Genomic DNA, 115,343 nt, shown 5'->3' with positions numbered 1-115,343 from the left:
GTAGGATCAGCTAAGGTTACTAAATCTGCCATAAAAGGTATCTGCAGTGTAGTATCCTGAAGCATCATTCCCGGATGCCAATCAAATTTTTCTTTCTTATCTAAAAATAGTCCTTCTAACTCTGCAATTGGGTCTGATAAACAAGCCAATCCTAAGTTCATTGGGCCCACTCCAATCCCAATAAAATCGTATATTTTTTCTTCTTTCTGCATCATGCTTTCTTGTTTTAATTATGATTTTTATTGTTATAAGATTTTCCTGTATCCTTGATCATCTGGATGATATTTAAGAGATCATCAATGGTACTTTTAGGATTTAGTAATGTAAATTTTAAATAGGTTTTTCCATTAAATTTTGTACTAGCAATCGAAGCTTGACCGGATTTAAATAAGGTATTTTTAATATGAAGATTCATTGTATCCTGAAATACTTCTGATTCTATATCTGGATCTTTACATCTAAAAACTAATGTGCTTAGCTCTGGCTTATGAGCCATTTCGAAATAAATATCATCTTTAATACTATGATAAAGATCTAACGCTAGATAATGCACTTTTTCTAAAAATGCCCCTATATTTTTTTCTCCGGTCATCTTTAGGGTAAACCAGAGTTTAAGCGCATCAAATCTTCTAGTAGTTTGAATTGATTTTTCTATCAGATTAGGGCATTCTTCATCTCTATGTTCTAATGGATTTAGATAATCTGCGTAATACGAAATGTATTTAAAATGCTTCGTATCCCTTACTAAAAAAGCACTGGAGCACACCGGCTGAAACATCGTTTTATGAAAATCAATGGTAACAGAATCTGCTTGTTTGATTCCACTTAAAAGATGACGGTGCGTCTCTGTTAGGACATAACTACCTCCATATGCTCCATCTACATGAAACCAGATATCGTATTCCTTGGCTATTTTTGCAATGGTGTCTAAAGGATCAAAACTACCAAAATCTGTAGTTCCAGCAGTTGCTACAATGGCGATCGGTATATTTCCTATCTGCTTTTCTTTTTCTATAGCTTGCACTAATGCGTCTACCTTCATTTTCATCTTTTCGTCTGTAGCTACTGGAATCACAGAATTGTATCCCATACCCATAAGCGCGGCGTTTTTTCTAATACTAAAATGTGCTTTATCCGAGCAGAAAAAACGAAACTTAGATACTACATCAGACCAGCCATTCTCTTTTAGATTCAACCCGAAATGTTTAAAAGCATAATCATCTCGTGCTAATAATAATGCCATAAAATTGGACTGGGTTCCACCACTGGTAAAAACACCATCCGCAGTGGATGGTAAATTCATTTTATCACAAATCCATCCAATCATTTCTTGTTCTATGTAAGTAGCAGATATACTTTGATCCCAAGTTTCTACTGCAGTATTTACAGATGAAGCGATTAAATCCCCTACCAAAGCAGGAAGTAAAACTGGACAATTAAGATGAGCCACATAATTAGGATGATGAAAAGCAATGGTATGATCCAAGTACAATTCTTTAATTTCATTAAGAGCCTCATCCACTGATAAGGTCTCATTCTTATTAGGAGATAGTAAGTCTTTCTTTTCTTGAAAATCGCATACTTCTCCAGGATAAAAATGATCTCTATCTAAATAAGACATTACATATTGCAATGCTTTATGAATGTATTCTTCGTAAGTATATTTGGATTGAGTATCGAAAAAATGATCAACTTTTTGATCAAAAACAAGGTTGGTTCGTGTGTCGAGGAGCATATTGTTTTTATTTGGTCTAAATAAGCTTGGCAAATTTAGACGCAAAAAAAAGTATATTTATGACGTATTTTGGATAAAAAAAGACGTTGTACGTATCTATTGCAATAATTAATCTTCAAATAACACTAACATAAGAATATTCTAAAGATTGTAACGCCTTTATTGTAAGAGTTAAACAAAGAAATGACAAAAATAAAAAAGCCTCGCATTTGTGTAAAGTTTATAATCTTTTGAAAGAAATAAATGTGCAAATAAATTATCATTCGGCCTGTACATCTTATTTTCAGAATTTCTCTGATAAACATAATGAATTGATTTAATGTTCTTTGAGATTCATAGTAGTAGTAGTAGTAGTAGTAGTAGTACGAAGTAAGAAAAAGAAAAAATAGAGTGAAAAAAGGCATTTTATAGCGAATTGAAAAAAAGTTTAAATCATTTTAATAAGCTAGAAAGAAAAGTAAAATGTAACGGAAAGGAATTTTGAGCGTTTTTTATATAATTTTGCAATCTATCTTTACTCAAACTATTTGGATAAAAAAATAACATCTTATTCCGTCAAAGAAGCCAAATTCTCCAATTTGTTTGATAAGCACTATCATAGGCTACACAATTATGCATTTAAAGTTTTAAAAGAAACGGATCTTTCCGAAGAGTTGGTTCAGGAAACATTTATTAAGCTTTGGGAAAACTTTGATCATATCAAAGAATCCGAACGTTCTATAGAATCATTTTTAATTACCACACTCAAAAATAAAATTATTGATGCCTATAGAAAAAAACAAACCAGAGAAAGACATACTAATTTGTATTCGCTTAACACCAGCATTGAAACGCAGATTGATAAGCAATGGGAATTAGTGCAGCGTATTGAAGATATTTATACTTCTCTTGAGGAAAAAACAACAGATATTTTTAAGTTATCGAGAGATAAAGGTTTGACCTACAAAGAAATTTCCAAAAAAAAAGGCATTTCTATAAAAACCGTAGAACTCCATATTTCAAAGGCTCTAACAGCATTTAAGAAGGGCTTGAAAGATTATTTTTAAGAAAAAAAGTTTTTTTAAATAGGGTGATACTACTTGACAAACGTCTTTTATGTAGTTAACACCTTTTGGCATGGAAACTTTTAAAATTACAGAAACAGAACTTTGGGAGTATATCTCAAAGACTGCTGATGATATAACTACTAAGAAAGTAGAAAAGTGGATAGACTCTTCTGATTATGACGAAGATTTATTTAATAAAATAGCTGCTATTCATTCGCATAGTGCTACGCAAAATCCTTCTGTTCAGCAGGCTAAAAAACGATTCTTTACTACTGTCAAACCAAAAACCATGGTTTGGAGAGAGCTGCTGAAGTATGCGGCTATATTTGTTATACTCATTTCTGGAGTATATTTCTACAATACAGTATCCTCCAATACCAATCAAATAGTTGTGCAAACAACTTTTGGTGAACAAAAGAATATTGCATTACCAGATGGTTCCAACGTTTGGTTAAATGCTTCTAGTAAATTATCCTATAATGTCGAAACTCATAGAACCTTATATCTGGAAGGAGAAGGTTTTTTTGAAGTTGCAAAAGATACGTTACACCCGTTTACCGTAACAACTCCAGATCATATTACAGTAAAAGCTTTAGGTACCAGTTTTAATGTGAAATCATATATAGATAGTCCTATTACAGAAACAAAATTACTTACTGGTAAAGTTGAAGTTACTTCTGATGAGCAGTTTAAAGAAAAGGTACTTCTGATCCCTGATCAAAAAGTAACCTTTTACAAACATACCAAAGAAGTAGTGAAATCCAAGATGGATTCTAATGAATCTAGCATTGCCTGGAAAGAAGGAAAAATACGATTCGAAAATAAAACTTTCAGGGAAATAGCTATTGACTTAAAAGCCCAATTTGGCAAACAAATTCACTTTAAAAATGAAGACATTGCAGTTACTAAATTCACAGGCTCTTTCGATAATACAACTCCTATAGATGAGATTTTTGAAATACTCAAAATCTCTAAAGAATTTACCTATAAACTAAACACAGAAACCAATGAGTGGATAATAGAATAAAAAGTGGGAAAACTGCCATTTTCCCACTATAAAAGTTAAAAAATTCTAATCGCGAAATCAGTATTAATTAACAATACTCAAATATATGAAAATAAACCTTTTTCAGGGCATGCTATTGCCAAAAAGCAGGTATAGAAAAACTATTTTTTTAATGAAATTATCTTTCTTTTTTTATCTAATTTTTTGTTTTCAACTGCTGGCTTTTAATGGGTTCTCCCAAAATAGTGTTACCCTATCTGAAGAAAATAGTTCACTAAAATCAATTATACATAAGATTGAAGAACAGACATCTTATAGTTTTATCCTAAATAATGATGTGATCAATGTCGATCAACATTTTAGTATAAATGTTATAAAAACAGATATTGAAGAAACAGTAGCTTTACTCTTTAAGAATTCTACCATTTCTTATAAAATCAAAAAAAGTCATATCATTCTCACCAGAACTAAAATTCAACACGATTTTACGATAAGTGGGATTGTTACAGATGCAAATACTGGCGAAATACTTTTGGGCGCCAGTATCATCATAAAAAACAGTAACAATGGTGTGTTTACGAATGCTTATGGCTTTTATTCTATAACATTACCCAAAGGAGACTATATTTTGGAGATTTCGTATCTGGGCTATGTAACCAAAGTCTTAGATATTAAATTAGAAACTGACAAAAACATAAAGATAGAGCTTCAGCCATCCTCCAGTGAATTAGAAGAAGTTGTAATACAGACAAATCAAAATAATAAAAGTCAGGTAAAACCAATTCTTGGTGGTACTACTAGTTTAACTACTTCAGAAATTAAAAAACTACCATCTCTCCTAGGAGAACCTGATATTACCAGGGCAGTTTTAACCCAACCCGGAATTAGTAGTATTGGCGAAGGAACTAGTGGTTTTAATGTAAGAGGTGGAAATGTAGATCAAAATTTAATTCTACTAGATGAAGCTCCCTTGTATAACACTTCTCATCTATTCGGATTGTTTTCTATTTTTAACGCAGATGCGGTTAAAATATTAAAATTATATAAAGGCGAAATACCTGCTCGTTTTGGAGGCAGGGCATCATCTGTACTAGAGATTCGACAAAAAAATGGAAATTCTAAAAGAATTAAAGGAGAAGGTGGATTAGGATTACTGTTTTCTAAATTTACAATAGAAGGTCCTATTAAAAAGGATAAAATCAGCTTCTTAGCTTCTGGTAGACGATCGTATTTTGATGTGTTTTTCCCATTGTTTCCAGGTAACGAAGCTGTTGATAAATTTCATTTTTATGATTTAAACACAAAACTAACCTGGAACATCAATAAAAACAACAGGCTTTATGCGTCCGGTATTTTTGCTGCAGATGTCTTAAAATTTAATCAAGAAGAAGAAAATGGAGAAGGTGGATTTGATAGCGATTTAGATCTTGGATGGATAAATACTACTGCTACCTTACGATGGAATCATACTTTTTCTAATAGATTATTTTCTAATATAACAGGTATCTATAGCAAATATGATTTCTCATTAGGACAGAGAGAAGATCTTAGAGAAGAAGATATCGAAGAAAATATAGAAGAGACTGTCAAAAGATCTATTGAAAACTGGATTTTTAAGCCCGATTTCACATATTATTCAAACCCTACAACCCAAATGCGATTTGGTCTCTATGGTAATTTATATCAATTCATTCCTAAAATTACTAGCACAGCAGGCAATCAGGTTCTAGACAAAGAAAAAGCATTAGAACTAGCAGCCTATTATAGTATTGAAAAACAATGGAATAAACTATCATTATCAACCGGTTTACGATATTCCTGGTTTGCTAATTTTGGAGAAGAAGATATTGCTATTTACGACCCTAATCTTCCACAAACACAAAACTCAATTATTGGGAATAGAAGTGTGAAAAATAACGAGATATCGAAAACTTATTCTGGATTTGAACCCCGTATATCTTTAAAATATGACATTAACGACAGAAAAGCTTTTAAAATAGGATATAACAGAATGTTTCAATACATACACTCCATTAATAGGCAAACGATAACATTACCAAACGATACTTGGAAACCTTCTGGTGAACATATTGCTCCATTAAAAGTAAATCAATTTTCTGCTGGATATGCCTATGACACTAAGGATCAAAACTATAATTTTTCGATAGAGGCATACTACAAAACATTTGATGATTTAATAGTCTATAAAAATGGAGCTAGATTAGGAGTTTTTGACAACCTAGAAACCGAATTAGTTACTGCCGACGGTTTTTCTTATGGATTAGAACTAGCCGCACATAAAAATAAGGGAAAATTAACCGGAAACGTAAACTATACCTATTCTGTATCAAAACGAAAAACGAAAAGTAATTTCTCTTCGGAGCAAATTAATAACAACACGTACTTTCCTTCGAATTTTGATCGACCCCATATATTTAATATAACAGCAAATTATAAATTATCTAAAAAGTGGGAAGTAGGAGCATTTTTCACCTTTCAAACGGGAAGACCCATCACCCAGCCTAATGGTAGATTGACTTTAGATGGAGATTCGTTTATCACCTATTCTGATAGAAATGCGTTTAGAATTCCGAATACGCATAGAGCAGACATATCGTTTACTTACACACCTACTGACAATCCAAAAACTAACTGGAAAGGAAGCTGGAATTTTGGTGTATATAACGTATATGGACGTAAAAATGCATTTTCTATTAATTCTGTTTTTGACGATAATCAATTAGAAACGTCTCAAATTTCTTTTATCGCCGCGCCAATTCCATTTATATCCTACAATTTTAAATTTTAGAACCATGAAAAAACTACCTATATACATAATATTTATTTCATTTTTCACATTCATAAATTGTGTTGAAGATATTAGTCAGGATTTTGAATTTAAAGAGCAGGTATTTATTTCTGGGTTATTGACCAGCGAGGAGGGTTTTGTTTCTATTCAGGTTCAGAAGACCGTTCCAGTGACTGATACGTCTTTTAGCGCTATAAATGACGCGCAAATATCCTTATTTACCAGAGATGTATCCAATAACACCTCGTTAGTTTCTGATTCTTTTACAATAAATAATGGCATCTATACTACTTCAGAGATGATAACTCCTATTATAGGCAACACTTATTGGATAGAAGTACTATTACAAGATCAAACTGTTCTTATATCCGAAGAGGAAATTTTAAGACCACCAATTCCTATTACGGATATGGTAAAAACCGAAGATAGTATTCGAATTACTTTCAATGGTCCAATCGATGTACAAAATTTCTATTTAATTCATTTAGAAATTCTTAAAGATGGGGTGATAATTTCTGATGAATTGATCGTATCCAATGACAGAATTATCAATGAAGAGGAAGAAAAAATTCTTGTTATTACTGGTATGAATGAAGGCGAAACGTTACGCGTAGACATCAGTAATATTAACTTTACTACGTTTCAGTTTTATAGTAATGTCATTAGTAACCAAGGAAATGAACCGGAAGTATCTTCCTTATTTTTACCTGTCAATCTTGTCGGCAATATTACCAACACTGCAACCGATGAATTAGTTCTAGGCAATTTTGGTGTTGCAGGAGTAACTCCGATTACTATAGATTTCTAAATTAAAATCTTTACAAGGAAGGAAAACAGCTAACCTTAAACATACATTTTTATACATGAATCAGGGTACTAAACTACTCTGACCTTAGCCTCCTTTTTTCAAAAACGAATCAGCATTAATCACATAACTCTTTATTAATAAAAAGGTTACACTTAAAAAGTATACCTCATCAAACATTTTAACAAATAAAAATTTAATTATTATGAAACATTATTGCAAGTACGCAACAACACTGATTTTATTATTGCTATTTATGAGTTGTAACTCTGACGATGCTGTAACAGGTGCCGAAGAAACCGCTTTTACAGGTGAAATCAAATCTATTATTGAAGACAATACCCGGGAATTTCCAGACAACACTGAACTTTCTATTGCAATCATAGATAATGAAAAAACGGAATACATAGGCGTTATTAAAAAAGGCAATACGCTTGAGGTAATAGATAATAAAGATAGGATTTTCGAAATAGGTTCTATAACAAAAGTCTTTACGAGTATATTACTTTCAGATTTGGTAAATAAACAACAAGCAACATTAGATGAGACGTTACAAGAGCAATTCGATTTTACACTAAAAGAAGGAAGTGATATCACCCTTTCTCAATTAGCGAACCACACTTCTGGACTAGAAAGAGAGCCTTCAAACTTTGAATCTGCAGATTATAATTTTGAAGACCCTTTTGCGAACTACACAAATGAATTATTACATAATTATTTAAAAGATGAAGTAGTTCTAAATAACAGTAGCGGTTCTCAATACGAATATTCAAATCTAGGAATGGGACTATTGGGTCATATTATATCAAAGAAGACAGGAAAAACCTATGAGAACCTATTACAGGAAATTATTTTAGAGCCTTTGCAAATGAATAACTCCACATCAGTAGTAGCTACTGTAAATCCTACACAAATAGTAACAGGACTTGATGAAAATGGTAATGAAATACCGAATTGGAATTTTAGCAATGTTATTGTAGGAGCAGGTGGCATTGTATCGTCAGTAACAGATTTGGAAAAGTTCACCCATAAAAATTTCCTAAACGATCCTGTTTATAACCTACCCCAAGCAAGTACATATCCTATTCATGAAGACATTAACATCGGATTGGGCTGGCACATTTTCGAAGATGAAGATATTACAGCCTTATTTCATGGTGGTGGAACTGCAGGTTATGTTTCATTTTTAAGTGTTGAAAAAAGGAACAAAAGAGCAGTAATTGTATTATCTAATGTATCTGCCTTTCACCCCAATTCTGGACAAATAGAAGATTTAGGAATAGACATGCTGTATCATATTTCTGAAGTTGAAAATTAACAAATAAAAATTTAATTATTATGAAACATTATCGCAAGTACGCAACAACACTTATTTTATCAATACTTTTTATCAGCTGTGGTTCAGATGATATTATCGTTATTGATGAACCTATTGAAATATCACAAGAAATTAAAGATTTAATTTATTTCAAAGGAGAAGAAGATGCTTCAACAGTTCTGATCAATGTACAAAGTGGCCCTGATAATAAACTCAGTACCGATGAAGTCGATGAAATTTTCCAAAGTTTTGATACAACAGACCTTTTAGCCGTAAATGTGCATCAAGCACAAACCTTAGATCCAAGTCTATTGGAAGGTGGTGATATCACATTTGATGAAGCTATTAACTATAATGCAGAAAGTGTAGAAATGCTATACAAGGTTGTCAAATATTTTAAAGATCAAGGTAGAACAGTGTATGTTTTAGGAATTTCATTTGGTGCTTTTGTGACACAAGAACTTATTGCAAAAAAAGGAATAGATGTGGCCGACAACTATTTATTAATGGTAGGCAGATTAGATATAGATGATATTATCTGGCAAGCTCTTTCTGAAGGAAGGTTAACGTATTTTGAAAACGGAATTACTCCTATTGTAGAGCAGGAAGTTAGCACAGATGTAACTGTTAGAAATTTGGATAAAATAACAGCTGGATTAGGAATGAATAGATATACCGAACTTCTTAATCCTTTTGAAGACTTATCTAACATCACTTATATATATGGAGAAACTGACCAAGCTGTGGGTAGGCTTACAAATCCAGAAATTGAATTCTTACAGTCTAAAAATGTAAACATCATCACAGGATCAGGAAATCACGATGAAACTATTGATGATTTCGTTGTTCAAGGTTTTGAAGAGGCATTCGGAATACAATTAAAAAATTAATAGCATTGCCATCATAAACAAACAAGGTACAGGTCATTTAAAATGATTACAGTTTGGGGTATTATTTCATAATAAATCCTTGTAAAACTAACTTTAACAAAAAGAGCTTTAGAAATGTTTCTAAAGCTCTTTTTAAACAATAATTTAGCCTTCAATATGGCCAAGCGTTATTACGAATATCACTTTTGCCTTGCATTCCATTTATCAATAATGGATTTCTCCTTATCCATAGAATAATATTTAGTTTTATTTCCTCCTATGAACTCTCCAAATCTAACATCATCGTTTGGATATCTACTTTTGTACCCATTTAATTGATCAGTTATCATATCCACCATAGGTCTGTTAACTAGACCAGCTCCTATAGCTTTTTGAATATTAAAATAATACGATCCTGCCGGTTTAGGTTTCCACAAAGGGACTATTTTATAAGGTAATAATTCATTTTCTATTAAGAAATCTCCATCAATCCAATGTAATTTTTTTGGCATATCTGTAGCTAAAATAAGACTTGATACAAAATCTTTAAACGGTGTTGAATGATACGCCACATTATACTCGCCATAAGTTTTAGTTCTAGAACAATGCAAAATGAAGTTTGACAGACTTTGAACATCTGTTACCTGAATATGATGATCCTGTACATTTGGCAAAAGTATCTCTCCTCCCCTATAAAACCTTACTGGCCAAAAAGGTTCATCATTTGGGTCACCTGGATTGGTAATCCTAAAATCTTTCATTCCATGAGATCTATACATTGTATAGTTATCCATTCTTTCTCTTATAGCCTCCTCAGAAAGAGTTTTTCTTATAGCATATCTAAAATCCTCGCGTATTGTTTTAGGAAATTTTGGGAGTGGATTTAAAGGTTCTGTTTCCTCAATAAATTTCTTATCCCATTTATCATATACGGAAACTGTTGATATATAATGATAATGACCAATACGACCTTTAAATTCATCAAGAAAATCTGCAACTGCTTTTGGAGATTTTTGCCACGTATCTACTACGATATCCCAATGAGTTTCTCTGTACTTTTTATCAATATTCTTGAAGCCTTTTTTATCTTCCTTTTCTCTATCACATATAATAATAGGTAGATTATTAAAAAGTGTCGGATTGGTTTTTCCTCTATTTAATAAAGTTACCTTATAACCCGCCTTTAAAAAAACCTGCACGATACTAGGACCTATAAAACCTCTTCCTCCTAATATAAGTACATTTTTATTTATCGGTTTAATTGTGGTACTAGCTAAAATTTCTATCGGATTTACAAAAGTTAATGCCGAGGCTGCTGCGAATGTTTTAATAAATTCTCTTTTATTCATTTAGTTCTAATATTGAAGGAGTTATTTAATAAACTCTTAAATTTCACAATCACTATTAAATTCTTAAAAAGAGAACTTGGATGACCATATTATAGATCATTATTATTTTCTCTTTTTTACATTTTGTAGTTCAGGATAAACAATACCATTGAATATATATTTATCAATAGGATTTTTGGATACCGTCGCTATTAACGGTAACATTATTTATTACTGTGAAACAAATATTGAAGTTTTAAATGATGTATTAGAAGGTATTAATTAATTCGTACTCATTTCTTTCTTATACTGCCCAGGTGTTTTTCCTGTTTGTTTTTTGAAATGATAAAAAAATACAGACTTAGAGTTAAATCCGCTATCATAACCTAAACCTTCCATGGTCAAATAAGAGCTTTCTCCTTCTCTAATTTTAAGAGTAGCATATTCAATTCTTTTCGTGTTGACCAAATCATAAAAAGTAGTTTTCATTTCAGAATTGATTACCTGAGATAAATGATGCTTACGAATATCTATTGATCTGGATAACTTTGTCAAAGAAAAATCAGGATTTAAGTATGATTTGTTTTCTTTGAAGTATTGATTGATTAGGTCACTAATGTTATTTATTTCATTTGTCTTTAGTGGACTGTGTTTATATTTTCCTTTATTAGAACTTAGATATTCAGATACTTCTTCTGGTTTATAAATAGTTCCATACTTCAACCCATAAAAACCAATTATCATTACTAAAACAGTATAACGAAGTACATCTACAAATTCAAAATATGACACACCTACACTCAACTCTGTAATAAGTCGTATCACACTAACTCCCATACTGACTAGGAAAATAATAGCAGCGGTTTTAATCCAGAAATATTCTAAAACTGAACTGTTAGAAGTCTTGGATTTTAAAAACCTTATCTTACTCTTGAAATCATACAGTATAAAAGAAGGATACAAAATTAATGAAGTTAGCTTCACGATAAGAAGTATCACTTCCCAATTGGGTTCATGAATATCTTCCACATAAAAACATCCTATAAAAAAGAACAAAAATGGGATGAAATGCAAAAGACTCTTTCTTGTAAAACGTTCTCCAAGAATTGAATTTGAATAGAATAAAAAAAATGGACCGTGCAAGAAACTAATAGTCATTATTAATATATCTATACTAGTAACTTCATAAAACTCAATGCCCAGTTTTAAGGATAAATGAATTGAAAACACAAGAAACCAGACCATCAGTATCCAATCTGATTTGTTTCTCTCCTTTTTTAAAAAAATTAATAAGGTAAATAATATACTTTGAATTGCACCAATTCCCGAAACTATAGCAACTGAAGTGCCCATTTAATGATTTTTTTGAAGGATCTACACGCATTGCTAAAGTAGCAATTATTTAACTTTTTCCAATTGGGAGTCGAATAAATGGGTGGTTGCAAAAGAATCGGTAATATACTAAATCAAAAGATCAAAGAATTTCTGGAGTTAGTCTTTACATCCTTTCTAATGAGTAACTTTCTTCTTAATTTCTACACCAATCTTTATGGGATTAAATGTAAATGAAATTATACTTAGATTAATAAGGCTAATACCAATAATAGAGGTACTAGATAGTAGTTAATTTTAGAAAAGTATTATACCTCTCCATGAGCCTATTACATGAGCTGTTTGGTGATAACAAATAAGTATATCTAATAACCTTACTTTGAGTATAGCCGGAAACTACTGTAGTTTTTGATTCTGTACGAAATCTTTTAAAACATCTTTGAGAACCAGTCTATCATTTTCGGCATTTCTTATCAATTTGTTTGCATCATTCTCAAACAAGGCATAGTTAATCTCGATTAAGCGTAATTTTTTAGTTAGTACGGCTTTCTTTTTTAGCTCCTTATAATATTTTATTTGGGCTCTACGCGCTTTTTCTTTCTCATCTAACTCATCAGTAGCTTTATTTTTTCTAAAAAACTCAAGAACCAATTTTAAGTCTTCATAATAGGCATCTAAAGGAAGTTTTGTTCTTCCTTTTCCTCTTTTATGAAGATTCCCTACTAAGGTATCAAAAGTATGTTTTCTTGACGCTTTTTGTTGTAATAACTCATCACATAAATTTACTAGATAATACTCATCACTGTTCTGGATAGCTAGTAAATTTTGTTCTTTTTTAGTGACAGGACTTATTAATTCTTTTGGTTCATACTTCTTGCCAGCTCTTACCAAATACCAATAGATGGTATCGGACCTTCTTTCTGCATGTACAGATGGGATTTTAGCAAGCTCTGATTCCAAATCTAATTTTCGTAATACTTTACGCATTGGCAACCCCTTTTTATTGTCTTTTTTAAAAATTCCCGCTTCAATTAATGCAGGCATAATTTCTTTTACAGGAATCCAATCTACAGAAGGGTTTGTATTAAAATAATGAGTTATTACTTCATTAATCTTTACTATATTTTCTTCACTCATAACTTTTAATCTTACCAATTAATTTGGGATTATATAAAAACCTTGCTCTCATTAAGGTATAATTTTTCAAAAGTAATGTATTATCGAATACTTCTCCTATATCTCTTGGATAGAAAAACAATAAAGAAGGCTCTTTGGATATTTCCAAAAAACCCAGGTCAATAACATTTGAATTTTAAGCAAGATTATTTTCAATCTAAAAACTGCCTATAAGTATTGAAAATAGGAATAAATGTGACAAGTACCATACGTGGGATAAACTTCTCATCCTGTCTAGAAACAGTAACCATTATAAAAAATCTAAAATCCATTCGTCTACAGTAAACTACCACTCGTCGATAGTTTAAATGATTCTAACGATGACTAAGAGATTACGTCCCTAAAATTATTGAATTTTACGGTATAAGAGCTATATCCATAAGTGTAAAACTGATACCTAAAATGAAAAATTTAAAAATCCTATTAATCGAAGATGACGAGATAGAAAGAATGAAGTTCACAAGAGTTCTACAGAAGAACAATTATACATGTAAACTAGAAGAAGCTACAAACGGCGAAGAAGCCATAGAAATTCTTGAAGATGATACCAAAACTCCGGATATTATATTGCTGGATCTAAATATGCCAAAAATGAATGGTATCGAGTTCCTAAAAAGTTTAAAAAGTAACGACAAATTAAAATATGTTCCGGTCATAATTTTGAGTACTTCTAACAACCACCAAGATCTGAAAAGATGCTACGAAGAAGGGATTGCGGGGTATTTAGTAAAACCATTGAAGTATGAAGATTATGTAGAAAAAATAAAATCTTTGATAGAATATTGGGGAAAAAATGAGTTAATTTCTGTCTGAACTACCAGAAAACTCGTAACTTAACATACCAATTTAATACTATATTATGAAAGGAATTGTTTTTACTGAGTTTTTACAACTTGTCGAGGATAAGTTTGGTCTAGAAATGGTGGATCGAATTATCGAGGAATCTAATTTACCATCTAATGGAATTTATACGTCAATAGGAACGTATGAATTTTCAGAAATGTTAAGTCTTATTACCAATCTAAGTAAAAATACAGACATTAAAACAGATGATTTACTACTTACCTATGCAGAACACTTTTTTAGTGTATTAGCTTCAAACTATCCACAATTGATAGAGCGCTATGAGAACCCGTTAGACATGTTAGAGTCTATAGAAAATCATATTCACGTGGAAGTAAGAAAAATTTATCCTAGTGCTGAGCTTCCTACCTTTCAAGTATTAGAAAGAACACCTGATACTTTATCCATGATCTATAAATCAAGTAGAGCTATGTATAGCTTTGGGCTGGGTTTAATGAACAAAACATTTGAACATTTTAACAAAAGGGCTGTTATATCGTATGATAAATTAAAAGATGATGGAACCGAAGTTAAATTTATGATTCAAATGAAAAATGGGTGAAATTAATCCTGATATACTACAAAGAGCACTTGCTAGGGAAAAAGCAGCTCGTAAACAAGCAGAGGGAATTCTAGAAGATAAATCAAGAGAACTATATTCGGTTGCTCAAGAATTAAAAGAGGTAAATGAACAGTTGAAAGATGTTCTAGCCAAAAAAAATTCTGAGCTTCAAGGAATGTCTGATAATCTCGTAGATGCTTATGTTCTAATGAAAGTTAATGGTGATATCATAGAGATGAATGATGCAGCAAAAGAGCTATTTGGTTATGATGTTAGCACAGAAAAGATTAATGTAATGTCTCTTATCTATAAAGATGATTTTAACTATGCCATGGAATCCTTTCAGAAATTAGTTACAGAAGGATCTTTTACAGATTATGTAGCCAGAGTAGTTACCAAAAGTAATGGTATTAGAACAGTCCATATTAATGGAAGTGTTATTAGAGATAAAGATAGTGTTGCGATTGCTGCACAAGGAATTGTACGGGATATAACCAATCAGATAGAGGCTGAAAAATTAAAAGAAGAATTACTTAAGAATTTAGAGCAAAGTAATAAAGAATTAAATGATTTTGCTCACGTGGTATCTCATGATCTAAAATCTCCTTTACGGAGTATGAATGCTCTTATTAATTGGTTAAAAGAAGATTATGAAGATAAATTGGATGAAAATGCGGTAACCTCTTTTAATTCTTTACTTAATAAAATAGAAAAAATGGATCATATGATCGACGGAATTCTAAGTTATTCTAGTATTGATAGGAATGAAAAAGCAGGAAAAGAAGTGAGTTTGGATAAAGTAGTATCTGATATATTAGAAATGATTTACGTCCCAGAAACATTTAGTATTAATATTCATGATACGCTTCCCATAATGATAGGTGATCGATTTAGATTTCAACAATTATTTCAAAATATTATCAGTAATGCGATAAAATATAATGATAAAGAAAAAGGAATTTTGGACATTAAATGTATTGATATCGGTGATTTTTGGGAAATTACTCTTGCCGATAATGGTCCAGGAATTCCTGAGGCATACCACCGCAAAATCTTTGAGATTTTTCAGACGGCACAAGATCAATCTAAGTCTACCGGAATTGGACTATCTATTGTAAAAAAGATAGTTAATATGTATGGCGGAGAAGTCGATGTATCGTCACAAGAAAACAAAGGCACCACTTTTTTATTCACTCTTAAAAAACTTTCTTTATGAAAATTCAACAGTACCAAAGAAATAAAAATGGTAATTGGATACCAACTAAAAAATCTAATGAAAAGCTTAAAAACCCATTGGTATTAGTATTTGGAAATCGATTTATTATAGAAAGAGAGCCCATTTTAGACGAAATAAAGGCTTTGTTTAATGAAAGTGAAGTGATAATAGGCTCTTCTGCAGGAGAAATTCTGGGAGCAAATGTTACGGAAGATACTATTTCTTTAACAGCCATAGAGTTCGAAAATAGTATAATTAAATTAGGTCATCAAAACATTTTGGATACTCAGAAAGATGCTTTTGAAGCTGGAAAAAAATTGGCAGATCAATTACCTTCAGAGAATCTGAAACATATTTTTATTGTTAGTGAAGGTAGTTATGTTAATGGCTCTGCTTTAATAGATGGGATAGAAGCGATACACAAAGATATACCTTGTACGGGAGGATTATGTGGAGATGATGCTAGGTTCGAAAAAACATTAGTAGGATATAATGAAAATCCAAAAGAAGGAGAAATTGTAGCAGTTGGCTTTTATGGAGATAGTTTACAGATTACAAGTGCTCAATATGGAGGATGGACTCCTTTTGGACCAGAACGTGTAATCACAAAATCAGATAACAATGTATTATTTGAACTAGACAATCAACCAGCGCTAGATTTGTACAAGAAATATTTAGGCGATAAAGCCTCAGAATTGCCGCAATCAGCACTTTTATACCCCTTAAGTGTAAAAACAGAAGGAAGAAAAGAAGCAATAGTAAGAACAATTCTTTCTATTGATGAAGAAAAGAATGCAATGATATTAGCAGGTGACGTGCCAGAAGGGTCCGTTGTTCAATTAATGATGGCTAATATTGATAAGATTGCTGATGGAGCTTCTAAAGCTGCAGAAATAGCTATGGAATCTAGAGACAAAGATCCGCAATTAGCATTATTAGTAAGCTGTATTGGAAGAAAATTAGTAATGGATCAAAGAGTAGAAGAAGAAATTGAAGAAGTAATAGAAGAAGTAGGAGAAAATGCAGTAATAACTGGTTTTTATTCTTATGGAGAGTTAGCACCATTTAGTAATAGTACAAGATGTGAGCTTCACAATCAAACGATGACTTTAACCTTATTGAGTGAATAAAGAATGAATTCATTATTGAAAAGGCAGATAAGAAAAAAATTATCTGATGATTTAAAAAATCATCCTGAAATCCAGGAGCTTTTGGCTGCAATTGATAGCTCGTATAACACCTATGAAGAGCAGTTTTCTATGTTACAAAGAGCGATGTCAATAAGTTCGCAAGAATTATTTGATGCTAATATACAGTTAACGGAAGAAGCGAAACAACAACGATTAGTTATAGAACGACTAAATGATGCTATAAAAACACTTCGATCGATCGATAATAAAAAAGACACAGAAGTAGCAACAAATATTGAAGATCTTACAGGTATTGAATTAGCTACGTTGATTGAAGAACAGGCAGCTAAAATCTCTGATTTTGAAAAACAGAGAGCTAAAATGTTGAAGGACTTAGAAAAAAGTAATGAAGAATTAACGAGTTACGCACAAGTTGTTTCTCATGATTTAAAATCTCCATTACGAAATGTAAGTGCATTAATAACCTGGATAAAAGAAGATGCAGATGAGTTGAGCGGAACTGTTTTAAGTCATTTTGGGCATATAGAACAAAATATTGAAAAAATGGATAGTATGATTGGAGGAATTTTGGAATATTCTCTGATCGATAAAAAAGATAAAATTGTAAATGAGGTAAATCTTAATGTGCTAATATATCAAACTATAGAGTCATTGCACGCACCGGATTTTATAGAATTTAGTATAGATAATAAGCTTCCGACAATAAGGAAAGATCCACATAGGATCAAACAGTTGTTTCAAAATTTGATTAGTAATGCAGTCAAAGGAATGGATAAAGAAGAAGGGTATATCTATATTGGATCAAAAGAAGAAGAAGAGTATTGGGAATTTTACATAAAAGATAACGGGAAGGGAATACCGGAGAAATATCACGAAAAGATTTTCAAAATATTTCAGAGTATTGATTCTACAAAAGAGTCAACCGGTATTGGACTATCCATAGTAAAAAAAATCATAGACTACTATGAAGGAAAAATTTGGTTGGAATCTGTCGTCGGAAAAGGAACTACCTTTTTCTTTACGATAAAAAAATAAAAAAATATGTTTATAAGTTCTACAGACCCTCATCATGTAGCAGTTATAATAAGGGAAAAGCGGCAGGAAGAAAAGTAATTTTAACGGTGCCGGAAAAAGCAACACTAGATATACCTCAATTAATAGATGAATTAAATAAACTGGAGGTTCAGTTTATGGGAGGAATATTTCCGAAAATTATTTATCAAAATGGGATCTATTGACGAAGGTGTCGTTGTCAATTTTGTTAACTGAGTAGTGACTCTTTTTGTTACTCAAAACTTAAAAGAAAAAGATTTTACAATTCCTTCTGTCCATTTAGATAAAGAAAAAGGAGAAATTTATATTAATGATGAAGAATCATATATAAATTGTAGTGTAAGGGATAATGGAAAGGGAATCCCTGAGAAATATCGCGAACGAATTTTTCAGCTATTCGAAAGTATAGATTCTAAAAAGGAATGTATTGGTATTGGATTACCCATTGTGAAGAAAATTGTAGATTATGATAAGGGTGATATACGATTAGAATCAGAGGTTGGTGTTGGTACTACATTTTTCATCAACCTACAAAAAGAGTAAAAACCATGGTAGAAACCCCTAATTTAAATTACATTAAAGATCTTGCCGCAGGTTCTGAAGAATTTGAACAAAAGGTAATTAGAATAATAAAAAAAGAATTTCCGGAAGAAAAAAAAGAATTTTTAAAAAATTATAATGCAAAAGCTTATATTGAAACTGCAAAAGATGTTCACAAGCTAAAGCACAAAATTGGCATGTTTGGATTCGAGGCAGCGTATAAAGTTACTGTTGACTTCGAAGAAGGTTTAAAAAAAGATGATATCTCATTATATCCAAAATTTATGCTAATTTTAGAGAGTATTGAAGATTTTTTGAAGATTGTATAAAAACATTACGCTTATGAATTGTATTATTATTGATGATGAAGAAACTGCAAGATTAATTATTCAACAACTTTGTTCTCAGGTAGATCAATTAAATGTAATTGAAGAATTCCCAAATGCAATTCAGGCCATCAAATTCTTAAATAGTAATTCGATTGATTTAATATTTTTAGATATTCATATGCCTGACTTCACAGGCTTTGATTTCATACAGACACTAAAGAATCCACCAAAAATAGTATTGACCACTTCAGACGAGAAATTTGCTTTAGAAGCGTTTGAATATGAATGTATTGTGGATTATCTGGTGAAGCCAATAACATTACCACGTTTTATTAAGGCTATCCAGAAAGTAAAAAGTGCTCCTGATGTAAAATCTGATTCTGCAGCTGCAAAAGATAATAAAGAACCGTCAGGAATATCTTCTGGAGAAAATGACCTCTATATAAATATTGATAGAAGGTTAATAAAGATTGATATCCCAACAATTTTAATAGTTGAAGCAAAAGGAGATTACATTCTGATCAAGACAGAAAAGCAGAATTACACGGTACATTCTACCCTAAAAAAGATCGAAGAAAAATTACCGGATGATCTTTTCTTAAAAGTTCATAGGTCCTATATAATAAATACAAAAAAAATTATAGATATAGAGGATAATAGTGTTTTAATAGCTAAAGATGTTATTCCCGTTAGTCGATCAAATCGTCCAGAATTAATGAGAAGACTAAACCTTTTGTAGATACTTACCACACGTTTAAAACCATTGATCTACAGTTACAGACCGTTAAACGAATAACAAAGGTCGCGATGGTGTATATAGATTAATTTTGAGTAAACCAAATACCCAAAATCTATATTATTATGAAACGAATTTTTACTTTTTTAACCGCAATAATAACTATGTCAATCTCTGCTCAGCAGGAATTTGATTGTAATGATGGAACTTTTTACCAAGTAATTTCGGGATCAATGAAAGCATATGATCCTATTACTGGATCATATTCTGAAGCTTTACATTCTTATAGCTCATATAATGCTGGAGGATATAATGCCGTTGATAATTTCTTATACGCAATAAAAAGTGGTGATAATCGCTTGTTACGTATTGCAAAAGACATGATTGTAGATTTAGGTGCCGTAGCACCAAACGGTACAACAGTATTTGGTGGAGGTTATGCAGCAGATGTAGATCCTGACGGAAATTTATGGGTATTTCAAAACAATAATAAAAGAACTTTTCATAAGATAACAAATCTAAAAGATTACGACGGGAGTTATTCTCCACAATTCGAAATTGTGGAAGCAGACGCAACGGCACCAAGTACTTGTGCCGATATTGTATATGTAAATGGTGCGTTTTATGGTGGTAGCAGAGGAAAGTTGTTTAAATGGGATTTATCTTCTGGAACTCCAGTATTTTCAATTAAAACAGTAGCTAATTTGCCAAGAAGTACATTTGGAGCAGCGTATGCAGATACAGATAATAGATTATATGTTTCGGATAATAATGGAGGTTTATATTTAATTAATGATTATGAAGGAGCAAATCCTACGGCTACACTGTTAAACTTAACAGAAACCACCAATTCTAATGATGGATTTAAGTGTGCTAGTGGAATATCTCCCTTGGATAAAGATGCCGATGGGGTTTTAGATTCAATGGATGCAGACGTAGATGGAGACGGGATATCTAATATAGTAGAATGTAATGGTACAGATCCTTATGGAGATATTGATGATGATGGGATGTTTAATTATTTAGATAACGATATAAGTGGTAATGGAGATAATGTAGTACAAGATGCTTTTGATAGAGATAGTGATGGAAATCCAGATTTCTTAGATATTGATTCTGATAATGATGGAATTTATGATATTGTAGAAGCTGGAGCTGGAAGTAATGATACGAACAATGATGGAGTCTGTAACAATCAAGATATTGGATATCAGGATACAGATAATGATGGGATTGCTGACGCATTCGATATAGATCAGTTAGGTACAGATTTCATTCCATTAGATACAGACAATGATCAAGTGTATGATTGTTATGATATTGATTCTGATAATGATGGGATTATTGATTTAATAGAAGGGCAAGATTCAACTACATTCTTAGGACTTTCTAATACAGATGAAGATAAAGATGGATTAGATGATAATTTTGATCCTGATTTCGGAGGATCAACGAATGGAGATATTGATACAGATGGAGATAACGATTATAATCATTTAGATGTAGATTCTGATAATGATGGTATTTCTGATAATACAGAAGCATATGATAGTGACGGAGATGGAACTATAGAAACGTACCCATCAGGAGTTGATGCTGATAATGATGGTTTAGATGATCACTATGATCAAAGAAAAACTGGTTTTGATTCAGAAAATGGAGGTCAGACTCCCGCAAGTTTTCCAATACCGGCAATCTGTGATAGATATAATTATCTAGGAGATTTCGATTCGAATGGAAAGCCATTATACCTTGATGGTCAGGATGTAGTGAGTCAAGAAACTGTTGATATGATTAATAATGCATTACCAGAAGGATATCCAGTACCTGATTTTAATCCGCACTATATTTCATCCGGATACGATACAGATGTAGTTTTACAAGAAAATGCTGAAATTTGGATCACGTTTGTTGGAGAAGGTGCTGGTTATAAAAATACGTTAGGTTTTTATACATATGATGCAGACAATCCTTACGAAACAATTCCACAGCCAGAAGATATCACTATTATTTTTCCTAATGTTTCTGCAGTAGGAAGCGGTGGAGATTTAGAAGTGGGTGATAAAGTAAATATCGGTAGCTTTCCTCCTAATACAGGTATAGGATGGGTGTTATTAGCAGATGCTTGGAAAGATGGATGTGTTGATACAGGTAACTGGCAATTATACTCTAATCCAGATTATAATCCAGAAAGTGATGAAACTTTAAGATATCATAATGTATTACTTAATGATCCAGATTCTGAAAGAATAATTTTAGGATTTGAAGATATCAGAAGAGATTACGCTTCTTGTGATCAGGATTTTAATGACGCGTTATTCTATATTACTGCAAGTCCTATAACAGCAATTAAAACAGATAATTATGCAGACATAAAAAGTGCTACAGATGTAACTTCAGCTAATGACGGAGGACTAGAAAGTAATGGAGATCTTGCCAGTCTTATAGCAAAGCGTAATTTTAATAGAACTAAGTCAAACTCGATTTTTAATACTAAGAAATCACAGAAAAAATTTCAACCAGATTTTATATCATATAAGTCAAGAAACAATGAAGATTTAAGTCTTTATTTCCCAACTACAGGAGTAGCAGGATCAGAATCTACTTATGTATCTAGCCCAGAAGATTTGCTTGGAATAACAAATGCCAATTCCGTATTCTCTGTAGACTATTATCAAAATGAAGAAAGAGTAGCTGCAGGATTAGCAACTACAACTACAGGAAATATTTATGACCATTCTAAGACTATATGTGATCGTCTTAACGGATCTAAACTGTTAGATTTAAGAACTGTAGAAATTAGAAATCATACGATTATTAGTACTCGTATAGAAAGAGCTACTGGTGAGATTGAATATGCATTAACATTTTCTATTAAAGAAGGAGTATCGGAAAATGAAATCTATAGTCTATGGAATATTGATAGCTATCCAGAAGGCGATTATACAAACTTCCAGGTATGGGGTGGTTCTGTATCACAAGTTGCTAATATTGCAAATCATATTTTAGACACTTTTATTGCCGACAAACCAATGAGGAGTCATGAAGTATCTAATAGAATACCAACCATTTTTGTAGAAAAAGGAAGATATGATAATGGAGAACTAGTATTGGATATTGTAAACAAATCTGGAGCATCTTCAATGAATTTTGATGGAAATATTAGACGAACGGAATTATCTTCTGAAGTAACATTAAGACAAACGGTTTCTTTATCAGGAGCTTATAGAGAGCAAATTAAAGTAGATACTGGATTCTTATTCGATATTGGGTTTTCTATCAATGGACAGGAGTCTACTCAAATCGATGCATTATACCTAGCAGATGGCCCTTGGGGAATTGATTATAGTGAAGAAGCGGTAGTTCTAGAAACTTTTGAAGTCTTAGAACAAACCGAAACGGCTTCTGATGAGAACTACACAATAGAAAGAGGTGTTACTGTAAGAGGAGAAGTGAAAGAAACGATGAATATTTTCAGAAATGTTTTGGCAGGTGATCTTACACTAAATATAGAAAACTATAACGCATTACAATTCGAGATGAATACGACCAACAATATTGAAGTTATTTTGGTAACAAAAGACCTTACTGATTGGAATGATAGATTAAGATTTACCGTAGAAGCTAATTCCGATAACCCATTATACAATATAGCTTTCGTAGATTTTAAAAATGCAGCCGGAGTATCTGTTGATGTAACAGATGTAAGAAGTGTTGTGTTCTCTATCCAAGGAGATTATCAAAACTTTTCATCCTTCGATATTGAGATAACAGAGTTAGTATTTACTAACAATAACATATTAAGCACAGAAGAGTATGAGATTCAGGAAAAAGTGGAAAATGTAATGAATTATCCGAATCCATTTCAGGCAACCACTTTTATAAGAGTACCTAAGACATTACAAGGGACAATAACAATTACTGTTGTTGATATGTTAGGAAGAATTGTAAGAAATGAAGAATTACAAATGATATCGAGCAATGAAGCTAGGTTTGATGCTCAAGATTTACATACTGGAATATACAAATATGTAGTTTCAGATGCTAATAAGAGAAAATATCAAGGTAGTTTTATGAAAGAATAACGAAAGATTTAGGTTGGATTTTGGGGTCTAATAGCGAGAATAAATTAATTTATTCTCGCTATTTTTTGACATCAATACTACTCGTGTTTGATTTAACTTTAAATCTTAGTACTGTTTTAAGTTTTTCTGGTGCTACTTTTCTAAAATCAGATAAGTAGATTTCCCTATGTGTTTTAGACAATCTCGTAAGGTTTTCTTTTTTGGCATAGGCTTCCATTAGTCTGAAGCTTTCCGGTTCATTGTCATAGCTTCCAATATGCATTATTTGCACACATTCTCCGTCAGTAATTTTCTCAAACTTGACATTTCCTAATAGTTTGTGAGGCTTTTTTTCTTTTACTTGATTACGCATTTGTTCAAAGAAAGTTTCATTGATAAAGTTAGGTTGTCTAATCATTAATTTAAAAACCAAGTCATCTTTATCAAATGTACCGTTATATTCTTTTTTGGCTTCCTTGTTAAGATCCCAAACCCCTTCTAGAGGATATACCGTATAATCACAGTATCCTTTAGGTTTAATTTTCTCTTTTTTAAGATTCATTTTTATTGCGTAGGCCATAGCATATAAAACCCCTATATACTCAGCAAAAAAATCACTGTTTGGGTTGCCCTCGCCTTCTATAGTAATAAACTTATATTCTGGAATTAGTATTTTCTCAGGGTTAGCTTTTGGTAGATAAACTCGTTTTTCGTTTTTCCTCCATTCATGTTTAGAATTACTCATTTTGTATTATTTTTTAGGATATAACACAAAGTTAAAAACAAGAGTGACAACCCTATGTCAGTTGGGATAGATCGGTAGTAATTGGATCAGCAGATTTTAAATAGAATTCTAAAAGATAGTATTATCATTGTTTATTTTCCTCATCTTTCTGAAGTTTCATAATTTTCTTATTGAAAATAGGTTGTTTTAGAAAGTACCATTTTAATAAAAATCCAAATTCTGTAAATTCAAAACCTGTTGCAGTAGCAGAAGCAATATTGCTATATTTACCATATAATGTCCCAATTAAACGATCGGAGAAATTATATCCTAGCTTACCTTCTACTCTATATGTCGTAGTACCGGGATCATCTTCTATAAACTGATAACCAGCAGCTCCATTCAGTCCATAGAACCATTTACCGCTGTCTTTACTAATCATATCTGCAAAAACTTCCACCACATTAAATTTTTCAGGACTAAAATAAATAGTAGGAACTTGATTAGCAAAAGTCATGTATTGATAATTAATTCCGAATTTTACAGCTGGCCTGTTAAGTACATTATAGTATAATGAAGTGAATAATAAATTTCGACTATTATCATCAGTCTGTGATGTATATATATATTGTGTATACCAACCTAAATTTATATTAGTACTTAAATTATAATTAAGAAAGTAGTTATTCATTACAATTTCACGATCTATCAAATCTGCATTAAAGTTTTGTAATTCTCTCTGATATCCAACATCCAAATTTTGTAATCTAAATGGTTTAGTAGTTAATCGTATCTCCCCAGTCCATTGGGTATAGTCATTAGTAAAAGCATTAGACTTACTAATACCTCCTTTGGTTTTTAGCGATACATTACCGTTAAACTTATATGAAAACCGCAAAGCTAACTCATTGGATGAAGCTTCATTTTTAAGTACTGTATTTTTCGTTGTACGATGTATATATTCTAATTCTGATTTAAACTTGGTTGATATAGGTAACTCGGAACGAAGTGATAGATTTACAGCTTCATTATTACCATTATCAAATGTAAAAGCTGTTTTTAATTCTACGAAAGGAGTATATGAAGACTTCAATGTTTTAATTAATTTTTCTGCATCTGGTTGTTTGGGATAATAGTCTAATGTTTTAAAAGCATAAGTAAAAGCCTTCTCGTCATCTCCTGTCGCCCGATATGCATTTGCAATCCCTAAGTTTCCGTCAAAAGACCCTTCGCTTTTTGATAAAATATTAGTATAACTCTGTATACTTGACTTAAATTTACTCGTATACATACCTTCTGTAGCTGATAATGCCATTATTCTAGGTTCATCAGGATATTTTAACCTTAGCTGCTCTATTTCTTTAATAGCATCAGAAAATTTCCGATTCCATAAAAGTGCTTGTATGTATCGTTCATTAGTAGAGATAAATAGTTCTTTATCATCCTTATAATTTTCCGATTTTACTTTTGCATTACTAGCAATTTCTAAAGCTTTTTTTTCTTTATGTTTTTTATGGAACACTAGAGATAATCCATTCATGGCAAGAATACTATCTTTAGCATTCGTAGAAATTTCCTGATATACTTTAGCAGCATTATCCAGGTCTTCTGTCATCAGATAGATATTAGCTTTATTCAATTGTGAGTCTTTATCATTAGGAAAATCAATTAAATTTTGATTTAATAATGACAATGCTTTTTCGAATTCTTTGTTTTGAGATAATTGATTAGCATATCCTAATCTAACATATTTCCTAGAGGTTAATGCATTTGGGTTTCCTTTTTGAATTGTTAACGCTTTGTTTACTTCTATTAAGGCTTCCTCATACTTTTTCAAATTAGACAATGTGTTAGCATATCCTAATACTGCAGGAAAACTAGTGTCATCTTCTTTTAGTATTTCTTTATAAAATCCTTCTGCTTTAATAAATTTATTGCTCCACAATAAAGATTCTGCATAATTAAGTTTGATTTCAAAATCGTTAGGATATTTATTTTTTAACTCTGTAAAAATAGAAACAGCCTTTTCTGACTTACCAGATAGTCCTACTGCTCTTCCGTAACATAATTTTGCTGTTTTATTGTCAGGATACTCTTTTAATATGTTTTCAAAGAATGTTTCTGCTTTAATATACTTACCTGTTTCTAAATAAGTAAAACCTTCTTGTAAATCTTGTGCTAAAAGTAGAGAACCATACATAAGGAATAATAAGCACATAAATCTACGGATCATACAAAGGATTTTATCTATTAAGGTATGAAGTTAGTAATTAGAATGCTATAAAAAGATTTTTTCTCCTAAAAAAAAATCAAATTTAAGTGAAAATTCCCTCTTTTTGTTTTAAAATAAAGGGGGAAATACCCCTCTTTTTACGTGAAAAATATCTTTAAACAACCAAATTTGTAGTATTTTTCCTTCTTTAATATGTTAAATAAATGTTAAAAAATCATTCAAAAACACTCATAATAGACGAAATACGTGTTTTTTTAACACAACGTAAAAGAAATACTGTTTTACCGTATCCATGAACTAATCACCTATACTATCTTTACAACAAGCTAATAATGAGAGCTCAACGTTAGCGAAAAATGTAAAAAATTCTTCAGAAACCCCAGAAGAAAATTTAATTAAAAGAATAATAAAGAAGTTTAAAAAAGAACCCAATTATTATTACAACATACTTTACAACGTTTATCGCGTCGTCATTTGTAAAGCGTGCCCAAATCTAAATAAATAATATGAAGAAAACAGGAATTATTATTCCATGCTATAATGAATATTATAGGCTGGAAAAGGAGAAGTTTTGCAAATTTTTAAATGAAAACCCTAACTATCACCTATGTTTCGTGAATGATGGTAGCTCAGATAAAACCTCTGAAATGTTACATCAATTAAAGAAAACAAATTACCATAAAATCTCAGTAATCGACTTAGAAGTTAATCAAGGTAAAGCCACAGCCGTACAAACAGGAGCTAATTACCTTAATACATTATCTTATATAGATAACATCGCATTTCTAGATGCTGATTTATCCACATCCTTAGAGGAGTTAGATAATTTGGTGCAAAAATTAAATAGTAATGACCAATTAAAAATGGTTTTTGGTTCTAGAAAAGCAGAAAGTGCTAGTGAGATCGAACGAAGTTTTATGAGAAAGATCTTGTCCAATTTTGTAGGATTCTTTATTAGAGTTATTCTTCAGTTGCCAATTAAAGACACTCAATGTGGTGCTAAAGTTTTTAAGAAAGAAATTATAGATAATATCTATCACAAAAGATTTATCAGTAGATGGTTATTTGATATCGAAATATTCTTAAGACTTAAAAAACATATCGGACTAAAAGATCTACTAAATACGATCAGTGAAGAGCCTCTTGATAGCTGGATAGAGGTAGAAGGATCTAAGATCACAATTAAGGATTCATTTCTTATCCCTTTTAATTTGATATTAATATGGGCTAATTATTTAACCATCAGGACAGAAAGCAAAAGTGCTTCAGATATTTTTAACCTAAAAACACAGATAGGTATGGTAAGATAACTACTTTCTTTTTATTAAAAACTAAATTTAATAGGTACAATGGAATATATTATTAACAAACAGATGCTCTCCATTTTACCATAACCAAAATACATTCATCGAATACAATATGTTATTTCTTATAATACATAGTAGTTTCAACTTTTGATGTAACAAAACCATCATGTTTATGAAAAAAATTACTTTATTTATACTCCTATTTTTAACGATTAGCTTCACGAATGCTCAACAAGCTTTTGATTGTAATGAAGCGAAATTTTACCAAGTAATTTCAGGATCATTAAGGTCCTACGACCCTATCACGGGAACGTATTCTACCCCTTTGCATACAACCCCTAGTTATAATGCGGGAGGATATAACGTAGTAGATGATTTTCTGTATGCAATTAGAAGCAGTGATAAACACTTATTAAGAATTGGTTTGGATCAGGTGGTAGATTTAGGAGCTGTTGCTTCTAATGGAGGTGTCCAATTTGGAGGAGGCTATGCTGCGGATGTCGATAATGAAGGAAACCTGTGGGTGTTTCAGAATAATGGAGGTAGGCAATCTTTTCATAAAATCATAAATCTCCAAGATTATGATGGTACCACAGCGCCAACATTTGAAATTGTTGTCGCTAATCAGGCATCTCCAAATACTTGTGCGGATATAGTTTTTATTGATGGACATCTTTATGGAGGTAGTAGAGGAAATGTATACAAATGGGATTTAGGTACAACCACACCTGTTTTTAGCTCTAAAACAGTTACAGATTTACCTAATGATACTTTTGGTGCTTGTTATACAGATACTAGTAATAGATTATATGTATCTAGTAATAAGGGAGGTTTACATTTGGTTAATGATTATGAAGGTGCATCTCCTTATGCAACACTACTAAATAATACAGAAGTTACCAATCAAAATGATGGTTTTAAGTGTGCTGCAGGAGTTTCTCCGATTGACGCAGACGCAGATGAAGTATTAGATCCATATGATAAGGATACGGATGGTGATGGTATTCCTGATGTTGTAGAAGGCGGAGGAATTGATCCTTATGGAGATGATGATGCAGATGGAATATTTAATTACTTAGATCCCGATTTTGGAAATACTTGTAATAGTGGTGTTTCTCTTGCATTCGATAGCGACAGAGATGGTGTACCTAATGCCCTAGATTTAGATAGTGATAATGACGGAATCTATGATATTGTAGAAGCTGGATTAGGAAGTTATGATACGAATGGGGATGGTTTATTTAATATGAATGATGATGGCTTCTTAGATTCGGACTTAGATGGTATTGCGGATATTGTTGATATAGATCAAACTGGGGTAGCATTTTTTCCTAATGACACCGATAGTGATTTAATATATGACCCTTATGATATTGATGCAGATCAAGATGGAATTATCGATCTCATAGAAGGACAAAACAGCGTAAACTTTGTAACTCTTTCTGGTTCAGATCAAGATAGAGATGGTATCGATGATGCTTTTGATCCTGATCAAGGTGGAACTCCACAAGGATATCAAAACACAGATGGCACTGATACGCCAGATTTTCTAGATACAGATTCTAATAATGATGGTATACTAGATACCGTTGATGCATATGACACCAATAACGATGGTATTGCAGATACGTTAATTGCTAATACCGATTTTGATCAGGATGGTCTTGATGATAATTTTGATACAAAAGAAACAGTTTTTGATTCGGATAATGGAGATCAAAACCCTAACAGTTTTCCAGTTGCTAGTATAGGAGAGAGATACCAATATTTAGGCACGTATGATGTTAATGGAATTCCTGATTATTTAGTGGCAGATAGAACTATTGATTCTGAGGTATTGACAAAAATAGATACTGCATTACCAGAAGGAAATTCTGTAGCGAATCGCAATCCTAATTATATTTATGGAGGATATGATACAGATATCATTTTAGAAGGTACTACGAATATATCAATCACTTTTATTAGTGAAAATACTGAATATAAAAACCTATTGGGTTATTATACTTACGATATTAATTCACCACTTACAACAGCTCCATCACCAGAAGATATTACTGTTATTCTTCCCAATGCATCAGCTTCAGGAAGTAATGGAGGATTAGCTTCCGGTAATACTGTAAACCTAGGTAGTTTCCCTACCAATACAGGAATTGGATGGGTGCTATTAGTAGATTCATGGGATAACAATACAATCGATGAAGGAATCTGGCAGCTGTATTCTCAAACTAGTTTTAATCCAGAATGTGATGAAGCTCTAAGGCCTCATAATGTACTTTTAGCAGATACCGAAAACGAGCAAATTATACTAGGTTTTGAAGATTTAAGAAGAGACTATCCAGGTACTGATCATGATTTTAACGATCTACTATTTTTCATAACAGCTGATCAATATTCATCTCTTAAAACGAATAATATTCCTGAACTAGAGCAAGAGGGCGAAGTTACTTCTGGTAATGATGGTGGTTTAGAAAGTAATGGGGATTTGGCAAGTTTAATTGCTAAAAGAAATTTTACTCGATCCAAAACAAATAAAGTTTACAATAAGAAAAAATTACAAAAAGTATTCAACCCTGACGATGTATATAATAAAACAGAAAACAATGAAGATTTAAGTATTTACTTCCCATTAACTGGAGCTTCTGGCGCTGAAGTTCCATTTATATCTACTCCAGAAGATTTGATAGAAATCACGAATGCAACATCTGTATTCTCTATAGATTATTATGACGGAGAAAGCAGAGTCGGAGCAGCATTAGCCACAACAACTAATGGAAGTATTTATGATCATTCTAAAACTATCTGTGATCGATTAAATGGTTCTGTTTTAGAGGATATCAGAACATTAAAAGTTCGTAATTACACAATGGTAAATACTAAAATAAGAAGACCTTCCGGTGAATTAGAACAAGCCTTACACTTTTCTGTTAGGTTGGATGAATTTCAGAATGAATTATTTAGTTTATGGAACATTGATCAATACCCTGAAGGAGAATACCTTAATTTTCAGATTTGGGGAGGTTCCATCCCTCAAGTAGTAAATATTGCAAATACGGTTATCGATAAACTTTTAGAAGAAAAAGGATTAGGCAAAACATTTATTCCGTCTAATATACCTTCTGTATTTGTTCAGAAAGGATTTTACAAAAACGGAAAACTTGAGCTTGATATTGTAAATAAAGAACAGTCTAATCAAATTTATTTTACCGGAAACAAAAGAATTACAGAGTTATCCAATGAGGAACTGATTACTTCATCAATACCGTTATCGGGATCATATCAAGAAAAAATTACTATAGAAACAGGACATCTGTTTGATATTGGATTTGCAATCAAAGGAGATGATAATGAAAAAATAGATGCGCTGTATCTAGCTGATGGACCATGGGGTCTTGATTACCAAGAAGAAGGTGTTGAGATTACAGATTTTGACATTATACAAAGTGAAGATCGTGAAGACCAAGAGAACTATTATCCAGTAGAAAGAGATATAACCGTAACAGGTTCTTTAAAAGAGACGCTAAATATATTTAGAAATATATTAGGAGGAGATCTAATATTAGATGTTTCTGAGTATAACGAATTAGAGTTTGAGTTATTAGCTGATAAAGAAGTAGAGGTTATCCTTATTACTGAAGATTTAATAGATTGGGATGATCGATTAAGATATATCATTACTACAGATGGTAGTAAACAACTATATAATATACCGTTTTCAGAATTTACAAATCCTAATGGAGAAAATGCCTCTGAAGCAAAAAACGTGAGAAGTATTGTATTCTCTATTCAAGGAAATTACATTGATTTTTCTTTATTCGAAATCGAAGTATCTAAACTCGCATTTAAGGTTTCAGAAGAGGTTTTAGGTATAGAAGATTACACGAACGAAGTATCCAAAGATAAAATGTACAATTATCCTAATCCTTTTAAAAACACAACAACTATAGCGTTACCTATAGCGCATAAAAAACTTAATATTCGCGTAATTGATATGCTAGGAAGGGTTGTACAGCAAGAAGAACTAAAAGTATCAGTTAATCAACCAAGAACGACAACTTTTACTTCTAAAAATCTTAATCCTGGAGTATATCAATATGTTATTATTGGAGATAAATCGAAAGAATATGTAGGGAATTTTATAATATATTAATTAGATCAAAAGATTGAATAGAAAAAGAAAAATAACAATTCGTACTATCTGAAAAATATGATAAATCTATAGACAACAACCATTAAACAGTGGATCTGAGCAACTCGTCGAAGATAAAACGAATGTCATTGATATTATATGGATCTTTATAATGCCAATAAACTATTAAATCTAACGAATGCAACTAAAAAGTAACTTTCATTAAAACTTGAATTAAAAAATGACAAAAATCTATAAAAATGACTATTAAGAGCTACACCCCTGCATTAACTGTAGAGCAAAAATTCATGTGCAGTGTGATTATCGTAAACGCAGGTAATTATATCTACAACCTTTTACTTGGAAGGATTTTAGGCCCTGAGTTATTTGCGGATGCAGCATTATTGATCACATTTCTCTTAGTATTGTCATTTATAGCAATGACTTTTCAATTGGCTACGGCAAAATTCTCTGTTCTTTTTGAGAAAAACATCTTAAGTAATTTCATAAACCTCAGCTATCGATATGCTTCTCTTATCGGAATTGTTCTTGGAATTTTAGTCATCATATTTGCTAAAGATTTACAGACTGTTTTTAATACAAAATCAGCAGGAATGTTTACCATTTTTGGTTTTGGTATACCTATATACTTTATCATGAGTGTAAATCGAGGAGTTTTTCAGGGGACAAAAAAGTTTGGTCAACTTGCTATAACCTATCAAGGAGAAATGATCAGTAGATTACTATTTACTTTAGTATTGATCTATGTATTGCCTTTTCAGCCCATATTCTCTATTGCTATAGGAATTGTTATATCATTCATTTTTGGATTAATACCTTTTAAAATGAAGGATATTTCAGTTTTCAAAAATCAAACGCTCCCTAAAGAACACACCAAGCATATTATTAGATTTTTTATGCTAACAGCATTCTATGAATTAACTCAAATCATCATTAATAATAGCGATATTCTATTAGTGAAACATTATTTTGAAGAATACGAAGCGGGTTTATATGCCTCATTGGCTTTGATAGGTCGTGTAGTGTATTTTGTTGCTTGGATGTTTGTGATGCTATTATTACCTAAAGTGGTAGAAAAACAAAAAGACGGAGAAGCAACAGCCCCTATTTTATTTAAGTATGTTGGATACATTACTATACTTTCGACATGCATTGTTTTTGGATGTTACTTATTTCCTGAAACCGTAATTAATCTAATGTTTGGTTCTGAATATATTACAGTTGCTCCTTTATTATGGAAATATGCCATTGCCACATCCCTATTCGCAATTGCGAATATCTTTGCCTACTATTTTTTATCATTGGATCAGTATATCCCCGTTGTATTATCCGGATTATTAGGGATTTCTCAAGTAGTACTCATTGTATATTTTCATGATAGTTTAATTCAGGTAGTAGTGATGCAGATATTTGCTATGGCTATTCTTTTAGTATTTCAGATACTGTATTTCTTAAAGAAGGAAAAATGGAATACAACAAAAACCTATAACACTTAATATTTGAAACTTTTATAAATCGATACATAGTTCCCATTAAACTATAGGTAAAGGCAACTCATCGATATTAAGATCAATAGAACTTCTAAAGTAAGGATATTTACAGCATATTAAACCATTAAACCCAAAATACTATGGCACTGCAAATAACAAATAACTATGGAATTTTAGAAATCCAAGGAGATATTAAAGGAACAAATGTAAAATCTCTTAAACATCATTTTGAGCATCTATTACAGCATAAAGACCAAATAGTATTAAGTCTCGAAAATGTAAAAAAAATCGATATTTCTGGAGTTAGTGCATTAACAAAACTTCATAAAAAAGCCATGAGCCTAAACAAAATTTTTTACATTATTGGAAAAAACAATAAAGCAATAAATAAGGCATTCGGAAAGAATAGTTATGTTTTAAGAAACAATTATTTATAATACCCCATTATTCTCCAAAACCTAAATATTATGAAATTACAAATCATAAATCAAAAAGGAACATATGAAATTAACGGAGATTTTACTGGATTAAACAATCATCTTGTAAAAGATCATTTTAATTACTTACTTGATCATTATCAAGAAGTAATAATGTGTTTGAAAAAAGTAAAAAAAATGGATAAAAGAGCTATCCGTGTATTGCAGATCATTCATAAAAAAGCAGTAAAAAGAGGAAAAGTACTTTTTATATTAGGAAGAGAAAATAAAAATATAGTACCTACATTTAAACAGACTAAAACATCTTATATCTTTAGAAATGATTATTAGTATGTTTCCGCAAAAAGGATATTAATAAAATTAAAAGAACTCATGAAACTAGCCATTGTAACAGCTTATCCACCTAGTAAAGTAACCTTAAATGAATATGCATATCATTTGGTAAAACATTTCAGACAACATAAACAATTAACTGAAATTATTTTACTTACCGACACTGCTCCCGATCAAGCGGATATCAATTTTGAAGAAGATGGTTGTAAAATTACCGTAAAACAATCTTGGAAGTTTAACTCCTATACCAATGTAATGTCCGTAATGAAGGCTGTGAATCAGACTAAACCAGATGCTATTCTATTTAATCTACAATTCATGAAGTTTGGGGATAAAAAAATAGCTGCTGCTCTCGGGTTATTATTACCATTATTATGTAAGAGAAAAGGAATTCCTACGATTGCGTTATTGCATAATATTATGGAGCAAGTTGATTTAGGAAATGCTGGTTTTACAACTAATAAAGTCTTGCAAAAAATATATAATTTCATTGGAACTACGCTTACTAAATTTATACTTTCTGCAGATAAAGTAGCTGTTACTATAAGTAAATATGTAGATATTTTGGAACAAAAATATAAGGTGGATAATATTGTATTAATTCCTCACGGGACTTTCGAAATACCAGAAGAACCTTCTTACGAATCCTCTGGAGATATTTTAAAAGTAATGACTTTTGGTAAGTTTGGAACTTACAAAAAAGTTGAGGTAATGATAGAAGCAGTAGAAATAGTAAGAAAAAGAACTCAGAAAAATTTAGAAATAGTAATTGCTGGAACCGACAATCCTAATGTTTTAGGCTACCTAGATACTGTAAAAGAGAATTATAAAAACGTTCCTCAATTAACTTTTACAGGATATGTAGAAGAAGAAGATGTTCCGGTTATTTTTAAAGAAAGTGCGATGGTAGTTTTTCCCTACACATCTACAACAGGAAGTTCTGGAGTATTACATCAAGCTGGGAGTTATGGTAAAGCTGTGGTTATGCCAGATTTGGGAGATCTTAGTATTTTAGTAAAAGAAGAAGGATATAGAGGAGAGTTTTTTGCTCCTGATGATGTAGAAAGTTTAGCGAATGCAATTGAAAAAATAGTTGTAAACCCTGAATATAGAACAGAACTAGGAAAAGCTAACTACCAAGCAGCGACTGCTTTGCCAATGAGCACAATCACAAAAATGTATTTAGACACATTTAACAATATCAAAATTGGTACAAGCAAAAAGAAGGAGAAAGAATTACATGGAGTATCTGCTTAAATAAAAAAGGCTCTCTTTATATGCTTACAAAACGAATTGTTTTTCAATAACTTATGAACTGAAAAGCATCTTTTTTATTTCCTTCAGAATCAATAAATCCAAAATGTTTCTGAGCATTTTTACGCCAGGGCAATCTACCAACTACGCTGGTTGGGATATTGTCAAAATCGTACAATGTCCAAGACATATAGTGCAGTTCATTCTCTTGTATTATTTTCTGAAATTTCTCGTGATAAAAAGCTTGATCTTTTTCAGAATTCCCAAACGGAGCCCATAAACCACTATTAGAAGATAAGCCAAACTCTTGTAACACTAAAGGTTTGTTTATGGAAGATATCGTATTAAAAGATTCCGAGAAATTTTCTAAATCTTTATAGTAATGAAAAGAAATAATGTCTAGATCATCCCTTAGTAAATTTGCAAATTCTATGGATGACCAGCCGACCGTTATAGGATGTACATTATCTAAAGATCGCACTTGACGAATCATCTCGTTTAACCAAGCCAGTACGGTTTCTTTTCTTCTACTCTCAAAATCTAAATCAGGTTCATTTTTAATATCCCAAGCCAAAAGTGCGTTATGATCTTTTATCGCATGTACGATTTGCTCTACATGCCTATGCGTAAAAGTCCAATCATCAATGGCATAATTTCCGTAAAAGTCAAAAAGAGTTAGTACTACTTTTAAGTTAGTTTCTTCTGCAAGGTCTAATACTTGTTGTAGCTTTTGGAGTTTTTCAACTTTTACATACTCTTTGCCAAACTCTTCATAGGGCACAAAAATTCTAATAGTATTAAGCCCAGCATTTTTAATAATTTCTAAGTCCTTTTTAATGGTAGCGATTTCAAAATCATCGCCGAACATGTTCCAAGGAGTCTTTTGGGGATAATAATTAATGCCTTTAATTTGATAGGTGCTACTATCGATTATAATTTTGTTTCCTCTTACGTGCGGAGATTTTTTTTGTTGTATGGTATCCGGTTTAGCCAAAGGTTGTTTAACAATATGTCTAACTCTCCAGAATCCATCTTCTAATAGCATGGCAATTTTGTAATCAGAGGTGTCTGTAGTTTCAAACTGTAACTCATTTTCTTTAAAAAACTGCGTGTAAGATGTTACATTCTGATCCTCAAAAACCACTAACTGTCCATCAGCACTATAAAAATCTAACGCCAAGTTGTGCTTTAAGGTAGTACTAACTACTTTTATATTATTTTCGATATTAAACTCAATACCTCTCATTAAATTTTCTCGAGCACTTTCTGTATAGAAGTCAAAAATCCCTAATGAATCATAGGTTATATATCCTACGTTTCTAACATACCAAGAATTAATATAATCTTTTTGGATATCTATCATGGTCTGTTTTTCGATAGGTCTTGCAGGATTTATAGTGTCTTTCCAATTGACCTTGGGGATATAGGCTTGTTTGTTTTTTACACCAACGTGCAGCATCATAGAACGATCTGCACCAGTATTGAGATAGGATAATGTTTGACTTATACCCAACAGAATAAGTCCATTTATTACTATAAATGAAATAATAATGAAAGATCTATATATCATTTTATTTTGTTTTCTCATTCTAATACTATGTGATCGTATTTTTTTCGTATACCCATACCTATAACTTCTAAAGTGTACTCTCCTTTAGGAAAGAAATCATCAGATAAATAGAATTCTACAAACCCTTTAGAAGAGAAATTGGTAAATGTTTCTATTAATGTTCCGCTCCTATATATATTTAAGGAAATCATGGCGCCATCTGGTATAATTTGATTCATAAAACTCAAGATAGCTCCAACTTTAATATTCCTTTTGTCTTCAGTAAAAGTGATTGTATAGTCTTTTACTGCAGGTTTAAATTCTAACACAAGTTCATCACTTTCTGCCATTTCCGGGATAAAAGCTTGTGCCTTCCACAATGATGCTTTTACTGGATGTACCATATATCCTCTTGCAACACCTTTGATAGTAGTTCCAGAAGACCGTAATTGTTCGTTATGATTGGTTAGAATACTAAATTCTACAATACGTCCATCACTTATAGTATTTCCATATTCATCTTTGATCTCAGAAGTAAAAAATTCCACAATTTGATTCCCATCTGCATACTCGTGTTTTTTTGAAGCATTTAGTTCAAAATCCTGAGCTTGTGACGGAAAAACGTCAAGTGTAAATTCTTTCGAAGCTAAATTATTTGTGTTTGCACTGACAAGAATTCTTCCTGATTTTTGATAAGAATATATGTTTTTCCAGACAATAAAATCATCGATAAATAGATCAGAATCTTTTTCTAGATTTAAAAATTGATGTTTTATAGTAACTAAAGTACTATCCTCAATTGGATTGTCATATTTATCCGCGGGTATTATGGTAAACATACCATAATCTTTTCCTCCTGCAGTAATACTTGTAGGACCTAAATAAGATTCTAGCGGTTCTTTAATCACTTTAGATGCTTTCACATGTAAATTTCCAGAATATATTTCTTGGCTATTAAAAACTAGTTTATAATTAATTACCCCTCTTTTTTTAGATAAAAAAGAAGGTATTTTAAAAACTAAGGTATCCTCTTTTTTTTCAGAATCAAGAATTGATATTCCATAAGAGCTTTTTACAACAAGAGCAATATTAGTAGTTTCATTTGCTTTAAATTTCAAAATAATTTCTTCGTCTGCGGTATAAGTATTTGTAGTATGCAGCTCCGTAACACTTACTTTTTGAATAGTTTGCACAATCGAATTGCTTGTGGTAAACCCAACAACAAGAATCACTAAAAATAATAAATATGTATATGTTCTCAATTTCATTAATTAGGGGCTCCTATATAGTTATTAACTTCTATTTTTATAAAACTATAACCAGCTCCGTCTACTGGTATAAAGGAATAATCCTTTTGATCTCTTCTTCTATTAGGCGTTACTTTATGACTAATATCTTTATTCGGTAATCCATTAATAAAAATATTCTCCATCTCCTGACTTATAGATTTTAAATTGCTTATTTCTTTTAATGTATATGTAAAAGGTTTTTTACGCTGAGGTCTGATTCCTTCTCTAATATAAGAGTGATCTACCCAGATAAGTTCTTTTTGATCATTATAGTAGGATATAATCAACTGAGGGATGGTTATTTCTTGTAAACCAGAATTAAACAATACACCGCGTACCATATTTTTATCAATTTTAACCTCAGAAAGAGCAAGCCCTTTATATAAATCCGTTGTAGCTACATTACCCGCACATTGTAAGTTAAAAGTTAGAGGAATATCTGTTAGGTTTATAGCAGTAAATTCATCTGGATTGAAGGTTTCAGGTTTTTGTTCGTCTTTGTTCATCCAGGCAATCCCTTCAAAATTAACCCTAAAACTAGTAATTTCTTTAGGTACCAGCTTATGTTTCATCTGATCTTTTGCATTGTATACAGCTAATTCCAGATTGTCGGAGTTATAAAGTGTCGCTTTTATAATAACATCTGCCGGTACGTTATCAATATTTTGAATCTCACCAACTACAGAATATGTAGTATCATTTTTAATAAGATTTGCGCTCAGAACCTCTAATACGGGTTGCTTTAAAACATCTTCATGAAAAGTTTGTTCAGAGGATATTCTTCTTCTTCCGTGATTATAGAACTGAGTTTTGTTTTGCGAGAATAATTGATCAGGAGGAATATCAAGATCATAATTAGGTGGTTTCACAAACCATTCCCTTCTATGTTTTACTAACTCTAAGTAAAATACTTTGTCTATCCTTTCTAATGGGGTAATCCAATAAGTGGTTGCTTTCGCTTTTGCTGTACTATCTGTTTGATTGAGAATACTTACGTTAATCTCATCCATTTTGGCATATGAACTTAATAAACCATCGGTTACAGCGATCTCTAACATATATTGATCTTCTTCCTTATTACTTTCTGGATCGATATAACTATACGCTCTTTTAAATTCCTTGAAGTCTAATGCATCATAATAGGCTTTTACTACATTTTGTGGACTTATTTGTGTAGCATTTTTGATGTAAAAAATATACCCCCCATAACTTATAATTAATAAAAGAAATACAGTCCAGATATGTTCTAAACGTATCATATAATTTTTAAAGCCCCTATATTTTATTCCATACTTAAAAAAATCTGGATGCTTTTGATCTCGAGTTTTAAGGGCTTGTATCCAAATTATCTGAATATTAATAATAAAAGCCAGTAAAACAGTTATGACTGGGATCAAACCCCACATTAGTTTCAATGGTAAGGCAACATCATCTTTTGGAATGATATTAGGAATTGGTGGGATGTTTAATTTTTCCCAAACCATAATGCCATTTTCTAATTGTCTTAGTCGCTGCCATCCGCAGAAGTATAGAATAGGGTCATAAAACTTATCATTAGAAAACACATATTTTAAATTGTATTTTTCAGGTACTGTTAGAAATTGTTGTAACGAACCAATACCTTCTACCCCTCTAAACTTTGAATTTTCTAATCTTTCTACTGCTCTAGAAGTTAATTCAGGAAGTCTTCTTGCAGAATGGTAATTACCATCTACTGTCATCGCATTGGTTTGGGCAGATAACCAAGCCATTTGATCTCCAAAACCTAGTGGCAGATAGCGCCAGTGATCATGCTGATCCTGTTTTAGGAAATTCAAAATAGGAAGCATCTTTATTTTTTGTGGTTGTGAAGGTCTAAAATATCCTAAACTCATAGTGAATATACATACAAAAATATAAGCTCCCGCTAGAGAGCCCCCTAATATTCTATGGTATACACTACCATATTTTTGCTGTAAGGTTTTCTTAATATCTCCTTCTATAAAGCGGTAACAGAACTCTCCAAACATAGGTAAAGACATAATAGAAGCCCACAATGTAAATCTGTCTAGTGTTAGAATATTAAAAGCATTATCCCCTAGTAACACCTTAGGAATAGGAGTTGTCCCTCCTGTTCCCAGTATACTAAGTAAAGTAAAAGATAAACCAAAAAACAAATATCTTTTACTGTAATATCTATAAAACAGATAAGGGAAAATGAATAAAAGTATACCCCAAGGAATTAGAAAAAAAACAAGTCCAGAGGAGGTTATTTCTATAAAGTTATCTCTAGAGCCATGCGGAATTGGAACCTGCGTAATTGGATTATTTTTAGTATTGATCCAGTAAGGTAAAATACAAGTAATGATAAGCACTAGAGATCCCATACCAAAACCTACAATTCTCCAAAAAAGTTTAAAAAAGGTATTTAAAAATATTTTAAACCGAATCGCTTTATAAGAACCCTCTTGGTCTCTAGCGCTATCCATAATTACCATTCCAATAAGCGGAAATATAAAAAAGACCATTCCGAAAATAGGAGTAACATGATGAGAAGTTACGGTAACTGCTAATAAGCTAAAAGCTCTTAATAGATATTTGTATTTACCTGTTTTGATCCATAAATAAATTTCCGGTAAAGAATGCATTAAAACCGAAATTCCAATAATACTTGGTAATTGACCAAATATGTGTAAGGTTTCTACAAAAGAGGAAGAGAATACTGCAACTAATGCTGCATAGCCAGCAATATTTCTCCTACCGGTCATAAGTAATGAAAATCTAAAGACACCTGTTATAAATAGAATGATAGCGATGATACCAACTGTAAAGAGTCCAAACTTAAGACCTCCTATTAAAGATAACAGGCCTATACTTTGGTGCACCAAGGGAGGATATCCCATCACGGTAAAACCTGTGTACCAACTATAATTCCAAGGTTCGAACCAGCTAGATGCATAATGATCGGCAAAAAATAGGTGGATCAAAGCGTCATACGTAGTCTCTAAGGTAAAGAAGATGGCAGAACCGTGGAATAAGACTCCAATTAGTAATGCACTGATTAAATATTTGTTTGTAATTCTTTTCTCCATTAAACAACCGTAAGCGGAAACTTCCCTTTAAATATACAAGAAACTTTCTCTGGATTAAATATACAATGCGGAAACTTCCCTTTAAATATACAAGAAACTTTCTCTGGATTAAATATACAATAAAGCTTTGTGTTTCGACGAGTGGTACACCTTTCGATAAATGCCATTCACCGAAAGTTTTTTTTTAGTGATCGAATTGCCCCATTCTCAGACAGCTACCTGTCCTACTTTTGGTTTGTAACCCAAAATAATTTTTATGAAGACAGGAATAATCATACCATGCTATAATGAGGAAAAAAGGTTAAACGTAAAAGCTTTTAAAAATTTTGTTCGCAAAGAAAATGAGTATCATCTATGCTTTGTGAATGATGGTAGTAAAGACAATACATTAAAAGTACTTCAAGAAATTCAAGAAGTAAATCCCTCTAAAGTAAGTATAATTGATATGAAAAAAAATGGAGGTAAAGCGGCAGCAGTCAGAGCCGGTTCTCGATTTTTATACAGTTTTGTCGAAATAAACTATATAGGATTTATCGATGCAGATCTTTCTACAGATTTTGAAGATTTTGGAGATTTATTAAAGACTTTAAAAACAAATAATGAATTAAGTTTTGTTTTTGGCTCAAGAGCCAAAAATGCATCAGAAGCGATAGAGAAAGATAAAATAAGATCATTATTATCCAAAGTAATTAATATACTAATTGTTTTAATTGTCGGATTATCAATAGAAGATACACAATGCGGAGCCAAAGTTTATAGAGCAGAATTAGTACCTATTGTTTTTGCAGAAACTTTTTTGAGTAAATGGCTTTTTGATGTAGAGATGTTTATTAGAATGAAGAGATATTTTGGAAAAGAAAAGACTATAAAAATAATTTTTGAACAACCACTAAAGAAATGGATTCATATGGATGATTCTAAATTAGGATTAAAGGATTCTTTAGAGATTCCATACAGATTATTATCTATATGGCTTAACTATAACATATTACAGGATTTTAGTTACGCTAATACAAATGAAGTTTCTGAACCTGCTATAGAAATATTCGGACTTCCTATGACATCATTAGCAGCATAATTCATAATCTCCTAAAACTTAGTATCATGATCAATTATCCAATTAAATTCGAGCCGATCTTAAAAGAAAAAATATGGGGTGGCAACAAACTTAAAAATGTACTTCATAAAAACACAACACTTAATAATGTTGGAGAAAGCTGGGAAATCTCTGATGTGGACAATTCGGTTTCTGTAGTTGCTAACGGAGCATTAAAAGGGCTCAATTTAAAAGAATTAATCCATCAGTATACATCAGATTTCATAGGAAAACAAAACTATAAAACCTTTGGAGATAATTTTCCCATATTAATAAAATTTATTGATGCAAAAGAAGATCTTTCTATACAAGTACATCCAGATGATACCGTAGCAAAAAAAAGACATAATTCTTTCGGAAAAACGGAAATGTGGTATGTAATGCAAGCTGACAAAGACGCTAATGTGATCGTTGGTTTTAACCAGAAGATGTCTCAAGAAAAATACAAATATCACCTGAAACAAAACGAATTAAAAGATATTCTACATTATCAAGAAGTAAACGAGGGAGATTCTTTTTTCATCAATGCTGGAAAAATTCACGCAATAGGTTCTGGAGTGTTATTAGCTGAAATACAACAAACCTCGGATATTACATATCGAGTATATGATTGGGATAGAAAAGATACTCATGGTAATGGCAGAGAGTTACATACCGACTTAGCTCTGGATGTAATCGATTACAATAATAATAAAGATTACAAAACTTTATACGAAAGAAGATACAATCAGTCATCGACCATCGTAGATTGTAATTACTTTACAACCAATTTTCTGAAAGTAAAAAACAGTTTAGTAAGAGCATCCAATACTATTGATTCTTTTATAGTATATATGTGTACAAAAGGAGCCGCAGAAATAACAGTAGACTCCAATACAGAAATGATTCAGGAAGGCCAAACGGTATTGATACCTGCAACTGCCAATCAGATTGAAATTAAAGGAGCCAATGCAGAGTTTTTAGAAGTTTTAGTGTGAAACTTATGATTACTACTTATAAACAGGGTGTGACAAAAAATTACTTTTTTACTACCTCACCTTGTTCAAAAGTATGATTCTTGTCCTTATACCGATACACTTTTTCTGAATAATGAAAAGTTTCTACATCCGCTTCTTTCATTAAGATTCCTGTGAAATACACATGTTGTTTGTCTTTAGCGTATTCTTCATTGATAACAGTAAAACTATCACTATTTGCTTCTTCAATTTCAAAACCTTGATAAAACACCTTACCATCTGCTTTAAGATGTGTTTTATTAAGAATATTTACACTTTCAAAATTAGTATAAGGAATTATTTGTAATTGCTTTTCGGTTCTTCCTCTTACATATTCAGCGAAATAATAAATATTTGTTTTGTCATACGCAAAATAATCGTCCATTTTCTGAAAATTAGCTACATCCACATCAAATGTTTTAAAGAATTGATAGGCATTACAATAGGCTTGATTTTTATCTAAATGAAATGATTTATTTATTTGTCTAAAAGTAGTATAATCTACATCGATGATTTTATAATCAAAGAAGTTATTTTTATCATCTTTAGCAAAAAATTGATTTACTTGAACATAAGTCATTGGATTTGCTCCTTCAATAATAGTAGCTTTTACTTTAAATTTACCTTGCTCAACTTCTCGACTGAATATATAAACATTGTTTTTATCTAAACCAATATCCCACATCCAATCTTCCTCTTTCGCAAAAAAGCTTTTCACATCTATATAAGGATAATGAGCAGCTCCTCCTAGATAATAAATCCTGTTTTTATCCTTCCCGAATTTATTAGTCAAAACTTTAAAACTACTAACGTCCGCCTGTAATTTAGTTGCCTCCAGTTCAAACCAGTTTCCATTAGGACTGTAGATAATATCTGTTTTTGAACTATTATAAAAATGGCTATTCGAGATTTTTTCGTCAATTGGATTTCCCAAAGGGCTGCACGCTTGAATTAACCAAATAAATGGAGCGAATAAAATTTTGAAGATCGTTTTCATTTAAATTGAGATCATATATTTAATTACAAAAAAGGTAGTGCTTTTTTTACAATACCTTCTTTAATCAATCTAATTACATAAAATATTCAGTACCATCATAGGTGATATAACCCGATTGAAAATTTGCATTTTTCACGAAAGCAAGTCCTCCCTCAAAACGACGTGCATGAACGTATTTAGGAGGTACGATTTCTTTTCCAGAAGCATCAATAAAACCAAAATTAAAAACTCCTGATATACTTCCAGTAGCTTCTATAGTTTCTATAGTGTTATCAAAATTTAATTTGGGATCCAGAACCGAAACCAAAGATAGATCTTCGCAATAAGGGTCTATTGTGCAATACTTTGGCTCAACTACTTCTTCTCCTTTATAATTTGCATATCCTAGTAAAGCTCCTTTTTTAATAGGAATTCTTCCTCGTTCTATTGTCTGTATCACTTGTCCCATTGCTTTAGGCAAATCATATTGAATCGGAAGTAAAAATGTACCATCTGGTTTTACGAGTCCCCATGTATCATCCTTAACTACATGCATGAAACATTCTTCATCAGGACCAAACATTCGAATATAAGAATCACTTATTTTTTTTCCTTGGGTATCGATAAAATAGACATATTCATCCTGAAATATTGCACAAGCTCCATTATCAAAATCCAGCGCATATTGAAACTGAAAATCAATTACTACCGTTCCTTTTTCATTAATAAAACCATACAACCCATCTTTTTGGGCAGCACTCAGCCCATCTCTTAACTCTCCTAATTCAGAAAACTGAGGAGTCACGACCCATTCACCATCCAGATTTATGACACCCCAATTAGCACCTTCTCGACAAGCTGCCTGACCATTAGAGAAACCTCTTGCCTCATCATATCTAGCATCTATAATCAATGCTCCTGTTTTTGATAAGAGTCCATATTTCCCATTATCTACAAAAGGCCAATTCTCATTTTCTATTGATTTAATATCATCATATGTAGGAGGTAATAATTCCTCTCCTTCTTCTGTGATTAATCCCCATTTATTATTTTTCTTAAAAGGAGCAATTCCATCAAAAAATTCTTTAATCGCCTCGATTTCTTTGATAACCTCTATTGGAATTTTTGGGTGAAAATTTCCCGGAACCATGTTCCTCCATCCTTTATCAAATGCTTCATCTATCACCGTTTCTCCATCGTTGTGAATAATAGGAATGAGTGTTTCGCCAGAGGAAGAAATTAGTCCATATTTATCTTCGACCCTCACTAATGCAACATTATCAATGAATGGATAGGTTTGATCGTAAATTAGCGGAATTATAATATTTTTTGCACGATCAGAAAATCCCCATTTCTCTTCTTTTCGGAAAGGTATAAGCTTTGGAAAATACTGAGTTTGGTTTTGGTTTTTCATGATATCTTAAAGGTTTTTTATTTAGAAATGAATCCATATAAATATATTGTTTTTTGAATAATATTTAATATATACTCATACCCCATTAATTATCAACACTTAACAACGGATCAGTTTTTCTCTTTTAGGTTAATTAGAGTTTTTATTAAAACCCAAAAATTGGCTTTTTTTTCTCATTATTTTTTCAAGTAAACCTTATTTTTAGTTATTAGACTTTTTATCAAATGACTTAGATATGAATATAGCACCATTTAAATTAGAAAGATATTACACAATTCACGAATTTTCTGCTAAGTATCCTCTATGCAATTCTGATTGTGAAGCAATGTCAATAAAGGATTTACTTTCTTTGGAGAAAGGAGCTATGGATAAGTTTCATGATTTATGGCTAGGGTATACAGAAACAAAAGGCCATCCTGATTTAAGAAAAGATATTACTACTATATATAGTCAAATAACTCCTAATGATTTACTGGTATGTACAGGGGCGCAAGAACCTATTTTTTTATTTTCTCAAGCTAATCTTGCCTTAGGAGATGAAGTTATTGTACAATGGCCGTGCTATCAATCTCTACAATCCGTTCCTGAAAGCATAGGGTGTAAGGTGTCAGAATGGAAAGTAAAATATGAAGATAATATCCCTGTTTTTGATATAGAGGACTTGAAAAAAATGATAACTAGTAAAACCAAAGTTATCTATCTTAACACGCCTCATAATCCCACTGGTTTTCATTTTTCTAAAGAGGAACAAACGACTATTGTAGAAATTGCTAGAGCTCACAATATCATTATATTTTGTGATGAAGTTTATAGAGAATTAGAACATTCACCAGATTATACTATCCCCGCATTTGCAGATGCTTATGAACACGGCGTTTCTGTTGGTGTTATGTCAAAGGCTTATGGCCTTCCTGGTTTAAGAATTGGATGGATAGCCTCTAGAAATTCTAAAATACTAGAAAATGTAGCTATTCTCAAAGAATATACAACGATTTGTAATGCTGGGCCAAGTGAATTTTTAGCTGGTATTGGCCTCAGGAATAGAGATAAAATTTTAGAACGAAATCTTAGAATCATTCACAAAAACTTATCTCTATTCGATATTTTTTTTAATAAATACTCTGATTTATTTTCGTGGTATCGACCTAATGCAGGTCCAATTGCATTTGTAAAAATGAACTTTGACAGAAACGATGCAAAATTTGCAGAAAATGTCCTGAAAAAACAAGGTGTCTTATTATTACCAGGAGACATTTATAATTTTAAAGGTTTTTTCAGAATTGGTTTTGGTAAAACTGCTATGCCAAAAGCTCTTGAGCAATTCGAAGCATTTGTTATTGAAAATTTAGTCAACGTATGATACACATAACTTTTGAACAAATACAATCTCTTATTAAGATTAAAGACTTATTTGAACCTGTTAAACAATCATTTATTGATTATAACTCTTCTCGTCTAATCGGAGTGCCCGTAAATCTATTACATTTTCCTAATAATTCAGATGCACATATTAAAACAGCTGCTATAGAGGGATATGAGTATTTTTCTATAAAAGTAGCCACTATGTTTCCTAATAATAGAAAACAAAATAATTCCCCTTATAACGGTTCGATATTTCTTTTTGATTCAGCTACTGGAGAGTTAAAAGCCATATTGGAAGACAAGGGAATTTTAACTGATTTAAGAACCGCTGCGGCAGGTGCAGTTATTACCGATTTTGTAGTATCGCCCCAATCTACTAGAGTTTCAGTGATTGGTACAGGAATCCAGGCATATTATCAAGTTTTAGCTTTAAGTAAATTAAGAACTATTTCAAGTCTGATTATATACGGTAGAAGTAAAGAAAACGCAATCTTATTAAAAAATAAATTAGAAAAAACGCTTCAGAGTATATCCATAACCATTGTTGGTTCTGTTGAAGAAGCCGTAAAAAACTCAACAATTATAATCACAACTACTTCAAGCAAAATTCCTTTGATAAAAGGAGAATGGTTGCAAAAAGGACAGCATGTTACTGCTATCGGAGCAGATGACACCTTCAAAAAAGAACTAGATCTCGATTGTTTTCAAAAAGCAGATACCGTCTTTGTTGATAGTCTAGATTTAAACTTAAAATTTGGAGAATATACTAATGCTATTAGATCATTTTCAAAACTTAAAAATAAAACTATTGAGTTTGGATCAATATTCTCTAACAAAGATTATGTAACTAAGAAAAATAATATAACGATTGCCAAATTAGTAGGTTTAGGAACCCAAGATTTGGCAGCCGCTACCTTAGTTATGAATAAACTGTAGAAGGCTTTTATAAATCAAAAGAGTAGTATAGATTGACTCTACTCTTTTAATTTATAAAAGTTATGACTAGTAGTCTGTGTAACCTACTTCGCCTGGTGTATAGAAAGTATCAGGATTGGGGTCTACTAGTGTTTGATTTGTTCTTAATTTTTCAACCATGTTCGGATTTGAAATAAAAGGTCTTCCTATGTATACCAAGTCGAGACCATTTTCTAAAATTGCTTCTGCCTTTTCTCGAGTATTTACATCGCCTCCTGATATAACTGTCCCTTTAAAGTTATCCTTAATAATTTTTTTAATGTTTAGTGTAAAATCAGGTGCACCAAAAGCTACTCGCTGATCCACAATATGCATATAAGCAAGATTCAGAATCGATAATTCTTTTGCTAAATGAATAAATGTATCTTCTAAGTCTTCATAATCTGCCTTCATGTCATTGAATTCACCATAAGGTGAAACACGTAGACCTACCTTATTGCCATCGATTTCATTTGTTACTTTTTGAGCTATTTCTATGACAAATCGAGTCCTATTCAAGACAGATCCACCATAATGGTCTGTTCTTTGATTTGATTTTGGGTTAAGGAACTGATTTAACAAGTAACCATTTGCTGCGTGTAATTCTACACCATCAACCATAGCTTCATTAATTAATCTTTTAGAAGCGGATACAAATTCGTTTTGAATGCGTTCTATATCTTTTAACGTCATCTCTTTAGGCATGTCATGGGGAACCATTCCATCTTCAGTATCAGTACTTATTTCTCCAGGCGCTTGAATACTTGAAGGTGCTATTGTAATACTACCTTCTGGCATATTAGCTTTTGCAGAAATTCTTCCAGTATGCATAAGCTGAACAAAGATCTTACCTCCTTCTGCATGAACTGCATCTGCAATTTTTTTCCACCCTTCGATTTGTTCATCCGAGTATGCACCGGGAATACGAGAATATCCTATACCATCGGGAGATGGAGAAGTGCCTTCAGAAATAATAAGTCCTGCACTTGCTCTTTGCTTGTAATACTTGGCCATTAGTTCGTTAGGAATATTATTTTCAGCTCTCGATCGCGTTAACGGAGCCATTACTACTCGGTTCTTTAGTTCAATATCACCAAGATTATATTCTTCAAATAGATTCATTTCGCTTTAATTAAATTTTAAAATTATTAACAGTGAGTTTGTTATTAAATACATCATCTTTCTTACATCATAGTTGTTTTTTGCATCGGAATAAAAATTCGTAGTTATGGATTATTAGCTCAACTATTTTTTCATAAAGTAACTACCAAGATTTAACAGATTTAAGAATATTAAAATAAAGACCTACTCCAAAAAACGCAGTTGCATCATCTCCATAGGTACCACCAATTTCGATATAACCTTGAATATAGTCTTGAAGTATTGGCGTAGTAAAACCCAAAGAATATGTTCCTGTATTTCCGGTAAATGACTTGTCCGAAGCAATATAAGTGCCTAATTGATCTATAATACTGTAGGTTAAAAAAGCTCCTGCACTATTAGAACCAAAGTTATAATATGGAGCAAAAGACCAGTCACCTTTTGCTATTGCAGCGGTTAAAAACAGGGAAGTATCTGTTGAGAATGGAGGGTCTCCTTCAAATGTTGTAGCTGCAAAGGGAGCAAAAATTAACCCAATAAGTAGTTCTTTAGGTTCTTTTTTATTTTGGCTTTCATTAAATTGGTAAAACTCGGTAACCTCAACACCTTCAGCAATAAAAGCTTGCTCGTCTTGATTTTGAGCTATTAAATTACTAGTACAAAGGCACGAAACAATTCCTAGAAAGATGGTTTTATACATAATAGATTTGTCTTAAGCGAATAAATATATGTGTATTGATTCTATTTTTTTTCAAAATCATCACACGATTAATAATAAAATTAAAATTGATACTATGATTTACATGAAAGGTCCAAGTTCATCGTAATGTTATGTAATTATTTGGAAAATATATTCATATCGATAGTAGTATTAAACTTGATATTCGTCCAATAAGTTGTTGCCCATTTTTTACCTACAATTTCTCCTTTCCAATTGGATGAAATCTCTACACGTTCTGTGGGTATTTTAATTCCATCGATTGTCTCATAATGAAATTTATATAACTCTGGTTCTGTGATGCCAAATGCCACAACTGTAAACAATAATTGATCTACTAGTTTTGTTCTTTTATTGACATATAACACATAAGTGTCTTGAGCATCTCCAATATTGTTTCCAAAAGTAACTTTTACCAAATCGTAGTCACGTCCTTCTACTTTTTTATTACCAATGTGTTGTAAGTTTACTCCCTCATCTTGAAGTTTAAAGAACATAGCAAACCAGTAATAATTTGTCTTTCTCCAAAATCTTGCGATATCATTTGCTTGTTTATCATTAGAAATCTTACCATTGAACTTCACCCAAACATTTTCTCCATCATAAGCTTCTGTTACATTCCCTTTTGATCCTAGCATGGAATGTTCAGAATACGTTGCGTAAGAACGCTCTTTATCAAAAACATACGTTTCTTTACTACTAAGAGACATTGGAGTATTAGGATCTTTGTATTCTACATCGTAGGTAACGTTTTTCAATCGATAGAAGGCTTTCTTACCTCCTAATTCATTAATCATTTTGTCAACTATTTGATCTGCATTTTGCGCTGACATTGCAGATACCGCTATTAGGGTCAAAACTAACGTTGTAATTGAATATTTCATTTTTTCTTTATTAATTATTCGTTTTCTATTTGTACATGTTATTTTTAAGCATCCGTTAATACTTCCAGGATTTGCATATCCATTTCTGTTGAAAGCAGAGGCCTAAGAGTTTCAAAATCGCCTGTTTTATTTCTCCATTCACCATATTGTAGATAATGTTCACTAGACTCCCAATATTCAATAAGAATAAGCTTGTTAGGTTCCATAGTTGATCTAGATATTTTTGCTCCTTCGCATCCATCATAGTTTTGTGTGTCTGGAAGAATTCTTTTAAAAAAAAGTCCAACCTTTTCGGTATTCTCTGGTCGAGCAACAAGTTCAATTTTTACCATAATTTTCATAATTCTCTCTTTCTGATTATATAGCGTACTTTGATTATCTTAATTCTATGTGTTATTTTTTAACAAAATCAGTCTATGATTTCATCATTTCAAGAAATCTGTATACAAATTGTTAAAAGGATATAGTCCTATGATAAGGTGAAAACTATGTCCAATTTAGAACTTCAGAAACTAATAAATGATCATCATAGGTTGTCCCATAATATGCTTTTTTGACTTTTTGATCTTCGTCTAAAAGAAAATCTGCTGGCATTACAGGATCTTGAAAGGTTGATTTAATACTGAAGAATCCACCTGTCATTGCTTTAAAAACCTTTACAGGATTAAATGAGGTTTTGAGCATTCCTTTATAAGAAATATCAATACCATATCGCTTATAAATTTGATAATGCTGATCAGGAATAATTGGGAAAGGAGGCTTTTGTTTACCAGCATATTTCAAAATTTCCTCTCTGGATGAAGCAAAAATTGCTATTATTTCGATTCCTTTCTCTTTGAATTCAGTATGCTTTTTTATGAGTTCCTGCAATCCCATATTACAAAAAGGACAAGTCGCTTTCCTGAAAAAAACCATATATAGCTTTTTATCCTTAAAGCTTTTCAATCTTATCTCATTTCGGTTGATATCTGTAGCAACAAATAAATCTACAGTATCTCCTTCTTTTAGTTTTTTCATAATTAAAATTCTAATAGTATTAGTTGAAAATAACTGGGATGTAAAAAACTCGGATCAGATTTAGCAATCATAAGCTTCAAGAACTCATCTTATTAAATCTGATCCTCATTTCTAGAATTAGTCCTATATTTTTTAGTTTAACTTCTAATTTTTCGAGTGTGAATCATAGATTTTCCCACTTATTTTCCATTGTCCATCTTTCTTATAGAGCACAAAAAAGTCTGTAAAGCGATGTCCGCCCCAATCTAAAAATTCTACTTTGGCAGCAGCTGCAGGACCAGAAATATCAATCCAAGCGATATGGTGCTTAACATTTTCTGAAGGACCTCCCTGATCAACCGCATCGCCAAACGTATCAACATCCATATTATAGAAATTTCCACTTATTGAGCCTACAATGTGAGCATGATCATAAAAAGCTGAACGTATTACTTTTCCGTCTCCTGTGTAAGCACTATCAATATAAGGTCGTAGTGCTTTTACAACTTCTTGGTATTCATTAAAATTTTGAATCTCGTCTTGAACTGTTTCTTTTGTTATTGTTTCCATAAAATTATTTTTTTTGTTATTACTATTTATAAATTGAGGTTAGAGTAGGATCTACATTCCAAATGTCTACAGCCATTTTCCACTCTCCATTTTTATTTTTTTTCCAAATAGACACTCCTTTTTCAAAAAGTTTTACTTTCTCTCCATTTTCTCCATCAAAGGTTACCAAAATCTTTTCCACAGAATACCCTAGGTCTCCGCTTTTAGATACAAATGCTTCTTGTGGTTCCCAAGTAATGGCAAAGCCTGGAATAGATTGAAATTCTTGTAATGCCTTTTTAATTCCTCCATGACCCTGTATAGATCCTTTATCTGGAGCCATCATAATGCCATCACTGTTAATAAAACTAAGAAATTCTTCAGCGGAAGCTGCTTTAGACCAATTGCGGCTGATTTCCATTAAATTGGCTTCTTTTTGTTCTGTTGTTTGCTCATTTGCACAAGAGGCTAATAAAAGTCCTACTGATGCAATTAGAAATAGTTTTCTCATATCTGTATAGGTTTATTATTGTTATTAAAAATGTATTCTTTACTACGTTATTTATATGACCGTTTTCTTACTTTATAAATTTTCTAAAAAATGTATATAGTTTTCAGAATTGGTATCGATATCCTCCTTCGTTGGATTGTGTTCTTCTCCATAAAAAGCATAAAGAGGTCTGTAATCTGCTTTGACGTACTTAAAAGTAGTTTCAAAAGGTCGGGTTAGCTCTTCAAGTGTATAGTCATACCGTCCTGATGCGCTATAGTCTTCTTCTTTAATACCTGCTGTAACTGCTAGTGCAACTTTCTTCCCTGCCAGTTTATATCCACTATTTTTACCATAAGCCCATCCGTGACTTAAAACATCATCTATCCATTTCTTTAAAAATGGAGGACAATTGAACCAATAAAATGGAAACTGAAGCACAACTTTATCTACGGATTCTAATAAAAGTTGTTCTTTCTGCACATCTATAGCTAAGGTTGGATATGTGGAATGTAGGTTGTGAACAATATATCTATCTGGGTATTTCTCAAGCTCCTCAATCCAACGCTTATTTATTTTAGAACTACCTAATTTAGGATGCGTTACTATAATTAATGTCTTCTCCATAATTTACTTATTGTAAAGCACAAATATTCTTTTTTTAAGATGTGCTATTTGTTCTACAAAAACTTATAGTACAAAAGTATAGAGATCAAACATGTAATAAATGGAGGAAACGTTCGTAGATATGGATAATTGGTTCAATTGCTAGGGCTAAGACGATATTCTGTTGGAGATTTACCTACTTTTTTCTTGAAAATTCGTGTAAAGTATAACGGATCATTAAACCCTACTCCAAAGGCAATTTCTCCAACAGGCATTTCTGTGATGCTAAGAAGTTCTTTTGCCCTTTTCAATTTTTGATCTGTTATGTAATTATTTGGTGAATCATTAAATACTTTTTTAAACTCTCTCTTAAAAGAAGATAAACTTAGGTTACATAATTTCGCCAATTCATCTAAGCTTAAATTAGAATAGTGGTGCAACTCGATTACTTTTTTAATATGGACACTTCTTGTTGAATATAGATCCGAGATTAATTCTTGTATAGAGCATACATTTTCGGATTGTATCAGCAATAACACTAATTCTTTTATTTTTAATTCCAGAAGATCGTTATTTATTAAAACTGGGTTCTGAAAATAAAACTCTAGAGATTCTATAAACCTTGAAATAACCTCTTTTGATACTACTACTTTACTTTGGATATTACAATCTCCTTGCTGTATTATTTTAGGCAACTCGTTCGAATATATTTTCTTTAGGACTTCTGGATACAAATGTACGACCATAACTTCGACCTCTTCATCATTGGTTTGTTTTAACATGTCCAAAAAATGATTGCCACATTTTAACAATACCGCTTCTTGACTATTTACCTGAACGTTCTGTTCTGCAGACAGTAACTTAGGCGCTCTATCCTTAAAATATATAAAACAACCACTGTTTTCGAAAATAGCCTCATATCTAAAAGGAGTACCTATTTTCACCTTTTCGATGAGGATTTTGTCGTCATATTCAAATGTAAGTCGCTCAAGAATCATTTAACTATTTTTATTATTCTGCACATATTTAAGTATATTATTGATACAGAAATAGTATTTAATATAAATATACTATTAAATACTATTTCTGTATCAATTAATAATTTAGGTTATACAAGGTTAAGTACTTACTTCTTCTACTCTTGTCTTGTATAAAATATTTTACTTACTATTTTCCAATCTCCATCAACTTTTAATAAATGCATAAAATCAATATATGTAAAAGTCGGAAACTGAATTTCTAATTGTGCGCTTGCAGCATTGCCAGCAATATCTACTGAAACAACTCTTGTTTTTATCTTTTCCTTATGAGGAGTTCCATCCATACCTGCAGTTAATCCTTCAATAGCATTCACTTCTTTGTAACTATCACCAACCCATTTCATAGTGGCAGTAGGGTGGTACGCTTTTGTAAGTGTTTTGGCATCGTTATTTACGAGTCCGGTTAGATAGTAATTTACTGTTTTTTCTACAAGCTGTAAATCTGTTTGTTGTGCCTGAAGTTCTGTTGCGACAGCCATTGTCATTATAATTAATGTTACTAAAAGCTTTTTCATGTTTTTTGTTATTATAAAACTTAGTTTAATTATCATTCACTAATTTTTTGCGTGAGCATCATATACTTTCCCACTTATTTTCCATTGTCCATCTTTCTTGTATAAAACGAAAAAGTCTGTAAAACGAAAACCAAGCCAATTAATGAATTCTACCTTTGCCGCTGCCGCAGGTCCTGAAATATCAATCCAGGCGATATGATGCTTTACATTTTCTGATGTTCCTAGAGAACCTACTGCTTCTGCAAATTGATCAGCGGTATGGTTTAAATGATCTCCATTCATAGACCCTACAATATGTGCGTGATCATAAAATGCAGTACGAATTACTTTACCGTCTCCTGTCTTTGCACTTTCAATATAAGGTTGAAGCGCTTTTACAACTTCTTGATATTCGTTAAAATTTTGAATCTCATCTTGTGTTGTTTCTTTTGTTATTGTTTCCATCTTTATTTTAGATTTTTAATAATTAAACTTTTAATCCTAATTAGATTCTTTTAAAAACCTGATTATAGAAACAAAAGTATTCTAGTTTTAGAAACAAGAAATGGAGAAAAAGTTCTTTGATATGGACAATACGTTCAGATAATATATTGGTCTTAGCATATACTATTATAAGAGTGACATCTGCGGTTTAATCTTTAAAAAGTATATATTAAATCGCTTTTCAAAATGAAAAACAAAACCTCTCATTTAGTTGCTTTTGCAAAAGCAATCAAATATGACCTGAATATCCATATATAAGGACTATTTCTCCTGTTCATCTCTAAGTATTCCATCTACTTTTGATCTTGATAAATAACAAATGATTATAGCATACATTGATATGCTAAAAAAATTAAATTTTAAAAAATAAAACGATATGAATTTAACAGACAACATTACAGGAAAAGTAATCGTAATTACTGGAGCAAGTAGTGGTTTAGGAGAAACTACAGCACGTCATTTAGCATCTAAAGGTGCACACGTAGTTTTGGGTGCTCGAAGAGAAGAACGTCTACAAACGATAACAAAAGAAATCAATACTCAAGGAAATGGTAAAGCAGTATATGTTAAAACTGATGTAACCAAAAAAGAAGACGTACAAACTTTGGTAGATACAGCGGTAAGTGAATTTGGTAAATTAGATGTCATAGTCAATAATGCAGGATTAATGTCCATCGCTCCTATGAGTGAAGTCAAAATCGATGAATGGGATCGTATGATTGATATTAATGTGAAAGGTGTTTTATATGGTATTGCTTCTGCTTTACCAATTTTTCAAAAGCAAGAATCTGGACACTTTATTAATTTGTCTTCTGTTGCTGGTGTAAAAGTATTTAGTCCTGGAGGAACTGTTTACAGTGGAACAAAATTTGCGGTTCGAGCAATTTCTGAAGGATTACGTCATGAAGTTGGTGGAAATATTAGAACAACCTCCATTGAGCCGGGACTCATAGATTCTGAATTAAAACACGGTAGCTCACATAAAGAAAGTTCTGATTTTGTAAAAGATTTTTATCAAATCGCTATTCCATCAGAATCTATTGCAAGAACAATTGCATTTGCTATAGAACAACCTGCCGATGTGGATGTCAATGAAATTGTGATTCGCCCGACAGTTCAGGATTTCTAATCGATTCAATAGTATTCTTGCGATTCGTTTCAAAAAGTTGATGCAATGCAAAGATTATTTAGTTAAAACATTCAAAAGATTGATTTAGGTGGTTGCAGATCAATAAAATTTGCGTCTACCTTATCAAATCTAAGCCTAAATAATAAAACAAAAAAGCTTCACATTTCTGTGAAGCTTTGCTTAGTAGCGGGAGCCATTGAAACATCTAACCATTCTATTAAACATCTACTTGAATTAGATGCATTTATAAAAATCCATTCTACATTATTAATAGCTTCATAAGGGTAACACTTCTATTTAATGTGAGTTCGATTTAAGATAAATTATTGTTTAAAAAAAAGACCCACAAGATATTAATATCTCGTGGGTTTTTTAGGTTCCAATGTTGATTTAAAATAAAGAATTTCTGACAAAGTTCCTTTTTTTTAAGCATTTTATCCTTTATTTATTCTAATACCAGTTTAAGGGTTTGTACCCTATCTGAACTTTTTAACGTACAGAGATAAATACCACCAGGTAGATGTGCTAGTGCTAGATTTCCTGTTCTATCCAGTTTGATTTCGGTTACTTCGTTTACAGTCATTTGTCCACTGTATACACTAGCTACCTGCATGCCTGCCATATTAAATATACTCACCTCATATTGATCTGTTTTACGAGGGTTTATGGTTAGCATACTTATATCAGTTACTGGATTTTTATCTATTCCAAATATATTGATATTGGATAGGGTATTCTCTATAAGGTGTAGTGGATGTGCTTTGGAAATCGTACCTACATCACTGTTTTTAACAAGTGTCAATGTGTTGTCAACGGAATAGATTTTATCCTCGGTCACTACTTTAAAACTGATATCTTCATTAGGATTACCATAAACGGTCATAAAGTATACGATTTGACCCTTATGAGCTACCGCTTTCGCCACACCACGATATTCACCATTGTACTTGGCAACTACAATATATTCTTGATCAGTGTTTACCAAATCAGAAGCTATAGTAGCGGTTACCGACATGGTCATTGGATATTTGTAAGTATCTACCACAATATCCTTTGCTTCGGCTTTTTGTAAATACCTTAGATCCAACCTACCTTGACCTAGAGTTTGATCAGTATCTTGAACAGCGGCAATTTTAGCAAGTTGTTCTCGATTTGCATCGATCAATCCAACGATTCCTGAATAATTTAGCGTACCATTATTTTGCATTTTGATACTATACGCTTTGTTTGGAATAAGATGTGTTAAACTTCCTTTCCAACCGTCTTCAGTAAATTCAGAAAAACCTTCTCTTCCAGAAATTCTGTCTCCTAGTGCAAACCTATTTGATAAAGAGCGCAATGCATACGGAGTATTAAACATCACTTCAGGGATGTAACCAATGTTATTTGTGATATAGTCACCTTGGATGGCAATATCAGTTTTGATTGGCGCTTCTACTCCTTGTATCAACATCATCTTATTACCAGTTGAGTTTACTGTATATCCTTTGGTGAAATCAAGATGCGATAAATTACCACTGGCAATACCATTTACATCAAAAGTAGCAATTAGGCTTCCGTCAATTGTCATAATTTGATCACCATTGCTAAGTCCTTTGATATCACTGATACTAAGGTTACTAGTACTACTATTGCTTACAGAGTTAAAACTAACTGATTGAAAACCGGAGAGTAATGGTACTCTTTTTATTACGATATCGCCTGTTTCAAAAATTACAGGAGCAGATATGGTTCCTTCACTACTTTCATTTCCTATCGCAAAAATTTCTGTAAGACCGATATATTCTTTACAATTTGAAGCATCCCAAACATGAAAGGTAAGGTTACCAGCTTCTCCTGGATTATAAAATACATCTAGTAATACTCGTTGACGGCCATTAAAATTCGTCACTTTTCCTCTTCCTCGAATTTCATCATTAAAATAAGCCACGACAATATCATTTGGATCTTCTGATACGGCATCGGCAATGGTCAATTGTGCTACAAATTCTTTTTTAAATGCAAATTGAGAAGCATTGAAAGTATAGTCAGGAGTCTCACAATTCACATCGAGTTCCAAAGTAAAGTACTCATATCCCGTTTGTACTCCATCTTGATTATAGGTAATCACACCAACATTGGCATAATACGTTCCTTTATTTAAATAGGCTGAAGTCGTAAATTGTAGTGTATGCTCAAAACCTGCGGGTAAATCAATGTTACTTTCTACGGTGACATCACTGCTTAACCATTCTGGTAAACCTTGTAGTTCGTAAGTAGCATTAGCACCTCCCGTATTTGTCAATAACATTTTGATTTGTGTAGTGTTTCCTATAGTTTGAGACACATTGATATTGGTTTTTTCCCATTGCACACTATTTTTGTTGATACTAAAGGACCAGTCGTGACGTTGTACCAAATTACCATCAACACCTCGTACCGCGTTGCCACTAATCATTGCTGTTAGATTGGCTCCTTCTAGGAAATATTCTTGAAAATTAAGCGGAGTAATAATGATGGTATTTTGATCGATTGTAGTTGCAATTGTGATTGGGATATTTTGTACCAATTGTTCTTTGAGTAATGGTGCTGCTAGGTCTCCTTCGATCCATGAGATTCCTGTTTGCGTACTTCCACGAGTATTATTTGTATAATCGGTTACTGCTTCCTGGAATCCATATACTTCAAGGGCATTATTGTCAAAAACATAATACGCTCGTAAGTGATCTTCGTTTCCTAAGAGTTGTTTATTATTAGATGAAGCGATGGCATTATGCGATTTTGCAGTGTCCCATATTCTTAGTTCGTCCATTAGTCCTATAAATCCTTCTCCAGAAACCATACCTCCAATGATAAAATCTTCAGTATTGATATCGTTATCAAAAGCGTTAAAACCACGATCGGTATGCACTAATACCCCATTAAAATATATATTTAGAGTAGAAGCACCATCATATATCATGGCTACATGTGTCCATTCTTGTAGCGGTAATGACTTTGTGGTACTGCTTCCAAGTTCACCACTCAAATAATTCAGAGTACCATTGGGCAATAACTGCAACGAGTAGTTATTTCCTTTCTGGAATAAGTTGGCTCCTTGACTAAGAGGATAACTCGTTGGGTTTACCCAAAACTCAACGGTATAAGCCTCAGGTAAGTTAAGGAAATCCCCATGCGGAATCGTAATTTGATCACTAGGCTGATTAAACTCAGCAGAAACCAACGCTTTTGGCAATCCACCTAAGGTGCCACGTAAGGCGATATTAAGTGAATTTAACGTAGAAGGATCCAATGCTTTATCATACGTTGCTGTAATTGACCCTTCGGTTAAAAGACCTCCTTGAGCTGGGTTGGTTTCTAATAAAAGTGGAGCGCTTCTAGAAATTGAACCATATGCAAATGGTGTTGGGATATTTTTTCTCCAACTTTCTTCTCCAAGACCACATACAGGCACTAATCTGAAACCATAATCACCATCTACCAATCCAGAAACATCTACTGACAGTCTAAAGGCATTATCGTGATATAGCGTTGATAAATCCTCTGCTTTGATCGATTGTAACAATCTTGGGGTATTATTATCAGCGATTGCATATTCGATATCAATAGCCGTTAAGCTTTCTGGAAGCGTTACGTTACCATTATCTACCGTTACTCCAGAAATCGTAAAGGCAAAATCTTGTTTATTTTTGCTAGCTGCATTTACAACCCAGTTCTCTTGCGGGCTTTGCATCTCTAAGTTATCAATACAAGGTCCATGGAAAGTAGCTGAAAGATACAAGACATCGATACTTTTGATCCCTGCTTCGTTATACACAGCTGCATTATGCGTAAAACCTAGGTCACTATGTGATTCACAAGGAGCCGAAAACGTAAATTTCAGGTCTTTGTATTCAACAACACTATCGGTTTGGTTTTCTGGTACCGAAATTTCTATTTTTGCTTCAATTTCCTGTTTAATTCCCGTAGGGGAGTTTTCGTCAGGTCCAAAAAAGAAGTTTCTTGCATTACCTACAAAAGGTTCGCCATTTATTTTAATCTGGGCTCCTAATGGATTACTCGATTGTGAAAGCGATAAAGCATAGCTCTGAGGACTACTGGCAATTTGCGTATTTCTCAAAAAGATGCGGTATTCTAGTGTTTGTCCTGTAAGACCATCAGCACTATTTTTCTCTGCTGCAATTTCAACACCAGTTCGAATCTGTGTTCCGCGCTCTGCAGGACAAGAACTTTGACCAGATAAAGTCTTGTAAATCGGTACCGCAAAGTTTGGATCCCTTTTGATTTCAACAGCAAATCGATCTCCCGCATCATTATCGGTAAAGGTATACGATAGTACAGTATCATCCCCGTTGGTAATTTCAAAACCACCACCAAAACTTGTATTTAAAACATTGGTATATTCAAATGAGGCACTTACCCCTGTAGTCGCAGTTTTTGCAACGGTTTTGTATCCAATGTCAAAGGTGCTTTCAAAATTAGCTCCGTTCGAAAGCGTATTACTTTTGGTAATGGACTGTGTAAACGTAGTACCCCCACCGTCAAAGCTTCGGTTGGCTTCAAAATTTTCAAAGGTTCTATAGTTATCCCAATTGTATTTGGAACTATTGAACTCTGCGGGTAAGGCATTGTATAGTTCTACAAGAAAAGCATGATCTTGCATAAAATCATAATCAGCTTTGTTGTAGATATTGAGCGCATAGTCGTTTCGGGTTAATTGTTCAATCCATTTGATCACTGAGTTTTCATACGATTGTATTTGTTTTGGATCTTGCTCGTTATCGATTGCTTTTAACAGATTAGGAATGATATTTCTTTGTACATCAAAATAACTATGTACAAATGAATTATCAATTTGATTATTGAATACGGGGGCATTCGTGGCATATACTACATCACAGATACTTGTATCATAAGCAAGCGTTTCTCCAGATCCAACGGTAATCAAATATCCTGTACCGATAAACAAATCTGCATTTTTTCCAGTGAGATTATCACTAGAAGAGGTAGAAACATCCTCAGTATTAGTTACCGTATTCGTTGTACTTCCATTATAGGTCCCTTTAACAGAAATCTCGGTTTGAACACCGCTTGTAACATTTGCATTGGCTACTTCAAGAGAAGTTCCAAATCCAAATACGGTTGCGACTACATCTTGTTTTACTGCTACTCCAAACTGGCCGCTTAATGTACCAGTATATCCAGCAGAAGCACTCCAAAATCCTTTAGTTGTCGATGAGGTTCCTTTTTTTAACGTTGCACTACTACCATCTCCTGGAGGATCGTGTAGTACATAATTTACAATAGGATCAGCAATCGTAAAATCACTATCATTCATTCGAGCTCCTTCAATCAAACCAGATACTTTTTGAGTAAGAACACGGTTATCATGTGATACAGCAATGGTAAAATCTCTAGTATGTGGTGCAATAAAGTTCGGTGATGCTGCAAAAGATGTTAATACAGCATTACCTCCTTCGTCGGTAGTACCATTAATAGAGGAGCTATCATTGGGTAATCTTAGCAAGCTTCCCGAAAAGGTCACTTTGGCATCAGAAACCTGACACTTCTCTTCACCATATTGTTCAAAAACATTGACTTGCATCAAAACTGGATTTCCTTCCCCAAGAATATAAAAATCATTATCACATGCTTTTTGTAAAAGATCGAAATCTTCTTCTTTTAATTCTGAGATCGGCAAGGACACCTTATCCTCTTTGACTACATATAGCTTAATTTCTGTAGATAAAGGTGCACGGTACTCAAAATCATAACTTTTCCATCCCTTGGTCAAGTCAATAATTGGAGAAGAAAGCGTTATCGAAGTATCTTCAGTATTGGTAATGGTTACCTGATATTTTCCAGGGATAAGCCCATCGACCGTAAATATCTTATTATCAGTATCAAAATGATGGAGTTTAATCTCTTTCTTAAATTCTGGAGATCTACTATCGGTTCGTATAATCGTACCTGTCCAAACACCGATGGAGTTATCACATGGAATTACGATATTTCCAACAAAACCATATCGATCTTCCATTTCAAAATCTACTTCGGTCAGTGGTTCAAAAACATTGATCGTATATTTTGCACTGTCTTGTTTTGGATTATAACGTGGATTGGCGGGTTGATAGGTGTATCGATATTTTTTGGTATAGGATACTACTTGAGTAGCGTCTGTGGTGGTATTATCCATCAATTGTAAGTAGTTGTTTTTACCTGCTACAGTTTTGGAGATCGCTCTGTTTCCTTTTTCTTGATCAAATTCAAAAGATAATTCTAAAGCGGTTGCATCTTCATCAATGATCTCTCCATTTTTGATGGCAAGTAACTGTGCTTCTGAATAAGACTGCGTTCTATACTGTATCAGTGCCAGATGCGATAAATTGTCTTGAGTTACTGCACCTGTTGCGGTATTTACCGATGCGCCAAGATTAAGTAAACTATTTCGAAGATCAAAAGAACCAATACGTCCAACTTTGTAGGTTTCATCTACCATGAATCCATAATTTCCTGATTTATCAATAGCTAAAGCAAAGAAAGTGAACGCAGTACTATTACGAATTATCGTTTCTTTTTGAAGTACTCCATTATGCATAAACTGAATAAGTTCATTGTTTTTTAAGACAATAGCATAGTCTCCCCAAGAAAACAAGGTTTGTTTTTCGGATACATAATCAGGATAAACTACAGAGATAAAAGGTTTTACAAAACCAGAAAACGTAAGACCTTGATCGCTGGCGTTTACAGTTCTTTTAGAAACTGCATGACCACCACTAGTAATCACATCATCAGCTTCTATGGGTGAAAAACTAAGACTATGTAAGGTTTGATCCAGGTTTAACTCTGGGTTAAACACTTCAAAATCATGATTTCCTAAAGAAGAGGAAACACTATATACTCCAGCATTATCACTAGATAAGCCACCTCCAATACCTACTTGTGGATTTCCATCGATAGCAATTTGCCTTCCCGCAGGCACAGGAAATAGTTCATCATTCACATTGTAATATATGCGTCCGGCTATAGGTAATGCAGAGATATCGGTAAAATCAGCAACTTTGCTATAATCAGTTACTATGGATGATTTTTTTATAGTAAATCCTCGAGTTGGAGGTCTAAACTCGTGATTAGGTTTAAATGCTTTCGCAGTATATGTATCTCCAAGAGAAGAAGCACTAAACATTGTACTGAATTCATAATTTCCATTTTCATCAGTAAAGGCTACATATTTTAAGGTTGAGGGTTGCTTCACATACACCAAATCATCTTGGGTTGTTCCAAGATAGGATCCACGAGATCTTCGCGCATGGTTATACAGCTCATTGGCACCTTGAAGATCCATACTATAAGCGATCAACAAATCAGGTGCATCTCCATCGGATACAAAAGGACCGTATTTTTTGATGCCTGCTCCATCTTTTTTCCCTTTCCAAACTCGAAACTCATCGAGAGAATAGGCATACTGTACTTCGGCATTGAGGTAATAGCTAAAATCTTCTGTGGTTGCACTCCATTGAAAAGGGGTAGCATGTGTTCCTATAGATTCTTGATCTTTGAATACTTCGATACCATCACGTCCAAAAGTATAGGCATAATGGTGCCATTGATCATCGGGTGTACCCAATGAAAACTCTGGCTGTTGATTATTATATTGGACTACAGCACTGCTTGCGCTAATTTGGATCGCGGTATCGTCCAACTGAAATACAGTATTGTATGCATTACTATTTGTAGCCTCATGTTTGTACCAGAATTCAATCGTAAGTTCGTCATGATCGGTAAAAAGATTTCGATCTAGAAAAGTGATATTGTCAGTATTTGGTGCAAAAGATAAAGCAGTACCGTGAATACTTTCATTGCTATCCAATTCGATCGCTATACCAACATCTTGCACAAATACATTGGATTGTGTTTTGATATTTCCAGCTAAGGTTCCATTTGGAAAAATAAATCCAGTATCATTACCCAATATTTGATTTGATCCATCGGCGTTGGAACCTTTGATTTTATAGATATAAATTGTTCCGGGTAAGGCTTCGGGATCGGTAAAAGAGAGCTTTGTTCCATTACGCTGATCCACATTATTCTCTGATCCGATTTCGACATCATCTCGCAATATTTGGTAATTGGATAAAGCATCGATATGAAACCATGAAAGTTCTATTTTGCTCTCATAAGTTCCTTTGGAAGCGTACATTACAATTTCATCCAACGCGTCGATAGGATTCCCTACAGTAGTATTGATAAAAGCAATATTAATATCTAATTCATTATTTTTTACGTTGGATACAATAGTCCCATAGCTAGGAAAACCTTCTTTTTGTATGGTATTATTCCATTGTAGGTTGGTAAGCTGTGGCAAGTATGGATTTTCTGCCATAGGTTGTGCATCACCAGAATAATTAGCCACCAAACCTTTGTTGATTTCATTGTCCAGAACCGATTCTTGATATTGTCTAAAAGAGCTAAACATATTATTGCGAATCTCTTCTGCGGCTCTTTTTACGTTCCAGGCTCTGATTTCTGTCAAAAGTACGGTGTCATTTTTTCGTCCTTTGGTAAAGTACAGATCATAGTCAGCAGTAATGCTTATGGTATTGAAGGTTTTTACCCGATTACCATTGAGATAAACATCGATATTGTATTGTCCCTGATTATTGATTTTATAAAAGGCAAACGTTACATGCTGCCAGTACGCTTCGGTGTCTGCAATCGGTAATGTAACCGCCTGGTTTTCGGCATTTTCACCTACTAGGGTGATTTTGTTACAGTGGATTGCAATCGTAAGTCCTTTTTGGCGAGATGCATCATTGGTAAGTACCAAGGATTGCGTATTGTTCTGAAACTGGGTCCAGAATTCTAGGGTTGCTTGTCCGGTTGCTCCTGCATCGAGTAGCATCTTTTTTAATCCGATATTGGTATCAAGGTGTACGTTATAGTTGGATTCTCCCAACATTTTCAGTGTAGAGATTTCTGCATTGGTACTTTGTGCCTGCATAGTATTCCACTGAAAAAGCCATAAAAGGGTTATCCAACAAAGCAGCTTTATTGTTGCTAATGTTTTTTTCATTTGTATAGTTTTTTATAAATTTCCGAGTATAAGAACATGTCCTATGCTAGAATGTATTAGTGATGTTTTTGATTTTGTATCGAAAGGGCTCTCCTTTTGGATCATTATTGTTGGCTAGTACCCAATCGGCGATAGCAACTTCCTGAACTCTTAGCGTGTTTCCTTCTTTATAAATGACACTTCTTGGCTTGGCAGGATCACTTATAGTAATCCATGGGAATCCTGAATATTGAATTTCCCATTCGTAATCGTCACGATCGACAGCGGAGGTTTCCTCCTGAATGTCTTTAAACTCCAGGGTATCGCCATTTCGTTTCAAAAACATTTGATTTTCTTGTGCAGCGATAAGATATACTGCCCCAGGATGCTCTATAGAAGGTTTGATGATAAATGCATCAAAAAGCCCATCTTGTTCTGTCTTGTCTTTTTCGGTAAGGACTAGCGTATTACTAGCCTTGTCGATATTAAATACTTGTTTTTGATCTCCTTGCTCGGTGTATAAGACCACGACTTTTGAATCCTGTGCCTGTACCAGCATTCCAAAACCAAGGAATAGAAGGAGTGTGTATATTGTTTTCATTGTATATAAGTTTTAATAATATCTTTAATAATGTAACCTATTGCTTGGATACATTGTTCTCTAACTGTTCTAATCGCTTGCTGAGAGCCTGTATAATGTCGTTTTGTGCTTTTAATTTTTCTTCTTGCTGGATGGTGTATAGGGTTAACTCCTCTACTTTTTCTACCAGTTTTAGGCTGATCATACGCATGTCCATTCCAGAGGCTACCATTTCTTTTTCAGAAGGGATATTGGGCAAATGCTTGTTTTTGGCTACATAATTGGCAACGGTCTCGATCGGCATCAGGTTGTAGCCCTTTTGGAATACATAATCGGGAAAAGACCCAATATTAAGCACCACTTTATCCGTTTTGACACCGCCTGAGATATTGAGTAGGGTACTGGCACCCTCTTCGGTTATGGATTTTAATTGTAAAGTTCCTATTTTCAGGTCTCCTCCTTTCAGTTCGATATCCCCTCCTTTTAATTCGAGGTTTCCTGCATTAGTAAGTACCATTTTATCTATATTTCCAACTCTGAAACCAATATATCCATTACCTGTATCCGCTTTATTAATTAAGGTCATACTCCCACTGGCATGACTTAAGAATCCATAATCCGTTTGATTTTTTCGATCATTATGAGAAAACCCAGCCCAACTATTACCATGGCCAACATCTCCTATATACGTAGATTTTATCAGCATATTTCCATTGATTGTAGCATTCCCTCTGATTTGAGCATTTTTTTTAATATCAACATCACCAAACATATCAGTTGTTCCATCGATTCGAGCATTCCCTCTGATTCGAGCATTCTTTCTGATATTAATATCCCCAAATATCTCTGCATTTCCTTCTGGATTTACCATAAAAACAGGTTTTCCAAATCTATTCCAACTACTAGTATTTGCAATATAGTCTAATCTAAAATCGGTTTTATGATTAGAAAGAGTGAAAGCACTACTTCCTGTATATAATTTCACACGGCCATAGTGGTTGGATCGATCTTGATTAACGACCCATGTGTCATGATCTTTACCTGATGCAGCGCCATGAGATTGAGAATGCATCTTGGCTTGGTACATGAGTAACATCCCCAAGGCTAGTAATAGTGTTTTTGTTAGTTTCATTTTTGAAAGGTTTTAACAGTATTATTTGTTTTCTAATTGTTCTAATCGTTTGCTGAGATCTTGGATAAGATCATTTTGTACTGTTAGTTTTTCTTCTTGTATTTTTAATTTTTCTTCTTGCTGGATAGTGTACAGGGTTAATTCCTCTACTTTTTCTACCAATTTTAGACTGATCATACTTATGTCCATTCCAGAGGCTACCATTTCTTTTTCAGAAGGGATATTGGGTAAATGTTTGTTTTTAGCGATATAGTTTGCAACGTCTTCGATTGGCATTAATTTATAATCACCGTTAAATACATAATCTGGAAACGAACCAATATTTAAAACCACTTTATCAGTTTTTACTCCTCCAGAAACCGTTAGCAAGGTATTCTCATTTTCGGTAGATGAACTTAATTCAGATTGTCCCAATATCATTTTTTCTGTTTCTACACCTCCAGAAATGTTTAGTATGTCATTATTAGAACTTAGTTGAGACGCTCCTATAATCAATTGACCATTTTGGGTAAGGCTCATAAGGCTATTTCCTTCGTATCTAAAAACCAAACTTCCCGCACCATTATAGTTTAAAAAACTATCGGATCCTCCATGCCCAAACTCCAGAAAATTACTTGCACTATTTCTAAACTTCCCGAAACCAACCACGTCTAACTTTTCACTAGGAGACGAAGTACCAATCCCTACATTACCATTATTAGCAATCACCATTTTATTTTGATTACCTACTCTAAAACCAATATAGCCATCACCTGTATCTTTCTTATTTATAAGCGTCCTGTAGCCTGATTCATGTGCTAATAGCGCATAGTTTGTAGTGTTAACTTGCAATTTATGAGTAAAACCTGCCCAGCCATCACCAAATCCCACATTACCGGCAAAAGCGTTATTCATTATCGTATTTCCATTAGTTTTAACTGTAAAAATTTCTTTGCCACTGTTTCTGAAATTTGCACTCGTGGTATATGATAATGACATACGATTAGAGAAATTCGAAAAGGTGAAAGCTTTATTATTAGAATTTTGCATTCTAAATTGACCAAAATGATTTGATCTATCATAATTAGCTACGATTATATCATAGTTATGACCCGTAGCTTTTCCTACTTCCTGAGATTGAGCCGTAAATATGCCTCCTGCTATACATAATGCTGTTAAGAATACATTCCTTTTTTTAATACTTTTTTTCATGATTTAGTTTTAAGAATTTAATTAATAGATTAGAATTGTATGATTATTATTAAGAGACATTTATCCTAAGAAGGTGATAACAGCTTACATTGTTAGGGTGCCTAAACGAAATAGACCTTAATTTTGTATGCATACCTTATCCTTTTTAATAAAGAGGTCTCTCTTTTAATAATTGCTTTTATTTTATCTGGTAATCTAGAATGCTTCAAAAAAACAAATAAAAATTGGGGAAGATGGGCACAAAAAACCTAGTAAAACCACAAAAATATGGTTGTTGATTTCTAAGAATAATGAAAAGTAGTATTCATCTTTTTTTAGTAATCAAGAGTATGGCTGGAGTCGGGTTTCAAAATCAAGTGGTAATCACAATGACTAATAAACTAGACTATATCAGTATCAAACTTCTTCTTGATGAACTCTTTTACTACTATTTTTCATAATACTCGAAACCATATAGATTTTATCATACCTTATTGTTAAGATTTATTGATTTTTGAAAGTTCAAAGGTAATAGGGGTGCTATCTAGAGACTAGTACTAGTCCGACAAATCTGTAAAGATTTCCGACAAAACAGTATTGTAAAATCGATGTGCTATACTATTTCCGACATTTAGAATTTACTCACAAATATTATTGTGGAATTAGGACAAGATATTAAGTAAAAATTCAGACTTAAAAATTATAAAGAGTACTAAAAAAGAGCGCAATTCAGAGGTGTCAAAAATGTAGAATTCTTCCTCTTTAGATTAACCAAAATATTTGCATAAACACAATTTTTGGCAACCCCTTTTTTTCATCCTTTTTAAAAATTCCAGCTTCGATTAATGCAGACATAATTGTTTTTACAGGGATCCAATCAATAGAAGTGTTTGTATTAAAGTAATGAGTGATTATTTCAGAGGAGTCAAAAATGTAGAATTCTTCCTATTTAGATTAACCAGAATATTGCCTAAACACAAATTTTGATGTTGATCCGTGTTTTCTTACCAACCTAATCAGGACTTTTTGATTTATCGAACTTTTAAATAACTGATTATTAAATTATTAATGAGCGTCAAGAAAAACAAAACCTCTGTAAATCATTTGTTTACAGAGGCTTATAAAAAAAGTAGCGGGAGAGATTGAAATATCTAACCATTCTATTTACTATTTATATGAATTAGAGTTATTTATAAAAACCCATGCTACAGTATTAATAGCTCTATAAGATTGTCCTTAATGCATATTTCAATCCTAGTTTTTATTCGTGATATTTTAAAATCCAAGGAAGATTTCTAATTGGGATTTTTTAAAACCTTGGCTTGGGGTAACAATTACTTCTCGTCTAACCTAAATACATTGTTACCTTCAGTTGTAAAAATAACCGAGCAAAAAAGTAAATTTTACATCATTATAGTTCATAGAAATTGTATCCTATACAGTTAATAATTTTGGATAGTTAAAATTGTACTCCTTTACCAATATTCGTATTCAGAATACTATTGATATCTGAGTTCTGCACCTGACCATTCATATCGATATCGGCTTTACTATAGCCAGAAATACCAAGTAATTGTATCACCACATTCGTATCTGTGTTTTGAATTTGTCCATTTTCATCAAAGTCTCCAGCAATCATCGCAAAAATTCCATTACCCATATCCACTACCGAATTTGAGCCACCGAATACAGAAGCTGTAGCATCACTAAGATCTATACTAGTTACAGTTGATGTGCCTAAAGCAACGGTATTCGCACTCATTACTGCTACATGATTTCTATGATTTACTGCTATGTAATAACTATCTGAAGGCAAATCAAATTCTAAAGCTGATATTCCATCAACACTTACTATATCTCCATCCGCTTGTAGCAATCCAGATTGACTGGCGAGTACTACTGTTGGATCATTTTTATCACGTAAGCTTATCCAAATCCAATCGATAATAGCATTGTTTCCAGTGATATCAAAAACCGTTGCCTCACAGGTTACGCTATCTGCATACGGACTAGTTGCGGGAAGTAAACCGTTACTTCGTAAACTATCATCCATGATAACGGTTCCTGAAGTTACCAAAGGTCCTTGCAGAAAAACAACAGGAGAAAGTTTAAGTTGTAATATGATAACTTCTTGATGGAATCCTTGATTCAATGTTGTGGTTCCATTAGACAATGTTGCAATTACCAATTCTCCAACCGTAAAATCTAGGCTTGCATTGGTATTGCTCAATGTTCTACCACTGGATCCGATGACACTACGTTCTAAAGTTTGGGAAAACAAAGAACCCGAAAATAACAAGGTTAAGATAACTATGTACTGTTTCATAATTTTAGTATTATCTTCTTCCAACGATATTTACTACCGTAATAGCATCAGTTTCTGAATTATTATTTTCACTTTTAACTTTATAGGTTACTTTCCCTTGAGCAAGAGTAATAATTTGACCAATTCTTGTTCTTGATGTAGTTGAAATACACGTAATTGTTACAGCTGGAAGCGTTGAAAAATATCCACTATAGTCGATTGTATATGTTTCATCACTTAGAGAGGTTGTAATACCGCTTGAACCTGTTACATTGGTATTAATAGAGCCATCCGTGTCTATTATTAATGATATCATTTCTACTCCTCTGGTAGCACCAGCTGCTAAAAGATCATCACCGTCTTCGTCAATAATTACATTTCCATCAGTTGCGATGTTTTCATCAACTTTTAATTCTCCTTTTACTTGTAAGAAATTATTATCAAACTCTCCATAGATCAAATCTCTGATGTATAAACGATTCGAGAATCCACCGCCTGCAGCTCCTGCAGCAGTTCCTATAAGTACATTAGAATCTCCCTGTAAGTTATATCCTGCAAAATATCCAATAACCACATTACTGTCTCCAGATTGCGCTCCTTCTGCAGCTTGATGTCCAATAATGACATTTCTTCTACTAAGATTAGAAAGATTACCAGTATCATCATAAGACCCGAAGATTTGGTTTTCTGAACTAGATGTTAGTATACCGCCAAAGTCAAAATTTCCTCCTAAAGTTACATCTCCAGAAGTAGTTATATTCCCATTATTATCAATTTGTAAGCCTTCATCACCACCATCATTAGAAATCCAGTTACTATTTAACTTAATATTTCCGTTTACAGCTAATTCCCCAGAAAAGGTTACATTTCCTGCATCGTCAATTACGATACCTTCATCACCTCCATCATTAGAAAACCATTTATTATTTAATCTTACGTTTCCTCCTAAAACTACAACTCCATCATCAGTAATACGTATCCCTTCACTATCGCCATCATTTGATAACCAGTTATTATTTAACTGCACATTTCCACCTAAAGAAACTTTAGCAGATGTGATCACATTTCCACTGGCATCAAATTGAATTCCATTATTGCTTGTTCCATCACCATTTATCCAATGAGTAGCTAGATTAATATTGCTTCCTAGATATAATTTGTTGGACGTAGTAACTCTTCCTCCTGAATTCACTAATAAACCTTCATCACCGCCATCATTAGAAATCCAATTACCGTTAGTTCTAATATTTTCTGTGGCTGAATAATTCCCTGCATAATTTGTATCTGCATATTCCTTGGTAATAAGTGATTTGTTATCTGTTATCTCAGTAATATCAAATGATGGCGCTGTTATCGTTCCATTTTTTAAAATGGTTAACGCATTTGATTTACTTGTGGCACTTTCTCCATTTCCTACTTCTAGCAACGCATCTGTTTCTACCCAGCTGTCTGTGGTTCCTCCACCTATATTATGTCTTCCAATTACAAAACTATTATATGCATCTGCCATAGTGGCACTCCCTAAGCTATATCCATAGTCTCCATTTGCGATAGCAAATTGTCCTAAAGCAACCGAATTACTTCCTACAGCATTTGAACCTAATCCTGAAGCAAAAGAACCAAAACCTTGAGAGGTTGAGCCATTACCTAGTGCTACAGAACCAACACCAGAAGCATTTGCTAACTTACCAATGGCAACGGCACTTACTTCGGTTGCAGAAGCTGTTGTACCTATAGCAAACGCATCTGTTTCTGTTGCAGTGGCATAATTCCCTATGACAATGGCTTGATCATTCTGAGCACTAGCATTTCCTCCTATAGCGATACTTCTTACACCTGTAGCTCCGTTAGTTGTGCTTGCATTTGTTGATACACTTAAATCTATAGATGCATCTCCTATATCGCCATAATTATCAGAATTTGAACCTATTAAACGCCATCCTGTTCCGTTTCCTTCATCTATGGCTTCAAGTCCTGAAACATTTTCGGCAGTTGTAGCATGTGCTGCTTGCAACGCATACGGAACGCTTAATAATTGTGTGGTTCCCATACTTGTATAGCTAGTTCCTCCTGATGTATCCACACTAACTTCTAAAAAATAAGAATCTGAAGACCAATTAATAGTTGAAAAATCAATTGTAGTAGTGCCTTGCCCAACGATTAAGTCAAAAACTCCATAGGCATTTGTAGTTGGTGTATGGGTTTCTGTATACACCACAGTGCCATCTGTGGTGGTTTGGTGTAATTTAAACTCTATTCCAATGGTAGTGTTCGCTAATATATCTCCGGCAGCATCTCTCACTACAGATTGGTAATTAAATCCTTGTGGCGTTTGTGAATATCCTAATATACTTATCAAAAGGATCCATAGTGTACATTGTAATTTTATTCTCATTCTCAATTATTTTTTAATTTCTCACTTCTTTTTTGGGGTAAAAGTTGTCATCACAAATAACACTATACGTTGTTTTTTTATCATATTCTAGATAAGTAGTTTTTATATAAAAAACTTTTCAAAACAACTATAGCGTGAGGATTCCATTTTCACACCGCTAAATAACAATCGAAACTTGAGAAATTAAAAAAACTTGAGGGTGCAAATGAGGGTGCAATAATCAAAAACCCATATTTTACAATACTTTTTAGGTGTTTCTAATGAACCCTTTACATGGTTATACAATGAGAAAAACGTACTAATATGCGAGTTTATAAGGATCGAATATACTCGTCTAAGGAATCATTCTGGGATAGATTTAGCTTCTTTTTTAGTCTAAAACGGGTAGATTTGATAGCATCCAAACTTGTGTTTCTTAGGCTGGAAATTTCTTTTCGTGAAAGACCAATTTTTATAAAAGAACAAACCTCAATATCTGTTTTGGTAAGATTAGGATGAAGATTTTTTAAAGTTTTTAAGAAATCATAATTCAATGTTTCGATATTCTTTTTAAGTATTAATACTTTTGAATCTTCTAATTTGTCTGCCTTTAAATCTGCAATGATACCTTTAAGAGTAACATCCCCTTCCTCTTGCGATAGTTTTGCCAAATTTTCTGCTAACTTTTCCTTAGTGTTTAGATGAATTACCGTTTCTGTTAAAAGTTGATTCACCTCCTCTTTTTTTGTAGCTACTTCAGAGTTTAATACCGAAATTTTTTCATCACTTTGTTTTAACTTCCTTTCAAACTGTTCTCCTAGCTTACGTTCTTTTAACCATTTTTTTCTAAGACCTCTAATCACAAAGAATGTTATTACTAGACCAATAAAACTTAATAAGCCGATAAATTTATTTTGAGCTAAAGCCTTATCTTTTTCTAAAACTAATATTTCCTTCTGTTTAACAAACAGAATACTATCCTTCATCTTCTTCTTTGCAAATTCATTAGCAACCTCTATCCTAATTATTTCTTTAGATTTCTTTTCTGTATAAATTTCATTTTGAGTTTTTTCATACACTTGAAAATCTTTTAAAGCATTTTTGAATTTACCCAGCCTTTCATTAGCCTGACTTCTTAATTTATATGCCCTAGACTCGAGGTGTTTCTTTTCTATTTGGTTCGCTATAGCAATAGTAGTATCAGTATATTTTTTTGCTAAGGTATAGTTCTTCAACCGAAAGTTTATATCTGCTAAATCACGATAACTTTCACTTAAATAATGTTTGTGCCCTTTGGTTTTAAAAAAACTTATAGTTTGTTTAGTCATTTTAATCAAATCATCGTAAGAGTCATTTTCATCCAAATCATCCAACGAATACCTAACAAACTGAATATTAGAAGCAAAATATTCAACATCAGCATCTGTCTCTTTAAAAATTGTTCTAGCTTTCTTTAAATAGTAAAAAGCTGAATCCCGCATCTCCCTGTGATTATAATTACCCGCAAGTAACCTGTAGCTTACACCTAGTTGTTCCTTGAAAGGTATTGTATTAATCTCAATAGATTTTTTAAAATATTTAGCACCATTTACATAATCATATTGATAATCATATAGATTACCAATATTGGTGTTCACATTGATTAATTTATTGGTATCCTTTATTTCTTCATAGATATCTTTAGCTTTGTTATAATTGAGCAATGACTCTGGATAATTACTTCTTATACGCGAAATAACTCCTCTTCTATCAAATATCTGCCCGCGATGTATTCGAGAATCATAATTAACCGTATCTAGCATTACTAAAATCTTACTTAAAAGAGAATCTGCTTTATTTAAATCACGAAAATGATAATATTTATTTAGCCTTAAATAATTAACTATTTTAAGAGAATCGTTGTCCGCATTTTGTATAGCTTCTTTGAGTTCAAGTAACCTAGGATCTTCTTCTTGGGAAAAAGAAAACCAAGAGGCAAGAATCAGAAAAAGACAAATCAGTTTTCGCATTACTTAGAAAAGAATTGATACCGTGAAATTAACGATATTATTGCTAAAATAAAAAACTGGATTAATACTAATCAGACAATTCAATTTCAAGTTTATTAAAAAGCTAAAAGACTTATCTAGAACTGGTCAAAAATGATGTCAAAATTTGCTTACTAATTCGTCTCAAATATGATAAAAAAAGACGAATTCTTCACAAAATACACATATTGAGTTCGTGAAATTTACCAGTTTTTGATTAAAATTTGAACCATAATTCACTTCCTAGGCATTACAGATAAATCAATTTAAGTTATTGAATATCAATATTTTAAAATATTGCACCCGGATTTGCACCCCTTCATTTTTTGGAACAAGCAAGGTTTCTTCCATAATTTTGGCAACAGAATAAGAGCGCTAGCCTTATTTGTTTTTAATATGGATAAACAAAAAAAATAAAACTAACGATATACTTTTTCATCAAGTGTACTTAATGATTGTGTGCTACTAATAAAAAATTGGCAACACTTTTAGAGGCGTATCTAGTCGTAGCAAAAAACAAATAAATACCTAGTAAAAAATAAAAATATTAACCCCAAAATCTATCTAGTATGAAGTTAAAATTACTCCTACTATTACTCTTTCTTACTACAATATGTACGAATGCACAAACAGATTGTTCATTAGACGAAACCAAATTTACGGGAACATTTACCACAGCAGAAGTTGGAGGAACAAAAATTAAGGCTAGTGATGCTACTTCAAACTATCGATTTGGAGAGCGTGTTGCTATAGATGGTAATGTGGCAGTTACAGTATCTCGTACCAACGGGACTGAAGCTGGTAAAGTATATCTATATACTAATGATGGAGCTGGTAACTGGACACAGCAAACAACACTAACAGCTAGTAATGGTTTTGCAGGCGATAATTTTGGATCTTCTGTAGCAATTGAAGGAAATTATTTAGTAGTTGGTGCAAAATCACAAACTAATGCTTCGGCAGTAGATACTGGAGCTGCTTATTTATTTGAATATAATGGTTCTAGCACTTGGACTGAGGTAGCTGTTTTTGAACCGAGCGATGGAAGTTCTGGAGATCGTTTTGGAGAATCCGTTTCCATAGAAGGAAATTTGATTTTAATTGGAGCTAGAAATGGCTGTACAGGCGGATGTGCTTATTTATATGAAAATGATGGAACCAATACTTTTACTTATACAGAAACTAAGTTGGAACCTCAAGTACAATCTAATTATTCAGGAGCACAATTTGGGTATGATGTTTTGGTTAAAGGTGGTCGTGCGTATGTAGGTGGTCTATATGATTATTCTTCTGTAGGTAATGCATCAGCGGGATCAGTACAGATATGGGATCAGGAAAATGATGGATCTTGGTCAAGGACACATCGTTTAAGAGGAACACAAACTTCAGAAGCTTTTGGTTGCAGTATTAACGTAGATGGAGATTATCTGGCTATTGGTGCTTTTAATTTTGAAGTATCTTCTACAGCTGCAGCAGATCAAGGAAGGGTCTATGTTTATAAAGCAGATAGTAATGGTGATTATCTAGACTCTAATAGAGTTATGATTCAAAATACAGATAAAGATAGTTTTAATGACCAACGTTTTGGAACAGATGTAGCTATAGAAAATGGATTTTTATATGTGGGTACTTGGGGAGCAGGAACAATTAATGGAGATGCGGTATATATTTTTAAAGATGATGGAACCAATACCTGGTCCCAACTCAGTAAATTAACATCTGGTGGTGGATGGGATGAGTTTTCAAACAGAGCAGTAGCAGTTTCACATCCATATTTACTTATAGGGCAAAATGAAGACGATTCACCTTCTAATTCTGGAGCAATTCATTTTGTGCCTTTGGCGAGTACCATAACTCCAACCGCTTCGGTTACGGAAGTTACTGAAGCTTTTATTGGTCAAAATAATGCAACGATAACGCTCAACTTTAGTGATGAAGCCACACGAACTGAAATTCAGTTCAGTATCGATGGAGGAACAACCTTTCCATATACATTTAATGATAATGCCTTAACGGGTGCAATAACTAATCTTGGGGTAGGTTCATATGAGCTGAAAGCAAGATATAATGCGGGTTCGTGTATTTTAGATTTAGGAACAGTAATTGTAAATCAAGCCGCATATACTACTATTCCAGATGCTAATTTTGAAGCTGCTTTAGAAACTCTTGGTTATGATGATATTTCTGGTGATGGACAAGTACCTACGGATTTAATTAAAGTAGTTACTGATTTGCAACTTGCCGGTAAGAATATTACAGATCTTACAGGTATCGAAGATTTTGCTGCTCTTGAAGAGTTAAAAGCCAATGGTAATGATATTGCAACTTTAGATCTATCTAATAATCTTGCTTTGAAATTGTTATTTATGACAAGCAATACTGTTCTTTCTACTATAAATTTCGGGAATAATACCGTTTTAGAAGATGTTAGAATAAATTATTTTGGAACTACTATCGATATTTCAAATCTTACAGCTTTAGATCGTTTTTCCTGCACCAACTGTGGACTTACAAGCTTAGACACAAGTGGAAATACTAATCTAAATTGGTTAGATGTAGCAGGTTCAGCAATTACTTCATTAGACCTGAGTAGCAATTTGAATCTATCAATTTTAGAAATAGATAATACTAATTTAGATACAATAGATGTATCTAATAATGGGGTACTACGATATTTCTATGCTAAAAATATTACAAGTTTAACAAGCTTAAACATTCAGAACGGTTTCAATACAAATCTGAACGTTTTCGAAACAAGCGGTACACCCGTAAGCTGTATTCTTGTTGATGATACAGCATATAGCACATCTAACTGGACTATCGTAGATCCTGCTTCTTCATTTAATCAAGAATATTGCGACTATACGACTATTCCTGATACGAATTTTGAAGCTGCATTAGAAGCTTTAGGTTATGATGATATTAGCGGAGATGGACAAGTACCTACCACTTTAATTGAAGTAGTAACTACTTTGGATATAAGCAATAAAAATATTTCCGATGTAACAGGGATAGAAGATTTTTTAGCTTTAAAAGAATTAAAAGCTAACGCTAACAATATTACCAGTATAGATCTATCTCAAAACACTGTATTAGAAACTTTAATTATTGGGGCTAATGATTTAACCTCAATTGACATTTCCAATAATACCTTTTTAAAGCGATTAGACATTTTATATAATGATATTACTACGCTAGACACTAGTAATAATCCTAATTTAGAGACATTAAATGCATACAATACGGATGTAGTTAGTTATGATTTTAGTAGTAATCCACTTTTACGAAATGTACAGTTATACAATAATAATTTCTTAACAGCATTAGATGTTTCAAACCTAACCCAATTAGATCAATTAAGATTAGACAATACAGGAATTACAGATTTAGATGTAAGTAATAATCTAAACTTAAGAATTATTAGAGTAAATCAATCCAATATAAATACGCTGGATCTATCTAATCAAAGTAGTCTAATACACGTTTATGTAGATAATTCACCTATTAATTTTCTAAATGTTCAGAATGGAAATAATACAAATTTCACACAGTTTCACGCTGATAATACACCCAATCTAAACTGTGTAGTGGTAGATGATGCAGCTTATAGTACCACTAACTGGACGAATATTGACGGTACAATGAGTTTTAGCGATACCTATTGTAATTACACGGACATTCCAGATACCAATTTTGAAGCTGTATTATATGCATTAGGCTATGATGATATTGCCAATGACGGACAAGTACCAACTGCTCTAGTAGCACCAGTAACCACATTAGACGTTAGTAATCAAAACATTGGGGATCTAACAGGAATTGAAGACTTCGTAGCACTTACAGATTTAAATCTGGATACCAATGTATTAACCAGCTTAGATCTTAGTAGCAATACAAACCTTCAAACGCTGAATTTTGATAATAATAGTATTGCGAATTTAAATTTAGGAACAATTTCCAATTTGACTTCTATAGAAGGGCGTTACAACCAATTGACGACAATTGATGTAAGTCAAAATTCAGATCTAACATTTATAAATCTTAGAGACAATTTATTTACCACAGTAGATGTATCAAATAATCTATTGTTGGAAACCATCAACCTAAGAGGTAACTCGAATTTAACAAGTATAGATATCAGTGGTAACCCTAATGTTAAGTTTTTATATTTTCAAGATACAGCCTTGACTGGTTTAGATGTTTCGCAAAATCTATTATTAGAAGTTATCGTTATTGAACGCGTAAATTTTAATACGATAGATGTTTCTAATTTATCAGCGTTAACCCAGTTAAGAATTGCAGATAATAGTTTTACACACCTTGACGTATCTAATAATCCAGCTTTAGTGCGTTTAGAATGTGAAAATAATGATCTTACCTATTTAAATCTTAAAAATGGTAATAATATTAATATGCCAAATACAGATTTTAAAGCCACAGGAAACCCTTCATTATCATGCATTATCGTCGATGATACTACTTGGAGCGCTACGAATTGGACGAATATCGATGGTACCGCAACTTTTACCAATACATTTTGTCGTTACACTGCCATTCCAGATGCTAATTTTGAAGCTGAGTTAGAAGCTTTAGGTTATGATGACATTTCGGGTGATGGACAAGTACCAACTGCTTTGATTGAAGTGATATCTAGTCTGGATGTAGATGGTAGGAATATTAATAATTTAACAGGTATTGAGGATTTTGTCGCTTTGACCTATCTAAACTGTAATGGAAATAATCTAACTACAATTGATATTACTGAAAATGCGCAACTAGCATATTTCAATGCGGCTCAGAATAATTTAACAACAGTAGATCTATCCAATAATACCTTACTAGAAAGCCTGTACCTGTTTTCTAATAATTTAAGCACTATTGATCTATCCAATAATACTGCATTGAAGCAATTGTATATTCAAAGAAATACGAATCTACCCAATTTTGATATTAGTAATAATATTCTTTTGGAAGAAATCGATTGTTCTGAAACCAACATTACAACATTAAATACCACAAACAATACGTTGTTAAGAAATCTGGAAGCTAATGACTCGCCCTTAACATCTTTAGATTTATCCACGAATACAGCGCTAGAATTGTTACGCCTGTTCACTACTAATATTACCGTATTGGACCTATCCAATAATACAAGTCTAACGGAACTTCGAATAAACGATACAAGTATACAAAGCTTAGACTTACGAAATCAAGCAGGGTTAACTACAATGAATGCCAAAGATGCAAACTTAAGTTACCTAAATATGCAGAATGGTAATAATACCAATGTTGCTTCATATCTATTTAATATAACCAATAATCCTAATTTAAGCTGTGTTTTGGTTGACGATGCTGCTTGGAGCAATACTAACTGGACGCTTATAGATGCTACAACAAGCTTTAGCGAGACGTATTGTCGTTATACAGCTATCCCTGATGCAAACTTTGAAACAGCATTAGAAGCATTGGGGTATGACGATATTTCAGGTGATGGGCAGGTGCCTACAGCTTTGATAGAAGTAGTAACAACTTTAAACGTAAGTAATGAGACCATTTCAGATTTAACAGGAATAGAAGATTTTGTAGCTTTAACCGATTTAAATGTTGAGAACAACAATTTAACTGCATTAGATTTATCAAGTAATACTGCTTTACAGGAGCTATATGCTCAACTTAATCAAATTGCTATTATTGATGTTACACAAAACTCACAGTTACAAATTCTTGACCTAAATGATAATCTTTTCACCGTATTAGATTTATCAAACAATCCTTTAATTACAAGGTTAGACTTTTCAAGAACAGGAATAACAACAATTGACATCACCAATCTCGCGCAACTTGACTTTCTGGAGGCTAACAGTATTAATCTTACTTCCATAGATATAAGTAAAAACTCAGTTTTAAGGTCTCTTAGATTAATGAATACCGCCTTGACGAGTATAGATGTTTCAGCCAACTCAAAACTAGAAACACTTTGGATCAATGGTTCACCAATTTCATCGCTAGATTTGTCATACAATACCATTTTAGAATCTCTACGTACTTGGGAAACAAATATTACAGAGTTAGATTTAACCAATCAAACATCTTTAGTAGGTTTTTTTGGACACAATGGTGTCTTAGAAAAGTTAGATTTAAGAAATGGCAACAATTCCGCTATTCCAAATGGTGGTTTTAGCGCCTCAGGAAACCCTAATTTAACCTGTATACTAGTAGACGATGAGACTTACAGCAGCGCAACTTGGACTAACGTTGATGTTACAACAAGCTTTAGCGATACGTATTGCGATTACACATCAATTCCTGATTCAGTTTTTGAGGCTAGATTAGAAGCTTTAGGGTATGATGATATTTCAGGAGACGGACAAGTTCCAACTGCTTTAATTGAAGTAGTAACAAGTTTAACTGTCAATGACCTTAGTATCGATGAATTAACCGGAATTGAAGATTTTACGGCTTTGGTAACTTTAAACGCTAGAGGAAATAACTTTACTACTTTAGATGTGAGTCAAAATACCCTATTAGAGCATTTATATATTAATAGTAATAGTCTGTCTTCAATCGATGTATCTAAAAATGTTGTTTTAAGAAATTTAAATATTGGTTCTAATGCAATTACTTCTTTAGATCTATCCAATAATCCAGACCTTAGAGATCTTTGGGTACAAGGAAATGGTGGATTAACTACCCTAAATCTAAGTAATAATCTTGAATTGAGAGAGTTGTACACCTATAGCTCTGGTGTGTCAACCTTAGATTTGAGTATTCATACGGAACTTAGAATACTTTCAGCCTATAAAACATCTCTAACCTCTATAGATCTTTCTAATAATATTGAATTAAGATCACTACGTGTAGATGAAACAAATGTTTTATCATTGGATTTAACTACTAATAATAAACTTGAAACATTACGCATTAATGATACAGGTATTACAAGTTTAGATTTAAGTAATCAAAGTGTTTTAGAAAAACTTTGGGCACACGATACAAGCTTAAGTAATTTAAATGTTAGAAATGGTAATAATACTAATGTAACAACTTTCGAAATTGAAAACAACCCTAACCTGAACTGTGTTCTAGTTGATGACTCTAGCTACAGTACTACCAACTGGACAAATATTCCAAGCGGTTTAATATTTAGTGAAGTCTACTGTGATTATACCGTCATTCCAGATGCGAACTTTGAAGCAGAGTTATTTGCGTTAGGGTATGATGATACAGCTAATGATGGTCAAGTACCAACTGCTTTGATCGAAGTTGTAGAAGATTTAACCATTGTAGGAAAATCCATTGCCAACTTATCAGGTATTGAAGATTTCGTTGCATTGAAAACCTTGAATTGTGCCAGTAATACTTTTACAAGCTTAGATCTTTCTAATAACACTGAACTCACATCAGTTATTACAAAATTTACGCCTCTTACAGTACTAAATATTAGTAACTGTCCAAACTTAGATACTTTAGTATGCTCTTTTAATGATTTAACGACTTTAGATATTTCAAATAATACAGCATTAACGTATTTGGAGTGTAACAATAACACTTTAAGCAGTTTAGATGTTGAATCAAATACTGCTCTACTAGATCTTCGTTGTGGAGATAACAATTTAACAGCTTTAGATGTTTCAAATAATATCTTATTAACCTCCATCTGGTGTCAAAATAATTCAATTACTGAATTAGATTTTTCAAATCAAATAGGATTGGTATCGATTACAGTCAATGACAATAGTTTGACTTCTTTAGACATTAGAAACGGAAATAATACCAATGTAACGAATTTTATTGCAACAGGAAATACTGAATTAACATGTATTCAAGTAGATGATGCTAGTTATAGCACCACTAATTGGTTAGGGGTTGATGATCATACCAGTTTTAACGAGGTTTCTTGTGATATTTATGTTGATATTACTGTTTTTCTTCAAGGAGCGTTTACCAATCCAAATTCTGGAGAGGAAAGCCTGATGCGTGATGATTTACGTGTTAGCACAATGCTTCCAACAACAAGTCCATACAGTGATAATGCTACCATTTCGGACGCTATAAAATTAGATGATGCAGGATCAGATTCTATGGTGGATTGGATTTGGGTAGAATTAAGAGATGCTAATGACATAAGTATCATTGTCGCTCAACAGTCAGGAATTTTACAACGTGATGGTGATATTGTAGCAACAACCGATGATCGAAGTACTCCACTTTCCTTTAGTGTCCCTTCTGGTAATTATTACATCGTTGTGAAACACAGAAATCATTTAAGTATTATGTCCTCCTCTGCTATCAATTTATCAAGTACTGCTACTACAGTTGATTTATCCTCAAGCAGCAATGCCGTTTCAGGAGGAATAAATGCTGTTGTTGATATGGGTAACGGAATTTTTGCCATGACTTCTGGAGATTTTGATGAAAATGGACAGATTCAAAATTCTGATATTAATTCTGTGATTCAGTTATTAGGAGGTTCTGGTTATCACAATGCCGATATGGATATGAACGGACAGATTCAAAATACTGATATCAATAATCTGATGAACCCTAATGTTGGAAAAGGCGAACAGTTTTAACAACACACTAAATGCATGACTTCTACAGTACACATATTAATAAAATCACCTGTAAAACAAGGGGATACGAGCTTGCACCCCAATATGCACCCCTTGTTTTATTGGTTTGTCAAATCATCATATGTACTATTGCATTGAAGTTTATATGAATAAAAAAAGCATATACATACTTTATAAACCCCTTAATATATAACCTATGAAATTAACAAATAACGTATATAAAAAACAGATTACATTGATACTATCTGTTTTCACCATCTTGGTCACTAGTGCTCAAGATATTCACTTTACTTTTGCTAATGTTCAAAACACAATTGATAATGGTGAATATTATTATGAAGCTGATATTATGATCGAAAGTTCTGAAGCTTTCAAATTAGGATCTGGACAAATTTATCTAACCTACAATCCTGAGGCATTTGGAACTAATATTTCCAGAAATAATCGAATAGCATATACATCTGAATCTGGTTATATCCTAGGGGAAAATTATATACTTCCTGCATATCAAGGTTTTATTCAAAACGATAATACTGATAATCGTATATCGTTTACCTTTCAACAAGGAGTTAGTGCTGAATCCATTACCAAAGAAAATGTTACCACTATTGCTAAACCTCTATTGCATATAAAATTAAAGTATATAGATGCTACAAAAGATCCATTGGTTGCTTTTGAGGAAGGATCAGTTTTTCAGGATCAGTTTTTTACTGCATGCGGAAGTATGCTTAAGACAGGTGCCAAGGCAGGGTTTCCCGATTGCGCTAACTTACCTGGTATAAAATTGGTTCATGATACGTATGATTCTAGTGGTGCTTCCTTGCAAATCCTAAGTATTGAAGAGCAAGATGTTACAGCAGTTAGTTTGTATCCAAATCCAGCACAACAATATTTCTTAATACAAGGACTGGGCAATATTGAAACTGATATTTATATTACGGATATCAATGGCAAATTGGTACAAATGCTACCTAGCCATCCATTACAGAACACCATTAATATTTCACAACTACAAACTGGTGTATACTTTGTAAAAATAGACACTCAAAACTCTCAGAAAAGTTACAAGTTAATCAAAGAATAACAAAGAGATAACGCAGGCAACATAGTATCCTTTTATTAGCTGCAGTACTCCGCTTTACCCTTTCCCCATAGCGCAGCTAATAGGGATCTGTTTGCCCAAATTTTAAGCAATTTTCAAAATAGCTAGAACATATTAAACCTATAAAATGATGAAAAAAATTACCTTTTTGATTATATGTTTCCTTCTTACCGCTGTGGTTAGTGCGCAGGACATAACATTTACCTTTCAGAATGCCAGAAACACCAATGACGGAACAGATGATTTTTATGAAGCTGATGTTTATATCGAATCTTCTACTGATTTCAAGCTAGGATCCGGACAAATTTATTTCACCTACAATATCGCTGCTTTTGGTGAAAACATAGATGGCAGTGGAAATTTTGAATACTTACAGCCTGATGGCGCTATCTTAGCAGAAACCTATAGCAGTTTCCCAGCTTACTCGTCTTTTATCGCTAATGACAATACAAATTCTAGAGTGTCTACTTCCTTTCAACAAGGACTAAGTAGTGGTACCATTACTGCAAATAATGTAACCAGTACTGCTAAACATTTATTCAGTATAAAAATTAAGTATGAAGATATCAATGAAGAACCAACAGTTGCTTTCGAAACTGGTACTGTATTTTTAGATCAGTTCTTTACCGCTTGTGGTCCTGCAACTTTTGGATTGCCCGATTGTACAAACAACCCAGGTGTACAAATTACCAATGATACCTTTGATTCTTCTGAAGCTACTCCTGATACTACCTCACCGGTAATTTCTTTAAATGGAGACGCTACTGTTACAGTAGAGGCTGCAACTACCTATGCTGATTCAGGAGCTACTGCATTAGATGATAGAAATGGAGATATTACAGCAGCTATTGTTACGGCAAACCCAGTAAACACTTCTATTCCTGGAGTATACACGGTTACCTATAACGTAAATGATGCTGCTGGAAATGATGCAGTAGAAGTAACTAGAGAAGTAACTGTAGTAGATACAACTGTTCCTGTAATTAGTTTAACAGGAGATGCGGCAGTGACTGTCGAAGCAGGAAGCACCTACGCTGATGCTGGAGCTACAGCAAGCGATTCTTTGGATGGAGACATCACTGCAGACATTGTTATAGTAAATCCAGTGAATACTGCTGTACCAGGAGTGTATACAGTAACCTATAACGTAAACGATACAGCTGGAAATGATGCGATACAAGTAGCAAGAGAAGTAACCGTTTCTGATACGACTATCCCAGTGATTAGTTTAACAGGAAATGCAGCTGTGATTGTGGAAGCAGGAACTACGTATTCCGATGCTGGAGCAACGGCAAGTGATTCTTTTGATGGTAATATCACGGCAGACATTGTAACTATAAATCCAGTGAATACTGCTGTACCAGGAGTGTATACAGTAACTTATAACGTAAGCGATGCAGCTGGAAATGATGCTGTAGAAGTTACCAGAGAAGTAACTGTTTCTGATACAACCATCCCAGTGATTAGTTTAATTGGAGATGCCGCTGTGACTGTAGAAGCAGGAACTACATATTCCGATACCGGAGCAACGGCAAGTGATTCTTTTGATGGAGATATTACTGCAGACATTGTAACAGTAAATCCAGTGAATACTGCTGTGCCAGGATTGTACACAGTAACCTATAACGTAAGTGATGCAGCTGGAAATGATGCTGTAGAAGTTACCAGAGAAGTAACTGTTTCTGATACAACCATCCCAGTGATTAGTTTAATTGGAGATGCCGCTGTGACTGTAGAAGCAGGAACTACATATTCCGATACCGGAGCAACGGCAAGTGATTCTTTTGATGGAGATATTACTGCAGACATTGTAACAGTAAATCCAGTGAATACTGCTGTGCCAGGATTGTACACAGTAACCTATAACGTAAGTGATGCAGCTGGAAATGATGCTGTAGAAGTTACCAGAGAAGTAACTGTTTCTGATACAACCATCCCAGTGATTAGTTTAATTGGAGATGCCGCTGTGACTGTAGAAGCAGGAACTACATATTCCGATACCGGAGCAACGGCAAGTGATTCTTTTGATGGAGATATTACTGCAGACATTGTAACAGTAAATCCAGTCAACACCAATGTTCCAGGTGTATATACCGTTACCTATAACGTAAGTGATGCAGCTGGAAATGATGCAATACAAGTAACAAGAGAAGTAACCGTTTCTGATACAACTATCCCTGTGATTAGTTTAACAGGAAATGCAGCTGTGATGGTGGAAGCAGGAACTACGTATTCAGATGCTGGCGCAACTGCTTCTGATTCTTTTAATGGTGATATCACGGCAGACATTGTAACTGTAAATCCAGTGAATACTGCTGTGCCAGGAGTGTATACTGTAACCTATAATGTAAGTGATGCAGCAGATAATGATGCTGTAGAAGTAACCAGAGAAGTAACAGTAGTAAATACATCTGTACCTGTAATAACACTATCAGGTAATGCCACCGTTACCGTAGAAGCTGGAACTATTTACACAGATACAGGAGCAACTGCACGTGATTCTGCAGATGGAGACATCACAACAGCAATTGTTACCGTAAATCCAGTAGACATCACTATTCCCGGAGTGTATAACATTACCTATAATGTAACGAATTCTGCAGGAAATGCTGCAACCGAAGTCACTAGACAAGTTATTGTTGTAGATACTACCTTACCAATAATTACTTTGATCGGAGATGATCCAATAGAAATAGCACAAGGAGAAATTTATATAGATGCAGGTGCAACAGCTTTTGACTCTTTGGATGGTAATATTACAGCAGATATTGTTACTGTAAATCCAGTAGACACCTCCTTAGAAGGAACCTATACGATAACTTACAATGTAATGGATACTGCAGGAAATACCGCAGCAGAAGTAACCAGAACAGTAACTGTATCTGCTCTTCTAAATATTGAAGAGAATGAAATTGAAAGTTTAGAAATATATCCAAACCCAACCTCAGATAAATTATTCATTTCGAGAGAGGTTGAAAAAGTAATTATATACACTATTACAGGACAAAAAATACTAGAAACTAATAACAATAGTATTGAAATGTCATCATACAGATCAGGGGTCTACTTAGTACATATTTTCACAAATAAAGGAAATACGGTAAAACGAATCATGAGAAGGTAATCCATCATATAATTGGCTTATGAGTACTACTTATGAAAAAGAGATACAATAACTAACCATCTGATAATCAAGGAAAAACTCAAAACAATGAAGCCAAAAAATTAAAAATTCTCAGTAGATAAAAGCTGGTTTAAACGATATAAATATGAACATAAAAAAGATCATAACAGATAGGCAAACTATTGCCTACTGGTATTTTACCGATTGATGTTGTACATCATACTACGATTATCTTTTGCTTGATTTGATAATCAAAAAAATTGCTAATTATTATATAGAGAATTAAGGGGCTTTATATCAATTACAATTAGCAATTTATGACGAAAACTGTCTGAAATCGATTTCAGGCAGTTTTTTTATGAACTTGACTGGCACAAATTGTTAATAGTAAACAAATTGAAAAGATTACTTTTTTTAAGTTAGCAAAACTAGCTAATGGACAAACAAAATTAGAAGGAACCACTTAGTATTATCTTGGTATTAAACCCTGTTCTTACTGTAAATTATGGCCAGATTAGATTATGTATAGTATACAAAAAAAGTGTTAAATCATATTAAATATAAATCAAAGGAATTCTTTTAGAAGAGAGAAATCCAAAAACATAAAGACTAGTTGTATATTTTTATGGTGTAAAAATGTAGAATTCTTCCCATTCAGACTAACCAGAATATTTACATAAACATAACAATTGATCTTGATTCCTATAAATTAATACTTTTTTGGTCACAAGAAATGTCTACAAACAAAAATAACCCCTTCAAAATGAAGAGGTTATCTGTTGTAGCGGGAACTGGACTCGAACCAGTGACCTTCGGGTTATGAGCCCGACGAGCTGCCTACTGCTCTATCCCGCGATATATAATCAGTAATTTACTTGTCTTCTAGACTTCGAGTTATGAGCTCGACAAACCACTTATTATCCCTTGCGGACGGCAAATATACAACCTTTTTTAGCTTTACAAAGCATATTTAACAAAAACTAACATTTTTTTTAAACCTGCTATTCTTACCATCTGATTTTAAATTATATACTGAAATAAAAAATAAAGGTTTTTCCTAAAATCCATATCTTTTTTATGAAATTATCTAAAATCAAAGCTAATTTTGAGATATACTTAAAACTACTCCTCTCTTTATTGTTTTATTAGTTGATATCTTCCGTAACTCGTAAATTTACCTCCTTTTTAACATTTTAATAAGAAAATGCGCAAGGCATCATAAATATAGATCATAAAATGAGTAAGACATTATTTGACAAAGTGTGGGATTCACATGTAGTACGTAACATAGAAAATGGACCTGATGTATTTTTTATTGATCGTCATTTCATTCACGAAGTGACTAGTCCTGTAGCTTTTTTAGGACTAAAGAGTCGAGGAAACACCGTTCTATACCCAGAACGTACGTTTGCTACTGCAGATCATAATACGCCGACCATCAATCAACATTTACCCGTAGAAGACCCTTTATCCGCAAACCAACTAAAAGCACTAGAAGAAAATGCTGCGGCTTGGGGAATTTCGCATTGGGGATTAGGACATCAAAAAAATGGTATCGTCCATGTAGTCGGACCGGAAAATGGTATTACGTTGCCTGGAGCAACTATTGTTTGCGGAGATTCACATACCTCTACACACGGAGCCTTTGGTGCTATTGCTTTTGGAATAGGAACTTCTGAGGTAGAAATGGTATTATCTACGCAATGTATCATGCAACCTAAGCCAAAGAAGATGCGAATTAACGTTAAGGGTGAGCTTGGTTTTGGAGTAACACCAAAAGACGTCGCATTATATATCATTTCTCAACTATCAACTTCTGGTGCTACAGGATACTTTGTAGAGTATGCTGGGGATGTATTTAGAAATATGACAATGGAAGGTCGAATGACCGTTTGTAACCTTAGTATAGAAATGGGCGCTAGGGGCGGAATGATTGCTCCAGATGAAAAAACATTCGACTATATAAAAGGTAGACCTTTAACTCCAAAAGGTGCAGCTTGGGATACAGCAATGGAATATTGGCAAACTCTAAAAACAGACGAAGATGCCGTTTTTGATAAAGAACTTACTTTTAATGGTGCCGATATAGAACCGATGATTACCTATGGTACCAATCCAGGAATGGGAATTGGCATTACTAATAATATTCCTGATGCATCCAAAGTAGAAGGTGGTGTTGCTACTTATAAAAAATCCTTAGGATATATGGATTTTAATGAAGGAGATGCGATGATTGGCAAGCCAGTAGATTATGTGTTTTTAGGAAGTTGTACAAATGGTAGAATTGAAGATTTTAGAGCCTTTGCTTCTATCGTAAAAGGAAAAAAGAAAGCAGAAAACATAACTGCTTGGTTAGTTCCAGGATCACATGAGGTAGAAGGATTAATCAAAGAAGAAGGGATCCTAGATATCATAACGGAAGCAGGGTTTACACTAAGAGAACCTGGATGTTCTGCCTGTTTGGCCATGAACGCTGATAAAATACCTGCAGGAAAGCTAGCAGTAAGTACCTCCAACAGAAATTTTGAAGGAAGACAAGGACCTGGATCAAGGACTTTACTAGCAAGCCCACTAGTAGCAGCAGCAACTGCAGTGACCGGAGTAGTGACTGATCCTAGGACATTACTTAAAGAAAAAACATTGGCATAAAAAAAATAATCCCGAATTTACAATTTTCAGGTGTATTAAACATATTGGTAAATCGTAATTCGTAATTCATACTTATAAAATGGCATACGATAAATTTAACATACTAACTTCTTCAGCAGTACCATTACCCATAGAAAATGTAGATACTGATCAGATTATTCCTGCACGTTTTCTAAAAGCAACAGAACGTAAAGGATTTGGAGATAACCTTTTTAGAGACTGGAGATATCATAATGATAATACTCCAAAAGAAGATTTTGTATTAAACAACCCAACCTACAGTGGTAAAATCCTTGTGGGTGGCAAAAATTTTGGATCTGGATCTTCTCGTGAACACGCAGCTTGGGCAGTATATGATTACGGTTTCAGATGTGTGGTTTCTAGTTTTTTTGCTGACATCTTCAGAGGAAATTGCCTTAACATTGGCGTTTTACCAGTACAGGTAAGTCCTGAATTTTTAGAAAAAATATTCAAAGCTATTGAGGCAAATCATAATACAGAAATTGAAGTAAACTTACCTCAGCAAACGATTACCATCAAAGCTTCTGGCGAGTCGGAATCCTTTGATATTAATAGCTACAAAAAAGAGAACATGTTGAACGGATATGATGATATTGATTATCTGACCAAAATGAAATCAGAAATTCAGGAATTTGCAACTACGCGTCCTTTTTAAAGATATAAATTAGAGCGTTTCCGCATAGGCGGTCAGGCTATCCGCTATATCTTTTTTACTTGTTCTCGATAGATCCCGAAGCAAGTTCGAGACACTCGAACTGACATAAAAAAGGATGTCACTTCTATCCTTAACGCAAAAGATAATAAAGCCTGTCAGGTTTTAGAAAGAAAGAAATATGAGTAAACGATCAATAGAAATCATGGATACTACACTCCGAGATGGTGAACAAACCTCTGGGATATCGTTTTCTGCTTCGGAAAAACTGACGATCGCACGTCTTCTTATCGAAGAATTGAATGTAGATCGTATCGAAGTAGCATCTGCTCGTGTATCTGAAGGTGAGTTTGAAGCAGTTAAAAATATTATTGAGTGGGCTAATGAAAATGGATATATTGATCAAGTAGAAATACTAACCTTCGTAGATGGTGGTAAATCTTTACAATGGATGAAAGACACGGGTGCCAAAGTTCAGAATCTTCTGACCAAAGGATCTCTAAATCATCTTACATATCAGTTAAAAAAAACTCCCGAACAGCATTTTGAAGACATTGCAGCTACTTTTAAACAAGCAACTCAGGAAGGAATCATCACTAATGTATATTTAGAAGACTGGAGTAATGGTATGCGCAACTCCTCTGAGTATGTATATCAATTTCTTGATTTCTTGTCAACACAACCAATAAAAAGAATTTTGTTACCTGATACCTTAGGGGTTCTTATTCCTTCTGAGGCATATACTTATTTATCCGCTTTACGAGATAAATATCCTAACTTACATTTCGACTTTCACGCACATAACGATTATGATCTAGGAGTTGCCAATGCCATCGAAGGAGTTAAAGCTGGAGTTAATGGCCTACATCTCACTATGAATGGTATGGGAGAGCGTGCCGGAAATGCTCCTCTGGCAAGTGTAGTAGCAGTGATTAACGATTATCTTCCAGAAGTTAGCATTAATGTAAAAGAATCTGCCTTGTATAAAGTTAGTAAGCTTGTAGAAACTTTTTCTGGATTTAAAATCCCTGCTAACAAACCTATAGTAGGTGACAACGTATTTACACAAACCGCTGGAATCCATGCAGATGGGGATAACAAACACAATCTGTATTTTAATGATTTGATGCCAGAACGTTTTGGACGAAAACGAAAGTATGCTTTAGGAAAAACTTCGGGTAAAGCTAATATCGAAAAAAACCTTCAGGAATTAGGATTAAAATTAAGTCCAGAAGATATTAAAAAAGTCACCCAAAAAATCATTAAACTCGGTGATAAAAAAGAAGTCGTAACTCAGGAAGATTTACCGTACATCATATCGGATGTATTAGATAGCAAATTGTATAAAGACAAGGTGAAAATTAAATCCTATGCCTTAACTCATGCAAAAGGTTTAAAACCTTCTGCAACACTAGCTATCAAAATGGATGATGAAGTCATAGAACAACACGCACAAGGTGATGGGCAATATGATGCATTTATGAATGCATTAGGTAAAGTATATCAACAAAAAGACAAGACTCTGCCTAAGCTTATTGATTATGCAGTTCGGATTCCTCCGGGAAGTAATTCTGATGCACTATGCGAAACTGTAATTACCTGGAAAACTAAGGAAAAGGAATTTGTAACCAGAGGATTAGATTCTGATCAAACGGTTTCCGCAATTAAGGCAACAGAAAAAATGCTTAACATTATTGAGTTATAAAAAGTAAATTTTTGAATTGGCAGTCTGGGCTTGTCGAAGACAATTCAAAAAAAAATAAACTTCGACAAGCTCAGTTTGATAAAACTATTGAGTATAAATAAATTATATGGAATTAAACATAGCACTACTAGCCGGAGACGGTATTGGACCGGAAGTTATAGATCAAGCTGTAAAAGTTTGCGATGCAGTTGCAAAAAAGTATGAGCATAAAATCAATTGGACCTCCGCATTAACAGGAGCTGCTGCCATTGATGCTGTAGGAGAACCTTATCCCGATGAAACTCACAAAATTTGTGTAAATGCAGATGCGGTATTATTTGGAGCAATCGGTCATCCTAGATTTGATAATGATCCTTCTGCAAAGGTTCGCCCAGAGCAGGGATTGCTGAAAATGCGTCAGAAGTTAGGGTTATTTGCCAATGTAAGGCCAACCTTCACGTTTCCTTCATTGATTGACAAATCTCCGTTAAAACAAGAACGAATAGAAGGAACCGATTTAGTTTTTCTTCGTGAATTAACAAGCGGTATTTATTTTGGGAAAAGAGGAAGAGAAGATAATGGAAACACTGCTTATGACACATGTACCTATACACGTGCAGAAGTTACTCGCTTAGCGAAAAAAGGATTCGAAATGGCGATGACGCGTAGTAAAAAACTATGCTGTGTTGATAAAGCCAATGTACTGGAATCTTCTCGTTTATGGAGAGAAACGGTACAGGCTATGGAAAAAGACTATCCAGAAGTTGAAGTAAGTTATGAATTCGTAGATGCTGTAGCAATGCGATTGGTTCAATGGCCTAATTCTTATGATGTTTTGATTACTGAGAATTTATTTGGAGACATCCTTACAGATGAGGCTTCTGTTATATCTGGATCTATGGGACTTATGCCGTCTGCATCTCTTGGAGAAAAAACAGCTTTATTCGAACCTATCCACGGATCATACCCACAAGCCGCAGGAAAAGATATTGCTAACCCATTGGCAACAGTATTATCTGCAGCCATGATGTTCGAAACTTCGTTTGGGCTTAACGAAGAAGCACAAACTATCAGAAATATTGTAGATAGATCTTTAAACGAAGGGATTGTTACCGAAGATTTAGCTGGAGAGCAAAAAGCCTACAAAACCAGTGAAGTTGGAGATTGGTTAGTTAATAATATATAAATATTTTAGACCTGACAGGTTTTGGAAACCTGTCAGGTCTTATACTAGTTGCAAAAGTAATTATTGTTCAATACTTAAGGCCTCAAAAGAAACTAGTTCCTGATCTTCGAATTTTGGCTTTACCATAATAGGGTTACAACAGACTTCACAATCTTCTACATATTCTTGATTAGAAACAGAAACATCTAATAACATGGATATCTCTTCCCAACAATAAGGACATTGAAAAAAATGTTCGAACATATAAACTAAAATTCAATATTTAACAACTGACCTGTGAGTTGTAGCAATTGCAACTCGGCTAGCTTTGCATCGTATTTAGCCAATGTCTTATTAGTTTGCGCCTGTATAAGGTTAATTTGAGCTTGTCTAAATTCTATAGAGGTAATCTGTCCCAGATTAAATCGTTCTTTGGATCGATCAAAATTGTTTTGATTAGTAAGAACATTTTGCTGTTGAATCTCATACACTTTTAAACGATTTTCATAATTCCCCAAAGCATTAGCGATGTCACGCTTTACTTCCTGTTCTATTTGTTTTTGTAAAATTTCCTGATTTTCCAACGTTATTCTAGCATTCTTGATTTGGGTAATCGTTCGTCCACCATCAAATAAATTCCAAGTAAGATTAAAAGTAGCCGAAAGACCTGTAGAGGTCAATGTGCTCAAAAATGACGCAGCGTTATTATTATTTTTATTCCAACCATAAGTTCCTGTCAGGCCAATAGTCGGTAAGTAACCAGATTTACTAACTTTTAAATCATAATCATTAATTTTTACATTACTCTTATTTCTTAAAATCCTCACATTATTTTTTATAGATTTTTCTATAAAACTATTTATTTGTAATCTACTTATAAAATTAGTTGTGGTATCCACCTTTAAATTTTTAGTCAGGTCTTGATTCATAAGTAAATTCAAATCTCGCTTAGTGTTGATAAGCTGTTGTTCTGTATTAATCAAATTAATACTGTCGTTGGCTACGTCGACCTCGGCATTTAAAACCTCTAATTTCGTATTTTGACCATACTCAAACTGATAATTAGCTCGAGTAATTCTTTCTCTTGAAATCTGTAAAGTTTCTCGTAAAATTTGATCATTTTCCGTCAACCTAGCAGTTTCAAAATAAACAGTAAAAAGCTGGAGAATCGTATTCTCTATAGTTTCACGTGTTTGTAATTCAGTTAGATTATATTGCTCTTTTAATCTTTTATAATTATAAAATCGTCCTAACCCATCGAATAATGTATAATTAAGATTTAGAGCAGCATTATAACGGTCACTTTCAGCTCCATCCAAAATGTTAGTTTCTCCGTTAGAAAACTGGGCTTCTATATTATCTTTATTATAAACAGCTGAAGCAGTACCAGTTATACTTGGCAAATACCCTGAGTTTAATATTGCTTTATTATTATTAGCGGCCTCGATATTATTGGTGGCTATTAGAATTCCGTAATTGTTTTCTAATGTCAACCGAATAGCTTCTTGTTTTGTTAGCTTTTGGGCAAAAACGTTGCCGCCAGCCATAAACAAAAGCAAGAGTAATCCTGCTATATATCTATGCTTGTAATTCATGTTCCTCTTTTTGTTCTTTTATAGCACGTTCTACTTCTTCTTTGGTAATTTTATTTCCTGTGGCCAACCACTTAGTTCCTACTTTTAGTTTATTACTAAACGATAAAAACAGTGGCAATACTAACAAGGTAAGTACTGTAGCAAATCCAATTCCGTATGCTATAGAAATTGCCATGGGGATCAAGAATTTTGCCTGACGACTTTCTTCAAAAATTAATGGTGCCAATCCTGCGATAGTAGTTAAAGAAGTTAGAAAAATTGCTCTAAAACGAGATTTTCCTGCTTCGTAAATAGCGCTGTCAAATGTCATTCCAGATCGTAGGTTACTATTAAACTTACCTATGAGCACCAATCCATCGTTTACCATAATACCAATCAGTGCAATAATCCCTAATAGTGATAATATATTGATAGGAAATCCGTGAATCCAATGTCCAAATGCAACAGCAGGAAGACTCAATGGAATAAGAAGTAAAAGCAACAATGGTTGGCTATAACTTCTAAAAGTAAATGCAATCGTAATATAAATTAAAGCTAATGCAGTGAGACCAACAGGACCTAAAGACCCAAGAAATTTTCCAGCTTCACGATTCTGACCTTCATATGAGGGTGTTACTGTAGGGTATTTAGCAATAATCTCAGGCATAATTATCGTGCGGATTTCTTCTAACACATCCGTAGAGCTGGTAGTCTCAGGGTTTTTTAAATCCGCAGAAATCTGAACCTCTCTTCTTCCATCAAGGTGATTAACTGATACATCCCCGCGTTCAATTGAATAATCAACAATCTCACTGATCGGTATCCTTTCGCCGTTTGAGGTAGAAATTCTCATATTATCGAGATCCAGAATGGAAGATCTGTTTTCTCTATCATAACGCACCCAAACACGTATCTCATCCTGACCTCTTTGGAACCGTTGCGCCTGAACTCCAAAAAACCCTCCTCTTACCTGCGACATTACGTCTTGCAAATTAAGACCTAGGGCATATGCATTTTCTTTTAGTTCTAGTCGAATCTCCTTTATACCCGCAGGATCATTATCTGCAACATCCTTCAGCCTAGAATCATTTTCCAGAACTGTTTTAAACTCTGCTTTTGCCGCTTTTAATTCTTGAATATTACTTCCTAATAACGAAACAGAAACCGGACTTCCTCCAAAATTACCACCAGATCCAAAAATTAATCGTTCAGTCCCAAAAACAGGACCCACTTTTTCTCGTATTCGGTTCGCAACCAAACCAGAGTTTACCTCATTTGGTCTTTCTTGTCCTGGTAACATATTAATACGTAGAGAAGCATTAGAAGATGAGTTTACACTTCTGATTACATTTTCGAATAACTGCTTTCCTTCATAATCTTCACCAACTAAAAATTCTTCGCTTAGCTCTTTATTAACAAGCCAAGCTTTTTCTTCTATCATAGAAATAATAGAATCTGTTATTTTTTCATTTGTACCGTTAGGCATACCAAGGTCGATAGAAATGACATCACTGGCAATACGAGGAAAAAACGCAGTTCTTACAATTCCTCCACCAACACTTCCTATTGTAAGGATCAGTATCACTATAAATATGGAAAAAGTAAAAAGTTTATTCTTTAGTGAAAAACTAAGTGTAGGACTATACACATTATCACGAAGCCATCTCATGATTTTATCTCCAAAAGTATTGACATAACGAAGCTTAGAAAACAACTTCCCTATCCCTGTTTTAGGTCTTTTATCCTCAGACTTCAAAGCTTTAGAATGCGCTAAATGAGCAGGAAGAATAATTAGTGCTTCTATCAATGACACTCCAAGAGTAAGAATTACTATTACGGATACTTCTCCAAAAAAATCACCAATACGGCCATCTAAAAATAAGAAGATCCCAAAAGCTATTATCGTAGTCAAAATTGCAGAGACTATTGGAGGAATTACCTCCATAGTTCCATCAATCGCAGCTTGGATAGGACTTTTCCCTTTTTCGTAATGCTGATAAATATTTTCGGCAATTACAATACCATCATCTACAAGAATACCGATTACAATAATCATCCCAAAGAGTGATAATACATTAATGGTTACATTAAAATATCCGGCTAATACAAACATACCTAAAAAGGCAATCGGTAATCCGAACGCTACCCAAAATGCCAAACGGGTATTTAAAAACAACGATAAGAATACCAGTACAAGTATCATCCCGATAATTGCATTTTCCGTAAGCAATTTGGTACGCTGTACTAACGTAATAGAACGATCACTAATTACATTAAGCTGGACATTATTATACTTCTGATTAAATTCCTCTATATATTCTTTGGTCTTTTCTGCTGAAGAAATCAGATCTTCTGTATTAGTACTTGTTATCTGAACATTAACAGAAAGGTTTCCATTAAAATAAGTCGCATTAGGCGATTCTGAGAAACGATCTCTAATTTCTGCAACATCTTTAAGTCTTATCGTACGCCCAGATGCATCTGCACGTATAATCAAGTTAGAAAGTTCATTCGCGTAATACGATCTGTTATTTGCACGAATAAGGTATTCTTCAGTATTGGTCTTAATAGTACCTCCCGTAGTTAATATATTGGCTCGGTTTACTGCTTGGGCCACTTCACTAAAACTAAGACTGAAGGCTAACAAATTATTTTCGTTTACCGCGATTTCGATTTCTTCATCAGGATATCCACTAATCGTAATCTGAGAGATTCCGTCTATTGCTCTAAGATCATTCTCAATCTGCCTAGCAATCTGTTTTAAAGTAACCAAAGGTATATCAGTACCACTTATAGCAAAATCTATCGTAGGTCTAATCGCTTCCTGTTTAGAGGTTACGATAGGTTCCATTCCCGTAGGAAATGAAGGCACTCTATCTACCGCATTTTTAACTTCGAGCAACATAAAGTCAATATCTTTTCCTTTTTCGATTTCGACATTGATATTTCCACTATTTTCTCTCGAAGTTGAAGTCACACGTTCTACTCCTTCCAGACCTTTAAGGTTATCTTCTACCTTCAGTATAATACCTTCTTCGATCTCTAATGGAGAAGCTCCAGGGTAGACAACACTTATATTGATATTTTTAGAATCTGTAAGTGGAAAAAACGATGACTTGAGCGAGAGTGCACCGAATATTCCAAATGCAATAAAAGCAATGACAATTACATCTACAGCAACGTGGTATCTAATAAAATAAGAAATAATCTTACGCATAACTACTGTTTTGAATTAGCATTACTCATCTTACTATCAGCAGTTGATGATTTTCTTCCTTTACTTTTGTATATTTTTACCAGCATTCCGGCATACGCTCCAGGGACTGGTTTGTTTAGGATTACATCTCCATCTGGAATTCCTTTAAGAATGACTTTCTTGTCAGAAAAATAAACAGGGTTTACATCAATCATATCCAAGATACTATCTCTAACCACAAAAATTCTATCTCCATCCTGAAGTAAATTACGATCAATCTCTATAGCGTTCTCAGCTTTTCTGGCATTCAGGTTAGCCTCCAGATACATTCCTTCTTTTAATGACGGATCTTTGACTTCAATAAAAGTAGTGATAGTTTGTGTAGCTTGATCTACCCTACCATTTATTCGGGTTACAATACCTGTATATGTTTTGGATGTATTAAGATCTGAAAGCACTACAGATTCTCCTATCTTTAATAAATCTGAATATTCCTTTCCTATAGCTACTTCAATCTCATAAGCGCTTGTATCTATAAACTCTCCTAGTTTTTGTCCTTGACGAATAAGTGTTCCTTCTGTAACTAAAGCTTCTGTAAGTACTCCAGAAAACGGTGCAGAAATTCTATACTTAGACAAACGTTGTTCTAGATTTTTTACATTATAGTATGTTGTGTAGATATTTCGACCTGTAATAAAATATTTTTCTTTTTCTGAATTAGTCTCGGGAAGTTCGGGTGTTACTTTATTAATATCAAAATTGGAAAGATAGTTTTGCCATTTATCAAAGATCTCAGGATAATCCAAGCGTAAATCGGGCATTATAGAAGTAATCAAATTATATAAATTACTTTTAGCAGATTGTACAGAAGCATAATATTCTGAAGCATCAATTCTAATCAATGTTTGGCCTTTTTGATACTGCTGGCCAGTCTTAAATAATTTAGCACCTCCTCTAAATACACCTTGTACTTCAGAAAATAACTCTAATCTTCTTTTTGCAGTTAAATTACCATTAGCATTAATCTTAATTGGAACCGTCCCATTTTTAATGGTGTCTACAAAAACGGTTTTAATCACCTTGGCAGATCTTGGTTTAACTCTAGTTTTACTATCAATAAGTTTTTTTGCTCCAAATAAAGCTCCAGCAATAAGTAATAATCCAAGGATAGAAAGTATTACATTTCTCATACACAATCGTTTGTTTAAACTTTTAATCTAAAAAGCCACACAAAACTATCAACAACGAACGTGTGTTGCAGTTAAAGAACTCATAAAATAAATTCAACTCCTTAAACTAAAAAAGACATCTAAAATGATTAGATGTCTTTTAAAAAAATTTATGATTATTTTATTAATCTGCTATTTCAGCAATTTTATCTTTAATCTTTTTAAGTGTACTGATCAGGTTTTCAATTTCTTCATTGCTTAGACTTTCCTGTACTGCCGGAATTAGGTCATACATAATCGGAGTTACCTTCTCAATCACTTCTTTTCCATAATCCGTAAGGAAAATTCTATTTACTCTTCTATCGTTCTCATCACTTTTTCTCACCACAAGATTTTTGCTTTCCATGGTATTTACCAATCTGGTCATAGAAGTCTTATCTCTATGGGTAATAAAAGCCAAATCATTTTGTGGTTGTCCATCTTTCACATTCAAACGCTTAAGAACGCTCCATTGCTCTTTGGATAAATCTAACCCATTTTCACCAAAGGCTTTCTGAACTAAAAACCCAAAATCATAATGAATCTTTCCAACCCAAGATAGCGCGTGAGCATTTAAATCGATGGCTTTTGTATCATTCATACATTGTATAATTTAATTTACGGGTACAAAAATATCTATAAATATTCAGTTGTACATGAAACTAACGATAAAAATTATTCTCAAGTATACGATTTGTTTGATCTTAACATTTAGGTAACATACTCTAATTCAAGGATCTTCAAAAATCGATACGTTACAATATAAAAGTCTTAATATACCCCTCTATTTTTTGAATAATTTTATAATATTATATCTAAAACAAGAATTAAGATAATGTATCGATTTCTTCTTGTAAAGCTTCCCAACTTTCCATCAAGGAGGCTAATTTGTCTTTTTTTGCTTGGTACTTATCGAAAAAATCTGGCGCTGAAATTGTCTGATCATAATTGATTGCCAATTCTACATCTATTTCTTTGATCTCTCTTTCTATCTTATTGATCTTCGATTCTACATTACTCAACTTATTATTAAGTGATTTCAGCTTCTTTTGATTCTCGTATGATTGTTTTGCAGTTTCTTTGGTATCTGTAGTTAACTTGACTTGTTTATCTTTCTTTTCTATATCCCGAAGATTATCTACTCGTCTCTGTTCTAAATAATAATCTATATCTCCAAGATATTCTTTAATCTGTTTATTCTTAAACTCATATACAGTATTTGTCAATCCTTGTAGAAAATCTCGATCGTGTGATACCAAAATCAATGTCCCTTCAAAACTTTTTAATGCTTCTTTTAGAATATTTTTTGACTTAATATCTAAATGATTTGTCGGTTCATCCATTACCAATACATTAAAAGGCTCTAAAAGCATTTTACACAATGCCAATCGGTTACGCTCACCCCCTGAAAGAACTTTTACCTTTTTATCAACTTCATCACCTCTAAACAAGAATGCTCCTAACATATCTCGAACTTTACTTCGTGTCTTTTCGTTTGCCGCATTGATCATTGTATCGTGAATAGTTATATCACCATCCAGATATTCTGATTGATTCTGTGCAAAATATCCTATCTGTACATTATGGCCTAGTTTTAAATTCCCACTATATGATATTTCATCAATAATGATTTTAGCCAATGTAGACTTTCCTTGTCCATTCTGCCCCACGAAAGCTGTCTTTGAACCGCGTTCTACTAATAAATTAATATCATTTAAAATCTCTTTTTCTCCATAATTCTTACCTACTTCTTCCGCTTCAATAACAACTTTTCCTGGTTGTACGCTTACCGGAAAACTAATATTCATTACAGCATTATCATCCTCATCAACTTCAATACGTTCTACTTTATCTAATTTTTTAATGAGAGATTGGGCCATGGAAGCTTTAGATGCTTTGGCTCTAAATTTTTCGATCAGTTTTTCGGTTTGTTCAATTTGCTTAGATTGATTTTTTTGTGTAGCTAATTGTTGTTCACGTAATTCCTTTCGAAGTACTAAATATTTAGAATATGGCTTATTATAATCGTAAATCCTTCCTAATGATATTTCTATTGTCCTATTGGTTACATTATCTAGAAACATTTTATCGTGAGAAACGATAACCACAACTCCAGTATAGTTTTTTAAAAAACTCTCTAGCCATATGATAGATTCTATATCCAAATGGTTAGTTGGCTCATCTAATAAAAGAACATCATTATTCTGTAATAATAATTTCGCCAGTTCTATTCTCATTCGCCAACCTCCTGAAAAAGTATCTGTAAGCTTATCGAAATCTTCTCTAACAAATCCTAATCCTTGTAATACCCGTTCTGTTTCCCCTTGATAGTTATACCCTCCAAGAATCTCATATTGATGCGTATGATCACTTAAATCTGTTATCAGCTGATTATAGCTCTCACTTTCATAATCCGTGCGTTCAGCAAGTTGTGCATTAATCTCATCAATTTCTCTCTCTATCTTTTTTATTTCTGTAAAGGCTTCATAGGATTCCTCTAGCACGGTTCTCCCTATAACAAAATCTATATCTTGTTTTAGAAAACCGATTCTTAGTTCCTTATCCATAGCAATCTGACCTGAATCCGGCTCTTGTTCTTTGGATAAAATTTTGAGCATAGTAGATTTTCCTGCGCCATTTTTTCCAACTAGTCCTACTCGGTCTCCTGCATTTAATCTAAAGGCTATTTCTTCGAAAAGATATTCTCCTCCAAATGAAATTGAAAGGTTATGTATGTTTAACATCAGCTTTTGAATATTTTCTGCAAAGATGACTAATTTTGCGTTAGAATAAAAGTACTATGAGCTTCTTAAAAGGAACTAAAATCTTCAGCGTTTTCACAGGTACATGCCCTGTTTGTCAAAATGAAAGTATGTACAAGGAACCGAATCCATATAAATTAGGGAAAGTTTTTCAGATGCACGAGCGTTGCAGTCATTGTAATACTAAATATAAGATAGAACCTTCTTTTTTTTATGGCGCTATGTATGTAAGCTATGGAGTGGGTATTGCTTTCGCAGTTGCAGCTTTTGTAATTGGAAACCTTTTTCTGAAATTAAATCTATTAAATACCTTTTTTGTAATAGTAGGCACTCTATTGGTGTTTTTTCCTGTAATTCTTCGATTATCCAGAAACATCTGGATCAATATCTTTATGCACTACGGAAAAAAGAAAAACCTATCGTAAATTTTCAAAACGTTTGATATCAATTTCCTTTTCTAAAGATCCATTATTCTCTATAAAATTATAGAGTTTGTTTGCCACATAAGGACCAATTAATATCCCTCTACTTCCTAATCCATTGATAATATGCATACTTTTATATTCAGGATGTGTTCCAATCAATGGTCTTCTGTCCCTGATAGTCGGTCTAATTCCGGCAACCTGATCAACTACTTCATAATCGATTTTCAGGAAACGTTCTAGTTTCATCTGTAACTGTTCTCTTGCAGATTCAGTAATATTCGGTGTTTTGTCCTGGTTATTATAAGTAGCGCCTACCTTATACAAATCGTCGCCAAGTGGAATAATGAATATAGACGATTTCACTGCTTCTTTCAATTGCAGACCTTTACATTTAATTATAATGTACTCTCCTTTATTCCCTTGTAATGGCAAATAATTAAAAAAAGGATTACTTCTAACACCAAAACCTTCGGCAAAAACAATATTCTTAGCTCGTAAACCTTTATATTCTATAAAATCAGTTTCAGTTACTAATTCATCGTACTCCAAAGATTCATTTATTAGTAATTCTTTTTTTTTCAAATCTAAAACATATAGAGACAGCATCTTTTTAATATCAATTTTACCAGTTCCCTTAACGCTTCCATATTGAAAAGGTATATCTAACGCTTCATTTTCATTTCGTATTAAGTCCGAAGAAAGAAAAGTTTCTAAAACAGGCTTGTCACAAGCTTCGAACCATAAATTTTGCTCCTCAATATTATTGAATCTTCTCAAAACGGGAAGTTCAGACACTAAGGCTTCTCCAAGTTTATCTTGTATATTTTTATAAAAGGGTAGTGCTAGTTCCAACTGCTCTGAAGCAAGCCAAGCAGCTGTAAATCGTTTAAGAATTACAGGATTATACAATCCTCCTGCAACTCTAGAGGATTTCTGTGAATAGTTTTCATAAACTACAAATAACTTATCATTTTTCTTTAACTCTTCTACAAAAGCTAATCCGGCTAATCCAAATCCAACAACTATATAATCTATCATAAATCAAAAATAACAAAACGCCCAACTAACAAGTTGGGCGTTTATATATTATATTAGAAACATCAGAGTTTAGTAACTCCACATATCCATTTCAAAATTTCTGATACTCTCTTTAATTCTTTCGCTTTCAAGTAATTGCATCAAAGCATTGTCAATTATATAGTCATTAACTTCCCGGTCACCCTGAATGTTATCTTCTTTATATATGACAGAATTAAATCGTCTAGCATTAAGTACATGATCATACGTAAAAGGCATCGAGGTATTCTTCCTATTGAATGCTTTTGCGTTATGAAGTATTTCTCTAACATCAGGATACCAAACCCAGAATAATGGAACCATATCTGGCTCATCATCATTAATAAAGTTTACATCCGGTGCTACTGGAGCAATACCTAACAATCTGTATCTTAATTCTCCCTGACGCTTATCAAAGTACCAATATCCTCTAATTTTATACTCTGAAATATCCGCTGCACTAATAGTAGTAATCTCGATATATTGAGGATCTACAGTCTCACCAGCATTAAACTGCTCATACCCTAAATCTAAAGTGTCAATTTTGGATAAAGTACCATCAAGATCACCTAAAGTACGTGTTTCTGTAAAATATGAATCTGCGTAAATCTTTTGGATTTTACCGTTCTTAACATTGGATAATAAAACATCATATAATGCACGTCTATCTGCTCCTATATTAACAGTATCAATTGGATAATACAATGGAAAATTAATACGCTCATCAAGATCAATTGTCTCCCACGTAGTTTTAGCCCAAAGTACATCACGCTTGTCAACATAACCATATTCTAGCGGAAGGTCATTATCGGCTTGGATCTGTTCGATCGTTTTCTTTCCGATATCTTCTGGACTATCAGCATTCAAAATGTTAGCCTGACCAAACGAAAACAAGGTCACGAATAGGCTAAAAACGGTTAATAACAAATTTCTCAAATTCATAATCATTAGTTTATTTTAGTTCGTTAACTCAACGATAACCGGAGATATTTTCTTTAATTTATATCCAGCATTGGTTGTTAACTGTGCTTTAATGTCTATCACCTGAACAGAAGATCCACGTTTAGCTTTTCTAAGAGCAGATTTAGCTCTAGAATCTAATCTTCCTCCTCTAACATTAATAGTTGGTTGACCTTCTACCTTAAACTTAAAGCCAGTTACTTTTAATTTGATATCAAAATCAAAGTCTGGAAGTATTGCTCCGATAGAAGCTTTATCTAAACCACTCTTAGACATTTTTATACTACCATCCTCACCTCTTACAGTACCCACTGGTCTAGGGATATCTTTTATTCTAAATTTCTTGGTATCACTTACTGAAGAACCATTTGGTAGTTTACCACTAACCTTAATATTTACTTCTCTAGCTTTTACCGTAGTAACGTTCATCATATATTTACCAGCACCACCACTTTTCCTAAGACCTGGAGCACTTGCATTTACAGAAGGAACACCCGGAATAGAAATCGTCATTGGATTCTGAACTCCACGATATACAACATTCATCTTATCAGCAGAAATTACTGCAGAATTTGGTTTTGGTATAACAGCATAAGAACTCTTAATTGGAATGGAAACAGTAGAATCACCCTCTTTAAATTGAAGCTCTCCTTTTACGTCTCTTTCTCCAACATTACCTGCTGGAAACTCTAACATAATCTGACCGTTCTCAACCTTAGTTTGCTCTTTTCCATTTACTGTAACAGCTGTAGGTTTTAATGTTGCATCAAAACGTCCAAGAACTATCTTACCAGTAAACTTCTCTCCACTAAAGAAAGCCGTTTTGTCCGGAACAACTATTGCTTCATAATTACTAAATGAAAGTTCTGAAGCTTGCTGTCCAGCCAATAAAGCAGATAACACTTTACTCTCTGTAGTCTTAACATCAGTTTGCATTTGAGTTAACTTTGTAATAGATGCCACTAAAGGAAAGCCTTCGAAATTATATTTCAACCAATCAACCTTTACTTTATCTCTATTTTCCACGTCATCTGTAGAAAAAGCTTTCTCTACATCATCAGCTACTTGACCATCTACTTCCTTCACAGAGCGAATTGCAGTAACAACACCTTCCTTATAAGTTTTGATTTTTTCTAAAAATTCCGAAGCTGCTGAAGTATTTTTACCTCCTTCAAAGAATTTAGAATTTAATGCATCTGGCTTATCCATTGTTTCATAATCCGTCGGATCATCCGCAGTTTCAAGCAATTCAGATTTCAATTGCTCTACATATGCATTGAACTCATTAGAAAAAGTACTGATTTCATCTGCTTTTTCTTTTAGGGGTGTATATTTTTCTGGTTGCTCCGAAACTTTATCCGCTAAACCAGCCATAAAAGCTGTATTACGTTCTGTCGCTATACTATTTGATGCTGATAATTTCTCATTCATCAAACCAAAAGCGGATAATACTTCTTTTGACATATTTAATGCCATCATTGCTATAAATACCAAGTACATCAGATTGATCATCTTCTGCCTTGGTGATAATTTTCCTCCTGCCATGTTTCTATATTTTGGTAGTTATTTTTAAATTAAAGTTAAATACTAGTTTCTGTTCATAGCACTTAACATACCACCATATACTCCATTAAGAGAAGATAAATTACTTGACAAGCTCTTCATTTGCTCTTCAAGCGCTTTAGCATTGTCGGCAATTGCTGCATTAGCTTCAGCTTGTTTTGCAGAAGATTCTAATTGCACCTTGTACAAACTATTTAAAGATTCTAAGTGGGTAGCCGCAGTTGCCATTTCCTCACTATATTTTTTAGTTCCCTGAATAGCATCCACACTTGGTGCAATACCTTTAGCAGCACCTTCGAAATTACGGATACTATCTCCAAGACTATTCATTAAACTAGTATCTAATCTAGCTTCTTTAAGCATATCATCTAGTTTCTTAGATAACATTCCTTCTGGAGTTTGAACTTCTTTCTTGTCTTTTCTATTTCCTCCAGCTAATTCTGGATATACTAAAGACCAATCCAACTCATCATCAACAGGTTCGAATGCAGAAACAGTAAATACCAATGCTTCCGTAATTAGACCAATGATAAGCATCTCATTACCAAAAGGCCAGTGCATAATTTTAAATAACGCTCCAAGGATTACTACAGCCGCTCCCAGACCGTAAACCATGTTCATTAATTTCTTGCTTGATTTTGAATTTGCCATAATAAATGTGTTTAATTTTTTAAATTTTTTTAAATTATTAAATTAAAAAAGGGTTAGTAATTAAGGTTGATAGATAAATTTTGGGACTTATTCTAATTCTGATTTTGGGTATTATCTTCTCCAGTAACGTCAGTACCCATATAATCTTGTACGGTTCTGAATCCAATATAACTTCTAGCCGAATCAGCGTATTCGTAATCTCTGGTACTTACCTGTAGGAAATAAGCAACATCTTTCCAAGATCCTCCACGCACAACTTTTCGTTTGTTCTGATCATCGTTAACATTCGGGTTCATTGATGATACATATTCATAGGCTGCAGGATCATAAGAAGACTGCACCCATTCTGAAACATTACCTGCCATGTTATATAAATTATAATCATTTGGGTCAAATGTTTTCGCTTCTACTGTGTATAAAAAATTATCAGCTGCGTAATTACCTCGTAAAGGTTTAAAATTCGCTAAGAAACATCCTCTGTCGTTCAAAGCATAAGGTCCACCCCAAGGATATGTTCCTGATTCTAATCCACCTCTTGCTGCATATTCCCACTCAGCTTCTGTAGGTAATCTAAAATAGTTCACAAACTCCTTATTACGTTTTTTCTGATAAGAATTCTTTTCGATAGTTCTCCAGGTACAAAAAGCCTTAGCCTGTTCCCAGGAAACTCCTACTACCGGATAATCATCATACGAACTATGCCAGAAATAATCATTATGCATTGGTTCGTTATATGAATAATTAAAATCTTTAATCCAAACGGTAGTATCAGGATACACCTCAATCACTGTTTCTTTAACGAAATCTTTTCTTCTTCCTTTTTTCGCTCTAGCCGCAGCTTGAATATCCATCCAAGTAAATCTGAATTTAAAGTTTTGCACATCAAACGTTCGTCTACCATTGTATGATTCTTCTAATGGTATATATAAAGAATCCATTACTTCTGTGTAAAACTCATCAGGATAATCTTCCGTATCCCATTCGATATCTATGTCTTTATTAAGTTTTCGACCCTCATAGCCAGTTTCTCCGGTACCGCTATAATTGTCATAGACATATTTCTCATACACAGACATATCTTCGGTATTCGCATCAAGAAACGCATATTCTCCAATACCATCGTCTCCAGGAGTTTTTCCCATGTCATCAGCCATTATAGCCAATTTCATCCTTACTGTGGAATCGCGAACCCAACGGACAAATTGCCTGTATTCACTGTTAGTAACTTCAGTTTCGTCCATGTAGAAAGATCGAACGGTAACTGTCTTGGTAGGTGCATTAGCTAATGCTGCCTTGTCATCATCGGATTTACCCATAATAAATGAACCTCCGGGGATGAGGGCCATTCCGTAGGGTTTCTCCGGATGCCATTTTTTACCCTTTACTCCAACTAGTTCTCCGCGGTTTCCTCCGCCACAACTATATAGTATTGCTACAATAGCAAAGAGTGATACAAATTTCTTCATAACGTGTTTTAGGTTAAGATCTTCGAGATTTAAGGTGGTAAACCTATTTATTTATTTCCAGAAAAACAATTTTTTTCTAAAAAAAACCTTAAATCTCCCTAATAAAAATGTTAAACTTCGTTTTTTCGTTTTGCCTTATACCATCTTTCAGGTATTTCTTGATTACAAGCACGCTCATAATCGTTGTATGTGCAAGGTAATAACGTGTGTCTTTTCAATTTATTATTTCCAGATGAAATAAAAGGTATTTCTATCCACCATCTTTCTGTTTTATCGCTTTTATAAAACGAAAGAACTTCATCTTCTACTGGTACATTATAATGGAGTGTGCCTGTCTGATTTTTAATATCTAACTCATTAGACCTATAATTAACTCCTTCAATAAAATACCAAAATATTTGTGCAATTAACATTGCAGTTGTTTCCTCATTTTTAAAGTTTTTGAATTCATAAACCCCAAAACTCTTTACTTTATCACTAATACCAGCATATCTTGCAATAGCACATATCTCTCTCCCATCAAAACCATTCGGTGAAGCATACTTATAATTAAGATGCGTAGAACTCATAGCTCCAAGATCAATTGTAACAATATCCGCATCACGCATGATAGGCTCTACAATTGTAACATCTGATGTTACTTCACCCAATCGATATGCGTCAAAATATAATTTCTCTATTAAATCTATTTCTTCTTGTGAATTAAAATAGGTCTGATACCCTATATTGCTATAATTAAAAAGATTGTAAGGCTGTTCTACAATGATCTTACCCACAAAAGAGGTATTTGTTATTGGCTTAGAAGTATTTCCTAAATCAAACTTACTATCTACGTTAACAAGATTAACCATTCTCTCCAAAATATCAAAAGCACGATACTGACCGTATACCAAATCTTGACTACCTCCAATAATTAGAGGTATCACATTTTTTTGAAGCAGTGTAGAAAGAATATCTTTCATTAAAAAATAAGTATCGCTTACTTCTTCTCCTGGAATAATATCTCCAAGATCTACAATTGAAGTATCCCAATTACCTGGAAATAGATCGTATAAAGATTTCCGTATGGTATCAAAATAAAGATCTTCACCTAAAAAATCAATATCATTTCTATTTTCTCTAACACCAATTACCGCGAGATCTACATTATCAAGATCTGGAACTCCATCGTAAGAAGTATGTACTTTAATCTGTTTACCTAATGATTGATCAGGGAGCAAAGCAACATGTGCCGCCACTATTTCGCTGACCGGTGAAAGAAACTCTAAAGACATATATTATATACTTATTTCTTTTTAGTAGTCTTTTTTGTTGTTTTTTTCTTTGCAGTAGTCTTCTTTTTAGGAGCATTCTTTTCGATGAGATCCTTTACCTTCTCCAAAGTAAGCTTAGTAGCATCCACAGTTTTAGGTAATTCAATTTTGGTTTTACCTTTTATAACATTGCTTCGCCCCCATCTTGCTTTCTCTACTCTAATACCTTCTTCTTCCCAATTATGAATTACCTTATCAATCTCTTTCTGCTTCTTTTCTTCAATAAGCTGGATGATATCCTCATCAGAAAGATTATCAAAGTCATATTTTTTATTCACATTGATAAACATACCCTTCCATTTAATAAATGGACCAAACCTACCAGTTCCTTTTTGGACTGGTAAATCTTCATATGTATATATGGGAGCATCAGCTTTTTCCTTAGCATCAATAAGTTCGATTGCTCTTTCTAATGATGTACTTAAAGGATCTTCTCCTTTATCTAAAGAAACGAATTTGGCTCCAAACTTTACATAAGGACCAAAACGTCCATTATTAACGGTTACTGTTTCTCCTTTATAATCACCTAGTTCTTTTGGCAATTGAAATAAATCCATTGCTTGTTCGAAAGTTATACTACCCAATGTTTGTCCTGGTGCGAGACTAGCAAATCTCGGTTTATCCTCATCCTCTGCAGTACCAATCTGTACCATTGGTCCAAATTTTCCTAAACGAACACTTACAGGTTTCCCAGAATCTGGATCTTCTCCTAGAATCCTTTCTCCTACTTCACGTTCTGCATTCTGAGCAACATCTTCTACTCTAGGATGAAACTCATCATAAAACTCTTTCATTACGTGAGTCCAGTCTTCCTGACCTTCGGCAATTTCATCAAAGTCTTGCTCTACTTTTGCAGTAAAGTTATAATCTAAAATAGAAGAAAAATGATTTACTAAAAAGTCATTAACTACCATCCCCACATCGGTTGGAATTAATTTCCCTTTATCACTTCCTACTTTTTCTTTTAGGCTTTTTTCTTTAATTGCATCACCAGAAAGTGTAATCTGAACATAACCTCGTTCTTCGCCTTCCTTAGAACCTTTTTCTATATAGTTCCTATTTTGGATAGTAGAAATTGTTGGTGCATAGGTAGACGGACGTCCAATACCTAATTCTTCTAACTTTTTTACTAAAGCCGCTTCAGAATATCGACTTGGTGGTCTGGTAAATCTCTCTGTAGCGGTAACATAGTTATTAAATAAATTCTCACCAACTTTCATAGCAGGTAAGATTCCGCTTTGCTCTTCATCTTCATCATCATTACCTTCAAGATACACCTTAAGGAAACCTTCAAATTTTATTACCTCTCCATTTGCAACAAACTGTTCATTATGAGAAGTAGATCCAATCTTCACATTGGTTCTTTCTAATTTTGCATCACTCATCTGTGAAGCGATGGCTCTTTTCCAAATTAATTCATACAGACGTTGTTGATCATAATCAACCGGTACTGTATGCCTCGAAAAATCCGTTGGTCTTATGGCTTCGTGGGCTTCTTGAGCTCCTTTCGCCTTACCTTTATATTGTTTTGGATTGCTGTATTCTTCTCCATATGCAGAAATTATTTCTGCTTTTGCACCGTTCTGAGCTTCTGTAGATAGATTTACACTATCTGTTCTCATATAAGTAATCAATCCTGCCTCATACAAGCGTTGCGCCATCGTCATTGTCTTACTAACAGAAAAATACAATTTCCTAGATGCTTCCTGCTGTAGAGTAGATGTTGTAAATGGTGGTGCTGGTGATTTTTTTGCTGGTTTTGTAGTAAGATCAGCGACATTAAAACCAACCCCTAAGTTCTTCTTTAGAAACGCCTGCGCTTCTTCTTTTGTAGAAAAATTCTTAGGTAGTTTCGCCTTAAAAGACTTCCCATTTTCATTAGCAAATTCTGCATCAATTCGATAAGAAGCAACAGGTGTAAAACCAAGTATTTCACGCTCTCTCTCTACGATTAACCTTACAGATACAGACTGCACTCTTCCTGCCGATAATCCTCCTTTTACCTTTCTCCATAAAACAGGAGATAATTCATATCCCACCAATCTATCTAGTACTCGTCTAGCTTGCTGTGCGTTTACCAAATTATAATCTATACTTCTTGGGTTTTCAATTGCCTTAAGTATTGCTTTTTTAGTAATCTCATGAAAAACAATTCGACGCGTCTTGTCTTTATCCAAATTTAACTCCTCTGCTAGATGCCAAGCAATAGCCTCTCCTTCTCGATCCTCATCACTAGCTAACCATACCATCTCTGCTTTCTTCGAAAGATCTTTCAGTTTTTTCACCACATCTTTCTTGTCCTTAGAAACGATATATTTAGGTTTGAAACCTTCTTCCACATCCACACCTAGCTCCTTTGCTGGCAAATCTGCAATATGTCCGAAACTAGAAGCTACTTTGTAGTCTTTTCCTAGAAACTTTTCTATTGTTTTTGCCTTAGCTGGTGACTCCACAATCACTAAATTCTTAGCCATAATCCTTTTTTTTCATCTGTTGATAATTAATGTTTATTAGTTGACAGATGGAATCGCTAATAAACATTTTCAGTTGGTAATAACCCAGCGTTGATGACTTATTTCTGGGAGCAAAAGTATATCAATTTTTTGAGATCAAAATTTTTTCTCAAAAATTATACTAAAAAAACCTGCAAAATCAGCAGGTTTCATTTTACTTTTTATTCAACAAGAGCGTTCCAGTCCTCGGATTCGCTTTCGTTTTCGAAACTAATAGTATCCTTGTACATGTAATAAACAGGAATACGAACAAAAAACACTGTAAAAAATATTCCAACTCCACAAGCCATCAAACCAACTAACTCCGCTAAAATTGCCGATATAAAAAATAGCAAAAAGGCCATTAACCAAATTTTGTTACCCAATTTAAAGCTAGCTTTTATTAAATCCGAAGGACTAAGATCGGGGTTAAATGAAAATATAACACCAAGCAGTTGGAGAGGCACCAATACATATAAAAAAGGAAAAAAGCATAATAACATTGCAACTATGGAAATTACTGAAATTGCAATAGCTAGCACTAAAATCTTCCCAAGATATTTACCTCTAAAGAACATAAAATAATTTGAATTTTGCTGTTGTTCTAAATCCTCTTGCTTACAAACCTGATAGAAATGAGCAATAATACCAAATTGAAATGCTGAAGCAATCATAGAAATTATAACTACTAATATTACAAATAGAATAGCCAACCCTATAGACACTCCCTCCATTTGACCAGAATAACCCCCATAAGACTCTTCAATACCCGCTATACTTGCCAACGCAATAATTGGAATATACATTACAATAATTAGTGGAATAACCACCACCACAGAAATCAACAAATGGATAAACCCTTGTAACCATACTTTCTTAAAAAGCTCGATACTTTTGTTAAAAATATCTCCAAAATCTATTGGACTGCTGTTTTCTATTTTTTCAAAGAGGTGATTAGCATTCATAAAAAAGGATTGACTGGTTAGTTAGTTTTCTCAAATATAAATATTTAAACAAATATAATTCTGCCACTTTGTCATATATCTTTTTAAAGAGTATCTTTGCATACTATTTGAGTTGAATGGACAAGGATATTATTATACATGGAGAAGATTATTGATGAAAAGATCCAGGGACAGGCATTGTCTCTAGACAAAAAAGAAGGAAATACCAGAAAACTTTTTATTGAAAGTTATGGATGTCAAATGAATTTTAGCGATAGTGAAATTGTAGCTTCAATTTTAGCCAAGGAGGGTTTTAACACTACTCAAAACCTGGAAGATGCTGATCTGGTTTTGGTAAATACCTGTTCTATTCGTGAAAAAGCAGAACTAACAGTTAGGAAACGTTTAGAAAAATATAATGCAGTAAAAAGAATCAATCCAGGCATGAAAGTGGGTGTTCTAGGCTGTATGGCAGAACGCTTAAAAAGTAAATTCTTAGAAGAAGAGAAGATCGTTGATCTAGTAGTAGGACCAGACGCCTACAAAGATTTACCTAATTTGATAGAAGAGGTTGATGCAGGACGTAATGCGGTAAATGTAGTTTTATCAAAAGAAGAAACCTATGGAGATATCTCTCCAGTTCGCTTACAGAGTAACGGAGTCTCTGCTTTTGTTTCTATCACTAGAGGCTGCGATAATATGTGTACTTTTTGTGTAGTACCTTTTACCAGAGGAAGAGAGCGAAGCCGAGATCCACAAAGTATTCTGAAAGAAATAGATGATCTGGTTATCAATAATTTTAAAGAAATCACATTATTAGGTCAAAATGTTGACAGTTATTTGTGGTATGGTGGAGGATTAAAAAAAGATTTTGACAAGGCTAGTGATTTACAAAAAGCTACTGCTACAGATTTTGCAAAGCTTTTAGATCTAGTAGCAGAAAAATATCCTAAACTACGTATCCGTTTCTCCACATCCAATCCTCAGGATATGACATTAGATGTGATTAAGATAATGGCGAAACACAAAAACATTTGTAAACACATTCACTTACCTATACAAAGTGGAAGCGATCGTATTC

Annotated in this window: 79 protein-coding genes and 1 tRNA gene (2 of these 80 only partly in view); 35 read left to right on the top strand and 45 right to left on the bottom strand. The window is 33.2% G+C overall.

Annotation, left to right across the window (positions count from 1 at the left end):
- Both D1818_RS17890 and D1818_RS17885 read right to left on the bottom strand, forming a co-directional pair.
- Positions 1-215, bottom strand: partial view of a lysine N(6)-hydroxylase/L-ornithine N(5)-oxygenase family protein gene (locus D1818_RS17890; RefSeq protein ID WP_118460352.1) — the start only. The gene continues 1,120 nt to the left of window position 1, outside the view; the window shows 215 of its 1,335 coding nt (coding positions 1-215); the start codon lies at positions 213-215; its stop codon lies off the left edge, out of view.
- A gap of 11 nt (positions 216-226) precedes the next feature.
- Positions 227-1,735 carry an aspartate aminotransferase family protein gene (locus D1818_RS17885; protein WP_118460350.1) on the bottom strand — a complete coding sequence of 503 codons (1,509 nt, stop codon included), beginning with the start codon at positions 1,733-1,735 and terminating at the stop codon, positions 227-229.
- A 527-nt stretch (positions 1,736-2,262) separates the two neighbouring features.
- Here D1818_RS17885 and D1818_RS17880 point away from each other — a divergent pair.
- The 6 genes from D1818_RS17880 (at position 2,263) to D1818_RS17855 (ending at position 9,609) form a co-directional block, all read left to right on the top strand.
- Positions 2,263-2,781, top strand: coding sequence for an RNA polymerase sigma factor (locus D1818_RS17880; protein ID WP_158596853.1), 519 nt, complete (start codon positions 2,263-2,265; stop codon positions 2,779-2,781).
- Between the two features lie 70 nt (positions 2,782-2,851).
- Positions 2,852-3,808, top strand: a complete 957-nt coding sequence (locus D1818_RS17875) for a FecR family protein (RefSeq protein WP_118460346.1) — start codon at positions 2,852-2,854, stop codon at positions 3,806-3,808.
- Positions 3,809-3,959: 151 nt separating this feature from the next.
- Positions 3,960-6,596, top strand: a complete 2,637-nt coding sequence (locus D1818_RS17870; protein ID WP_158596851.1) for a TonB-dependent receptor — start codon at positions 3,960-3,962, stop codon at positions 6,594-6,596.
- 4 nt (positions 6,597-6,600) lie between these two features.
- Complete coding sequence (locus D1818_RS17865; RefSeq protein ID WP_118460342.1) at positions 6,601-7,404, top strand: DUF4249 family protein; 804 nt, start codon at positions 6,601-6,603, stop codon at positions 7,402-7,404.
- A 202-nt stretch (positions 7,405-7,606) separates the two neighbouring features.
- Complete coding sequence (locus D1818_RS17860; protein WP_118460340.1) at positions 7,607-8,719, top strand: serine hydrolase; 1,113 nt, start codon at positions 7,607-7,609, stop codon at positions 8,717-8,719.
- A gap of 20 nt (positions 8,720-8,739) precedes the next feature.
- Positions 8,740-9,609, top strand: a complete 870-nt coding sequence (locus D1818_RS17855; protein WP_118460338.1) for a hypothetical protein — start codon at positions 8,740-8,742, stop codon at positions 9,607-9,609.
- A gap of 179 nt (positions 9,610-9,788) precedes the next feature.
- Here D1818_RS17855 and D1818_RS17850 read toward each other — a convergent pair whose 3' ends face one another.
- The 3 genes from D1818_RS17850 to D1818_RS17840 all read right to left on the bottom strand — a co-directional run bounded on the left by D1818_RS17850 (position 9,789) and on the right by D1818_RS17840 (position 13,385).
- Positions 9,789-10,937: an NAD-dependent epimerase/dehydratase family protein gene (locus tag D1818_RS17850; RefSeq protein WP_118460336.1), complete on the bottom strand. Its 1,149-nt coding sequence runs from the start codon at positions 10,935-10,937 to the stop codon at positions 9,789-9,791.
- Positions 10,938-11,198: 261 nt separating this feature from the next.
- Positions 11,199-12,269 (bottom strand): AraC family transcriptional regulator, encoded by a 1,071-nt coding sequence (locus D1818_RS17845; protein WP_118460334.1) that lies wholly within the window; start codon positions 12,267-12,269, stop codon positions 11,199-11,201.
- A 375-nt stretch (positions 12,270-12,644) separates the two neighbouring features.
- Positions 12,645-13,385, bottom strand: a complete 741-nt coding sequence (locus tag D1818_RS17840) for a hypothetical protein (protein ID WP_118460332.1) — start codon at positions 13,383-13,385, stop codon at positions 12,645-12,647.
- Between the two features lie 441 nt (positions 13,386-13,826).
- Here D1818_RS17840 and D1818_RS17835 point away from each other — a divergent pair, with 441 nt between their 5' ends.
- From D1818_RS17835 to D1818_RS17795, 9 genes are all read left to right on the top strand, one after another.
- The gene (locus D1818_RS17835) at positions 13,827-14,237 is read left to right on the top strand and encodes a response regulator (protein WP_118460330.1); all 411 of its coding nucleotides are present in this window, start codon (positions 13,827-13,829) and stop codon (positions 14,235-14,237) included.
- Between the two features lie 46 nt (positions 14,238-14,283).
- Positions 14,284-14,829, top strand: coding sequence for a heme NO-binding domain-containing protein (locus tag D1818_RS17830; RefSeq protein WP_118460328.1), 546 nt, complete (start codon positions 14,284-14,286; stop codon positions 14,827-14,829).
- On the top strand, positions 14,822-16,045 hold the full coding sequence (locus D1818_RS17825) for an ATP-binding protein (RefSeq protein ID WP_118460326.1): 1,224 nt from the start codon (positions 14,822-14,824) through the stop codon (positions 16,043-16,045). The genes D1818_RS17830 and D1818_RS17825 overlap by 8 nt, the downstream gene beginning before the upstream one ends.
- Positions 16,042-17,175, top strand: a complete 1,134-nt coding sequence (locus D1818_RS17820) for an FIST signal transduction protein (protein ID WP_118460324.1) — start codon at positions 16,042-16,044, stop codon at positions 17,173-17,175. The genes D1818_RS17825 and D1818_RS17820 overlap by 4 nt, the downstream gene beginning before the upstream one ends.
- Before the next feature lie 3 nt (positions 17,176-17,178).
- Complete coding sequence (locus D1818_RS17815; protein ID WP_118460322.1) at positions 17,179-18,231, top strand: ATP-binding protein; 1,053 nt, start codon at positions 17,179-17,181, stop codon at positions 18,229-18,231.
- Positions 18,232-18,468: 237 nt separating this feature from the next.
- Positions 18,469-18,792: an ATP-binding protein gene (locus D1818_RS17810; RefSeq protein ID WP_118460319.1), complete on the top strand. Its 324-nt coding sequence runs from the start codon at positions 18,469-18,471 to the stop codon at positions 18,790-18,792.
- 5 nt (positions 18,793-18,797) lie between these two features.
- Positions 18,798-19,118 (top strand): Hpt domain-containing protein, encoded by a 321-nt coding sequence (locus D1818_RS17805; protein ID WP_118460317.1) that lies wholly within the window; start codon positions 18,798-18,800, stop codon positions 19,116-19,118.
- 13 nt (positions 19,119-19,131) lie between these two features.
- Entirely contained in the window at positions 19,132-19,857 is a 726-nt protein-coding gene (locus D1818_RS17800; protein ID WP_118460315.1) for a LytTR family DNA-binding domain-containing protein, read from the top strand.
- 122 nt (positions 19,858-19,979) lie between these two features.
- Positions 19,980-23,939, top strand: a complete 3,960-nt coding sequence (locus D1818_RS17795) for a DUF4114 domain-containing protein (protein WP_118460313.1) — start codon at positions 19,980-19,982, stop codon at positions 23,937-23,939.
- A 58-nt stretch (positions 23,940-23,997) separates the two neighbouring features.
- Here the strand turns inward: D1818_RS17795 and D1818_RS17790 are convergent, their stop codons facing one another.
- Together D1818_RS17790 and D1818_RS17785 are read right to left on the bottom strand one after the other, a co-directional pair.
- Positions 23,998-24,663 (bottom strand): GyrI-like domain-containing protein, encoded by a 666-nt coding sequence (locus tag D1818_RS17790; protein ID WP_118460311.1) that lies wholly within the window; start codon positions 24,661-24,663, stop codon positions 23,998-24,000.
- A 124-nt stretch (positions 24,664-24,787) separates the two neighbouring features.
- Positions 24,788-26,875 (bottom strand): tetratricopeptide repeat protein, encoded by a 2,088-nt coding sequence (locus D1818_RS17785; protein WP_118460309.1) that lies wholly within the window; start codon positions 26,873-26,875, stop codon positions 24,788-24,790.
- A gap of 506 nt (positions 26,876-27,381) precedes the next feature.
- Here D1818_RS17785 and D1818_RS17780 point away from each other — a divergent pair.
- From D1818_RS17780 to D1818_RS17755, 6 genes are all read left to right on the top strand, one after another.
- A complete protein-coding gene (locus D1818_RS17780) occupies positions 27,382-28,185 on the top strand; it encodes a dolichyl-phosphate beta-glucosyltransferase (protein WP_118460307.1) in 804 nt (267 codons plus the stop codon).
- Positions 28,186-28,354: 169 nt separating this feature from the next.
- Entirely contained in the window at positions 28,355-32,332 is a 3,978-nt protein-coding gene (locus tag D1818_RS17775; protein ID WP_118460306.1) for a DUF4114 domain-containing protein, read from the top strand.
- A gap of 239 nt (positions 32,333-32,571) precedes the next feature.
- Positions 32,572-33,828, top strand: a complete 1,257-nt coding sequence (locus D1818_RS17770; RefSeq protein WP_233558481.1) for an oligosaccharide flippase family protein — start codon at positions 32,572-32,574, stop codon at positions 33,826-33,828.
- Between the two features lie 134 nt (positions 33,829-33,962).
- Positions 33,963-34,259: an STAS domain-containing protein gene (locus D1818_RS17765; RefSeq protein ID WP_118460305.1), complete on the top strand. Its 297-nt coding sequence runs from the start codon at positions 33,963-33,965 to the stop codon at positions 34,257-34,259.
- A 30-nt stretch (positions 34,260-34,289) separates the two neighbouring features.
- Complete coding sequence (locus D1818_RS17760; protein ID WP_118460304.1) at positions 34,290-34,589, top strand: STAS domain-containing protein; 300 nt, start codon at positions 34,290-34,292, stop codon at positions 34,587-34,589.
- A gap of 42 nt (positions 34,590-34,631) precedes the next feature.
- Complete coding sequence (locus tag D1818_RS17755) at positions 34,632-35,849, top strand: glycosyltransferase (protein WP_118460303.1); 1,218 nt, start codon at positions 34,632-34,634, stop codon at positions 35,847-35,849.
- A gap of 43 nt (positions 35,850-35,892) precedes the next feature.
- Here D1818_RS17755 and D1818_RS17750 read toward each other — a convergent pair whose 3' ends face one another.
- From D1818_RS17750 to D1818_RS17740, 3 genes are read right to left on the bottom strand one after another with little or no spacing between them, the layout of a single operon-like run.
- Positions 35,893-37,416: a cellulase family glycosylhydrolase gene (locus D1818_RS17750; RefSeq protein WP_240338267.1), complete on the bottom strand. Its 1,524-nt coding sequence runs from the start codon at positions 37,414-37,416 to the stop codon at positions 35,893-35,895.
- A 14-nt stretch (positions 37,417-37,430) separates the two neighbouring features.
- On the bottom strand, positions 37,431-38,663 hold the full coding sequence (locus tag D1818_RS17745; RefSeq protein ID WP_118460301.1) for a hypothetical protein: 1,233 nt from the start codon (positions 38,661-38,663) through the stop codon (positions 37,431-37,433).
- Complete coding sequence (locus D1818_RS17740) at positions 38,663-41,755, bottom strand: hypothetical protein (RefSeq protein WP_118460300.1); 3,093 nt, start codon at positions 41,753-41,755, stop codon at positions 38,663-38,665. Before D1818_RS17740 ends, D1818_RS17745 begins: the two co-directional genes overlap by 1 nt.
- Before the next feature lie 256 nt (positions 41,756-42,011).
- Between D1818_RS17740 and D1818_RS17735 the strand changes: the two genes are divergently transcribed.
- Positions 42,012-42,833, top strand: coding sequence for a dolichyl-phosphate beta-glucosyltransferase (locus tag D1818_RS17735; protein ID WP_118460299.1), 822 nt, complete (start codon positions 42,012-42,014; stop codon positions 42,831-42,833).
- A 26-nt stretch (positions 42,834-42,859) separates the two neighbouring features.
- Complete coding sequence (locus tag D1818_RS17730) at positions 42,860-43,828, top strand: type I phosphomannose isomerase catalytic subunit (RefSeq protein WP_118460298.1); 969 nt, start codon at positions 42,860-42,862, stop codon at positions 43,826-43,828.
- Between the two features lie 40 nt (positions 43,829-43,868).
- On the opposite strand, the gene D1818_RS17725 is transcribed toward D1818_RS17730, so the two are convergent.
- Together D1818_RS17725 and D1818_RS17720 are read right to left on the bottom strand one after the other, a co-directional pair.
- Positions 43,869-44,843: a DKNYY domain-containing protein gene (locus D1818_RS17725; protein WP_118460297.1), complete on the bottom strand. Its 975-nt coding sequence runs from the start codon at positions 44,841-44,843 to the stop codon at positions 43,869-43,871.
- Positions 44,844-44,916: 73 nt separating this feature from the next.
- Entirely contained in the window at positions 44,917-46,236 is a 1,320-nt protein-coding gene (locus D1818_RS17720) for a WG repeat-containing protein (RefSeq protein WP_118460296.1), read from the bottom strand.
- A gap of 235 nt (positions 46,237-46,471) precedes the next feature.
- Here D1818_RS17720 and D1818_RS17715 point away from each other — a divergent pair, with 235 nt between their 5' ends.
- Positions 46,472-47,596 carry an aminotransferase class I/II-fold pyridoxal phosphate-dependent enzyme gene (locus tag D1818_RS17715; RefSeq protein ID WP_118460295.1) on the top strand — a complete coding sequence of 375 codons (1,125 nt, stop codon included), beginning with the start codon at positions 46,472-46,474 and terminating at the stop codon, positions 47,594-47,596.
- Positions 47,593-48,534: an ornithine cyclodeaminase family protein gene (locus D1818_RS17710; RefSeq protein ID WP_118460294.1), complete on the top strand. Its 942-nt coding sequence runs from the start codon at positions 47,593-47,595 to the stop codon at positions 48,532-48,534. Before D1818_RS17715 ends, D1818_RS17710 begins: the two co-directional genes overlap by 4 nt.
- 66 nt (positions 48,535-48,600) lie before the next feature.
- Here the strand turns inward: D1818_RS17710 and D1818_RS17705 are convergent, their stop codons facing one another.
- From D1818_RS17705 to D1818_RS17655, 11 genes are all read right to left on the bottom strand, one after another.
- On the bottom strand, positions 48,601-49,674 hold the full coding sequence (locus D1818_RS17705; RefSeq protein ID WP_118460293.1) for an alkene reductase: 1,074 nt from the start codon (positions 49,672-49,674) through the stop codon (positions 48,601-48,603).
- Positions 49,675-49,816: 142 nt separating this feature from the next.
- Complete coding sequence (locus tag D1818_RS17700) at positions 49,817-50,353, bottom strand: hypothetical protein (protein WP_118460292.1); 537 nt, start codon at positions 50,351-50,353, stop codon at positions 49,817-49,819.
- 137 nt (positions 50,354-50,490) lie between these two features.
- Positions 50,491-51,255, bottom strand: coding sequence for a DUF6503 family protein (locus D1818_RS17695; protein ID WP_118460291.1), 765 nt, complete (start codon positions 51,253-51,255; stop codon positions 50,491-50,493).
- A 44-nt stretch (positions 51,256-51,299) separates the two neighbouring features.
- The gene (locus D1818_RS17690) at positions 51,300-51,596 is read right to left on the bottom strand and encodes a putative quinol monooxygenase (RefSeq protein WP_118460290.1); all 297 of its coding nucleotides are present in this window, start codon (positions 51,594-51,596) and stop codon (positions 51,300-51,302) included.
- A gap of 145 nt (positions 51,597-51,741) precedes the next feature.
- Positions 51,742-52,272, bottom strand: a complete 531-nt coding sequence (locus D1818_RS17685; RefSeq protein WP_118460289.1) for a peroxiredoxin — start codon at positions 52,270-52,272, stop codon at positions 51,742-51,744.
- Positions 52,273-52,416: 144 nt separating this feature from the next.
- Positions 52,417-52,821 carry a nuclear transport factor 2 family protein gene (locus D1818_RS17680; protein ID WP_118460288.1) on the bottom strand — a complete coding sequence of 135 codons (405 nt, stop codon included), beginning with the start codon at positions 52,819-52,821 and terminating at the stop codon, positions 52,417-52,419.
- A gap of 22 nt (positions 52,822-52,843) precedes the next feature.
- Positions 52,844-53,311 (bottom strand): DUF4440 domain-containing protein, encoded by a 468-nt coding sequence (locus D1818_RS17675; RefSeq protein WP_118460287.1) that lies wholly within the window; start codon positions 53,309-53,311, stop codon positions 52,844-52,846.
- A gap of 72 nt (positions 53,312-53,383) precedes the next feature.
- Positions 53,384-53,917, bottom strand: coding sequence for an NAD(P)H-dependent oxidoreductase (locus D1818_RS17670; protein WP_118460286.1), 534 nt, complete (start codon positions 53,915-53,917; stop codon positions 53,384-53,386).
- A 134-nt stretch (positions 53,918-54,051) separates the two neighbouring features.
- A complete protein-coding gene (locus tag D1818_RS17665) occupies positions 54,052-54,894 on the bottom strand; it encodes an AraC family transcriptional regulator (RefSeq protein ID WP_118460285.1) in 843 nt (280 codons plus the stop codon).
- A gap of 137 nt (positions 54,895-55,031) precedes the next feature.
- Positions 55,032-55,451 carry a nuclear transport factor 2 family protein gene (locus tag D1818_RS17660; RefSeq protein WP_158596869.1) on the bottom strand — a complete coding sequence of 140 codons (420 nt, stop codon included), beginning with the start codon at positions 55,449-55,451 and terminating at the stop codon, positions 55,032-55,034.
- A 39-nt stretch (positions 55,452-55,490) separates the two neighbouring features.
- Entirely contained in the window at positions 55,491-55,895 is a 405-nt protein-coding gene (locus tag D1818_RS17655) for a nuclear transport factor 2 family protein (protein WP_118460283.1), read from the bottom strand.
- 415 nt (positions 55,896-56,310) lie between these two features.
- On the opposite strand from D1818_RS17655, the gene D1818_RS17650 reads away from it, so the two are divergent.
- Positions 56,311-57,063, top strand: coding sequence for an SDR family oxidoreductase (locus D1818_RS17650; RefSeq protein WP_118460282.1), 753 nt, complete (start codon positions 56,311-56,313; stop codon positions 57,061-57,063).
- A 445-nt stretch (positions 57,064-57,508) separates the two neighbouring features.
- Here D1818_RS17650 and D1818_RS17645 read toward each other — a convergent pair whose 3' ends face one another.
- From D1818_RS17645 to D1818_RS17610, 7 genes are all read right to left on the bottom strand, one after another.
- The gene (locus D1818_RS17645) at positions 57,509-66,115 is read right to left on the bottom strand and encodes a LamG-like jellyroll fold domain-containing protein (RefSeq protein ID WP_118460281.1); all 8,607 of its coding nucleotides are present in this window, start codon (positions 66,113-66,115) and stop codon (positions 57,509-57,511) included.
- 46 nt (positions 66,116-66,161) lie between these two features.
- Entirely contained in the window at positions 66,162-66,695 is a 534-nt protein-coding gene (locus D1818_RS17640; protein ID WP_118460280.1) for a hypothetical protein, read from the bottom strand.
- A 37-nt stretch (positions 66,696-66,732) separates the two neighbouring features.
- Positions 66,733-67,806, bottom strand: coding sequence for a hypothetical protein (locus D1818_RS17635; RefSeq protein WP_118460279.1), 1,074 nt, complete (start codon positions 67,804-67,806; stop codon positions 66,733-66,735).
- A gap of 21 nt (positions 67,807-67,827) precedes the next feature.
- The gene (locus tag D1818_RS17630; RefSeq protein WP_118460278.1) at positions 67,828-68,997 is read right to left on the bottom strand and encodes a hypothetical protein; all 1,170 of its coding nucleotides are present in this window, start codon (positions 68,995-68,997) and stop codon (positions 67,828-67,830) included.
- 1,438 nt (positions 68,998-70,435) lie between these two features.
- Positions 70,436-71,302, bottom strand: a complete 867-nt coding sequence (locus D1818_RS17620) for a hypothetical protein (protein WP_147406092.1) — start codon at positions 71,300-71,302, stop codon at positions 70,436-70,438.
- Positions 71,303-71,312: 10 nt separating this feature from the next.
- Positions 71,313-73,676, bottom strand: coding sequence for a hypothetical protein (locus tag D1818_RS17615; protein ID WP_118460276.1), 2,364 nt, complete (start codon positions 73,674-73,676; stop codon positions 71,313-71,315).
- Between the two features lie 311 nt (positions 73,677-73,987).
- Positions 73,988-75,664: a hypothetical protein gene (locus D1818_RS17610; RefSeq protein ID WP_118460275.1), complete on the bottom strand. Its 1,677-nt coding sequence runs from the start codon at positions 75,662-75,664 to the stop codon at positions 73,988-73,990.
- 587 nt (positions 75,665-76,251) lie between these two features.
- Between D1818_RS17610 and D1818_RS17605 the strand changes: the two genes are divergently transcribed.
- The 3 genes from D1818_RS17605 (at position 76,252) to D1818_RS17595 (ending at position 88,481) form a co-directional block, all read left to right on the top strand.
- Positions 76,252-84,255, top strand: coding sequence for a hypothetical protein (locus D1818_RS17605; protein ID WP_118460274.1), 8,004 nt, complete (start codon positions 76,252-76,254; stop codon positions 84,253-84,255).
- A gap of 196 nt (positions 84,256-84,451) precedes the next feature.
- Complete coding sequence (locus D1818_RS17600) at positions 84,452-85,339, top strand: T9SS type A sorting domain-containing protein (protein WP_118460273.1); 888 nt, start codon at positions 84,452-84,454, stop codon at positions 85,337-85,339.
- A 148-nt stretch (positions 85,340-85,487) separates the two neighbouring features.
- Positions 85,488-88,481 (top strand): immunoglobulin-like domain-containing protein, encoded by a 2,994-nt coding sequence (locus D1818_RS17595; protein ID WP_162897286.1) that lies wholly within the window; start codon positions 85,488-85,490, stop codon positions 88,479-88,481.
- Positions 88,482-89,263: 782 nt separating this feature from the next.
- Here D1818_RS17595 and D1818_RS17590 read toward each other — a convergent pair.
- Positions 89,264-89,336 (bottom strand) — tRNA-Met (locus tag D1818_RS17590).
- 381 nt (positions 89,337-89,717) lie between these two features.
- On the opposite strand from D1818_RS17590, the gene leuC reads away from it, so the two are divergent.
- The 4 genes from leuC (at position 89,718) to leuB (ending at position 94,673) form a co-directional block, all read left to right on the top strand.
- Complete coding sequence (gene leuC, locus D1818_RS17585) at positions 89,718-91,130, top strand: 3-isopropylmalate dehydratase large subunit (protein WP_118460271.1); 1,413 nt, start codon at positions 89,718-89,720, stop codon at positions 91,128-91,130.
- A 79-nt stretch (positions 91,131-91,209) separates the two neighbouring features.
- Positions 91,210-91,806, top strand: a complete 597-nt coding sequence (gene leuD / locus D1818_RS17580) for a 3-isopropylmalate dehydratase small subunit (protein ID WP_118460270.1) — start codon at positions 91,210-91,212, stop codon at positions 91,804-91,806.
- Between the two features lie 178 nt (positions 91,807-91,984).
- A complete protein-coding gene (locus D1818_RS17575; RefSeq protein WP_118460269.1) occupies positions 91,985-93,508 on the top strand; it encodes an alpha-isopropylmalate synthase regulatory domain-containing protein in 1,524 nt (507 codons plus the stop codon).
- 106 nt (positions 93,509-93,614) lie between these two features.
- Positions 93,615-94,673 (top strand): 3-isopropylmalate dehydrogenase, encoded by a 1,059-nt coding sequence (gene leuB / locus D1818_RS17570; protein WP_118460268.1) that lies wholly within the window; start codon positions 93,615-93,617, stop codon positions 94,671-94,673.
- Between the two features lie 60 nt (positions 94,674-94,733).
- Here leuB and D1818_RS17565 read toward each other — a convergent pair whose 3' ends face one another.
- From D1818_RS17565 to D1818_RS17540, 6 genes are all read right to left on the bottom strand, one after another.
- A complete protein-coding gene (locus D1818_RS17565) occupies positions 94,734-94,916 on the bottom strand; it encodes a CPXCG motif-containing cysteine-rich protein (protein WP_118460267.1) in 183 nt (60 codons plus the stop codon).
- A 5-nt stretch (positions 94,917-94,921) separates the two neighbouring features.
- Complete coding sequence (locus D1818_RS17560; protein ID WP_118460266.1) at positions 94,922-96,247, bottom strand: TolC family protein; 1,326 nt, start codon at positions 96,245-96,247, stop codon at positions 94,922-94,924.
- The gene (locus tag D1818_RS17555; RefSeq protein WP_118460265.1) at positions 96,231-99,443 is read right to left on the bottom strand and encodes an efflux RND transporter permease subunit; all 3,213 of its coding nucleotides are present in this window, start codon (positions 99,441-99,443) and stop codon (positions 96,231-96,233) included. The genes D1818_RS17560 and D1818_RS17555 overlap by 17 nt, the downstream gene beginning before the upstream one ends.
- Before the next feature lie 2 nt (positions 99,444-99,445).
- Complete coding sequence (locus D1818_RS17550; RefSeq protein ID WP_118460264.1) at positions 99,446-100,612, bottom strand: efflux RND transporter periplasmic adaptor subunit; 1,167 nt, start codon at positions 100,610-100,612, stop codon at positions 99,446-99,448.
- A 163-nt stretch (positions 100,613-100,775) separates the two neighbouring features.
- On the bottom strand, positions 100,776-101,231 hold the full coding sequence (locus tag D1818_RS17545; protein ID WP_118460263.1) for a MarR family winged helix-turn-helix transcriptional regulator: 456 nt from the start codon (positions 101,229-101,231) through the stop codon (positions 100,776-100,778).
- Positions 101,232-101,457: 226 nt separating this feature from the next.
- Positions 101,458-103,374, bottom strand: coding sequence for an ABC-F family ATP-binding cassette domain-containing protein (locus D1818_RS17540; protein ID WP_118460262.1), 1,917 nt, complete (start codon positions 103,372-103,374; stop codon positions 101,458-101,460).
- Positions 103,375-103,430: 56 nt separating this feature from the next.
- Between D1818_RS17540 and D1818_RS17535 the strand changes: the two genes are divergently transcribed.
- Complete coding sequence (locus D1818_RS17535; protein ID WP_118460261.1) at positions 103,431-103,817, top strand: DUF983 domain-containing protein; 387 nt, start codon at positions 103,431-103,433, stop codon at positions 103,815-103,817.
- On the opposite strand, the gene D1818_RS17530 is transcribed toward D1818_RS17535, so the two are convergent.
- The 8 genes from D1818_RS17530 to D1818_RS17495 all read right to left on the bottom strand — a co-directional run bounded on the left by D1818_RS17530 (position 103,809) and on the right by D1818_RS17495 (position 114,283).
- Complete coding sequence (locus tag D1818_RS17530; RefSeq protein WP_118460260.1) at positions 103,809-104,855, bottom strand: FAD-binding oxidoreductase; 1,047 nt, start codon at positions 104,853-104,855, stop codon at positions 103,809-103,811. The two genes, D1818_RS17535 and D1818_RS17530, sit on opposite strands and share 9 nt — an antisense overlap.
- Before the next feature lie 69 nt (positions 104,856-104,924).
- Positions 104,925-105,815, bottom strand: coding sequence for a gliding motility protein GldN (gene gldN / locus D1818_RS17525; protein WP_118460259.1), 891 nt, complete (start codon positions 105,813-105,815; stop codon positions 104,925-104,927).
- 15 nt (positions 105,816-105,830) lie between these two features.
- Positions 105,831-107,378, bottom strand: a complete 1,548-nt coding sequence (gene gldM / locus D1818_RS17520; protein WP_118460258.1) for a gliding motility protein GldM — start codon at positions 107,376-107,378, stop codon at positions 105,831-105,833.
- A gap of 42 nt (positions 107,379-107,420) precedes the next feature.
- Positions 107,421-108,047, bottom strand: a complete 627-nt coding sequence (gene gldL / locus D1818_RS17515; RefSeq protein WP_118460257.1) for a gliding motility protein GldL — start codon at positions 108,045-108,047, stop codon at positions 107,421-107,423.
- Positions 108,048-108,139: 92 nt separating this feature from the next.
- A complete protein-coding gene (gene gldK, locus D1818_RS17510; RefSeq protein WP_118460256.1) occupies positions 108,140-109,513 on the bottom strand; it encodes a gliding motility lipoprotein GldK in 1,374 nt (457 codons plus the stop codon).
- A 110-nt stretch (positions 109,514-109,623) separates the two neighbouring features.
- A complete protein-coding gene (locus tag D1818_RS17505; protein ID WP_118460255.1) occupies positions 109,624-110,787 on the bottom strand; it encodes a formimidoylglutamase in 1,164 nt (387 codons plus the stop codon).
- Between the two features lie 11 nt (positions 110,788-110,798).
- Positions 110,799-113,300, bottom strand: coding sequence for a type I DNA topoisomerase (gene topA / locus D1818_RS17500; protein WP_118460254.1), 2,502 nt, complete (start codon positions 113,298-113,300; stop codon positions 110,799-110,801).
- Between the two features lie 200 nt (positions 113,301-113,500).
- A complete protein-coding gene (locus D1818_RS17495) occupies positions 113,501-114,283 on the bottom strand; it encodes a hypothetical protein (protein ID WP_118460253.1) in 783 nt (260 codons plus the stop codon).
- Between the two features lie 138 nt (positions 114,284-114,421).
- Between D1818_RS17495 and miaB the strand changes: the two genes are divergently transcribed.
- Positions 114,422-115,343: the 5' portion of a tRNA (N6-isopentenyl adenosine(37)-C2)-methylthiotransferase MiaB gene (gene miaB, locus D1818_RS17490; protein WP_118460252.1), read on the top strand. It continues 524 nt past the right edge of the window; only the first 922 of its 1,446 coding nucleotides appear in the window; its start codon is at positions 114,422-114,424; its stop codon lies off the right edge, out of view.

Origin of the sequence: Aquimarina sp. BL5 (assembly GCF_003443675.1) — a bacterium.
Lineage (GTDB): Bacteria > Bacteroidota > Bacteroidia > Flavobacteriales > Flavobacteriaceae > Aquimarina.
Note: the sequence above shows the minus strand (reverse complement) of the source record. Positions and strands in the feature narration are given on the sequence as shown.

What these genes read in the sequence shown, in the direction of transcription:
- D1818_RS17885 (WP_118460350.1), bottom strand. Translation starts at nt 1,735, where the DNA reads ATGCTCCTCGACACACGAACCAACCTTGTTTTTGATCAAAAAGTTGAT.
- D1818_RS17875 (WP_118460346.1), top strand. Translation starts at nt 2,852, where the DNA reads ATGGAAACTTTTAAAATTACAGAAACAGAACTTTGGGAGTATATCTCA.
- D1818_RS17870 (WP_158596851.1), top strand. Translation starts at nt 3,960, where the DNA reads ATGAAATTATCTTTCTTTTTTTATCTAATTTTTTGTTTTCAACTGCTG.
- D1818_RS17865 (WP_118460342.1), top strand. Translation starts at nt 6,601, where the DNA reads ATGAAAAAACTACCTATATACATAATATTTATTTCATTTTTCACATTC.
- D1818_RS17860 (WP_118460340.1), top strand. Translation starts at nt 7,607, where the DNA reads ATGAAACATTATTGCAAGTACGCAACAACACTGATTTTATTATTGCTA.
- D1818_RS17855 (WP_118460338.1), top strand. Translation starts at nt 8,740, where the DNA reads ATGAAACATTATCGCAAGTACGCAACAACACTTATTTTATCAATACTT.
- D1818_RS17850 (WP_118460336.1), bottom strand. Translation starts at nt 10,937, where the DNA reads ATGAATAAAAGAGAATTTATTAAAACATTCGCAGCAGCCTCGGCATTA.
- D1818_RS17845 (WP_118460334.1), bottom strand. Translation starts at nt 12,269, where the DNA reads ATGGGCACTTCAGTTGCTATAGTTTCGGGAATTGGTGCAATTCAAAGT.
- D1818_RS17840 (WP_118460332.1), bottom strand. Translation starts at nt 13,385, where the DNA reads ATGAGTGAAGAAAATATAGTAAAGATTAATGAAGTAATAACTCATTAT.
- D1818_RS17835 (WP_118460330.1), top strand. Translation starts at nt 13,827, where the DNA reads ATGAAAAATTTAAAAATCCTATTAATCGAAGATGACGAGATAGAAAGA.
- D1818_RS17830 (WP_118460328.1), top strand. Translation starts at nt 14,284, where the DNA reads ATGAAAGGAATTGTTTTTACTGAGTTTTTACAACTTGTCGAGGATAAG.
- D1818_RS17825 (WP_118460326.1), top strand. Translation starts at nt 14,822, where the DNA reads ATGGGTGAAATTAATCCTGATATACTACAAAGAGCACTTGCTAGGGAA.
- D1818_RS17820 (WP_118460324.1), top strand. Translation starts at nt 16,042, where the DNA reads ATGAAAATTCAACAGTACCAAAGAAATAAAAATGGTAATTGGATACCA.
- D1818_RS17815 (WP_118460322.1), top strand. Translation starts at nt 17,179, where the DNA reads ATGAATTCATTATTGAAAAGGCAGATAAGAAAAAAATTATCTGATGAT.
- D1818_RS17805 (WP_118460317.1), top strand. Translation starts at nt 18,798, where the DNA reads ATGGTAGAAACCCCTAATTTAAATTACATTAAAGATCTTGCCGCAGGT.
- D1818_RS17800 (WP_118460315.1), top strand. Translation starts at nt 19,132, where the DNA reads ATGAATTGTATTATTATTGATGATGAAGAAACTGCAAGATTAATTATT.
- D1818_RS17795 (WP_118460313.1), top strand. Translation starts at nt 19,980, where the DNA reads ATGAAACGAATTTTTACTTTTTTAACCGCAATAATAACTATGTCAATC.
- D1818_RS17790 (WP_118460311.1), bottom strand. Translation starts at nt 24,663, where the DNA reads ATGAGTAATTCTAAACATGAATGGAGGAAAAACGAAAAACGAGTTTAT.
- D1818_RS17785 (WP_118460309.1), bottom strand. Translation starts at nt 26,875, where the DNA reads ATGATCCGTAGATTTATGTGCTTATTATTCCTTATGTATGGTTCTCTA.
- D1818_RS17780 (WP_118460307.1), top strand. Translation starts at nt 27,382, where the DNA reads ATGAAGAAAACAGGAATTATTATTCCATGCTATAATGAATATTATAGG.
- D1818_RS17775 (WP_118460306.1), top strand. Translation starts at nt 28,355, where the DNA reads ATGAAAAAAATTACTTTATTTATACTCCTATTTTTAACGATTAGCTTC.
- D1818_RS17770 (WP_233558481.1), top strand. Translation starts at nt 32,572, where the DNA reads ATGACTATTAAGAGCTACACCCCTGCATTAACTGTAGAGCAAAAATTC.
- D1818_RS17765 (WP_118460305.1), top strand. Translation starts at nt 33,963, where the DNA reads ATGGCACTGCAAATAACAAATAACTATGGAATTTTAGAAATCCAAGGA.
- D1818_RS17760 (WP_118460304.1), top strand. Translation starts at nt 34,290, where the DNA reads ATGAAATTACAAATCATAAATCAAAAAGGAACATATGAAATTAACGGA.
- D1818_RS17755 (WP_118460303.1), top strand. Translation starts at nt 34,632, where the DNA reads ATGAAACTAGCCATTGTAACAGCTTATCCACCTAGTAAAGTAACCTTA.
- D1818_RS17750 (WP_240338267.1), bottom strand. Translation starts at nt 37,416, where the DNA reads ATGATATATAGATCTTTCATTATTATTTCATTTATAGTAATAAATGGA.
- D1818_RS17745 (WP_118460301.1), bottom strand. Translation starts at nt 38,663, where the DNA reads ATGAAATTGAGAACATATACATATTTATTATTTTTAGTGATTCTTGTT.
- D1818_RS17740 (WP_118460300.1), bottom strand. Translation starts at nt 41,755, where the DNA reads ATGGAGAAAAGAATTACAAACAAATATTTAATCAGTGCATTACTAATT.
- D1818_RS17735 (WP_118460299.1), top strand. Translation starts at nt 42,012, where the DNA reads ATGAAGACAGGAATAATCATACCATGCTATAATGAGGAAAAAAGGTTA.
- D1818_RS17730 (WP_118460298.1), top strand. Translation starts at nt 42,860, where the DNA reads ATGATCAATTATCCAATTAAATTCGAGCCGATCTTAAAAGAAAAAATA.
- D1818_RS17725 (WP_118460297.1), bottom strand. Translation starts at nt 44,843, where the DNA reads ATGAAAACGATCTTCAAAATTTTATTCGCTCCATTTATTTGGTTAATT.
- D1818_RS17720 (WP_118460296.1), bottom strand. Translation starts at nt 46,236, where the DNA reads ATGAAAAACCAAAACCAAACTCAGTATTTTCCAAAGCTTATACCTTTC.
- D1818_RS17715 (WP_118460295.1), top strand. Translation starts at nt 46,472, where the DNA reads ATGAATATAGCACCATTTAAATTAGAAAGATATTACACAATTCACGAA.
- D1818_RS17710 (WP_118460294.1), top strand. Translation starts at nt 47,593, where the DNA reads ATGATACACATAACTTTTGAACAAATACAATCTCTTATTAAGATTAAA.
- D1818_RS17705 (WP_118460293.1), bottom strand. Translation starts at nt 49,674, where the DNA reads ATGAATCTATTTGAAGAATATAATCTTGGTGATATTGAACTAAAGAAC.
- D1818_RS17700 (WP_118460292.1), bottom strand. Translation starts at nt 50,353, where the DNA reads ATGTATAAAACCATCTTTCTAGGAATTGTTTCGTGCCTTTGTACTAGT.
- D1818_RS17695 (WP_118460291.1), bottom strand. Translation starts at nt 51,255, where the DNA reads ATGAAATATTCAATTACAACGTTAGTTTTGACCCTAATAGCGGTATCT.
- D1818_RS17690 (WP_118460290.1), bottom strand. Translation starts at nt 51,596, where the DNA reads ATGAAAATTATGGTAAAAATTGAACTTGTTGCTCGACCAGAGAATACC.
- D1818_RS17685 (WP_118460289.1), bottom strand. Translation starts at nt 52,272, where the DNA reads ATGAAAAAACTAAAAGAAGGAGATACTGTAGATTTATTTGTTGCTACA.
- D1818_RS17680 (WP_118460288.1), bottom strand. Translation starts at nt 52,821, where the DNA reads ATGGAAACAATAACAAAAGAAACAGTTCAAGACGAGATTCAAAATTTT.
- D1818_RS17675 (WP_118460287.1), bottom strand. Translation starts at nt 53,311, where the DNA reads ATGAGAAAACTATTTCTAATTGCATCAGTAGGACTTTTATTAGCCTCT.
- D1818_RS17670 (WP_118460286.1), bottom strand. Translation starts at nt 53,917, where the DNA reads ATGGAGAAGACATTAATTATAGTAACGCATCCTAAATTAGGTAGTTCT.
- D1818_RS17665 (WP_118460285.1), bottom strand. Translation starts at nt 54,894, where the DNA reads ATGATTCTTGAGCGACTTACATTTGAATATGACGACAAAATCCTCATC.
- D1818_RS17660 (WP_158596869.1), bottom strand. Translation starts at nt 55,451, where the DNA reads ATGAAAAAGCTTTTAGTAACATTAATTATAATGACAATGGCTGTCGCA.
- D1818_RS17655 (WP_118460283.1), bottom strand. Translation starts at nt 55,895, where the DNA reads ATGGAAACAATAACAAAAGAAACAACACAAGATGAGATTCAAAATTTT.
- D1818_RS17650 (WP_118460282.1), top strand. Translation starts at nt 56,311, where the DNA reads ATGAATTTAACAGACAACATTACAGGAAAAGTAATCGTAATTACTGGA.
- D1818_RS17645 (WP_118460281.1), bottom strand. Translation starts at nt 66,115, where the DNA reads ATGAAAAAAACATTAGCAACAATAAAGCTGCTTTGTTGGATAACCCTT.
- D1818_RS17640 (WP_118460280.1), bottom strand. Translation starts at nt 66,695, where the DNA reads ATGAAAACAATATACACACTCCTTCTATTCCTTGGTTTTGGAATGCTG.
- D1818_RS17635 (WP_118460279.1), bottom strand. Translation starts at nt 67,806, where the DNA reads ATGAAACTAACAAAAACACTATTACTAGCCTTGGGGATGTTACTCATG.
- D1818_RS17630 (WP_118460278.1), bottom strand. Translation starts at nt 68,997, where the DNA reads ATGAAAAAAAGTATTAAAAAAAGGAATGTATTCTTAACAGCATTATGT.
- D1818_RS17620 (WP_147406092.1), bottom strand. Translation starts at nt 71,302, where the DNA reads ATGAAACAGTACATAGTTATCTTAACCTTGTTATTTTCGGGTTCTTTG.
- D1818_RS17615 (WP_118460276.1), bottom strand. Translation starts at nt 73,676, where the DNA reads ATGAGAATAAAATTACAATGTACACTATGGATCCTTTTGATAAGTATA.
- D1818_RS17610 (WP_118460275.1), bottom strand. Translation starts at nt 75,664, where the DNA reads ATGCGAAAACTGATTTGTCTTTTTCTGATTCTTGCCTCTTGGTTTTCT.
- D1818_RS17605 (WP_118460274.1), top strand. Translation starts at nt 76,252, where the DNA reads ATGAAGTTAAAATTACTCCTACTATTACTCTTTCTTACTACAATATGT.
- D1818_RS17600 (WP_118460273.1), top strand. Translation starts at nt 84,452, where the DNA reads ATGAAATTAACAAATAACGTATATAAAAAACAGATTACATTGATACTA.
- D1818_RS17595 (WP_162897286.1), top strand. Translation starts at nt 85,488, where the DNA reads ATGAAAAAAATTACCTTTTTGATTATATGTTTCCTTCTTACCGCTGTG.
- leuC (WP_118460271.1), top strand. Translation starts at nt 89,718, where the DNA reads ATGAGTAAGACATTATTTGACAAAGTGTGGGATTCACATGTAGTACGT.
- leuD (WP_118460270.1), top strand. Translation starts at nt 91,210, where the DNA reads ATGGCATACGATAAATTTAACATACTAACTTCTTCAGCAGTACCATTA.
- D1818_RS17575 (WP_118460269.1), top strand. Translation starts at nt 91,985, where the DNA reads ATGAGTAAACGATCAATAGAAATCATGGATACTACACTCCGAGATGGT.
- leuB (WP_118460268.1), top strand. Translation starts at nt 93,615, where the DNA reads ATGGAATTAAACATAGCACTACTAGCCGGAGACGGTATTGGACCGGAA.
- D1818_RS17565 (WP_118460267.1), bottom strand. Translation starts at nt 94,916, where the DNA reads ATGTTCGAACATTTTTTTCAATGTCCTTATTGTTGGGAAGAGATATCC.
- D1818_RS17560 (WP_118460266.1), bottom strand. Translation starts at nt 96,247, where the DNA reads ATGAATTACAAGCATAGATATATAGCAGGATTACTCTTGCTTTTGTTT.
- D1818_RS17555 (WP_118460265.1), bottom strand. Translation starts at nt 99,443, where the DNA reads ATGCGTAAGATTATTTCTTATTTTATTAGATACCACGTTGCTGTAGAT.
- D1818_RS17550 (WP_118460264.1), bottom strand. Translation starts at nt 100,612, where the DNA reads ATGAGAAATGTAATACTTTCTATCCTTGGATTATTACTTATTGCTGGA.
- D1818_RS17545 (WP_118460263.1), bottom strand. Translation starts at nt 101,231, where the DNA reads ATGAATGATACAAAAGCCATCGATTTAAATGCTCACGCGCTATCTTGG.
- D1818_RS17540 (WP_118460262.1), bottom strand. Translation starts at nt 103,374, where the DNA reads ATGTTAAACATACATAACCTTTCAATTTCATTTGGAGGAGAATATCTT.
- D1818_RS17535 (WP_118460261.1), top strand. Translation starts at nt 103,431, where the DNA reads ATGAGCTTCTTAAAAGGAACTAAAATCTTCAGCGTTTTCACAGGTACA.
- D1818_RS17530 (WP_118460260.1), bottom strand. Translation starts at nt 104,855, where the DNA reads ATGATAGATTATATAGTTGTTGGATTTGGATTAGCCGGATTAGCTTTT.
- gldN (WP_118460259.1), bottom strand. Translation starts at nt 105,815, where the DNA reads ATGAATTTGAGAAATTTGTTATTAACCGTTTTTAGCCTATTCGTGACC.
- gldM (WP_118460258.1), bottom strand. Translation starts at nt 107,378, where the DNA reads ATGGCAGGAGGAAAATTATCACCAAGGCAGAAGATGATCAATCTGATG.
- gldL (WP_118460257.1), bottom strand. Translation starts at nt 108,047, where the DNA reads ATGGCAAATTCAAAATCAAGCAAGAAATTAATGAACATGGTTTACGGT.
- gldK (WP_118460256.1), bottom strand. Translation starts at nt 109,513, where the DNA reads ATGAAGAAATTTGTATCACTCTTTGCTATTGTAGCAATACTATATAGT.
- D1818_RS17505 (WP_118460255.1), bottom strand. Translation starts at nt 110,787, where the DNA reads ATGTCTTTAGAGTTTCTTTCACCGGTCAGCGAAATAGTGGCGGCACAT.
- topA (WP_118460254.1), bottom strand. Translation starts at nt 113,300, where the DNA reads ATGGCTAAGAATTTAGTGATTGTGGAGTCACCAGCTAAGGCAAAAACA.
- D1818_RS17495 (WP_118460253.1), bottom strand. Translation starts at nt 114,283, where the DNA reads ATGAATGCTAATCACCTCTTTGAAAAAATAGAAAACAGCAGTCCAATA.